At 42.1% G+C, this 102,546-nt stretch carries 96 protein-coding genes and 1 other RNA gene; 26 read left to right on the forward strand and 71 right to left on the reverse strand.

Annotated features, from left to right (window positions below):
- Window positions 1-916 precede the first annotated feature (916 nt).
- From lpdA to ampD, 6 genes are all read right to left on the reverse strand, one after another.
- Entirely contained in the window at window positions 917-2,350 is a 1,434-nt protein-coding gene (gene lpdA / locus GFB48_RS11240; RefSeq protein ID WP_163935485.1) for a dihydrolipoyl dehydrogenase, read from the reverse strand.
- A 157-nt stretch (window positions 2,351-2,507) separates the two neighbouring features.
- Entirely contained in the window at window positions 2,508-4,388 is a 1,881-nt protein-coding gene (aceF, locus tag GFB48_RS11245; RefSeq protein ID WP_163935488.1) for a pyruvate dehydrogenase complex dihydrolipoyllysine-residue acetyltransferase, read from the reverse strand.
- A 20-nt stretch (window positions 4,389-4,408) separates the two neighbouring features.
- A complete protein-coding gene (aceE, locus tag GFB48_RS11250; RefSeq protein ID WP_163935491.1) occupies window positions 4,409-7,072 on the reverse strand; it encodes a pyruvate dehydrogenase (acetyl-transferring), homodimeric type in 2,664 nt (887 codons plus the stop codon).
- 45 nt (window positions 7,073-7,117) lie between these two features.
- The gene (pdhR, locus tag GFB48_RS11255) at window positions 7,118-7,873 is read right to left on the reverse strand and encodes a pyruvate dehydrogenase complex transcriptional repressor PdhR (RefSeq protein WP_163935493.1); all 756 of its coding nucleotides are present in this window, start codon (window positions 7,871-7,873) and stop codon (window positions 7,118-7,120) included.
- 172 nt (window positions 7,874-8,045) lie between these two features.
- A complete protein-coding gene (gene ampE / locus GFB48_RS11260; RefSeq protein ID WP_163935496.1) occupies window positions 8,046-8,873 on the reverse strand; it encodes a regulatory signaling modulator protein AmpE in 828 nt (275 codons plus the stop codon).
- Complete coding sequence (ampD, locus tag GFB48_RS11265) at window positions 8,870-9,418, reverse strand: 1,6-anhydro-N-acetylmuramyl-L-alanine amidase AmpD (protein WP_205597723.1); 549 nt, start codon at window positions 9,416-9,418, stop codon at window positions 8,870-8,872. The genes ampE and ampD overlap by 4 nt, the downstream gene beginning before the upstream one ends.
- Window positions 9,419-9,614: 196 nt before the next feature.
- On the opposite strand from ampD, the gene nadC reads away from it, so the two are divergent.
- The 7 genes from nadC to yacG all read left to right on the forward strand — a co-directional run bounded on the left by nadC (window position 9,615) and on the right by yacG (window position 15,656).
- Window positions 9,615-10,469: a carboxylating nicotinate-nucleotide diphosphorylase gene (gene nadC, locus GFB48_RS11270; RefSeq protein ID WP_163935500.1), complete on the forward strand. Its 855-nt coding sequence runs from the start codon at window positions 9,615-9,617 to the stop codon at window positions 10,467-10,469.
- Between the two features lie 140 nt (window positions 10,470-10,609).
- On the forward strand, window positions 10,610-11,026 hold the full coding sequence (locus tag GFB48_RS11275; RefSeq protein ID WP_163935502.1) for a pilin: 417 nt from the start codon (window positions 10,610-10,612) through the stop codon (window positions 11,024-11,026).
- A 35-nt stretch (window positions 11,027-11,061) separates the two neighbouring features.
- Window positions 11,062-12,750 carry a type IV-A pilus assembly ATPase PilB gene (gene pilB, locus GFB48_RS11280; protein WP_163935505.1) on the forward strand — a complete coding sequence of 563 codons (1,689 nt, stop codon included), beginning with the start codon at window positions 11,062-11,064 and terminating at the stop codon, window positions 12,748-12,750.
- A gap of 4 nt (window positions 12,751-12,754) precedes the next feature.
- Window positions 12,755-13,978, forward strand: coding sequence for a type II secretion system F family protein (locus GFB48_RS11285; protein ID WP_163935508.1), 1,224 nt, complete (start codon window positions 12,755-12,757; stop codon window positions 13,976-13,978).
- A 23-nt stretch (window positions 13,979-14,001) separates the two neighbouring features.
- A complete protein-coding gene (locus GFB48_RS11290) occupies window positions 14,002-14,832 on the forward strand; it encodes an A24 family peptidase (protein ID WP_163935511.1) in 831 nt (276 codons plus the stop codon).
- Between the two features lie 2 nt (window positions 14,833-14,834).
- The gene (gene coaE / locus GFB48_RS11295; RefSeq protein ID WP_163935514.1) at window positions 14,835-15,434 is read left to right on the forward strand and encodes a dephospho-CoA kinase; all 600 of its coding nucleotides are present in this window, start codon (window positions 14,835-14,837) and stop codon (window positions 15,432-15,434) included.
- Window positions 15,435-15,443: 9 nt separating this feature from the next.
- Window positions 15,444-15,656 carry a DNA gyrase inhibitor YacG gene (gene yacG / locus GFB48_RS11300; protein WP_163935517.1) on the forward strand — a complete coding sequence of 71 codons (213 nt, stop codon included), beginning with the start codon at window positions 15,444-15,446 and terminating at the stop codon, window positions 15,654-15,656.
- Here the strand turns inward: yacG and mutT are convergent.
- From mutT to GFB48_RS11315, 3 genes are read right to left on the reverse strand one after another with little or no spacing between them, the layout of a single operon-like run.
- Window positions 15,626-16,030 carry an 8-oxo-dGTP diphosphatase MutT gene (gene mutT / locus GFB48_RS11305; RefSeq protein WP_163935520.1) on the reverse strand — a complete coding sequence of 135 codons (405 nt, stop codon included), beginning with the start codon at window positions 16,028-16,030 and terminating at the stop codon, window positions 15,626-15,628. The two genes, yacG and mutT, sit on opposite strands and share 31 nt — an antisense overlap.
- A gap of 55 nt (window positions 16,031-16,085) precedes the next feature.
- A complete protein-coding gene (gene secA, locus GFB48_RS11310; RefSeq protein WP_163935523.1) occupies window positions 16,086-18,791 on the reverse strand; it encodes a preprotein translocase subunit SecA in 2,706 nt (901 codons plus the stop codon).
- A 43-nt stretch (window positions 18,792-18,834) separates the two neighbouring features.
- A complete protein-coding gene (locus GFB48_RS11315; RefSeq protein WP_163935527.1) occupies window positions 18,835-19,719 on the reverse strand; it encodes a M23 family metallopeptidase in 885 nt (294 codons plus the stop codon).
- Window positions 19,720-19,745: 26 nt separating this feature from the next.
- Here GFB48_RS11315 and GFB48_RS11320 point away from each other — a divergent pair, with 26 nt between their 5' ends.
- Window positions 19,746-20,186, forward strand: a complete 441-nt coding sequence (locus GFB48_RS11320; protein ID WP_163935530.1) for a DUF721 domain-containing protein — start codon at window positions 19,746-19,748, stop codon at window positions 20,184-20,186.
- Between the two features lie 15 nt (window positions 20,187-20,201).
- Here GFB48_RS11320 and lpxC read toward each other — a convergent pair whose 3' ends face one another.
- From lpxC to rsmI, 19 genes are all read right to left on the reverse strand, one after another.
- Complete coding sequence (gene lpxC / locus GFB48_RS11325) at window positions 20,202-21,119, reverse strand: UDP-3-O-acyl-N-acetylglucosamine deacetylase (protein ID WP_163935533.1); 918 nt, start codon at window positions 21,117-21,119, stop codon at window positions 20,202-20,204.
- A 105-nt stretch (window positions 21,120-21,224) separates the two neighbouring features.
- Window positions 21,225-22,409, reverse strand: a complete 1,185-nt coding sequence (gene ftsZ, locus GFB48_RS11330) for a cell division protein FtsZ (protein WP_163935536.1) — start codon at window positions 22,407-22,409, stop codon at window positions 21,225-21,227.
- 21 nt (window positions 22,410-22,430) lie between these two features.
- Window positions 22,431-23,675 (reverse strand): cell division protein FtsA, encoded by a 1,245-nt coding sequence (gene ftsA, locus GFB48_RS11335; protein ID WP_163935539.1) that lies wholly within the window; start codon window positions 23,673-23,675, stop codon window positions 22,431-22,433.
- A gap of 13 nt (window positions 23,676-23,688) precedes the next feature.
- Complete coding sequence (locus tag GFB48_RS11340) at window positions 23,689-24,411, reverse strand: cell division protein FtsQ/DivIB (protein ID WP_163935542.1); 723 nt, start codon at window positions 24,409-24,411, stop codon at window positions 23,689-23,691.
- Window positions 24,411-25,331, reverse strand: coding sequence for a D-alanine--D-alanine ligase (locus tag GFB48_RS11345; protein WP_163935544.1), 921 nt, complete (start codon window positions 25,329-25,331; stop codon window positions 24,411-24,413). Before GFB48_RS11345 ends, GFB48_RS11340 begins: the two co-directional genes overlap by 1 nt.
- Window positions 25,321-26,778, reverse strand: a complete 1,458-nt coding sequence (gene murC / locus GFB48_RS11350; RefSeq protein ID WP_163935546.1) for a UDP-N-acetylmuramate--L-alanine ligase — start codon at window positions 26,776-26,778, stop codon at window positions 25,321-25,323. Before murC ends, GFB48_RS11345 begins: the two co-directional genes overlap by 11 nt.
- Complete coding sequence (gene murG / locus GFB48_RS11355) at window positions 26,771-27,847, reverse strand: undecaprenyldiphospho-muramoylpentapeptide beta-N-acetylglucosaminyltransferase (protein WP_163935549.1); 1,077 nt, start codon at window positions 27,845-27,847, stop codon at window positions 26,771-26,773. Before murG ends, murC begins: the two co-directional genes overlap by 8 nt.
- Window positions 27,840-29,045: a putative lipid II flippase FtsW gene (gene ftsW, locus GFB48_RS11360; protein ID WP_163935551.1), complete on the reverse strand. Its 1,206-nt coding sequence runs from the start codon at window positions 29,043-29,045 to the stop codon at window positions 27,840-27,842. The genes murG and ftsW overlap by 8 nt, the downstream gene beginning before the upstream one ends.
- A 3-nt stretch (window positions 29,046-29,048) precedes the next feature.
- The gene (gene murD / locus GFB48_RS11365; protein WP_163935715.1) at window positions 29,049-30,353 is read right to left on the reverse strand and encodes a UDP-N-acetylmuramoyl-L-alanine--D-glutamate ligase; all 1,305 of its coding nucleotides are present in this window, start codon (window positions 30,351-30,353) and stop codon (window positions 29,049-29,051) included.
- Window positions 30,353-31,435, reverse strand: a complete 1,083-nt coding sequence (gene mraY, locus GFB48_RS11370; RefSeq protein WP_163935553.1) for a phospho-N-acetylmuramoyl-pentapeptide-transferase — start codon at window positions 31,433-31,435, stop codon at window positions 30,353-30,355. Before mraY ends, murD begins: the two co-directional genes overlap by 1 nt.
- Entirely contained in the window at window positions 31,436-32,794 is a 1,359-nt protein-coding gene (gene murF / locus GFB48_RS11375) for a UDP-N-acetylmuramoyl-tripeptide--D-alanyl-D-alanine ligase (protein ID WP_163935556.1), read from the reverse strand. It abuts the gene before it with no gap.
- The gene (gene murE / locus GFB48_RS11380; protein ID WP_163935559.1) at window positions 32,791-34,257 is read right to left on the reverse strand and encodes a UDP-N-acetylmuramoyl-L-alanyl-D-glutamate--2,6-diaminopimelate ligase; all 1,467 of its coding nucleotides are present in this window, start codon (window positions 34,255-34,257) and stop codon (window positions 32,791-32,793) included. The genes murF and murE overlap by 4 nt, the downstream gene beginning before the upstream one ends.
- The gene (locus tag GFB48_RS11385; RefSeq protein WP_163935562.1) at window positions 34,254-36,005 is read right to left on the reverse strand and encodes a penicillin-binding protein 2; all 1,752 of its coding nucleotides are present in this window, start codon (window positions 36,003-36,005) and stop codon (window positions 34,254-34,256) included. Before GFB48_RS11385 ends, murE begins: the two co-directional genes overlap by 4 nt.
- A complete protein-coding gene (gene ftsL, locus GFB48_RS11390; RefSeq protein ID WP_163935565.1) occupies window positions 36,002-36,316 on the reverse strand; it encodes a cell division protein FtsL in 315 nt (104 codons plus the stop codon). The genes GFB48_RS11385 and ftsL overlap by 4 nt, the downstream gene beginning before the upstream one ends.
- Window positions 36,317-36,318: 2 nt before the next feature.
- Window positions 36,319-37,263 carry a 16S rRNA (cytosine(1402)-N(4))-methyltransferase RsmH gene (rsmH, locus tag GFB48_RS11395; protein WP_163935567.1) on the reverse strand — a complete coding sequence of 315 codons (945 nt, stop codon included), beginning with the start codon at window positions 37,261-37,263 and terminating at the stop codon, window positions 36,319-36,321.
- A gap of 9 nt (window positions 37,264-37,272) precedes the next feature.
- Window positions 37,273-37,731, reverse strand: coding sequence for a division/cell wall cluster transcriptional repressor MraZ (mraZ, locus tag GFB48_RS11400; RefSeq protein WP_163935569.1), 459 nt, complete (start codon window positions 37,729-37,731; stop codon window positions 37,273-37,275).
- A 195-nt stretch (window positions 37,732-37,926) separates the two neighbouring features.
- Window positions 37,927-38,661, reverse strand: coding sequence for an HDOD domain-containing protein (locus tag GFB48_RS11405; RefSeq protein WP_163935571.1), 735 nt, complete (start codon window positions 38,659-38,661; stop codon window positions 37,927-37,929).
- A gap of 136 nt (window positions 38,662-38,797) precedes the next feature.
- Window positions 38,798-39,174: RNase P RNA component class A (gene rnpB, locus GFB48_RS11410), an RNA gene on the reverse strand.
- A 48-nt stretch (window positions 39,175-39,222) separates the two neighbouring features.
- The gene (gene rsmI, locus GFB48_RS11415) at window positions 39,223-40,056 is read right to left on the reverse strand and encodes a 16S rRNA (cytidine(1402)-2'-O)-methyltransferase (RefSeq protein WP_163935572.1); all 834 of its coding nucleotides are present in this window, start codon (window positions 40,054-40,056) and stop codon (window positions 39,223-39,225) included.
- 154 nt (window positions 40,057-40,210) lie between these two features.
- On the opposite strand from rsmI, the gene GFB48_RS11420 reads away from it, so the two are divergent.
- The 5 genes from GFB48_RS11420 (at window position 40,211) to GFB48_RS11440 (ending at window position 44,519) form a co-directional block, all read left to right on the forward strand.
- Window positions 40,211-42,007, forward strand: a complete 1,797-nt coding sequence (locus GFB48_RS11420) for a penicillin-binding protein activator (protein ID WP_163935574.1) — start codon at window positions 40,211-40,213, stop codon at window positions 42,005-42,007.
- 2 nt (window positions 42,008-42,009) lie between these two features.
- The gene (locus GFB48_RS11425) at window positions 42,010-42,342 is read left to right on the forward strand and encodes a YraN family protein (protein WP_205597731.1); all 333 of its coding nucleotides are present in this window, start codon (window positions 42,010-42,012) and stop codon (window positions 42,340-42,342) included.
- Between the two features lie 31 nt (window positions 42,343-42,373).
- Window positions 42,374-42,961: a phosphoheptose isomerase gene (locus GFB48_RS11430; protein ID WP_163935578.1), complete on the forward strand. Its 588-nt coding sequence runs from the start codon at window positions 42,374-42,376 to the stop codon at window positions 42,959-42,961.
- Complete coding sequence (locus GFB48_RS11435) at window positions 42,961-43,527, forward strand: BON domain-containing protein (protein ID WP_163935579.1); 567 nt, start codon at window positions 42,961-42,963, stop codon at window positions 43,525-43,527. Before GFB48_RS11430 ends, GFB48_RS11435 begins: the two co-directional genes overlap by 1 nt.
- Before the next feature lie 107 nt (window positions 43,528-43,634).
- Window positions 43,635-44,519 (forward strand): hypothetical protein, encoded by an 885-nt coding sequence (locus tag GFB48_RS11440; RefSeq protein WP_163935581.1) that lies wholly within the window; start codon window positions 43,635-43,637, stop codon window positions 44,517-44,519.
- A 64-nt stretch (window positions 44,520-44,583) separates the two neighbouring features.
- On the opposite strand, the gene trpS is transcribed toward GFB48_RS11440, so the two are convergent.
- Genes trpS through rpe form a run of 3 tightly spaced genes read right to left on the reverse strand, consistent with a single transcriptional unit; the run spans window position 44,584 to window position 46,960 of the window.
- A complete protein-coding gene (gene trpS, locus GFB48_RS11445; RefSeq protein ID WP_163935584.1) occupies window positions 44,584-45,582 on the reverse strand; it encodes a tryptophan--tRNA ligase in 999 nt (332 codons plus the stop codon).
- Between the two features lie 4 nt (window positions 45,583-45,586).
- Window positions 45,587-46,276, reverse strand: coding sequence for a phosphoglycolate phosphatase (locus GFB48_RS11450; RefSeq protein ID WP_163935587.1), 690 nt, complete (start codon window positions 46,274-46,276; stop codon window positions 45,587-45,589).
- A gap of 12 nt (window positions 46,277-46,288) precedes the next feature.
- Window positions 46,289-46,960 carry a ribulose-phosphate 3-epimerase gene (gene rpe, locus GFB48_RS11455; RefSeq protein ID WP_163935589.1) on the reverse strand — a complete coding sequence of 224 codons (672 nt, stop codon included), beginning with the start codon at window positions 46,958-46,960 and terminating at the stop codon, window positions 46,289-46,291.
- A gap of 131 nt (window positions 46,961-47,091) precedes the next feature.
- On the opposite strand from rpe, the gene GFB48_RS11460 reads away from it, so the two are divergent.
- The 3 genes from GFB48_RS11460 to GFB48_RS11470 all read left to right on the forward strand — a co-directional run bounded on the left by GFB48_RS11460 (window position 47,092) and on the right by GFB48_RS11470 (window position 48,207).
- Window positions 47,092-47,721, forward strand: a complete 630-nt coding sequence (locus GFB48_RS11460; RefSeq protein ID WP_163935592.1) for a TorF family putative porin — start codon at window positions 47,092-47,094, stop codon at window positions 47,719-47,721.
- Window positions 47,722-47,814: 93 nt separating this feature from the next.
- A complete protein-coding gene (locus GFB48_RS11465) occupies window positions 47,815-48,027 on the forward strand; it encodes a hypothetical protein (protein ID WP_163935595.1) in 213 nt (70 codons plus the stop codon).
- A gap of 3 nt (window positions 48,028-48,030) precedes the next feature.
- Complete coding sequence (locus GFB48_RS11470; RefSeq protein WP_163935598.1) at window positions 48,031-48,207, forward strand: DUF2970 domain-containing protein; 177 nt, start codon at window positions 48,031-48,033, stop codon at window positions 48,205-48,207.
- Here GFB48_RS11470 and GFB48_RS11475 read toward each other — a convergent pair.
- The 9 genes from GFB48_RS11475 to pilM form a co-directional block, all read right to left on the reverse strand.
- On the reverse strand, window positions 48,197-49,018 hold the full coding sequence (locus GFB48_RS11475; protein ID WP_163935601.1) for a Dam family site-specific DNA-(adenine-N6)-methyltransferase: 822 nt from the start codon (window positions 49,016-49,018) through the stop codon (window positions 48,197-48,199). The two genes, GFB48_RS11470 and GFB48_RS11475, sit on opposite strands and share 11 nt — an antisense overlap.
- Window positions 49,019-50,317, reverse strand: coding sequence for an AAA family ATPase (locus GFB48_RS11480; protein ID WP_163935604.1), 1,299 nt, complete (start codon window positions 50,315-50,317; stop codon window positions 49,019-49,021).
- Window positions 50,318-50,331: 14 nt separating this feature from the next.
- The gene (gene aroB / locus GFB48_RS11485) at window positions 50,332-51,411 is read right to left on the reverse strand and encodes a 3-dehydroquinate synthase (RefSeq protein WP_205597724.1); all 1,080 of its coding nucleotides are present in this window, start codon (window positions 51,409-51,411) and stop codon (window positions 50,332-50,334) included.
- Between the two features lie 9 nt (window positions 51,412-51,420).
- Window positions 51,421-51,936, reverse strand: coding sequence for a shikimate kinase AroK (gene aroK / locus GFB48_RS11490; RefSeq protein ID WP_163935607.1), 516 nt, complete (start codon window positions 51,934-51,936; stop codon window positions 51,421-51,423).
- A 246-nt stretch (window positions 51,937-52,182) separates the two neighbouring features.
- Complete coding sequence (locus GFB48_RS11495; protein ID WP_163935610.1) at window positions 52,183-54,180, reverse strand: type IV pilus secretin PilQ; 1,998 nt, start codon at window positions 54,178-54,180, stop codon at window positions 52,183-52,185.
- 1 nt (window position 54,181) lies between these two features.
- On the reverse strand, window positions 54,182-54,691 hold the full coding sequence (locus GFB48_RS11500; RefSeq protein WP_163935613.1) for a pilus assembly protein PilP: 510 nt from the start codon (window positions 54,689-54,691) through the stop codon (window positions 54,182-54,184).
- A gap of 2 nt (window positions 54,692-54,693) precedes the next feature.
- Window positions 54,694-55,308, reverse strand: coding sequence for a type 4a pilus biogenesis protein PilO (locus GFB48_RS11505; protein WP_240464863.1), 615 nt, complete (start codon window positions 55,306-55,308; stop codon window positions 54,694-54,696).
- Complete coding sequence (locus GFB48_RS11510; RefSeq protein WP_163935616.1) at window positions 55,298-55,876, reverse strand: PilN domain-containing protein; 579 nt, start codon at window positions 55,874-55,876, stop codon at window positions 55,298-55,300. Before GFB48_RS11510 ends, GFB48_RS11505 begins: the two co-directional genes overlap by 11 nt.
- Window positions 55,863-56,921 (reverse strand): type IV pilus biogenesis protein PilM, encoded by a 1,059-nt coding sequence (gene pilM, locus GFB48_RS11515; RefSeq protein WP_163935620.1) that lies wholly within the window; start codon window positions 56,919-56,921, stop codon window positions 55,863-55,865. The genes GFB48_RS11510 and pilM overlap by 14 nt, the downstream gene beginning before the upstream one ends.
- Window positions 56,922-57,088: 167 nt before the next feature.
- On the opposite strand from pilM, the gene GFB48_RS11520 reads away from it, so the two are divergent.
- Both GFB48_RS11520 and GFB48_RS11525 read left to right on the forward strand, forming a co-directional pair.
- Window positions 57,089-59,770, forward strand: a complete 2,682-nt coding sequence (locus GFB48_RS11520) for a penicillin-binding protein 1A (RefSeq protein ID WP_163935623.1) — start codon at window positions 57,089-57,091, stop codon at window positions 59,768-59,770.
- Window positions 59,748-60,212 (forward strand): CreA family protein, encoded by a 465-nt coding sequence (locus GFB48_RS11525; protein WP_240464864.1) that lies wholly within the window; start codon window positions 59,748-59,750, stop codon window positions 60,210-60,212. Before GFB48_RS11520 ends, GFB48_RS11525 begins: the two co-directional genes overlap by 23 nt.
- Window positions 60,213-60,338: 126 nt before the next feature.
- Here GFB48_RS11525 and argH read toward each other — a convergent pair whose 3' ends face one another.
- From argH to argC, 5 genes are read right to left on the reverse strand one after another with little or no spacing between them, the layout of a single operon-like run.
- Window positions 60,339-62,219 (reverse strand): argininosuccinate lyase, encoded by a 1,881-nt coding sequence (gene argH, locus GFB48_RS11530; protein ID WP_163935626.1) that lies wholly within the window; start codon window positions 62,217-62,219, stop codon window positions 60,339-60,341.
- A 3-nt stretch (window positions 62,220-62,222) separates the two neighbouring features.
- On the reverse strand, window positions 62,223-63,431 hold the full coding sequence (locus GFB48_RS11535; RefSeq protein ID WP_163935630.1) for an argininosuccinate synthase: 1,209 nt from the start codon (window positions 63,429-63,431) through the stop codon (window positions 62,223-62,225).
- 2 nt (window positions 63,432-63,433) lie between these two features.
- The gene (locus GFB48_RS11540) at window positions 63,434-64,345 is read right to left on the reverse strand and encodes an ornithine carbamoyltransferase (protein WP_163935634.1); all 912 of its coding nucleotides are present in this window, start codon (window positions 64,343-64,345) and stop codon (window positions 63,434-63,436) included.
- A 1-nt stretch (window position 64,346) separates the two neighbouring features.
- Complete coding sequence (argB, locus tag GFB48_RS11545; RefSeq protein WP_163935636.1) at window positions 64,347-65,126, reverse strand: acetylglutamate kinase; 780 nt, start codon at window positions 65,124-65,126, stop codon at window positions 64,347-64,349.
- Entirely contained in the window at window positions 65,123-66,127 is a 1,005-nt protein-coding gene (gene argC, locus GFB48_RS11550; protein WP_163935639.1) for an N-acetyl-gamma-glutamyl-phosphate reductase, read from the reverse strand. The genes argB and argC overlap by 4 nt, the downstream gene beginning before the upstream one ends.
- Window positions 66,128-66,321: 194 nt before the next feature.
- Between argC and argE the strand changes: the two genes are divergently transcribed.
- From argE to nagB, 3 genes are all read left to right on the forward strand, one after another.
- Entirely contained in the window at window positions 66,322-67,473 is a 1,152-nt protein-coding gene (gene argE / locus GFB48_RS11555) for an acetylornithine deacetylase (RefSeq protein ID WP_163935641.1), read from the forward strand.
- Between the two features lie 85 nt (window positions 67,474-67,558).
- Entirely contained in the window at window positions 67,559-68,413 is an 855-nt protein-coding gene (gene purU / locus GFB48_RS11560; protein WP_163935644.1) for a formyltetrahydrofolate deformylase, read from the forward strand.
- A gap of 124 nt (window positions 68,414-68,537) precedes the next feature.
- Window positions 68,538-69,338: a glucosamine-6-phosphate deaminase gene (nagB, locus tag GFB48_RS11565; RefSeq protein ID WP_163935647.1), complete on the forward strand. Its 801-nt coding sequence runs from the start codon at window positions 68,538-68,540 to the stop codon at window positions 69,336-69,338.
- A 162-nt stretch (window positions 69,339-69,500) separates the two neighbouring features.
- On the opposite strand, the gene GFB48_RS11570 is transcribed toward nagB, so the two are convergent.
- Window positions 69,501-69,791, reverse strand: coding sequence for a hypothetical protein (locus GFB48_RS11570; protein ID WP_163935650.1), 291 nt, complete (start codon window positions 69,789-69,791; stop codon window positions 69,501-69,503).
- Between the two features lie 109 nt (window positions 69,792-69,900).
- Window positions 69,901-71,196 carry a CinA family nicotinamide mononucleotide deamidase-related protein gene (locus tag GFB48_RS11575; RefSeq protein WP_163935653.1) on the reverse strand — a complete coding sequence of 432 codons (1,296 nt, stop codon included), beginning with the start codon at window positions 71,194-71,196 and terminating at the stop codon, window positions 69,901-69,903.
- A gap of 92 nt (window positions 71,197-71,288) precedes the next feature.
- Between GFB48_RS11575 and GFB48_RS11580 the strand changes: the two genes are divergently transcribed.
- Complete coding sequence (locus tag GFB48_RS11580; protein ID WP_205597725.1) at window positions 71,289-71,744, forward strand: GNAT family N-acetyltransferase; 456 nt, start codon at window positions 71,289-71,291, stop codon at window positions 71,742-71,744.
- Here the strand turns inward: GFB48_RS11580 and GFB48_RS11585 are convergent.
- From GFB48_RS11585 to GFB48_RS11630, 10 genes are all read right to left on the reverse strand, one after another.
- The gene (locus GFB48_RS11585) at window positions 71,695-72,165 is read right to left on the reverse strand and encodes an NlpC/P60 family protein (protein ID WP_205597726.1); all 471 of its coding nucleotides are present in this window, start codon (window positions 72,163-72,165) and stop codon (window positions 71,695-71,697) included. The genes GFB48_RS11580 and GFB48_RS11585 overlap by 50 nt on opposite strands.
- Entirely contained in the window at window positions 72,162-72,551 is a 390-nt protein-coding gene (gene arnF / locus GFB48_RS11590; protein ID WP_163935656.1) for a 4-amino-4-deoxy-L-arabinose-phosphoundecaprenol flippase subunit ArnF, read from the reverse strand. The genes GFB48_RS11585 and arnF overlap by 4 nt, the downstream gene beginning before the upstream one ends.
- Complete coding sequence (locus GFB48_RS11595) at window positions 72,548-72,895, reverse strand: EamA family transporter (protein ID WP_163935659.1); 348 nt, start codon at window positions 72,893-72,895, stop codon at window positions 72,548-72,550. The genes arnF and GFB48_RS11595 overlap by 4 nt, the downstream gene beginning before the upstream one ends.
- Window positions 72,895-74,547 (reverse strand): lipid IV(A) 4-amino-4-deoxy-L-arabinosyltransferase, encoded by a 1,653-nt coding sequence (arnT, locus tag GFB48_RS11600; protein ID WP_163935662.1) that lies wholly within the window; start codon window positions 74,545-74,547, stop codon window positions 72,895-72,897. Before arnT ends, GFB48_RS11595 begins: the two co-directional genes overlap by 1 nt.
- A gap of 11 nt (window positions 74,548-74,558) precedes the next feature.
- Window positions 74,559-75,464: a 4-deoxy-4-formamido-L-arabinose-phosphoundecaprenol deformylase gene (arnD, locus tag GFB48_RS11605; protein WP_205597727.1), complete on the reverse strand. Its 906-nt coding sequence runs from the start codon at window positions 75,462-75,464 to the stop codon at window positions 74,559-74,561.
- Window positions 75,465-75,475: 11 nt separating this feature from the next.
- Complete coding sequence (arnA, locus tag GFB48_RS11610) at window positions 75,476-77,452, reverse strand: bifunctional UDP-4-amino-4-deoxy-L-arabinose formyltransferase/UDP-glucuronic acid oxidase ArnA (protein ID WP_163935665.1); 1,977 nt, start codon at window positions 77,450-77,452, stop codon at window positions 75,476-75,478.
- A gap of 88 nt (window positions 77,453-77,540) precedes the next feature.
- Window positions 77,541-78,521 carry an undecaprenyl-phosphate 4-deoxy-4-formamido-L-arabinose transferase gene (gene arnC, locus GFB48_RS11615; protein WP_163935668.1) on the reverse strand — a complete coding sequence of 327 codons (981 nt, stop codon included), beginning with the start codon at window positions 78,519-78,521 and terminating at the stop codon, window positions 77,541-77,543.
- Window positions 78,522-78,533: 12 nt separating this feature from the next.
- Window positions 78,534-79,679, reverse strand: a complete 1,146-nt coding sequence (gene arnB / locus GFB48_RS11620) for a UDP-4-amino-4-deoxy-L-arabinose aminotransferase (protein ID WP_163935671.1) — start codon at window positions 79,677-79,679, stop codon at window positions 78,534-78,536.
- 301 nt (window positions 79,680-79,980) lie between these two features.
- Window positions 79,981-81,219, reverse strand: coding sequence for a malic enzyme-like NAD(P)-binding protein (locus GFB48_RS11625; protein ID WP_163935675.1), 1,239 nt, complete (start codon window positions 81,217-81,219; stop codon window positions 79,981-79,983).
- A 321-nt stretch (window positions 81,220-81,540) separates the two neighbouring features.
- Window positions 81,541-82,821, reverse strand: coding sequence for a glycoside hydrolase family 105 protein (locus tag GFB48_RS11630; protein WP_163935678.1), 1,281 nt, complete (start codon window positions 82,819-82,821; stop codon window positions 81,541-81,543).
- Between the two features lie 281 nt (window positions 82,822-83,102).
- Between GFB48_RS11630 and GFB48_RS11635 the strand changes: the two genes are divergently transcribed.
- Genes GFB48_RS11635 through GFB48_RS11650 form a run of 4 tightly spaced genes read left to right on the forward strand, consistent with a single transcriptional unit; the run spans window position 83,103 to window position 87,238 of the window.
- Window positions 83,103-83,861, forward strand: coding sequence for an IclR family transcriptional regulator (locus GFB48_RS11635; RefSeq protein WP_163935681.1), 759 nt, complete (start codon window positions 83,103-83,105; stop codon window positions 83,859-83,861).
- 1 nt (window position 83,862) lies between these two features.
- The gene (locus tag GFB48_RS11640) at window positions 83,863-85,026 is read left to right on the forward strand and encodes a DUF4861 family protein (RefSeq protein WP_163935684.1); all 1,164 of its coding nucleotides are present in this window, start codon (window positions 83,863-83,865) and stop codon (window positions 85,024-85,026) included.
- Complete coding sequence (locus tag GFB48_RS11645) at window positions 85,026-85,952, forward strand: ROK family protein (protein ID WP_163935687.1); 927 nt, start codon at window positions 85,026-85,028, stop codon at window positions 85,950-85,952. Before GFB48_RS11640 ends, GFB48_RS11645 begins: the two co-directional genes overlap by 1 nt.
- Window positions 85,953-85,975: 23 nt before the next feature.
- Window positions 85,976-87,238, forward strand: coding sequence for an MFS transporter (locus GFB48_RS11650; RefSeq protein WP_163935690.1), 1,263 nt, complete (start codon window positions 85,976-85,978; stop codon window positions 87,236-87,238).
- Window positions 87,239-87,331: 93 nt separating this feature from the next.
- On the opposite strand, the gene GFB48_RS11655 is transcribed toward GFB48_RS11650, so the two are convergent.
- The 14 genes from GFB48_RS11655 to GFB48_RS11715 form a co-directional block, all read right to left on the reverse strand.
- Entirely contained in the window at window positions 87,332-88,090 is a 759-nt protein-coding gene (locus tag GFB48_RS11655; RefSeq protein WP_163935692.1) for an IclR family transcriptional regulator, read from the reverse strand.
- Window positions 88,091-88,272: 182 nt separating this feature from the next.
- Window positions 88,273-89,007 (reverse strand): 23S rRNA (guanosine(2251)-2'-O)-methyltransferase RlmB, encoded by a 735-nt coding sequence (gene rlmB / locus GFB48_RS17585; protein ID WP_205597728.1) that lies wholly within the window; start codon window positions 89,005-89,007, stop codon window positions 88,273-88,275.
- The gene (gene rnr, locus GFB48_RS11660) at window positions 89,008-91,356 is read right to left on the reverse strand and encodes a ribonuclease R (RefSeq protein WP_205597729.1); all 2,349 of its coding nucleotides are present in this window, start codon (window positions 91,354-91,356) and stop codon (window positions 89,008-89,010) included.
- Window positions 91,357-91,469: 113 nt separating this feature from the next.
- Window positions 91,470-92,066 (reverse strand): tetratricopeptide repeat protein, encoded by a 597-nt coding sequence (locus GFB48_RS11665; protein WP_163935696.1) that lies wholly within the window; start codon window positions 92,064-92,066, stop codon window positions 91,470-91,472.
- A 122-nt stretch (window positions 92,067-92,188) separates the two neighbouring features.
- A complete protein-coding gene (locus GFB48_RS11670) occupies window positions 92,189-93,484 on the reverse strand; it encodes an adenylosuccinate synthase (protein ID WP_163935699.1) in 1,296 nt (431 codons plus the stop codon).
- A gap of 226 nt (window positions 93,485-93,710) precedes the next feature.
- A complete protein-coding gene (hflC, locus tag GFB48_RS11675; protein ID WP_163935701.1) occupies window positions 93,711-94,589 on the reverse strand; it encodes a protease modulator HflC in 879 nt (292 codons plus the stop codon).
- Between the two features lie 2 nt (window positions 94,590-94,591).
- The gene (gene hflK / locus GFB48_RS11680) at window positions 94,592-95,710 is read right to left on the reverse strand and encodes an FtsH protease activity modulator HflK (RefSeq protein ID WP_163935703.1); all 1,119 of its coding nucleotides are present in this window, start codon (window positions 95,708-95,710) and stop codon (window positions 94,592-94,594) included.
- A gap of 49 nt (window positions 95,711-95,759) precedes the next feature.
- Entirely contained in the window at window positions 95,760-97,046 is a 1,287-nt protein-coding gene (hflX, locus tag GFB48_RS11685; protein ID WP_163935705.1) for a ribosome rescue GTPase HflX, read from the reverse strand.
- Window positions 97,047-97,081: 35 nt separating this feature from the next.
- Complete coding sequence (gene hfq, locus GFB48_RS11690; protein WP_205597730.1) at window positions 97,082-97,381, reverse strand: RNA chaperone Hfq; 300 nt, start codon at window positions 97,379-97,381, stop codon at window positions 97,082-97,084.
- An 83-nt stretch (window positions 97,382-97,464) separates the two neighbouring features.
- Window positions 97,465-98,385: a tRNA (adenosine(37)-N6)-dimethylallyltransferase MiaA gene (gene miaA / locus GFB48_RS11695; protein ID WP_163935707.1), complete on the reverse strand. Its 921-nt coding sequence runs from the start codon at window positions 98,383-98,385 to the stop codon at window positions 97,465-97,467.
- Window positions 98,382-100,151: a DNA mismatch repair endonuclease MutL gene (gene mutL, locus GFB48_RS11700; protein WP_163935709.1), complete on the reverse strand. Its 1,770-nt coding sequence runs from the start codon at window positions 100,149-100,151 to the stop codon at window positions 98,382-98,384. The genes miaA and mutL overlap by 4 nt, the downstream gene beginning before the upstream one ends.
- Window positions 100,151-101,473, reverse strand: a complete 1,323-nt coding sequence (locus tag GFB48_RS11705; RefSeq protein ID WP_163935711.1) for an N-acetylmuramoyl-L-alanine amidase — start codon at window positions 101,471-101,473, stop codon at window positions 100,151-100,153. The genes mutL and GFB48_RS11705 overlap by 1 nt, the downstream gene beginning before the upstream one ends.
- A complete protein-coding gene (gene tsaE, locus GFB48_RS11710) occupies window positions 101,460-101,927 on the reverse strand; it encodes a tRNA (adenosine(37)-N6)-threonylcarbamoyltransferase complex ATPase subunit type 1 TsaE (protein ID WP_163935738.1) in 468 nt (155 codons plus the stop codon). The genes GFB48_RS11705 and tsaE overlap by 14 nt, the downstream gene beginning before the upstream one ends.
- An 11-nt stretch (window positions 101,928-101,938) precedes the next feature.
- Window positions 101,939-102,415 carry a GNAT family N-acetyltransferase gene (locus tag GFB48_RS11715; RefSeq protein ID WP_240464865.1) on the reverse strand — a complete coding sequence of 159 codons (477 nt, stop codon included), beginning with the start codon at window positions 102,413-102,415 and terminating at the stop codon, window positions 101,939-101,941.
- Window positions 102,416-102,546 lie beyond the last annotated feature (131 nt).

Here is a 102,546-nt window from a genome sequence, read left to right on the forward strand (position 1 = left end):
GAACACTAAAGTACATTGAGAAAATCGTTTTGTTGATTTTCAAATGCCTGTGAGTGCCCACACAGATTACTTGATTATATTGTTAAAGAACGTTTGACCGTGTCGGTCAGGGCTGTGCATTTTACAGTATCAAAACCCTTCGTCAAGTGCTTTTTAAAATGTTTTTTCAAACGCTTTAAACAAGCTTTTATTTGACTCTGAGATAAACCTAAGTTTGTATCAGTTAGTCAGCGTTGCCGCCGTTCCCCGTCTCAGTGGTTGCGCATTATAGGGAGCTTTTACAAACGCGCAAGCCCTTTTTAATAAACAAACGTTTAAGCGTTCAATTTATGCACTTTAATGGCGTGAGATCACAATTTTATCACCGTTTGGTCTTATATATAGGCAGGCATAAAGCTAAAAGAGTTATTTGAGTGGGGATCAAATGAGAAAATAAATATTAGTTGAAAGTTTCAGGCTAGGTTTTTTGGCAACCACTTAAGATCGCGACTCATCGCTCGCTGTTAACAATGGCTAAGCTACTTTTCAAAAAAAATATAAAAAAAAGCCGCTCCATATTAAGGTGCGGCTAAGAGACCTGAAAGTTCAGTACTGGCAAATCGCCAAAATGCATTAATTAATGCTAATAAAAGGGTTAACGAGGTTGTAAACATGTACAAAGTGATGCGCGATGTCTTCCAACGATTTAACTATAACGAGTAACACATAAAAAAACAACACTTTTGTTGTTTAATTACTTAAATAAATTAAATAAAGGTCAAAATAGTTAACAAATCGGTATTTTTTGTAGTATTAATACACTTTTTAGAGTAGGGACTCTATTTTTAAGATATTTATGTTTCATTGTAAGTAACAGCACAGAGGTAAAAAAAAGCCCTGCTTCAAGAAGCAGGGCTTTAAGACTTATAAGATTAAATTATTTTTTCTTTTTAACCGCTTTAGCATTTGGAAGATCTGTAATAGAACCTTCATATACCTCAGAGGCCAAACCAACTGATTCATGCAGAGTTGGATGAGCATGAATGGTCAATGCAATATCTTCTGCATCACAACCCATTTCAATGGCTAGACCAATCTCGCCTAACAGCTCGCCACCGTTAGAACCAACAATGGCACCACCGATTACACGGTTAGAGTCTTTGTCGAAGATCATCTTAGTCATACCATCAGAAGCATCTGACGCAATTGCACGACCAGAAGCAGCCCAAGGGAAGTTTGCTACTTCATAGTTTAAACCTTGCTCTTTTGCTTCTTTCTCAGTTAGACCAACCCAAGCAACTTCTGGATCGGTATACGCAATTGAAGGAATCACTTTAGGATCGAAGAAGTGTTTCTTACCAGCAATGTTTTCTGCAGCAACGTGACCTTCATGCACACCCTTATGAGCAAGCATTGGTTGACCTACAATGTCACCAATAGCATAAATGTGCGGAACGTTAGTACGCATTTGCTTATCAACATTAATAAATCCACGCTCATCAACGTTTACACCAGCTTGCTCAGCGGCAATTAGCTTACCGTTTGGCGTACGGCCAATGGCTACCAGTACTGCATCATAACGTTGTGGCTCAGAAGGTGCTTTTTTACCTTCCATAGAAACGTAGATACCATCTTCTTTTGCTTCAACCGCTGTGACTTTGGTTTCAAGCATTAGGTTCATCTTCTTGCTAATACGCTTAGTGAAGATCTTGATAATGTCTTTGTCTGCCGCAGGGATAACCTGGTCGAACATTTCAACGACATCAATTTCAGAACCTAGTGCTTTGTATACGGTACCCATTTCAAGACCGATAATACCACCACCCATAACTAGTAGGCGCTCTGGCACTTCTTTAAGCTCTAGGGCATCTGTAGAATCCCAAACACGTGGGTCTTCATGTGGAATAAATGGCAGTTCGATTGGGCGAGAACCCGCAGCAATAATTGCGTTATCAAAGTTAACTGTGGTAACAGTGCCATCGTCAGCAGTAACAGCAATAGAATTGCTGCCGGTAAACTGTGCGTGACCTTGTACGTGTTGAACTTTACGCATTTTAGCCATGCCAGCAAGACCACCGGTTAATTGACCGATTACCTTTTCTTTATGGCTACGAATTTTGTCTAGATCGATCTCTGGTTTACCAAAAGTCACACCGTGAGAAGCCATTACTTCTGCTTCATCAATGACTTTAGCGATGTGAAGTAGTGCTTTTGATGGAATACAACCAACGTTTAGACAAACACCACCTAAAGTGCTGAAACGCTCGATCACTACAGTATCAAGACCTAAATCCGCGGCACGGAATGCTGCAGAGTAACCCGCTGGGCCAGAACCTAATACTACAACTTGAGTTTTAATTTCCTTGCTCATTTTTTCCTCTGTTCTTTTATTCTTGTTGAGAGTTAATCAAACAACCCTTAACAGAGTGCTTTTCATTAACTGTTACCACACAAGGTGACAACATCTTACTCAATTAACTCTCAATAGCAATGAACAAAGGCTGTTTTTCTCAAACAGCCTTATTAAATTATAAAATTAGAGTTCTAATATCTGACAAGCAGGCATTTAGATAGCTAATGAAGCGTGCACCATCAGCACCATCAATCACACGGTGATCGTATGATAGTGATAGCGGCAGTTGTAAACGAGGAGTGAACTCTTTACCATTCCACACTGGCTTCATTTCAGACTTAGATACACCTAAGATAGCAACTTCTGGTGCATTCACGATTGGAGTAAATGCTGTACCACCGATGCCACCTAGGCTAGAGATAGTGAAACAACCGCCTTGCATGTCTGCTGCAGTTAGTTTGCCATCACGTGCTTTCTTAGAAACTGCGCGCAGTTCGCTTGATAGCTCATGAATGCCTTTCTTGTTCACATCTTTAAATACTGGAACCACTAGACCATTTGGCGTATCAACGGCCACACCTACGTTCACATACTTCTTAAGAATTAGGCTTTCACCGTCTTCTGAAAGCGAAGAGTTAAACGTTGGGTAAGCTTCTAGTGCTTTCGCTACGGCTTTCATGATGAACACAAGTGGCGTGATCTTCATGCCAGAATCTTTCTTCGCTTCCAGAGCGTTTTGCTCTTTACGGAAAGCTTCTAGTTCTGTGATATCAGCGTTATCCCACTGAGTAACGTGCGGGATTTGTACCCAGTTACGGTGTAGGTTAGCACCAGAGATCTTCTTAATGCGTGATAGCGGCTTGGTCTCTGTTTCACCGAACTTGTTGAAATCAACTTTCGGCCAAGGAATAAGACCTAACTCGCTGCCACCTTTGCCTGATGCAACTGCGCCAGATTCAACTTGCTTCACTGCCGCTTTCACGTAGTTTTGCACGTCTTCTTTTAGGATACGGTTCTTACGACCTGTCGCTTTAACCTTGGCTAGGTTTACACCGAATTCGCGTGCTAGACGACGAATAACCGGCGATGCATGGGCGTAGGCGCTGTTTTCTACAAAACCATCTGCTTTAGCTGGTGCCGCTACTGGCGCTGGAGCCGCTTTTGCAGGTGCCGCCGCAGGAGCTGGCGCTGCTGCCGGAGCAGGTGCTGTTGGGGCACTGCCTGCAACTTCAAAGGCCATGATTAAAGAACCAGTAGACACTTTGTCACCAACATTAACTTTAATGTCGACAACTTTACCTGCCATAGGAGCTGGTACTTCCATAGACGCTTTGTCGCCTTCTACAGAAATCAGTGACTGTTCTTCTGCTACGGTATCGCCAACGCTTACCATGATTTCGGTCACTTCAACTTCGTCGCCACCGATATCTGGTACATTCACATCTTGAACACTTGGCGCCGCTGCAGGAGCCGGAGCTGCTGCTTGCGCTGGAGCAGCAGCTGGGGCCGCTGCGCCAGAACCGGCTACTTCAAATATCATAATGAAGCTGCCAGTGGTAACTTGGTCGCCGGCAGCAACTTTAATTTCTTTAACCACACCAGCAAATGGTGCAGGTACTTCCATAGAAGCCTTGTCACCTTCAACGTTGATAAGTGACTGCTCTTCTTCAACGCTGTCGCCAACGTTTACTAGAACTTCAGTCACTTCAACTTCATCGCCGCCGATATCTGGTACGTGAACTTCTTTAAGTTCTGCTGCCGCTGACGCACTTGCAGCTGGTGCAGGTGCCGCTTCAGCTGCAGCTGCAGGCGCAGCCACTGCGCCCTCAGCTTCAAATACCATGATTAAAGAACCAGTAGAAACGTTATCGCCTACTGCTACTTTGATTTCTTTAACCGTACCCGCCTGTGATGCCGGTACTTCCATAGAAGCCTTGTCGCCTTCAACGTTAATGAGTGACTGATCTTCTTCAACCTTGTCACCAACGTTAACAAGGATCTCTGTCACTTCAACTTCATCGCCGCCGATATCCGGCACAAAAATTTCGATGCTCATTGTTTCTTCCTACTTACTAATTACGCGTACAGAGGGTTAGTCTTGTCAACGTCGATGCCAAACTTAGCAATCGCTTCAACAATTACTGACTTCTCAACTTCACCGCGCTTGGCTAGTTCAGTTAGTGCCGCCACTACTACGTAACCGGCGTTCACTTCGAAGTGACGACGTAGGTTTTCACGGCTGTCTGAACGACCATAACCATCAGTACCTAGTACTTTGAATGAGGCTGCTGGGATAAAAGCACGTACTTGCTCGGCGTAGTTCTTCATGTAGTCAGTAGCTGCAATTGCAGGTGCATCATTCATTACCTGTGCAATGTATGGCACTTTTTGCTCTGCTTCTGGGTGTAGCATATTGTAACGCTCAACATCTTGACCATCACGGGTCACTTCGTTGAATGAAGTCACTGAGTAAACGTCAGAACCAATACCGTAATCGTCGCTTAGAATTTGCGCCGCTTTACGAACTTCAGTCATGATCGTACCCGAGCTCATCAGCTGTACTTTAGACTTCTTGCCTGCGTAGCTTTCTAGCTTGTAGATACCCTTACGAATGCCTTCTTCCGCACCTGCTGGCATTGCTGGCATGGCATAGTTTTCGTTCATAAGCGTTAGGTAGTAGAACACGTTCTCTTGGTCGCCGTACATACGCTTAATACCGTCTTGCATGATTACTGCAACTTCGTATGCGAATGTTGGGTCGTAAGAAATACAGTTAGGAACTGTACCCGCCATAATGTGCGAGTGACCATCTTCATGCTGTAGACCTTCACCGTTTAGGGTAGTACGGCCCGCCGTCGCACCAAGGAGGAAACCACGTGCTTGCTGGTCACCTGCCATCCACGCCATGTCACCAACGCGTTGGAAACCAAACATCGAGTAGTAGATGTAGAATGGGATCATCGGCAGATCGTTAGTCGAGTATGAAGTTGCAGCAGCAACCCATGAACTCATCGCACCTAGCTCATTAATACCTTCTTGCAGAACCTGACCTGAAGTGGCTTCTTTGTAGTAAGAAACGATGTCGCGATCCTGTGGGGTGTAGTTCTGACCGTGTGGGTTGTAAATACCAATTTGACGGAATAAACCTTCCATACCGAAAGTACGGGCTTCGTCAGCAATAATTGGTACTACGTTTTTACCAATGCCTTTGTTCTTAAGCAGCACGTTTAGTGCACGAACAAATGCCATGGTAGTAGAGATGTCACGCTTTTGCTCTTGTAGCAGGGCGTCAAACTCTTCAACTTCTGGCAACTCTAATGCTTGCGAGAAGTTAGGCAGACGCGTTGGTGTGTAACCATGCAGTTGTTGACGACGAGCGTGTAGGTACTTGTACTCTTGCGAACCAGCATCTAATTCTAGGTAAGGCAGATCTTGCACTTTTTCGTCTGATAATAGGTCATTTAGCCCTAGACGATCACGTAGGTGAAGCACAGACGTCATGTCCATTTTCTTAACCTGGTGAGCAATGTTCTTACCTTCTGCTGCTGCGCCCATGCCATAACCTTTAACGGTTTTAGCAAGAATTACTGTAGGACGGCCTTCTGTTTCTTGAGCATTCTTGAATGCAGCGTATAGTTTAGAGCTGTCGTGACCACCACGTTGTAGAGCAAAGATTTGCTCGTCAGTCATGTCTGATACTAGTGCCGCTGTTTCAGGATACTTACCGAAGAAGTGCTCACGTACATAAGCGCCATCTTTAGACTTAAAGGTCTGGTAGTCACCATCTACAGTTTCGTTCATTAGCTGCAGTAGCTTGCCCGTGGTGTCTTTAGCAATTAGCGCGTCCCAATTGTGACCCCAGACGACTTTCACTACGTTCCAGCCAGCACCTTTAAATAGACCCTCAAGTTCTTGAATGATCTTACCGTTACCCATTACTGGGCCATCTAGACGCTGTAGGTTACAGTTAATAACAAAACATAGGTTATCGAGTTTTTCACGGGCCGCAAACGAGATTGCACCACGTGATTCTGGCTCGTCCATTTCACCATCACCTAGGAACGCGTATACACGCTGTTCTTTTGTGTCTTTCAGGCCACGGCCATCTAGGTACTTAAGGAAACGAGCTTGGTAAATGGCTGAAATTGGACCAAGACCCATAGATACTGTCGGGAATTGCCAGAATTCAGGCATCAGTTTCGGGTGTGGGTATGAAGGTAGACCTTTACCATCAACCTCTTGTCGGAAGTTATCTAACTGCTCAGCGGTTAAACGGCCTTCAAGAAAAGCTCGTGCATAAATCCCAGGAGAAATATGACCTTGATAATAAACGAGATCGCCACCATCTTTCTCGTTAGGCGCACGGAAAAAGTGGTTAAAGCAGGTTTCATAAAACGCGGCAGCAGATTGGAAGGAAGCCATATGGCCGCCAAGCTCAAGATCCTTCTTCGATGCACGAAGTACGATCATAGCAGCATTCCAACGAATAATCGCTCGAATACGACGCTCCAGTGTTACGTCACCAGGGTAGGCTGGCTCTTGAGAAGCTGGAATAGTATTAACATAGTTAGTCGTAATTCCAGTTGGCATGTCAACGCCATCTAAGCGGGCTTTATCTAATACTTGCTCAAGAATAAATTGAGCGCGTTCAACGCCTTCTTCACGAACAACAGACTCTAATGCCTGCATCCATTCTTGAGTTTCTTGTGGATCTATATCTTGGGGCAACACATCGCTCATGTTACTTTCCCTTCTTCACTTCTTTACGAGTTAAAATTTATACCGTTAGCTATCTTTACGCATTCTACGTAGACTTCTTTGCAAACGGCTATCTTCTTGACGCACAGCTAATAACACTTCTTCAATATAAGCCAAGTGATCATTAGATGCTTGTCTGGCAGCTTCTGGATCTCGTCCAATTATAGCTTGTAATAATTCACGACGAAGACGATTTACAACTTCTGCAGCATCTTCCCGCCTAGACATTAAGTTTAAGTTTTGCTTTACATTTGCAGCAAGCACAGTGCTTAAGCTTAGTACTAAATGTAACATTGTCACATTATGAGAAGCTTCAGCAATGGTTCGGTAAAAATCAACGATTGCTCTGGATTCTCTATCCACATCAGAATGCGCTGCTTCAACTTCATTCAAAGCATTAGCGATTTGCTGCATATCCGTATCGGTTCCACGCAGAGCAGCAAAATAAGCCATCATTCCTTCAGTAGCATGACGAAACTCAAGAAGGTCATATTGACTTTCTGAGTCATTAGTCATCAATTCAATAATCGGATCAGCTAAACTCTGCCATAACTGGGCTTGGACATAAGTTCCTCCACCTTGCTTACGAGAAAGTAATCCTTTAGCTTCTAGTTTCTGAATAGCTTCACGAAGCGAAGGCCTTGAAACTTGAAATTGGTTGGCTAACTCTCTTTCAGGGGGTAACTTTTCTCCTGGTTGTAAACTACCCTCTAAAATCATTTGCTCGAGTTGCTTCATGATTACATCAGATATTTTAGGCTGGGCAATTTTCTTATAAGCCATTATTTACTCATCACCTTGCTATTATTGTCAATTGGTCTTACCAATTATATACAGGTGACTTTAGCAGATCACATTTTCTCTGTCTAGTGAGCTAACACTCTGTTAAACTGAAAAAATGTGAGCAAATACTAAAATTTAAAAGTATTAAGAGATTTATTTATAGCGTTATCTTTCAACCAAGAACGGCTGAAATGGTAAGTAAAGCTAGAATAATTACCACTGCTAGCAAGGTACGTTTAAGTAAAATCAATGCGGTATAGCTTTCAGAAATAGCGCTATGGGTAGAAGATGAAAATGAATCATCTTGGCTACTCTTAAGTACTGATCGGAGCAGTTGCTGTGGTGATAATTCTGGATTAAACAAATTTTCTCCCCATACCTTCGCACCTTCGCTAAAGTTTCCTGATAACAAATACAAAATTGAAACCAGCCGCACCATTACTCCATCAAAATATGTAAACACTTGTTCAAGCCAAGCAATGGATTGGTTCTCCCTTAAGACCACTAAAGCCGAAAAATACAGTAATAAAATAGCTGGGTTAAAGAGTATCAGAATAAATATTGGGGCGAGAAAATGACGATAATTAATCCAAGCTAACTGCCCAGCTACCTCTTGGTCTAAGTCTGAAAAAGAGAGAATTTGTTTATCCTTGCAACCAAGTTCAATAGAATATAGCTTCATCGCCACTTGGTCATCTCGACAAGCGGCCATGCAATAACTTTTATATGACCGCCGCAGCTCAGTATGTTCAAACACGGTAACTAAAAGCGCAATCCAGATAATTAATTCCATCAGGCCCAATAACCAACCTTCACTGACAGCCAAAAACGTTGCCAATAGCAATGGTAGATGCACAATAACAATGACTTCTGAGATTTGCTTAGATAACCTTTTCTGAAGCTGCAATTGTAAGGAATTAAAATAACTTTCAAATCTTACCAAAGGTTTTTTGATCATTCGCTCAAGAAATAACGCAAACAAAGTAGTAAACAGGATCACGAATTCAACTCCATCATTCTTTCAAATTTGTTCCAATCAAATGCTTTACCTGGATCTGTTTTTCGATTAGGTGCGATATGGCTATGACCTGTAAAATCAGTAATGGTTGGGAATGTTTTACGCAGCCAGTCACAGATTTTTATTAATACTTCATATTGTACTTCTTCATAGGGAATCTCATCAGTCCCTTCAAGTTCAATACCAATAGAAAAGTCATTACAGTTATCTCTTCCTTGCCACCGTGAGACTCCAGCATGCCATGCTCTTTTGCTAAAAGGCACATATTGAATGACACTACCATCTCTTCTAATAAATATATGAGCAGATACCTCAACGCCTTGCAGCTCCTGTAGCTGTTGAGGTAGATGTTCATCCCAGCAGCCTAAAAAAAGCTGGTCAACATAGTCGCCACTGAAACAACCCGCAGGTAACGAAATATTATGGATCACTACCAGTTCAATTGGACAAGCTTGAGGGCGATCATTGAAAAAAGGAGAAACTCTATATTGGCACCAAGACTGGGGTAAAAAATCAGTCATATTCATTCAATACCTTAAAAATAGATCTTACTGTAACTTTAACAAGCAAACGTTACAGGCGACACTAATATTTGATTCAATGGATAATTATTTAAATATTTACAAACTAATTATGTGATAGCTCGACTCTTTAAAAGCTGCACATACTCCATAAAAAAGCTAGAATATAGTCCATAAACACTTCGGTTAACTAGGAAAAGAAATGTTAGAAAATGATATCCGTATTGCTGTTAAACAAGCCCTTGAAGAAGATCTTGGTTCCAACGATTATCGGCATTCGGACATTACGGCTATGTTAATTCCTGCCAGCAAAATCGCTAATGCCAAACTCATCACCCGTGAAGATGGTGTTTTTTGCGGTAAAGCTTGGGCAGAGCAAGTATTTGCTCAACTAGGAGGGGAAGTAACACTGCACTGGCATGTTGATGATGGTGATCTGGTAGTCGCGAACCAAACCTTATGTGAGTTTTCCGGGCCTGCTAGAGCCATTTTAACCGGTGAGCGTGCAGCAATGAACTTTATTCAAACGCTCTCGGGTGTCGCGACGTTAACTAAACTTTACGCTGATAAGATAGCAGACCTACCAACCAAGCTTTTAGATACCAGAAAAACAATACCTGGATTAAGAACAGCACAAAAATATGCGGTAACCTGTGGCGGTGGTAGCAACCATAGAATTGGGTTATTTGATGCTTACCTTATTAAAGAGAACCATATTATGGCTTGTGGTGGCATTGCTCAAGCAATCAACAAAGCCAGAGAATTAGATGCTGAAAAACCCGTTGAAGTTGAAGTCGAATCTTTAGCAGAACTCGAACTTGCCTTAGAAGCAAAGGCAGATATCGTGATGTTAGATAACTTTGATACCACTGAAATGCTAGAGGCGGTTGCTCTCAACAATAAGATTTCCCAAGGTTTTACTAAGCTTGAGGTATCTGGCAATGTCACTTTAGATACACTCAGAACTTTTGCCCAGACTGGGGTAGATTTTATTTCTGTCGGTGCATTAACAAAACATATTAAAGCAATGGATTTATCACTGAGAATTTTGGACTAAACAAAGCGGCCTCATTGCAGTAATAAAAAAGCACCATTTAGGTGCTTTTTTATTACACAATTTTATCGTTTCTGAACTACTGTTAGAGGTGGCATGAGGTAAAGGTATAATCGCTTTTAATTTAAACTTGGAGGTATGCCATGAAATCTAATCAAAAAGGGTTCACACTGATTGAACTACTCATCGTGGTGGCGATTGTCGGTATTCTAGCTGCAGTCGCAGTTCCACAATATCAAAGTTACATTGCAAAATCCGAAGTAGCTGGGGCATTGCAATCTATTAACCCTATCAAAGGTGCGGTAGATAACTATATGTATACCAATCCTTCTTTTCCAACGGTTTTGACCACTGTTGGTGTTGAAACTCAACCAACAAATGGTGTTATTACTCTAGGTACTAATACCATTGTATTCACATTTAACGCTACTGGCACGAGTGCCGACGTGAATAGTAAAACCATCACCTTGACACGCGCCAGCGCCCAAAACTGGACCTGTACCTCGAGTATTGGGGGGGACTTTCTCCCGAATAGCTGCTCTTCCACTGCAACACCATAACAGCACGAGCGGGCTGATGCCCGCTCAACTCTCCTATGGACTTACTTGGTGCAGCAAAGTTATTAGCAAAGAGTGGCAAATCTGAAGATGCCATAGGCAAAGTGCAACGACAAGCCAACCTTAATCAAGCGAGTTTCTTTCATCAGGCCATCGAAGATTCATTAGTCAGCGCTGAAGAACTTTGCGATATTTGTGCCACAGAATTTGGCTTACCTATTGTCGATATTAGTCAATTTAACTTAAACAGTATTGATGATGAACTGCTTAATTACTTCTTGATAGAAAAACACCACTGCCTTCCACTGCTCAAAAAAAGAGATCGTGTTTATATCGCAACTTTTGACCCTACCAATAGTTCCGCAGCAGAAGATTTTAGATTTACCTTTGGACTCCATATACAGTTTATTCTTGCCAATAAAAACAAACTCGATGCGGTCATTGAAAAGGTGTTACACAATGATCAGTTGCAATTCGACCTCAGCTCTTTCGACGCTGAAGAGTTTGCTAACATCGAGGTTGCCGATACTCAAGCAACAGATGATGAAGAGCCTGAACAAGATGATGCTCCTATCGTCATTTATATTAATAAAATTTTAATTGATGCGATCAACAAAGGTGCCTCTGATTTACATTTTGAACCCTATGAACATAATTATAGAATCCGCTTTCGGATTGATGGGGTCCTAAAAACCATTGCTGAACCGCCGATAAGTCTGGCCAATAGAATCTCTGCTCGGTTAAAAGTAATGTCTAAACTTGATATCGCCGAAAGAAGGCTCCCTCAGGACGGCAGAATAAAGCTCAAGATATCTAAAAATAGGGCAATTGATTTTAGGGTCAGCACTCTCCCAACCCTTTGGGGGGAGAAAATTGTCATGCGTATTCTTGATTCAAGTACTGCAATGTTGGGCATTGATAAATTAGGATATGAGAAAGAGCAGCAAATACTTTATGAGCAGGCTTTAAGCCAACCTCAAGGCATGATACTAGTCACTGGGCCAACAGGGTCCGGCAAGACAGTGTCGTTATACACTGGGCTTAATATTTTAAACACTGAAAGCAGAAATATTTCTACTGCAGAGGATCCGGTAGAAATCAATTTGGCTGGAATTAATCAAGTCCATATCAATACCAAAACAGGATTAACTTTTGCCAATGTTTTACGCTCTTTCTTAAGGCAAGATCCCGATGTGGTAATGGTAGGGGAAATACGTGATCTTGAAACCGCCGAAATTGCAATAAAGGCATCTCAAACAGGTCATTTGGTATTGTCAACGCTACATACAAATTCTGCGGCAGAGACATTGACTCGATTATTAAATATGGGTGTTCCAAGCTATAACATCTCTAGTTCTATCAGCCTGATCATCGCCCAAAGGCTGTTAAGAAAACTCTGTCCTGATTGTAAGATACCCGAGATATTGCCGACCCAACAGTTGAAAGCCCAAGGTTTTACTGATGAAGACCTGCAATCAGGTTTGCAGATTTATCAAGCTAATGGGTGTGATAAATGTAGTGAAGGCTATAAGGGACGTATAGGTATTTATGAGGTTTTGCCGATGACTAATGATATTGCCAAAATTATCATGGCAGGAGGAGGCGCGCTTGAGATCTCGGCACAAATGAAAAAGGACAACATTCCTAGTTTACGCCGTAGCGCTTTACTCAAGGTTAGCTCAGGAGTGTCATCATTGAGCGAAGCAAACCGCATCACCAGCCAGTAACGCTATGCTAAAGACTCCTAACAAACTCCGGGTATTCAAATACAAAGCCATTAACAAAGGGGGCGATAAAGTTTCAGGTAAAATCCGTGCGACAAATCTAAAAGAAGCGAAAAATAAATTAAAAGCAAAATTTTACCGAGTGCAATCTATAAAAGTCCAAAGCACACTAATCAGTGCTTTTAATGAAAGTAAAATTACCGCCTTAGAAATGGCCATGTTGACACGTCAGATAGCTACCATGTTAAATGCTGGGGTGCCCTTTATAGATGCTGTCGAATTATTATCTCAAGGCCATGAAAAGAATAGGATGAGGGAGTTATTACAAATCATTTTAACAGAGGTGTCATCAGGCAGCCCAATAGCCCAAGCACTCAAATCCCATCCTAAATATTTTGACAACCTCTATATCGACCTAGTCGATGCCGGGGAAAACTCTGGTGCTTTAGATACGGTTTTTGATCGAGTGGCCACTTACTTAGAAAAAGCAGAAGCGCTGAAATCTAAAATTAAAAAAGCAATGTTTTATCCTGCCGCCGTTACCATTGTTGCTGTGGTTGTCACCGCGACCTTATTAATTAAAGTAGTTCCTCAATTTGAATCTATTTTTAAGGGCTTTGATGCTGAACTTCCAGTATTCACACAATTTTTAATTCACGCCTCAGATTTCATGATTGATTGGTGGTTTAGCGCTTTTATTAGCATTATTCTATTTTGGTTAACATTTAAATTCTGTTACCAAAAATCTGCCCAACTCAGAGACAAACTTGACCATTTTGCATTAAAAACACCACTATTAGGAGAGATACTTCAAAAAGCGGCAATTGCTCGATTTAGCCGCACTCTAGCAACGACTTTTGCAGCTGGCGTATCAATCATTGATGGCTTAGAGTCTGCTGCCAGAGCAAGTGGCAACGCTAAATATAGAGATGCCATTATTCGCGCCAAAAATCAGATAGTTACTGGTATGCAACTTAATATCGCGCTGTCCGAAGAACAGGTGCTACCGCCGATGGTAGTACAAATGATTCAAATTGGAGAAGAGGCTGGTGCACTCGATGAAATGCTCAATAAAGTCGCCAATATTTATGAAATGCAAGTAGATGATGCTGTAGAGGGGCTTTCCAGCCTTATTGAGCCCATCATCATGGTTGTCATTGGTACAATCGTCGGAGGATTAATTATTGGAATGTACTTGCCAATATTCCAATTAGGCAGTGTAATTGGATAATCATTCTTACTAAGAAAATTTCCATGAACGCACTTATAGAGTTATTTCAGCAATCTCTCTTTTTCTGGCTTTTTAGCTGCTTTGTTGTAGGTTTATGCGTCGGCAGTTTCATCAATGTTGTTTGTTGGCGACTTCCTATAATGATTGCGAATGAGACCAATGAAGATAAAGATAATTTTAACCTAAGTTGGCCAAACTCTTATTGTCCAAGCTGTAATACAGCTATTAAAGTCAGTGACAACATCCCTATCCTGTCTTACCTCTTACTGCAGGGAAAATGTCGTAGTTGCAATAGCCCAATCAGTCCACAATACCCCCTTATCGAACTTGTTAGCGGCTGCATCCTAGTTGTAATTGGTTATTATTTTGGGGTCAGTTTGCCATTCCTTTTTTATAGCGCAGCAAGCTTAATTCTATTAGCCTTGGTGATTATCGATGTTAAGCATATGTTACTGCCAGATTTATTGAACTATTGTTTATTGTGGCTGGGGCTGTTGGCATCAGTCTGTGACGTTAGCATTGCTGCTGATGATGCTATAATCGGCGCGATCGCAGGCTATCTTAGCCTCTGGAGCCTATATTGGGCATTCAAATTAATTACCCATAAAGAAGGTCTTGGGTATGGTGATTTTAAGCTTGTGGCAGCGATCGGAAGCTGGATAGGTTGGCAACTATTGCCCTTACTGCTTTTAATTGCTGCAGTATTGGGTCTTATTTATGCAGTTGCAATTGGTCGCCTAAAGCAAAGTCAACAGCCCATTGCATTTGGCCCTTTCATTGCTTTTGCAGGTTTGGCCTGCATATTTGCCGGTGATAAACTGTGGCAAAGCTACACTAATTTTATAATAGGTTAATTATGGATAAGTTATTCATTGGCCTGACTGGGGGAATCGGCAGTGGTAAAAGTACCGTTGCCCAATTATTTAGGTCCCTTGGGGTGACCGTAATTGATGCCGACCAAGTCGCCAGAGAGGTGGTCGCCAAAGGCAGTCCTGGACTAAAAGCTATCGCTTCACATTTTGGGGAAGTCGTAATTAACAATGGGGAATTAGATCGTACTCGCCTCAGAGACATCATTTTCAATGATGCTCAACAAAGGACTTGGCTCAATAACCTATTACATCCAATGATCCGACATAGTATGCTAGTACAAGCACAAGCCAGCAGTTCAAATTATGTTATTTTTGAAGTACCACTATTATTTGAAAATGGATTTAGCCAAATAACCCAAATCAACATAGTGGTCGATTGCGATGAACAAACTCAATTACACAGGGCTACTTTAAGGGATGGCAGCACTGACGAGCAAATTCAAAAAATCATCAATACTCAGATGCCAAGACAACAAAAATTAGAGTTAGCGGACGATGTTATTTACAATAACAAAGATCTACCACACTTAGAGCAACAGGTGTGGCAGCTACATTCCAAATACATGCAATTAAGTCAAGCTTGAGAACGAATTATGTCATTAGAAGTAAAGTGCCCTACCTGCCAAGATCAAGTAAAATGGGGACCAGAAAGTCCATTTCGTCCTTTTTGTAGCGAACGCTGTCGCTTAATTGATCTAGGGGAATGGGCAGATGAAAGTCGAAAAATAAAAGGTAGCCCGTTAAATGAAGCACTACCTTTTGATGAGTTTGATTATCAAGAACCTGATTTTTTCAAACAAGACTGAAGCCAATCTACCATTGCCTGATTGGCCTCAGGCAATGGATAATCCTGCAACTGTGAAATCTTGACCCAGGTCGATTGCTGCCCTTCAGCACCCCTTGGTTCGCCACTAAAATTAGCGACTTCAAACACAAATAAACGCACACACTTATCACCGTAATCATGTTCAATCAGGTCGACCTGTTGCGCGCTATTCACTTTAATATCCACTTCTTCAGCTAACTCTCTAGCTAAGCCTGCAATCGGTAATTCCCCTTTTTCAATCTTGCCTCCAGGAAACTCCCATTTGTTTCCTTGATGCTGGTGCTCTTTTCTTCGAGTTAAAAACACCTGATCATTACGGGTAATTAATCCCACAGCAACGTCAATATAGTTCATCGTTTCTCCCATAAAAAAAGCGGCCATAAGCCGCTTTTTAAACAAAGTAATTAAATTAGTTTAATTTACCATGGCACTGTTTATATTTTTTGCCTGAACCACATGGGCAAGGTTCATTTCTTCCTACTTTAGGCCCTTCGCGTACTGCTGTTCTATTTTCTATCTCATCAGTAAGCGCTTGCGACTGCTCATGTTGATACTGCTTAATGCGTTGTTCTTCAGCAGCTCGGCGTCTTGCTTCCATTTCTTCAACTTCAGATTCAGCTGAAACTTGCACTTTAGATAATATCGCCACCACTTCATTTTTAAGGGCGTCAAGTAAGTTTTCAAACAGCTCAAATGACTCTCGCTTATACTCTTGCTTAGGGTTCTTTTGTGCATAACCACGTAGGTGAATACCCTGACGCAAATGGTCCATTGCAGCCAAATGCTCTTTCCATAGATTATCTAATGTGCGCAGCATTATCGCTTTTTCAAAATGACGCAACCCTTCTGCACCAACCATCTTTTCTTTAGCTTCGTATGCACTGAACCAAGCATCAATGATTCGCTCACGAAGCGTTTCTTCGTGAAGGTCATCTTCTTCATCTAGCCATTTAGCCAATGGTAAAACAAGATTGAAGTCTTGCTTTAGACGACTTTCTAAACCGGCTACATCCCACATTTCTTCTAGAGACTGTGGCGGAATATACTGTGCAAAAACATCTTCTATAACATCAATACTGATGCTCTTGATTGTTTCACTGATGTCAGCTTCTTCCATTAATTGATTACGCTGTTCATAAATGATCGTACGCTGATCATTAGCCACATCATCGTATTCTAACAACTGCTTACGTATATCAAAGTTACGCTGTTCTACTTTACGCTGAGCATTTTCAATCGCCTTGGTTACCCATGGGTGCTCAATCGCTTCGCCCTCTTCCATGCCCAATCGTTTCATCATGTTAGTGACACGGTCAGAGGCGAAAATTCGCATTAGGGCATCTTCCATGGATAGATAAAAGCGTGAAGAACCTGCATCCCCCTGACGTCCAGCACGGCCACGTAATTGATTGTCAATACGGCGTGACTCATGACGCTCAGTGCCAATAATATGTAGGCCGCCAGCATCTAGAACTTGTTGGTGACGTAGCTGCCACTGCTGCTTAATCTTAGCTAAATTAGCCTCTGATTGATCTTTCGCTTGTGCTTGTTCAGCCAGCCAATTGCCCCCTAGGACAATATCGGTTCCACGACCGGCCATGTTAGTTGCAATGGTTACTGCACCAGGTAAGCCCGCATCAGCAATAATCTGTGCCTCTTTTTCATGGAACTTAGCATTGAGCACATTGTGCTTAATTTTGGCTTTACGAAGCAAGCTCGCCAGTAACTCAGACATTTCAATACTGATGGTGCCAACAAGCACTGGCTGGCCACGTTTTTGACAATCTACAATATCTTCGATGATGGCATTAAACTTTTCCATTGCCGTCAAATAAACAAGATCAGAACGGTCATCGCGGATCATTGGCTTGTTGGTAGGAATAACAACCGTATCCAAACCGTAAATATGTCTAAATTCGAATGCTTCAGTATCTGCAGTACCTGTCATACCGGCTAGATGATTATACATTCTGAAGTAATTTTGGAAGGTAATAGAAGCCAAAGTTTGGTTCTCATTTTGGATCTGAACCCCCTCTTTTGCTTCAACAGCTTGATGTAAACCTTCAGACCAACGACGGCCTTCCATCGTACGGCCAGTATGTTCATCAACAATGACGATAGTGCCATCTTGGACAATATAATCGACATCTTTTTCAAATAAACTATGTGCACGTAACGCAGCATTAACGTGATGCAATAGAGAAATATTATTCGCCGAATACAGTGACTCACCTGCTGGTAGTAAACCAATTTCAGCGAGCAGGAGCTCGACCTTCTCTTGACCACGTTCTGTTAGGTTGACCTGCTTACCTTTTTCATCAACATGATAATCGCCTTCACCGATTTCTTCTTCGGTATCTTCTTTTTCTTGACGAATTAGCTTAGGGATGATGGCATTAATTCTAGTGTAGTTATCTGAAGAGTCTTCAGCGGCACCAGAGATAATTAGCGGTGTACGCGCTTCATCAATCAAGATAGAGTCTACTTCATCAATCAATGCGTAATTTAGAGGACGTTGAACACGCTCCTCAGCAGTAAAGGCCATGTTATCGCGTAGGTAGTCAAAACCAAACTCGTTATTGGTACCATAGGTAATATCGGCAGCGTAGGCTTGTTTTTTCTGCTGTTGCGTTAAACCATGAATATTGACTGCTACAGTAAGCCCAAGAAACTCAAACAAAGGACGGTTATTATCCGCATCACGCTGTGCAAGATAATCGTTGACCGTGATGACGTGAACACCTTTACCAGTCAGGCCATGTAAATAGGCAGGAAGGGTAGCGGTTAATGTTTTACCCTCACCTGTACGCATTTCTGCGATTTTATTATCATGTAAAACAATGCCACCAATGAGCTGGACATCGAAATGACGCATTCCGAAAACTCGCACACTAGCTTCACGAACAACCGCAAAGGCATCATCAAGAATATCTTCTAATGTTGCACCATCAGCAAGTTGTTGTTTGAATTCAGCGGTTTTAGCCTTAAGCTCGGCATCACTACATGCCTGGTACTTTTCTTCTAACGCGTTAATTAGATCAATATTTTTTCTTAAACGCTTAATAGTACGATCGTTACTACTGCCAAAAATTTTTGTTAATAAATTACCAAACATCTGAATTCACTTTATTAAATCATTATTTGCACTACAACTAATATCAGTTTAGAGCTCTTCTATATACATACTTTTTAGGGTCAATTTGTGCACCATTTTTTAACACTTCATAGTGTACATGGGGACCAGTAGAACGACCAGTACTTCCCATCAATGCGACCTCTTGCCCTTTGGAAACCACATCACCGACATTCACTAAAATTTCTCGTGAATGCCCATAACGGGTCTTTAAACCGTTACCATGGTCAATTTCTACTAATTTTCCATAGCCAAACATAGTGTTTGCCCAAGTTACTACACCCGCACCAGTTGCAACTACAGGTGAACCGTCTTTACCTGCAAAGTCTACTCCTTTATGCATAGTGCGTCGACCATTAAAAGGGTCGTTACGCATTCCGTAAGGTGAAGACATCCAACCTTTAACAATTGGTCTGCCAGATAAATATTGCTGAGAATAGATATGGTGATTACGGTCGACCGTTTCAAGTAACCCGAAATAATGTTCGGTTTGATTTATTTTGTTCTCAAGATCATTAATTTGCTGTAGAAGAGTACTAATTTCAACTTCAGCACCTGAAGTCGAACGGCCACCCAAGCCAATTTCCTCATCAAAGTTGAATTGTTCACTAATATTCGCCTGCTCTGCTAAAGCTTTACCAACCGCCTCAGCACGTGCTAATTTGGCTTGCAAAACCCCCACTTTAGCGGCAAGCATAGATAACTGCTGCTGGGTTTGCTGCTTTAATTGAGCAATTTGCTCAAGTTGAGCAGAATTATTTGATGCCTCAGCAACATGCTGCGCTTGTTTAGGAATAAATAAAGTAGCTACCGCGATAACCGACGCAAAAACGGTTAGGCTCAAGATAGGCCTAACAATTGAGAACTGTTTAATTCCTTTTCTAGTTCTAAATAAAACTGTTACACTCATTTACTTACTTAACCTTATTATTTTGCATGATGAAACAGTTCCCCAAATCCCTACAAAATCTTAGTAATTCAGGTTCATTAACTGAGATACTCCATCATGCAGAAAAGCTAAATCAACTGGACCAATGGCTAAAGCAGAATATCACTAAGGAATTAGCTACTCATATAAAGGTGGTTAATTTTCGTCAAGGCATCCTTTATATTGCCATAGACAGTGCTGTTTGGGCTGCTCGCTTTAACTTCCAAAAATCTCAAATAATTCAGGACTTAAGAACAAAGCATATGCCTATGCTCTCGGCAATTGAATTAAAAGTCAATCCCCAAATGCTTAAAACACAGGTTAACAAACCTACCAACAACAATCAGCTATCACCCAAGGCTGCCGCTCATATTGAAGAACTTGCAAATCAAATAGGCGGCCCCCTAGCTGAAAAACTAAAACGGCTGGCTTCAAAAGCCAGCCGATAGGTTATATTTTATCAATTAGGCTGTAGTCGTCGCACCAGCCCAGAACTTCACTGGTACTTGTTCGGGCTCTTCGAAGCTCACCAGTTCCCAAGCTTCTTGTTGAGATAACAAAGCTCTAACTAACTGATTATTCAATGCATGTCCGGTTTTATAGGCCTTAAATTCACCTAATATTGCGTAACCTGCCAGATATAAATCACCAAAGGCATCTAGAATTTTATGTTTTATAAATTCATTGTCGTCACGAAGGCCATTCGGATTGAGTACTTTAAACTCGTCAAGCACGACTGCATTTTCCATACTTCCACCTAGCGCTAGATTATTTGCTCGTAGGTATTCAATATCTCGCATAAAACCAAACGTACGTGCTTTAGAAATTTCCTTGATAAAAGTATCACTAGAGAAATCCATTTGCATACGCTGTAAAGATTTTGAAATCACTGGGTGCTCAAAATCAATCGCAAAATCTAGTTTAAACCCTTGATAAGGATGAAACTCTGCCCACTTATCACCATCCTCAACACGGATAGGCTTAGTAATTTTTAAGTATTTTTTGGGTGCAGATTGTGATTCAATGCCAACAGATTGAAGTAAATAAACAAAAGGGCTAGCACTGCCGTCCATAATTGGGATTTCTGGAGCATCAACTTCAATAATAGCGTTATCAATACCTAAACCGGCTAAAGCAGAAAAAAGGTGTTCAATAGTTGAAACTTTGACGCCTAGCTCATTAACGAGTGCAGTACATAGAGTTGTTTCTTTTACTAAATCAGCATCGGCAGCAATAGTTACATTAGGGCTTAAATCGGTACGCACAAGAGTAATGCCACTATTAATAGCAGCAGGCTTAATCGTTAAATTAACCTTTTCTCCCGAGTGTAAACCAACTCCGGTAACCGTAACAATTTGCTTTACTGTTCTTTGAAAAATCATTCAGAAACCACTTATGTTAATACTTAATTACGCAAAACGGCGGCAATATTACCATAAAACCGCCAAAACACAAAAAACCGAGCCGGTATCGGTCATTTTATTCCTCTAGTCAGCCTGTTTTCTGAAAAAAGCTGGAATATCTAGGTAATCTGGCTCGCTTGCTGTCACCGGTTGAGCGTTGCTTTTAACCCCTTCTGAGGCTGCCCTTAAATCATCTTGAGATTCGGCTCTTAATTCTGCACTAGACTCAACCATTGGAATGATTGGTTCTGGTTTAAGCACTGCGTCCTTTTTAACCTCAGCTTTAGTCACCAGGGTAATATCAGGTTTCGCTTCCTGGCCAATACCAGTTGCCACGACCGTTACTCTGAGTTCGTCGCTCATTTCCATATCAATTACCGCACCAACCACAAAAGTAGCTTGCTCTGATGCATAAGCTCTGACGGCACTACCTACAGTTTCAAATTCTTCGATACTGATATCCATACCAGCTGTGATGTTAACTAACACACCCTTAGCGCCAGCTAGATCAATGTCCTCAAGTAATGGACTTGCCACCGCCGCTTCTGCTGCTTCTTCCGCGCGATTTTCCCCGCTTGCCACACCTGCCCCCATCATGGCATTGCCCATTTCTGACATGACGGTTTTAACATCTGCAAAATCAACGTTAATTAAACCTGGGCGCGTGATCAGCTCAGCAATGCCCTGAACAGCACCTAAAAGCACATTATTAGCAGCGGCAAAGGCATCTAAAAGGCTAGTACCACGACCCAATACTTTTAGTAATTTTTCATTAGGGATAGTAATTAAAGAATCCACGCTCTTGGCTAATTGCTCGATACCCGCATTAGCATGGTCCATGCGCTTTTTACCTTCAAAGGGAAAAGGCTTGGTCACTACTGCAACGGTTAAAATCCCCTGCTCTTTGGCAATCTCTGCCACAACAGGAGCTGCCCCAGTACCAGTGCCACCGCCCATCCCAGCGGCAATAAATACCATATCAGCACCAGCAAGCGCAGCTCGCAAAGCTTCGCGGTCTTCTTCTGCTGCTTGGCGGCCAATTTCTGGCTTAGCTCCAGCTCCTAAACCTTTAGTAATGTCTTTACCAATCTGAATGGATGACTCCGCATTTGACTTTCTTAAAGCTTGCGCATCCGTATTGGCAACAATAAATTCTACCCCTTCGATCGTTTGAGCAACCATGTGCTCAACAGCATTACCACCGCCGCCACCAACACCAATAACCTTAATTACGGCATCTTCTGTTGCTTGCTCCATTATATCGAACATGGCAATTTCTCCATTTTATATTTAGAGGTTCTTTTTCACCCAGCTTTGAAGCTGGCTGAATATATTCTTAAAGGACTTTGATTTAGTTTTTTCAGAGTTATGATCCAATAATTGCTTTGCGGCCATATGTAACAAGCCTTGAGCCGTTGCGTATTGTGGCCCTTCAATTAAATTATTGTAACCCTTAAGGGTGTTCGGATTAGCCACTCTTACAGGCATACCAAAACACGATTCAGCGACTTCAATGACACCGTCGATTTTAACTGTACCACCAGTTAATACAATGCCGGCAGCAATTTGCTCATCAAAGCCACTCGCTTTTAATTCTTCTAGAACCAATTCAAAAAACTCTGTATATCTTGGCTCAACCACTTCAGCTAACGTTTGCACCGACATACTGCGTGCATCTCGCCCCCCAACTGATGGGACTTCTATCCCCTGAGTTTTATTCGCCAGAGAAGCTTTGGCGCAGGCATATTTAACTTTAATTTCCTCTGCGTTAGCCAAGGGCGTTCGGAATATTTTAGCGATATCTGTAGTCGCCTGATTACCTGCAATCGGTACTACCGCAATATGTCTAATGACCCCATTGGTATAAACCACAATATCAGTCGTACCACCACCAATATCAATAAGGCATACCCCCAAGGCTTTCTCATCCTCGGTTAAGACTGCTTCTGCTGAGGCCAATCCAGAGAATACAATATCGCTGTCATCTACACTTAAACCCGCTCTTTGTGCACATTTAGTAATATTTTTAGCCATATCACTCGCACAAGTGATCATGTGAACTTTTGCCTCTAAACGCATGCCCGACATGCCAATTGGATTGCGAATACCGTCTTGTAGGTTATCTATAATGAATTCTTGAGGCAATACATGTAACACTTTTCGTTCATTAGGCATTTTTACAGAGCGCGCCATATAAATAACGTTATCTACGTTATCCTGAGTGACTTCCTCTTCATCAATGGTGTCCATACCTTGTTCATTCTGACAACTGATATGCTTTCCTGAGATACTGAGCATAACTGAATTAACTTCACATTCAGCCATGGCTTCGGCCTGATGCAGTGCACGGGTAATACTTTGCACCACTGAGTCGAGATCATTGACTCCGCCTTTATCCATACCTCTGGACACTTGTTCACCAACACCAATAACACTGATTTGACCATCTTCAAGCAGCTCGCCAATTAATGCGACTGTTTTTGAAGTACCAATGTCAAGCCCTGCAATAAGTGTTGTTTCTAGGTGTTTAGTCATGTATTCGCCATTATTATAATTTTCCGACAGCAAAGCCTGTGTCATATCTTAAATCAACATAGTCAAATTGCTGCTGTTGCTGCTTTAACTGAGAATAACTAGCAACAAACCTTGCGATCCTACCAATTTTATCTCGTTTTCCCAACTTTAAAATCAAGCCATTAGCTAAATTCACCTGACAAGCATCGCGACTATTCAAATGTAATTGATCTAATATTAATCCCGCTTTATTCAGTTCTACTTCTATTTGTTCTAGTAGCGGCCAAACTTGTTCCAATTGCTGATCTTTAGCAAATATTTTCGGTAAATGCTGCAGTTCAAAACGATAACCTGCTGTAAATATCTGCCCTTGTTTATTTAACCAACCTTCATCATTCCATCTCGCGATGGGTTGCTGCTCTTTAATCTGAATAATAATGGCATCTGGCCATTGCCTTCTAACTGAGGCTTTGTATACCCAAGGTAAACTTTCCACTTTATCCATAATGGCGCGCATATCAGAGATAAACAAACCTGCAGCGGCTATCTCTGATATCGCCAAACGTATCTGCTGGTCTGAAGTTTTACTTCTTTCACCTTGCAAATATATATTATTAATTGGCGATTTATCCGCATCTTGCAGTTGATTATAAAATCGAACAGCCAATAAACTCATGATCAACAAAACCAACAGCAAAAACATCAGGCCTATATAGGTCTGTAACTGTACTACCGGCTTTGCTGACTGCGTTGGCATTAATGAGCTGCCTCAGTTAATCTGAGCACTAATTGTTCAAAACTCATCCCTGCTTGTTTGGCGGCTAAAGGTACTAAGCTTTTTTCGGTCATCCCTGGTGCCGTATTAATTTCCAATAGGTAAAAATTACCTTGTCTATCTTGCATAAAGTCAACTCTGCCCCAACCAGATACGGCGACAGCATCATAAGCTTGTAACGCAATTTGACCCAGTATTTGCTCTTGAGTTTGACTTATCCCACTCGGACAAAAATATTCGGTAGTATTGGTTAGATACTTGGCCTCATAATCATAAAACTCATTCGGTGTTTGCATTCTAATTGAAGGCAGCACTTGACCATCAACAATCGCGACCGTAAATTCTTCGCCATCAATATATTGCTCAACCAGTAATTCCGTATCATATTGACTTGCAAGTGTAACTGCATCCAGCAACTGTTGTGCTGAGGTTGCGATTGACATACCGACACTTGAGCCTTCTTTAGCCGGTTTTACAAATACTTTGCCACCTAGTTCATCGATGATAGCTTGAGCCTGCTGCAGCGTAATCTTGGCATCATTTATCACTTGGTAACTCGCGGTAGGTAATCCTATATTTTGCCAAATTTGTTTACATCGAACTTTATCCATGGCTAAGGCAGAACCTAATACTCTCGAACCAGTGTAGGCTAGGCCAAGTTGCTCTAAGGCACCTTGCATGGTGCCATCCTCACCACCTCGGCCGTGCAAAGCGATAAACACCTGGGTTGGCTTTGCTGCTATTAGGTCTGTTAGCGATCTTTGTGCAGGATCAAAACCAAAAGCGGGTATCGCTAATTTTTCAAAAGCTCTTAATACTGCGGCACCAGATTTTAATGACACCTCCCTTTCTGCTGAGGAGCCTCCCATTAATACTGCAACATTGGTTACTTTATTGCTCATTGATACTGCCTTTCATTACTTCTATTTTCATTGCCATTGATGCTAATTGTTTTGATATTTGGCCAACACTTCCGGCCCCCTGGGTTAACACCAGATCGTTGGCTTTCATCACATCAGCCAATACCCCTGCTAACTGATGCTGTTCCGCTACGAAAATCGGCTCTACTGCACCGCGTTGTCTTATCGCTCGAGCCAATGCACGACCATCGGCACCAATAATAGGGGACTCACCAGCACTGTATACTTCAAGTAATAGCAGCGTATCTACCTGGGAAAGCACTTCAACAAAGTCTTCAAATAGATCGCGCGTGCGGCTGTATCTGTGGGGCTGATAAATCATCACTAAACGCTTATCAGGCCAACCTTCTCTGACCGCTTTAATGGTAGCGGCTACTTCAGTTGGGTGATGGCCATAATCATCCACTAGCATAACTTCACCATTATCGATTGGATAATGACCTAGTTGTTGAAAACGTCGACCAATCCCTTGAAAGCCCATGAACGCAGAAGTAATGGCACTATCATCAATGTCATCCTCACGGGCCACAGCTATCGCCGCTAATGCATTTAAAATATTATGTTCACCAGGTAAATTTAAGACTAATTCCACTTCTTGGTAGCCTTTTGCTTGTACCTTAAAACGTGTTTGACCTTGGCTTTGGGAACAGTCAACCGCCCTAACATCTGCATCCTCACTAAAGCCATAAGTAATAAATTTACGGCCAATTTCAGGTAACAATGAACGGACAACTGGACAGTCGATACATAAAACAGCGACCCCGTAAAAAGGCAGATTATGCAAAAATTCAATGAAGGTTTTCTTCAGTACTTCAAAGTCTCCACCATAAGTATCCATATGGTCAGCTTCAATATTGGTAACGACTGCAACCATCGGCTGCAAATGTAAAAAGCTGGCATCAGATTCATCCGCTTCGGCAATTAAGGTGCGACTCGACCCTAACTGGGCATTAGTACCTGCACTGTTTAACAAACCACCAATCACAAATGTTGGATCCCTCTGTGCTTCACCGTAAACACTCGCAATTAAACTCGTGGTGGTAGTCTTGCCATGGGTACCCGCAACGGCAATGCCATGTCTAAAACGCATTAATTCAGCGAGCATTTCTGCCCTTCTGATCACAGGTATACGCATGTCAGTGGCTGCTTGTATTTCTGGATTGTTAGGATCGATGGCAGTCGATACCACCACTACGTCGACACCTTGAACAGCTTCTTTGCTATGGCCTAAAAAGATATTGGCGCCTAAAGATTTAAGCCTTGCTGTTACGCCATTTTCTGCAACATCGGAACCACTAATTTGGTAACCTTCATTGACCAATACTTCTGCAATCCCCCCCATGCCAGCACCACCAATGCCAACAAAGTGAATTTTCTTAACACGCCCCATTTCGGGGATCATATTACGTAAGTTTGCCTTCTTAGACATGACTTGTTCCTTCATACTGCTGTGCAAGTTCTAGACACTTTTGTGCCACAACTGCCGTTGCATCATATCTAGCACAACTTAATGCTGCTGCAGACATGTGCTGTAATTGTTCATCTATAGCCAGTTCCAATACCATTGCTGCCAACCCCTCAGGGCTCAACTGACTTTGAGGCATCAACTTAGCCCCACCTGCGTCCACTAAATACTGCCCATTTTTAGTCTGATGATCATCAACCGCATGTGGATAAGGAACCAAAATACTCGGTAGCCCCACTGCAGCCAATTCTGATACTGTTAATGCACCACTTCGACAAATGACAATATCTGCCCACTGATAAGCCTCTGCCATATCATCGATAAACTCTACTACCTTGACATTGTCAGGATACTGATAAGCTTGTTCAACCTTATCTTTTTTACCTTTACCTGTCTGATGCCATATGTGCAGCTCTACATCATTGTGGATAAGTGCCACTGCTTGAGGCACCTGCTCATTAAGTACCTGAGCCCCTAAGCTACCACCGACAACTAATAATCTAATTCCTGCATGTGTTTTTTCAGTTGTGACCGGTTGCATCTCTTGACGGACTGGATTCCCAACCACTTGTGCATTGACTAACGCTTGATTAAAAGCACATAAATTTACATTCGCAATCTTAGCCAGTAATTTATTCGTTAAACCTGCTGTCGCATTTTGTTCATGAATAATTAACGGTAACCCCATCATCTTAGCCGCGACGCCGCCAGGACCGCTGGCAAATCCGCCCATCCCAAGAGCAACATCTGGCTGTTGCTGTGCGATCACTTTCTTAGCTTGCCTAATAGCCTGCCAAATTTTAAAAGGCGATTTAAGGAGACGTAGCAGGCCATTACCACGAACTCCCTCTACATCTATAAAGCTAATGTCTATGCCATGCTGAGGTACAAGCTGGGCTTCCATTCTTTTAGGTGTTCCCAGCCAATGGATTTGCCAACCCTGCTGAGCTAATTCTTTTGCAACGGCTAAAGCAGGAAAAACATGCCCCCCTGTGCCGCCGGCCATAACTAATAGTTTTCTTTGTTTACTCATCTTTGATCTTTAACTGCTTTTGTTGAGACAAGCGATATTCAAAATCGATTCTAATTAATAAAGCCCCTGCCATTGTCATCGCCACTAGACTTGAACCGCCATAACTTATAAATGGCAAGGTTAATCCTTTGGTAGGCAATAGACCTATACCCATACCGAGATTAACTGTCGTTTGAAAGCCCACCCAAATCGCAATGCCCCAACTGACGTAACCTGCGAAAGCCTGCTCCACTAAGATACACTTCTTTCCTATAAGGAAGGCTTTTGCCATCAAATAAAAAAGCAAAGCTAGAACGATAACAACGCCAACGAATCCAAGCTCTTCACCAATAATTGAAAAAATAAAATCGGTATGCGCCTCTGGCAAATATTCTAGTTTCTGAATACTGTTACCAAGGCCTTGCCCAAACCAATCTCCCCTGCCATAAGCCATCAACGAATGGGTTAATTGATACCCGTCACCTAGTGGATCTTGCCAAGGGTCTAAAAATGACATTAATCGACGTAAACGATATTCTTCAAATATGGCAGCGTAGCTAAATAGTAACAGTCCAGCACCCGACAAACTCAAAAACACACTCATGCTTGAACCAGCTAGAAAGAGTAATCCGAGTGTGATCATAAAAAGCACTACCACAGAACCTAAATCAGGCTGGTTGAATACGAGTGCAGCAAAGAGCAGCCATGCTGCAATCGGCTTTAAGAAGCCAAATTTAACGATTCTGATCTGCTCTAGGTGTCGAGCGATAAAACTTGATACATAAATAATCAAACAAAGCTTCGCAAATTCAGATACCTGAACTCTAGCCACACCAGCACCTAACCAACGAGTAGAGCCATTAACCTCTATCCCTAAAGGTGTGTATATTAAGATCAGCCCCAACAGGCCTAATCCATAAATTAAGATGGAACCTTTTAACCAAGTTTCAACTTCAACTCTCAGTACAATCCAAGCCGTTAAGGCAGCCACTAATAAATAAAAAGCATGCCGTTCAATAAAATAATATTGTGACTTTCCTAATGAAATGGCTTCTTGCACTGAAGCAGAGCTGACCATCACAAAACCAAAAAGGATCAGCCCAACAATTAACACTAATAAGCTTCTATCATAAAGCTGCTCACCAATATTGGGACCAGAGCTTAAATTAAATGATAAGCGCTTGGTTCCTTTAAAAAGTGATAATTGTTGCTCTGCCATTGCCTAAATCCCTTGAGCCTTCGCGACAAAATCTTTACCCCTAGCCATGTAATTAGGGTACATATCGATACTGGCACAAGCTGGGCTAAGTAAAATAATATCGCCGGGCTCGGCTAACTGTTTAGCACGTTTAACAGCCTCAGCCATGCTATCGACAAATTGACCACCATTTTTAAGTTGTGCAATTTTATCACCATCTTGACCGAGACATATCAGGTTTTTCACTTTAGCCAAAGCTTGACTCAGCTCGCTTACATCTGCACCTTTAGCGTCTCCACCAGCAATTAAAATTAATTTTGCTAAGTTGTCCTTAAATCCATCTAAAGCAGCTAAAGTCGCACCTATATTAGTTGCTTTAGAATCATCAACAAAGCTAACACCATTGAGCTTAAATACAAGCTGGCATCTATGTGGCAGACCTTGGTAACTTTCTGCTGCCGCTAGCGTTTTGCTGATAGGCAAATCGAGCGCGTTGGTGAGCGCCAACGCCGCCAGGATATTTGCCATATTATGTCTGCCCACTAACTGAAACTGCTCACTATTGGCAATGGGCTTGCCTTGGTGAAATAGGCTATCACCTGCTAAATACCAATCAGCTTGGGCTTGCTCAATAGAAAAGCTTTGTAAACTCTGATGATCGCAATGGGTTAATGGATCGTCTAAATTGATTAAAGCATGCTTTGCTTGGTTATAAATCCCTAGCTTAGCTTGACGATATGCATCAAAGCTAGGATAACGGTCAAGATGATCAGCGCTAACATTTAATACCGTAGCAACATCCAGATTGAGACTGCGGGTAGTTTCCAATTGAAAACTTGAAAGTTCAACAGCGATTAAATCTAAATCCTGCTCTAGCAGAGTCAACATTGGCACTCCAATATTTCCGCCAACCGCAGATTTTAATCCCGCTTGCTTCGCCATATGGGCAACTAATTCAGTTACCGTAGACTTTCCATTTGAGCCGGTAATACCCACCAATTTTGGAGGGTTAGCTATTTGATTGATCTCTCTGGCAAACAGTTCCACATCACCAATAACTTCAACCCCATTAGCTGCGGCGGCGGCAATCTCTTTTGTTGCTATCGCGATCCCTGGGCTAACAATTAACTGTTTCGCTTCTAGCATTAACTTCTCTGGCCAAGCGCCTTTACCTAAAGTTAATTGCGGGTAAAGCTCAGTGAATTGGTCTTCCCCAGGAGGTTTCGAACGGCTATCCCAAACAACGGGCGTGATGCCTTTGTTCACTAAAAAGCGAACGACTGACAAACCTGTGGCACCCAAGCCAAGAACAATGTGCGTACTCACCATTACCTCAACTTCAACATGGCTAATCCCATTAGCACCAAACATAAAGAGATGATCCAAAAGCGCACAATGACTCTTGGTTCTGGCCAACCTTTTAACTCGTAATGGTGATGAATTGGCGCCATTCTGAAGATCCTTTGCCCCCGTAACTTATAAGAGCCAACTTGTAAGATCACGGAAAGGGTTTCGATCACGAAAATCCCGCCCATTACAATTAACATCACTTCTTGACGAACGACCACGGCAATCGCACCAAGCAAAGCACCTAATGCAAGTGAACCCACATCGCCCATAAACACTTGTGCTGGATAAGTGTTAAACCATAAAAAGCCCAAGCCAGCCCCCACTACTGCAGTGCAGACAATCGCGACTTCACCCACATCTGGGATGTATGGAATATGCAAATATTTGGCAAACTCGGTATGGCCTGTAAGGTAGGCAACTAATGCAAATGCCGCCGCAACCATTATGGTGGGCATAATGGCTAGTCCATCTAAGCCATCCGTTAAATTAACCGCATTAGAACTACCAACAATGGCAAAGTAACAAATTACAATAAACATTAGCCCCAGTTGTGGCATCACATCCTTAAAGAAGGGCACAACAAATTGCGTATCACCAGGTACTTGGGCACTCCAGTACAAATAACAGGCTATAGCTAATGCAATGACTGACTGCCAGAAATACTTCCACCTTGCAATTAAACCCGCAGGATCTTTACGGATCACCTTACGGTAATCATCGACAAAACCGATCGCACCAAAAGCTCCTAACACCACAAGTAATACCCACACATAGCGATTATCCAGATCACCCCATAATAAAACGGAGATAAAAATGCCCGCTAAAATCATGATTCCGCCCATTGTTGGCGTGCCATGCTTACTTAAGTGAGACTCAGGACCATCATGTCTGACAACTTGGCCAATTTGCATTAATTGCAGACGTCTAATCAGTTTAGGGCCTATCCATAAGCTAAATACCATCGCGGTAAGTAAACCAAGGATGGCTCTGAAAGTAAGATAAGAAAATACATTAAAACCAGTATAAAACTGAGTAAGGTATTCGGATAAGTAGACAAACATCTAGCGCCACTCCCCATTTTGATATTGTTGTTTTAAAGCGCTGATAACACGTTCCATTCTAGCTCCTCGAGAACCTTTGACTAAAATGGTCAGCTGAGGTTGTTTTGACAAGAAATCTGATAAGTAATTCAGTAATGCTGGTAACTGCTCAAAATGAACGCCATCGGCCATGATTGAGGTGTATTTACTGACGCTTCCTAAGGTCAACACAAAATCAATACCTTGCTGTTTTGCATACGCCCCTACTTGGCGGTGACCGGCTTCAGTCGTATCCCCCAATTCCGCAAAGTCGCCAAGGATAAGCATACTAACGGAACTTTGAGCGAGCACATCAATAGCGGCATTTACTGAAGTAGGGTTGGCATTGTAGGTATCATCAATGACCGTTTTACCACCAAAATAGTGCGGTAACAGCCTGCCAGAGACAGCTTGCAACGCCTGTAACCCCTTTGCGATGACCTCTAATGAGACGTCTGCAGCAATTGCCATTGCCGCAGCAGCTAGGGCATTCAGTACCTGATGCTTCCCATTAAGCTGTAGTTTTACAGGTTGACGTTGTTCACCATAACAAAGTTCAAATTGATAGCGAGCTAATTCATCTGCTTGCAAATTTTGGGCACGAACTTGAGCACTGGCTGACAAACCAAAGCTGAGATTCCGACAATGGCTTGCTTGCTGCTTAAGGAAAGGATAAAAAGCATCGTCAGCATTTAATACAGCGACACCTTGTGAACCAAGATGCTTATATATTTCTGATTTTGCTTGGGCAACCCCTTGTAAAGAGCCAAACCCTTCTATGTGAGCTGCACCAATGTTATTGACTAAAGCGACGTCTGGCTCAACCAAGCCACTGGTGTAATCAATTTCATGTTGATGATTGGCGCCTAATTCAAAAATCCCAACTTGCTGCTCTGGACCAAAGCGCAACATGGTCAATGGTGCACCAATATCGTTATTAAAATTACCTGCCGTTGCTAGAGTATTATGCTCATTAGACATAATACTATTAAGCATTTCTTTTACGGTTGTCTTTCCACAACTTCCGGTAATGGCAAACTTAAATAGCGACAGTTGACTAATAACCAACTTTCCTAAAAGCCCGAGTGCTCTTTTGGTGTCATCAACTAAAATATATGACTTGTTAGTTTCAATAGCTTGGCTTACCACCGCTGCGGTTGCGCACTCTAACGCTTGCGCGACGAATTGGTGAGCATCAAAACGCTCACCAATTAGAGCGATAAACAACGTATCCTTAGTCACATTTTTGGAATCTGTACTGACATTTGTAATGGTAGCGTCTTCACCAACCAAGCGACCACCTAAGTAAGCAGCGATTTGCTGCAGTGTCAAAGGGATCATTGGTTCACTTCCATCAGCTTTGCCACATAGGCACGTTCGTTATAAGGGTGCTTAATACCGCGAATTTCTTGATAGGTCTCGTGACCTTTGCCTGCGACCAAAATAACATCTTCAGCTTTTGCGTGCTCTAAAGCATAAGCTATCGCTTGTTGACGATCTTCAATTACCTTGACTGAAGATTTATCAGCCAGCTCTGAAGTCATATCCGAAAGGATTTGTGAGACCAACTCTGATCTTGGATTATCTGCCGTCAACACAACCCTATCGGCGTTCGATATGGCAGCATCGGTCATCAATGGCCGCTTACCTCTATCCCTATCACCGCCACAGCCAAAGACACACCAAAGTTTGCCTTGGCAATGTTTTTGTAATGCTTGTAATGCTACTTTTAGCGCATCAGGCGTATGGGCATAATCGACAACAATGGTCGCTTTATGTTGTTGCGCAAACTTTTCCATTCGACCATCAATAGGGGTCAATTTAGTGACCATCTGAGCAGTTTTGTCGATGCCGAGACCAGCTAGATCGAGCATCGCTAAGGCGGCCAACAAATTCGATAAATTAAATTCACCTAATAGTGGTGAGTTAATTGTAAAGCGGCCTTTAGGGGTCACAATTTCAGCTTCTACACCTGACTCATGAAAACGAGCATGGCCAATATGATAATGGGCATTGGCATTAGATACTGAATAACCATAACTATCACCTTGGTACTGTGACTGCCACAGCGCACCGTAACTGTCATCAATATTAAATAACTTATAACGTAAATTGGGATAATCAAATAAACGCCTTTTAGCCAACGCGTAATTATCCATATCACCATGATAATCAAGGTGATCCCTACTAAGGTTGGTAAATACAGCGCCTTTAAATGGCAGTGCTGAAGTTCGTCCTTGCACGAGGCCATGGGAGGAAACTTCCAACATTTGCCAGTGGGCACCTTGCTCAGCAAAATGGTGTACATTACGACAAATGGTCAGTGGGTCTGAAGTGGTATTCAGAGATTGCTCTAGGCTCCCCCAAAGACCGTTACCATTGGTACCAAATACCGCAGCAGGCTGACCACATAAGGTAACAAGTTGCGCCATTAGCTGGGTCACAGAAGTTTTGCCATTAGTGCCAGTCACCGCTAACAACGTGTTTAACGCTGACTCAAGTGGATAAGCTTGCATCCCAAGTTGAGACAGTTCCCTGCTTAACCCAAAAAATGAAATTACTGGACATTGCTGCTGGTATTCCACTTGGCCATGGAGGTTGGATTGATTCGTTTCTTGTATCACTGCAACCGCGCCAGCAGAGATAGCACTATTAATAAACTGCCGACCATCAACCTGATGACCCGCCACAGCAACAAACAAGTCGCCAGCTTGTAGCTGGCGACTATCTAAATGAATATTATTAAATTGCTCAGTACCACTATAGGGAAACCAAGGAGCCAATAATTGGCTAATTAAGGTCATCTCACCCTCTCTTGCAAATTTACAAACTGCAATTGCTGTTCAATCACAGGCTCAACGTTCAGCATTTGTAATGCACCTGCCATCACTTTGGCGAACACTGGAGCTGCTGCATCACCACCATGATAATCATCACCTTTAGGTTCATTGATCATCACCGCAATTACTAATTTTGGATCATGTGCTGGTGCAACCCCAACAAACGATGCCACATAATCATTGCCATACCCTCCAGCTACCGCTTTTTCACTAGTACCAGTTTTGCCAGCTACTGGATAACCTTCAATATGAGCTTTTAAAGCGGTACCACCTGGTTTGGTAATACCAACTAACATTTTTAATACTTTATCGGCGACTTCTTTTGAAAGCACTTGGGTCGCCTCGGGCAATTGCACTTCACCATCAACTTTTGCTCTTTTGAGTATCGTGACCGGCATCATTTTACCCTCATTAGCCAGAACACTGTACATGCGCGCCATCTGCAAGGTCGTTACAGTAAAGCCATAACCAAATGATAAAGTGGCCTTTTCAAAGTCTGACCAACGGTACCTTTCATTGATTAAGCCATCCTGCTCACCGTTGAGCTGCAAACCACTAAATGAACCTAACCCCAAAGCATAATAAGTGCCTAAAATTTCTTGAGCCGGCATTCGCTGAGCAATTTTACTGGTTCCGACATTCGAGGACTTTAATAACACTTGCTGAACCGTCAAATCACCTAGATCTCGACCATCTCGAACATAAGAACCACCAAGTCGCATATATCCTGGTGAAGTTGCAATGACTTCTTCAGGTTTTAGCACTCCAGCTTCTAAAGCCGCAGCAATAACGAATGGCTTAACTGTCGAGCCTGGTTCAAAGGTATCACTAATAGCTCTATTTCGAACCCTAAAAGGCTGACGCTGACTCGTTACATTGGGATTAAAACTCGGTGTATTGGCCATCGCCAAGATTTCACCGGTTTTGACATCCAAGACGACTAAAGATGCTGATGTAGCATTTAAGTTAGCCGTTGCATTTTTCAATTCTTGATAAGCTAAAGATTGAATTCTGAGATCAATACTTAGATTAAGATCTTTGGATGGCTTTCCAGATTTTATCTCAGATAATATCTCTACAACTTCACCGGTATTATTACGCCTAATATCAACTTTATCACTGGTACCAGTTAGCCATTGATCATAAGCCCTTTCGATGCCTTCAATACCCTGATCATCAATATTGGTTATACCAATGAGCTGCGCTATCGTTTCTCCCGCTGGGTAATAGCGTCTTGACTCTTCGCTTAATAACAGTCCAGGTAATTTTAACTGCCTAATGTAGTTTGCAACACCAGGGGTAAGCTGCCTTTTTAAATATAACCAGCGAAGCTTTGGATTCGATTCTATTCTATGTTTAATTTTCGCATAAGGCACACCAATTACTTCAGCTAAAGCTTGCCATCGATTAACATCAGCAAAGCCATCATTCTGAGCGATTAATTGCGGATCAGCAACAAGTGCTAGCATAGGCACACTGACAGCAAGCATGTCATTATAACGGTCTGTGATTAACCCTCGCTGAACTTCAAGCTCGTTAGTTCTAACTGAACGAATATCACTCTCATGCCTCAGCTTATCCGGAGATATCACTTGAATTGAAGCTGCCTTAGCCACCAGCACAATAAAGATAAAACTAAGCAACCAGACAAGAAACTTAAACCTGCCCGGACTTAATTCTGGTCTAATATTGGCTTTTACTTTGGCCTTCATTGGATTTTAATTACCTTTTCTTGCGAAGGGGCTAAACGAACCATGTGTAAACTTTTCTTAGCCGAAGTGGTTATCCGACTGTGCTCTGACAAAGTTTGCTCCTCAATAAGCAAGTGACGCCAGTGAATATTTAATTCATCTCGGCGTTCCAATGCATCACTCCAACGTCCAGCAAGGGCTCGATTTTTTTCACTCAATTGCAAGCTATAAAGTGCTGTTATCAGCACAGTTAAAGCTAACAATACAGTGAATTTGTGGGCCATTATGTCTTGCCAGATAATTTTAGGTAGCGATACATATTGATTATTCATGATCACACTTCTCCAGGGAGTCTCTGGGCAACCCTTAATACCGAGCTTCTTGCTCTAGGATTCATCTCTATTTCTTGCTCGGTAGGCTTTTTCGCTTTGCCAATAGGTTTTAGTCTTTTGGTTTTATTAATTTGCTCCTCCGTTAATGGCAAGCCCATTGGGGGCTGCTCACCTTGGGAGTGACGGCGTATAAAGCGTTTTACGATTCGATCTTCAAGTGAATGGAAACTAATCACTGATAATTGACCACCAACACGCAACACTTTAAGGGCACCTAATAGGGCTTGCTCTATCTGCTCTAACTCACTATTAATATAAATTCTAATTGCTTGAAAAGAGCGAGTCGCTGGATGCTTATGCTTTTCCTTTGAACGAAGTAAACGACCAATTAAATCAGCCAACTGCTTAGTTGAAGTAAAAGGCTCTTCTACGCGATCATGAACAATGGCACGGGCAATTTTCTTGGCAAACTTTTCTTCACCATAATTTTTAAGAACCCAGGCAATGTCATCTGCTTCAGCACTGTTTAACCAATCCGCTGCGGTACGACCTTGAGAAAAATCCATGCGCATATCCAATGGCCCATCTCGCATAAAGCTAAAGCCCCGTTGGGGATCGTCTAGTTGTGGACTCGAGACGCCGAGATCGAGAAGAATGCCATCAATTTTGCCAGTTAAACCTAACGCTTCAACGTATTCAGCTAAACCAGCAAAACCACCATGAACGATCTGAAAGCGTTTATCATCAGCAAACATTTTAGCGGCTTGAATTGCACTAGGGTCTCGATCAATGGCAATTAACCTACCATTTTCCCCTAAACGAGAAAGAATTTCCGTTGAATGACCACCTCGGCCAAAGGTACCATCAATGTAAATACCATCAGCTTCGATAGCCAAACCGTCTACCGCTTCGTGCAGCAATACTGTTTTGTGGAGGGCTTGACTCATAATTTATCTCTAAAGTGAGAACTGACTTAAAGATTCAAACTCGGTCAGATCTGTCTGTTCAAGGAGTTGTTTACTTGATTGGATCTGTTCATTCCATAATTGCAGATCCCACAACTCGAATTTATTTAACTGCCCTACCAAAGCCACATTTTTAGTTAACTGACACTGTTCTTTCAGAGCGCCAGGCACCAGAATGCGGCCATTATTATCCATTTGAGTTTCATGGGCATGGCCTAACAATAAACGTTTTACCGCTCTTTCTGTCTTATTAGTATCGGACAATTTCATTAACTTAGCAGCGACACTCTGCCATGCAAATTCTGGGTAGATCAAAATACAAGGGGAGGCAATATCTAAAGTAAGGATAAGCGACTGAGAGTCTTCCTCTGTAAGATGCTCACGTAAACGCTTAGGAACCGCAAAGCGTCCCTTGTTATCAAGCGTTAGTAATGAACTTCCGGAAAACATAAGATTCTTCCTTGATTGATCCACAAATTACCACATTTACCCACAATGACAAGTTTAGAGATCTAAATGCAATAATGTCAAGGGATCTGCGCTAAAACTCCCCTAAAGCGTAAATGATGTTCAGGATCTCTCCCTTTGATCCATTAAAAAAAAAGACCCTGTAGGGTCTTGAAGTTTTTAAAGCGTATTTAGTATTTATAGGTTTATCTTACGCTTTCTTAACACTCGGTTAAGGATCACCCCAGGGCTTAAGTCCTGACTAGGTGGAATTTGTTCATAAGCAACCATTAACTCCATTTGCAATTCAGGATCAAGCCCCATGGCACTGAAAGCCATCAAAGTTAATTTTTTCTGGTGAGTATTCATGATTGAACGAATCAAACTTACGGGTACGGAAACCTCACCTTCACTATCGACGACGGCTGCCGCTGTCAAAGTAACAATTTGGCCAAACATAGAAAATAACCCTAAGGTCTGCACTTCTTCAGGGGAGATTAGGTTATCTGGGATATCAAACAGAGCATCTACTGATTCAGAGGCGATTTGCTCATTTAGATGCCAATAGCCATGGACTAGCTTTTTAAAAGGTTGATGCAAGTGCTCAAATTTTTCTCTTAGATAAAAAGAAAAAGCATAACGATAAAGGTTAATGACACCCAAGCGAATCACTGCATCTTTTAAAGAGCGCACCTTAGTGCGAGAACTCCAATTACGGATAACAGAATTACTGCGCCACATCATTTCTGCGGCTAACCCAGGGTCTTTAGCAATAATATCACAAAGGGAATTAACGGTCGATTCAGCAACAATTGCTGCCTTCAAATCACTAAGAATCTCTCGACGACCGACAACCTGCTCCTCATTTTTAAGGATACTTCTAATTTTATCTAAAACTTGTTGTTCTATATCGAGCTCTGTTAGCAATTCCATTGCTTTTCCCTACTAACTTTATGTAAATCCATACTAAAACTTTTCGCCTTAACATAGCAAGCAATCATAACTGTGATGCTATCAATTTATACAGCGACAAAAAGTAAGTAAATATTTACATAGAAGGATAATTTTGATTTGGAGCAGGCCGATAAGCCGGGTTTTGTCTCCTCTTGCGAGGTGGCAATCATTCCTCTAGGCCATAAATCACTTTATGGCTCAAGCAACCTACCCGCCCCCAACGCGGACCACGCCATACGGGGGCCTATTTGGTCTTGCTTCGGGTGGAGTTTACCGTGCCACGAATTGTTACCAATCGCGCGGTGCGCTCTTACCGCACCCTTTCACCCTTACCTGTGCACCATTACTAGAATGGGCCATCGGCGGTATACTCTCTGCTGCACTGGTCGTCGGCTTGCGCCGCCCAGACGTTATCTGGCACCCTGTCCTATGAAGCCCGGACTTTCCTCCCCGCAATAACAAGTATTACGCAGCGATTGCCTGGCCTGCTCCAAGGCGCGAATTATACGCCTCCATATTAGCTTTACAAGTAAAACATCTCTAAAAGTGCTCTAACCCATATTTATACAAAAGATTTTTCTTGAGATTAAAGATCTGTGCAGTAATCGCTGCAGCTTTCTTCAATGGCATTTCTGCGGCCAACAATTCTAAGGTTGCGATAGCTTTAACAGAAAGATCATCTCCAGATGCACGATAACCTTTAACCATCAACACCATTTCACCTTTTTGCTGTTCGGGAAATTGCTCAAAAAACGAAATGAGTTCTGATGCATTACCACGATGAAAAGTTTCAAATGTCTTCGTGAGTTCGCGGGCGAGAACTAACTCACGTTCAGGTATCACCTGATTAATGGCCGTTAAAGCAAATATAATTCTCCTAGGGGACTCATAGAATATTAATGTTCTGGGATCTTGGCTGAGTTGTGAAATCAGCTCTAGTCTGGCTTTTTCTTTGGCTGGTAGAAAGCCCTCAAAACTAAATCTATCCGACGGTAAGCCTGAACCACTTAGAGCGGTGATCATCGCACTGGCTCCTGGTAACGGGATGACCTTTTGCTGTGCTTCTCTGAGCGTATTGACTAGGTGGTAACCAGGATCAGAAATTAACGGCGTGCCAGCATCGGAAATTAAAGCGACTTTTAAACCTGCTCTAATCTGTTCGACAAACCAACTTGCCCGTTGTTTTTCGTTATGATCATGCAAAGCGGTGGTTTTGGTGGTGATCCCATAATGGCTTAATAGTTTGCCACTATGGCGAGTATCTTCACAGGCAATCAAATCCACATTCTCAAGTACATTTAGCGCTCTTTGAGAAATGTCTTCAAGATTACCGATAGGGGTGGGCACTACATAAAGTGCGGGAATTAAGTCCATAATATGTCTCAGTAAATTACTTTATAAAGCTTGCTTGGCAGAGTAAACTTATATAGGCGAAAATTATCGCTATCTCTGGTTTAGTTCAGCTTTAAGCTACATAAAACCAGTATAATTCCGCTTTATCAAAGTTTTAACCCTAATGGAAATCAACATGAAAAGCTGCGGCAGATTAATTTTACCATTGCTAAGCCTCTTATTTATAGTCGCTGGCTGTAGTCAAAAAATTGAACCAATAAAATCCAAGGATACTCAATCAACACTACAGTACCAACAGCAACCAGCCCAACATCACATTGCTGCATCAAAATCTGCCAACAGTAATTTTAATCAAATTGGTCATTTGCTCCTAGCAGCACAAGCTTATCTTGAAGCGCATCAAATTAACCAAGCAAACTCATTGTTAACCAGCCTCAGTGATAAGGTTAGTTTAGATTCAAGACTCAAATACAAGCATCAGTATCTAACCGCTAAATTTTTGCAGCTTACTGACAACAACGATCAAGCTTTGCTGATTTTAGATGATCTTAAAACAAAACCCTTATCCACTTACCAAAAAGATGAGGTTTTATTCTTGGCCAGCAGCATCTATCAGCTTACAGGGCAACCCTTAGAGCAAGTGGAAAACTTAACTCAACTTTCACCAGCTAGCACTACCCCTCTAGTGAATGAGCAAATCTGGCAAGCAATTTCTAAACTTCCGCTATCAACTTTAGAGCTATTCCAGCAACAAGCTAATTATACCTTCCAAGGCTGGCTTGATTTGGGGCGAGTTACTCAACGCAATATGTCACAGCCAGATGTATTAAAACAGCAATTATTGCTGTGGCAACAACAATACCTAAATCACCCGGCAGCCATACAACTGCCAAGTAATCTGCAAGCTGCCATTGAAGTAGAGGCCTATCAGCCTAATGCTGTCGCGGTGATTCTACCATTACAAGGAAAACTGGTTCAGCAAGCACAAGCGATTCGCAATGGGATACTAACGAAACTCTATCAAATTCCCGTAGAACAGCGCCCTGTGGTTCATTTTATAGATTCAGAGCAAGGGCTAGAGCTGGCCTACCAGCAGGTACAAAACCTAGGCAGTGAGTTTGTAATTGGTCCATTACTTCGCAGTGAAGTGGATGAGTCCCTTACTTTGAACAATCAACCTCAAAATCAGCTATTTTTAAACTATCCGCAGCAACTCAAAGCGGATAGCCATAAATATTATTTCTCTTTGTCGCCTAACACCGAAGCAGAAAATGCAGCCAATTACTTATTTGGCCAAGGCATTAAAAGACCTATCGTAATTCATAAGCAAAATTCAACCAGTCAAAGGATGTTCGATACTTTTTCGCAGCAATGGTATCAGCATACTGGAGTGCAAGTTGAGTCATATAAGTATAAGAACTCTCGCGACTTAAAAGATATCGTAGCAAAGGCTCTCGGCAGTGCGGACTCATTAACCAGAATTAATAAAATTAAAAACCTTTTAAATGTGGCTGTTGAAGCAGACTTTCGGTCAAGAACCGATGTCGACGGTATCTATCTCATTGCATCAGGCCAGGAGGTTAAGCTGATAAAACCTTTTATTGATGTGAACCTATCCCGTGCAGGGACTAAAATCAAAACTTTCACAGCAAGCCGAGCGAATCTTCCAGCCGCACAGCTAGGCCGTGAATTAAATGGAATGATGATTAATGATATGCCCATCATCTTCTCGGATAATGAGCAAGCGAAGTTAATTGCAAAAGTATGGCCTCAGTGGGGACTGTCACAAAAGAGATTATTTGCCTTTGGTTATGACGCCTTAGCTTTAATTCCACAATTAGCGCAAATGAAAGTATTTAATGAATACCAGTTTTCCGGGCTAAGTGGTGCCTTAACCAGTGAAGCTAACGGTCAAATAAAAGCCCAGCAAGCTTGGGGGCAGGTTTACAATAAAAGATTAATTAAACAATGAGCATTACCCTTGGCCAAGAATTCGAAAAGCAGGCTGCACAATATCTGCAAAGCCAAGGGTTAAAATTGGTTGGCCAAAATATAAACTACAAATTTGGCGAAATTGATTTGGTTATGAAAGAAGCCAATCAATGGGTTTTTGTTGAAGTGAAATATCGAAGCACATTACAATTTGGTGGTGCGCTAGCGGCCATAAGCCAAGCCAAAAAAATGAAAATAATTCGTGCTGTTGAAGCTTATGTTCAGCAGCATAACATCAAGCAATCATATAGAATTGACGTTATTGCCTTTGAAGGACAACAACTTCATTGGCTAAAAAACGCTATTACTGCATAATTAATTGCAAATTACTTATAGAAGATATCCCATGTTAGAACGTATCAAAGAAAGCTTTACCGAATCTATTCAAACCAAAATTGATGCCAGCGAAGCACTGCCTGAGGCAATTGAAAAAGCGGCTATGATGATGGTTAATTGCCTTCTAAATGGTAATAAAATCTTATCTTGTGGTAATGGGGGCAGTGCCGGAGACGCCCAGCACTTTTCATCTGAATTACTCAATCGCTTTGAAACTGAACGCCCTAGTCTACCAGCGATTGCATTGACCACTGATTCATCTACGTTAACTTCTATCGCCAATGATTACAGTTATGAAGAAGTGTTCTCAAAACAGATTCGAGCATTAGGTCAACCGGGTGATATCTTGCTGGCTATCTCAACCAGTGGCAATTCAGCCAACGTTATTAAGGCAATGGAAGCGGCACTAAGTCGTGACATGACCATAGTGGCTTTAACTGGTAAGGATGGCGGTCCTATGGCCGGATTGCTCAGTGCCAACGATGTAGAAATTCGAGTGCCAAGCCACCGCACCGCACGAATCCAAGAAGTTCACTTACTGGCAATTCACTGTCTGTGTGACAGCATTGATCGCACCCTGTTTCCTGAGGAAGAATAATGTTGCGGCTGCCTCTAATATTACTAACAATATTTTTGATACAAGGATGTGCTGGTCTAGTGTTAGTTGGGGCAGCAAGTACTGCCGTAGTCGCCAATGATAAGCGTTCCATTGAGACTCAAGTGGATGATAAAACCATAGAAGCGAAATTATCTGACGCCCTTGGTGAGCATCCCGAAATTCAAGAACATACTAACATTAGCCTGCATGCAATTAACAACAAGCTGTTGATGGTTGGCCAAGTGCCGACTCACCCTCTAAAACAAAAGATTCTGAAAATCATTCAGGATTTAGATCTCACTGAATCTATCTACGATAGAATTCGAATTGGTAATCCAACCTCCTTGGCTACACGCACAAATGACACTTGGATTACCACCAAGATTAAGACTCAATTAATCGCCAAAACCGGAATAGACAGTTCCAGGGTCAAGGTCGTTACGGAGAACGGCGAAGTCTTTTTAATAGGCTTGGTTACCAGCAGTAACGCTAGCAAAGCTGTTGATATTGCTCGTAATACCACTGGGGTCAGAAAAGTGGTACGCTTTTTTGAGTTCACACTGTAAGCAATCACGAGCTTGATAACTGATAAACTGCCATCGTTAATTTGGCAGTTTTGTTATTTTTAGTCTTAAATTATTGTTAATATTTAACTTTACACTTAAGGCTAATAATGACCCTTACCCGACTTTTGTTGCTGGCGTTTCTTTGCCCTTTAACAGCCCTTTCCCAAGGTACCTCAAGTATCAGCACAGCTGGGCAAACGGTCATCAAAGACAAAGATTATCTTGGCAACCCACAGCATGTAGAAAACATTTATCAACCAGTGACCACCGCACTGCCCTTTTGGCGTGATGAAGCAATAAAAAGGGGCTATGACTTGCCCCTGCCTTTTGGTGGAGTTATCAGTTGGATGCATATGGATCAAGGTCTCATCGTAGATAACCTCAAAGTCGATGGAGCCCAATTAGAATCTGTTGGTTTAGCCAATGCAAGTTCCGTCGATAACGTGATTAGCGGTCGCCTAGATGCTTGGATTTTTCCTTTTTTAAATGTCTATGGCGTGCTTGGTTACACTTCCGGCACCATGAAGGCCCAAGTAACAATCAAGGATACCATGCTAGATATTGATGAAACCATCGCCTTTGAAACCGATTATGATGGCATTACTTACGGGGGTGGATTAACTATTGCTGGAGGCTATAAAAGCTTCTTTGCCATGATCGATAGCAATGCCACCCGCTCTGAGTTAAACACCGGCACCAATGCCATTCAAACGCTAACGGTCACCCCTCGAGTGGGTTTACTTTTTGATTCCACTGGCTATGGTACAGGGACGCTTTGGATAGGCGCTATGTACATTAATGTTGACCAAACTTTAACGGCTGCACTGCCAGCAAACCTTGGCACTTTAAATGCGGATCTTTCTGGTAAACAAGCATGGAATGGTCTACTCGGCGGATCTTGGGAACTTAATAAGCGCTACTCATTTCAAGCTGAGGTTGGCGGCTTGGGTGATCGTAAGCAGTTTATGCTGAGCTCGATGATCCGCTTTTAATTACATTTACTGACTACAAAAATGCCGAGCTTAAACTCGGCATTTTTCATTGAGTAACTCACCTTTATACAATCAGACCAATCTTCTGGTAAACATCCTTAATGGTCTTTTGTGCTCGAGCACGGGCTTTTTCCGCCCCCTCTTTCATCACTTGCTCAAGGTAAGCTTCATCAGCACGAATTTCTTTATAGCGAGCTTGAATTGGCTCTAACATCGCCACAACAGCCTCTGCTGTAGCCACCTTTAAGTGACCGTACATTTGACCTTCAAACTCTGCTTCTAGCGCTTTGATCGATTTACCTGTACAACCAGATAGCAAACTCAGTAGGTTTGAAACCCCTGGTTTCTGTTCAACATCAAAACGAACCACTGGTGGCTCCTCAGAATCTGTCACTGCTTTTTTTACTTTCTTGATGATCTTTTTAGGATCTTCTAAAAGGCCAATAATATTATTTGGGTTGTCATCTGACTTAGACATCTTCTTAGTCGGATCTTGCAGTGACATCACCTTAGCCCCCGTTGGCGGAATAAAAGGTTCAGGAACAACAAAGGTTTCGCCATAAATATTATTAAAGCGAGTCGCAATATCACGGGTAAGCTCAAGGTGTTGCTTTTGATCTTGGCCGACAGGGATCTCATTGGCCTGATAAAGCAAGATATCTGCAGCCATTAAGACAGGGTAGCCAAACAAGCCAACATTAATGTTATTAGCATGTTTTTGCGACTTATCCTTAAATTGGGTCATGCGATTTAGCTCACCCATTTGGGTGTAACAGTTTAACGCCCAGCCAAGCTGAGTATGCTCAGGCACATGTGATTGAATAAATACGGTACTTTTTTTAGGGTCTACGCCACAAGCAATATACAAAGCTAACGTATCTAGACACGCTTCACGAAGAGCTTGGGGATCTTGGCGCACTGTAATCGCATGCAAATCAACAACACAGTATAAACAATCGTGACTATCTTGCATTTGCACCCATTGACGCAATGCACCCATATAGTTTCCTATGGTTAAAGCACCTGAAGGCTGCGCACCACTCAATACAATTGGCTTAGTCATTGGTTTAACACTCCGTTATATAATTCAGTTTAAGGACTTCTAATATTTGATTAAAATGCTGGCAAATATGGTTAGGATTACTGTCAGTAATGCATTCACCATAGTTATAACCGTACGTCACAGCTATTGTGTCTACAGCTGCAGCCTGGCCGCATAGGATATCATTTTTTGAGTCGCCAACCATTAGCAATTGTGTATTATTAATCCCAATTTCAGCTAATAGATGCTGCAATGGTAAAGGATCTGGCTTCATGCGCTCTAGTGAGTCCGCTCCCAATACATAGCTAAAATGATGCGCAATGCCTAAAGCCTCCAGCAACTTTGGGGTAAAACGATAGGGTTTATTGGTTACCACAGCTAAAGTAAGCCCCATTTTCTGTAAACTATCGAGAGTTTCAGCTACGCCATCAAACAATGCTGTGGCCTGCTCTAAATGATGGTCGTAATAATCTAAAAACTTTGGTAATAATTCTGCCAATAATTGCTCTGTTGGTGGCTTGGCTAATGCAAAAGTCAGCGCACGAGTTAACAATACCCTTGCACCATTACCTATCCAACTGTGTACCTGCTCAAGCTCACACGGAGTAAGATTATGCTCTTTAAGAGTGTCATTCAACGCTGCGGTTAAATCAGGGACACTATCGACTAAGGTGCCATCTAAATCGAAGGCGATGGCTTTAATATTTATATTCATTACTGTTTTGGCTTATTTAAGAGCGGCTAACTGCTTGCGCATTTGTGCAATCGCAACAGCATAATCGGGTTCATTAAAAATTGCTGAACCGGCAACAAACATGTCTGCGCCTGCGGCGGCAATTTCAGCGATATTATCTACTTTTACACCGCCATCAATTTCTAGACGTATATCAAAACCACTAGCATCGATCTTAGCACGTACTTGCTTTAACTTAGCTAAAGTCGCTGGTATAAAGGATTGGCCACCAAAACCGGGGTTGACTGACATCAATAAAATCACATCAAGTTTATCCATAACATGATCTAAATAGTGTAATGATGTTGCGGGATTAAATACTAAACCAGCTTTTAAGCCATGGGATTTAATCAATTGTAAAGATCGGTCAATGTGTTTAGAAGCTTCAGCATGAAAAGTAATGATTGAAGCACCCGCTTTGGCGAACTGCTCAATCATGTCATCTACGGGTTCAACCATCAAATGAACATCAATATCAGCCTCAATACCATAATTCCTTAATGCCTTACATACCATAGGGCCAAAAGTTAAATTAGGTACATAATGATTATCCATTACATCAAAATGAATGACATCTGCTCCTGCTGATAATACGTTTTCAACTTCTTCACCAAGACGGGCGAAATCAGCAGACAAAATGGATGGGGCGATAATGAAATCTTTCATATTAATTACCTAATATTTGGAATAACCCTATTGTCTATAAAACCAGACGCGCAATCAATTAAGCTGGTCCAAAAAAAATTTTTATTTTCTGACTATACTTATCGAGCATCATTCATATAGGAATATTTAAAATGCAAAACAAACATATTTACCTTTTAGGTACATTCTTATGCGGTGTTACATTTTCACAAAACGCGCAAGCGGAGTTTTCTGGTTACATAACAGGTGCCAGTAACTATCTGTTTCGTGGGGAAAGTCAAACAAACAACAATCCGGCATTCCAAGCTGGTTTAGACTATGAACATGATTCTGGTCTTTATGTTGGCGCTTGGGGCTCTAACTATAAAACCGATGACAACAAAAATGATGTCGAATTAAATTGGTTTGGTGGTTATGGCTTTGACATCACCGATGATCTCTATGTCGATTTTGGGGTGATTCGTTACCATTATGTGGATGCCGGAGGACACACTACAGAATGGAACGCAAATCTCGAATATCTAGGGCTCGGTTTTAGCTTTCATTATGATGAACATGAAAAGCAATATTATTATGAATTAAACTATGGAGTGGAATTTAGCGATGATTTCACGTTAGATTTACATGCTGGCCAAAAGCAACCTAATTCAGGTAAAAACAATTATGACTTAGGGGCTAATTTTAATTACACCCTATATGATACCTTTGATCTATTTGCCGGTGCTGTTTATCACGAAACTTCGAAAGAAGCCTTTATTGCTGGGGTGAACATAAACTTCTAAGCAATCGCTCAAAAAGTAGCCATAGGTGATTTTGTTTGATAACTTAATAGTAGTTGGTATTACCATTAAGAGAACAACTGAAGAGAGGGAACGATGATTAAAAAGATCACTATTGTGGCTACTATCTGCATATTGCTTTTAGTCTATCAAGATTTGCCCATTGCTAACTGCCATGAAACCGTAAATGCAAATATTAATGACCTATCTTGGAGCAAATGGCTGAAAGCTGACAATCAGTCTTATTTAAGCCACTTCCTAGAATTAATTGAGCTACTCTATGGAAACAACGAACAAAGTTTACTTTAGTCTATGAAAGTTTCCCCACTGAAAAGCGCCCTCGCTGCAATGTTTGGCGTTCAATCTGAATCAAATAGGCAGCTGGACTTTAATCAACCCTCTGTTATGCCTTTTATTATCTCTGGTATTTTAGTGACTGCCATTTTTATCATCTTGCTGCTGGCAGTCGTTACAATTATTACTGCTTAATATATTGGGCAATTAACTCTGGCACTTTAATCCGAGTTGTCGCTTTTTGACTGATATTACGTTGCACTTCAATAGAGCTCAACTTTGCTCCGTGGTATAACTCTCTAGTAAGTACTGTATCGTGATTTGAGATCACCACTGGCACACCATTTTCATAGGCACTCTGTCTTGCCTCAACCGCTAACTGAGCTTGATCATCCAGACTAAAGCCGCTACTGGCATAAGTAGTGAAATTACTTGTGGTCGATAGCGGAGCATAAGGTGGATCGCAATAAATAACATCCCCCGGCTGCGCCAATTTAAAAGCTTGTTGATAGCCGATACAATGAAACTCAGCAGTTTGTGCTTTTTCTGCAAAAGCGACTAATTCGGCCTCTGGAAAATATGGCCGTTTGTATGAGCCAAAAGGAACATTAAAACCACCACTTTTATTGTAACGACACAAACCATTAAAACCAAAACGATTGAAATATAAAAACAAAACAGCTCTTTCTAGTTTGTCATTGCTTTGATTAAACTTATCTCTAAACTGGTAATATCTTTGCTTATCATTATTTTCGTCATTAAAAAGCTGCTTAGAATGATAAATGTATTCATCTACATCTTTTTTTACTAACTCATACAACCCAATAAGGTCCTTGTTGATATCACAAAGAATATGATGTTTATAATTACTGTTTAAGAAGATCGATCCTGCCCCAACAAATGGTTCAACTAGACGCTCGCCTTGTGGACATAAATCTAAAATTTTGTCGGCTAACTTATACTTGCCACCTGCCCACTTTAAAAAGGCTCTTTGTTTTTTAATCATTTAAAGCTTAGCTCTAGGGGCAGTTTCGGAGATAATTTCAGGCTGTAATTCGACCACTTTAGACCATGGTCTGATCCAGGCTGATTTCATATTTGGATCGGATTGTTTCAACTTATTCGCTGTTGCCGAATCAGCGACATGGCCCACCAAAAGAATATAAATTTGATTAGTTTTAATTACCCAGTGCTGCTGATACTGCATTGAAGACATAAGCGGTTGTAAAGATTTTAACTCCTTAACCGCTGCTAACTGCAAAGTATAACCATTGCGCGGTAAACTTATTTTTGACTGAGGTTCAACCATCAGCTTTACAGCTCCCTTAGCAGGCTCAGGTATTGGTCGTTCTGCTGCCAACCCCTTATCTGTGACTTGGGCAACTGTTTCAGTCAACATTGGCTCAACGTCCGCTTTTACCGATCCACTTTCGGCAGCGATTGATAACTTGGGTTCTGTGGAATTTATTGCTGTATCTATTGCTTTAGAATTAACACTAGTAGAGATAACTTCAGGTTTAAATTCAGCTGCGACTATTGGCTTTGCAAACTGCTGCTCAGCAATAGGTTGTTGTGACAACCTTGGCAAAATAAGCCAAGCACTGACCATAATCACAATAATCAATGTAACACTGATCAGCATACTCGCAATTAAGCGCCCTTTTCTTTGCTTAAACCCCTCTGGGTTGGCTATTGCTTCTTTAGCAAGAAAAATAATATCAGCAGGAAAACCGGAAGTATTTTTTAACCTGAATTCTAGCAAGTCCTCAGTGTAGTCTATCTCAGCATTGGCATTTTTTAAGGTTTGCTCAAACAGTAGTTTTCTTTGGGCTAGTGCCAAGGGCTCAAGTTTGAAAATTAATTCAGAAGATACATTAAAAAAGCTCGGCCTTTTACTCCACAGCAATACCACCGCAATGGCAATATCTGTTTGTGCTAACCTAAGTAACTCTAGTAATTGAGAGTGAGTCAGGTTGTCTGCATCATCTAGAAAAATAACATGCCTTTGAAGCCTACTTGGTGGATGGGCTAATAGATTTTGCTCTAATGTTAATTGATCGTCGTATAGCGCATTAGAGTACCACTGAAACAAAACCTTTTGTCTCAGCTCTTTGTCTGTCATATGCTTAGGACACTGCAACCAGGCTTGGTTATATTCATCTAAAGATTCTAGAGCCTGTTTGGCCAAAGAGGTTTTACCTGAACCTTGGGCGCCTTCAATCACTACAGTTTGCAGACTGTAACGAATGGCATGTAACAGCCTTTCCTTTAGTTGTAACTGCTCTGGTAGCAACAGATCCTGCATTGCTAATTTCCTAATTATGATTGTGCAATAGCATAAGCTATCAAAGCATCATCATAATTGTCTATTACTTCTGCATGGCCGATCTTGGTTGGAATAACCAAACGTATAACACCATTCAATACTTTTTTATCTCGGCGCATATGCTGTAGATATTGCTCTACTTGCATAACCTTTGGGCCCACAACGGGTAAATTAAATGCTTCAAGCAAAGCAATAACACGTTGCAATTGAATAGCATCCATTTTCCCTTGTTTCACCGAAAAGCGACACGCTTGCACCATTCCTGCGGCAACGGCTTCACCATGTAACCAGTTACCATAGCCCATCTGCGCTTCTATAGCATGTCCAAAAGTATGACCAAGATTAAGTAAAGCACGAACGCCATGCTCTTTTTCATCTTGATTTACCACAGCGGCTTTAATTTCACAGCAACGTTTAATTGCATGTGTTAATGCTTCTGGTTGCAATTTCTTTAATGGCGCGACATTGTCTTCGAGCCAGCAAAATAATTGATAATCCCAAATAATGCCATACTTAATAACCTCGGCCATACCCGCTGCAAATTCTCGTTCGGGTAAGGTGCTAAGGCTGGATGTTGAAATAAGCACGCTTTGAGGTTGATAAAAAGCACCTATCATATTCTTGCCAAGAGGATGATTAACTGCCGTTTTGCCGCCTACCGATGAGTCGACTTGCGCTAAAAGAGTCGTTGGAATTTGAACAAAGTCAACTCCCCTTTGATAACATGCGGCTGCAAAACCTGTCATGTCACCAATAACCCCTCCTCCCAAAGCGATCAATGTGGTATCTCTACTATGAAACTTTTCTAGCAGTGCAGAAAAGATATGGTCAAGATGCTCAAGGTTTTTGTACTGCTCACCATCAGGTAACACTACCGTATCAACCTGATAGTCAGCAGACAACACTTTAAATAATGGTTCCAAGTAGATAGCGGCAACAGTTTGGTTGCTAACAACCATTACCTTATTGGTGCGTATACATTGCGCTAACAATTGCTTATCAAGATGCACTTGTTCAGCAATAAATATAGGGTAGCTTCTTGCCCCCAAATCAACTTGGATCTGTTCCATCATTTACAAGTCTTAAAAGCCTAATTTATCAATAATCTGATTCGCCACCACTTTAGCACTTTGTTCATCGGTACGAACAACGACATCAGCAACTTCTTCATAAAGTGGATTACGGATTTCAGCAAGGTCCTCTAATACTTTACGAGGTTCATCAACCTGCAGTAGAGGACGTCGCTTATCTCTTTGAGTACGAGCAACTTGCTTATCAATTGTTGTTTCTAAATACACAACAATGCCGCGAGCAGATAAAAAATTACGCACTTCTTTAGTGCCAACTGAACCACCACCAGTTGCAAGTACAATGCCTTGCTTGGCAGTTAAGTCTTCGATGACATTAGCTTCACGCTTGCGGAACCCGTCTTCACCTTCAACGTCAAAGACCCATGCGATATCCGCACCAGTACGTTGCTCAATTTCAGTATCTGAGTCAAAAAATTCTAAATGAAGCATTTGAGCTAGGTGGCGACCAATTGTGCTTTTACCAGCACCCATTGGGCCTACAAGGAAAATATTACGTTTTTCGGCCATTTTATTATTACGTCTAATTCTATATGTTTCATTAAAGGTTCGGCTAAATTGCCGACTTTCACACTCACTCTCGTAAAATTGTGACGGGGAATTATCTCAGCATCATTGATGTTTTGGCAATAGCAATCTTGCAGATATCCAGAATAAATACCGTAACGCATCTAAAAGTTAAAAAGTTTAATGCTTTAGTTTAAAAATTTTATAAATAGTCGCTTTAATGATGGCGAGTTGCTACCTCTGCTTAAACTAGAACTCTTCGGTCACAATTCGAGGGGTGACAAACACCAATACCTCCCTTCTTTCATTTAAGTTACTGTTATTACGAAATAAGGCCCCTAAATATGGAATATCTCCTAATACTGGGACTTTAGAGACCCTTTGAATGATTTGTTGCTGATAGATACCGCCTAAAACCAATGTTTCGCCATTATCTACCAGCACTTGGGTGCCGATTCTTTGGGTATCGATTGATGTTGCCGGGCCAAGTGGTGTATCCACGGTTTTACCTTGACTGTCTTGAGATATTTGTAAGTCTAAGATAATCCGATTATCTGGGGTGATATGCGGAGTCACAGTAAGGCCTAACACGGCTTTTTTAAACTCGACCGAGGTAGCGCCACTCGAGGTCGCTTTGACAAAAGGTATTTCAACCCCCTGCTCGATGTAAGCAGATTTTTGATTGGCGGTAGTGATCCTCGGACTGGCAATGACCTCTCCTTTGCTTTCTTGTTCTAAGGCACTGAGTTCAAGGTCTAATAAAGTACCATCAGCGAGTTTCGCTACTTGAAATGCTATCGATGTCGTAGGTGACCCACTCACAGGAGCGGCGGGTAAGTTAACATTCAGCCTGTCCGTGAGGGCCGGCACCAATCCTGCAGAAATATCGTCTGCAGCAAATCGATTTCCAGAAGTGGCAAAATCCCCTGATTTAGCACTGTAACCCCACCTAATGCCTAAATCTTCAGAAATATCATCCTTCACTGTAACCATTCTTGACTCAATAACCACTTGTCTGACGGCAACATCAAGCACTTTAATCAATCGTGCAATTTCATTAATTTTGCTACGAGTATCTTGTATCAGTAAGGTGTTGGTCCTACTGTCAACAGCCACAGAACCTCGTGCAGAAAGCATATTGGATTGTCCCCCTTTCAATAAACTCGCTATCTCCTGAGCTTTAGCATAATTAATCTGCATATGCTCGCTGACCAAAGGGGACATTTCCTGAGCTTGCTGTTGAGCTTGCAGATCAAATGCTTCTTGAGCGTTAAACTCATCCTTAGGCGCTATCATCAACACATTGCCTTCTTGCCTTTGGGCTAGGCCTTTAATTCTCATAATTAAATTTAATGCTTGTTGCCAAGGCACCCCCTCTAAATTGAGGGTAATATTACCCTCAATTGAATCACTGGCGACTAAATTAACTTGATTATAGTTAGCCAAGATCTGCAGCACATTTCGGACCGGGATATCCTGAAAATTAAGGGATACCAGTTCTCCTGAAAAAGTATTTTGAGTTGCGACTTTGTGTTTCTTAGAAAAGGTCAACAATAGCTCATTGCCCTGTTGCTGCTGGGTATATCCGAACTCTTGATTAAAATTGAATTCGATTCGACTATGATTTCCCTGAGTGAAAGTTTCAAACTGATCTAATACCGTTGCGAATTCCTTTACATCAGTAATGTATAAAAGCTCTTTGGTTAAATTAGTGTCATAGAAATCAAGCGCCAAAAATTGCGGCTTAAGGGTTGGATTTGTATAAATCTGACTATTTTCGAAACGAAGTTTAAGTTGAGGTTGTTGTTCAACACTTTGAAAATCTATGGCAACAATTTTATTATGGGCACTAGCTTCGCCAAACCGATCATTAATCATTAAAGTAAAAGTTTTACCATTGGTTTTGGTATACATCGATTGTAGTGATTGCAACTCAATCGCTGCGACTAGATCTAACCCCTGCTGCGAATAAATGATCTGTTTAAGGAGTTTTCCACCTCCACTAAAGTTTTCTATTTGCTTATCACGCTCTGTGTTTAAAAATTTTAGCGTGATCTGGGGACCGCTCGTATCCAGTTTAATATCTGAATCTTGGATTGCTTGATTAAACTGAAAAGACAACTGCAATTGCCCTTCTATCAAGCCTTGGACTGTCACCGCTGTTAGCGCTTGTTTAGCCGAGCTTGTTGGGCTATAAGTTATCATCAATGTGATAAACAGCCAGGTAAAACACTTTAAAACAGCCATGTTATTCCTCAATATTTACTGCAATATTGGTTGTTCTGGATTGCAAACAACCTGCTGAGTCAGTTACCCATTCTTGCAAGGTAGCGAGCGAAGTATCTAGATAGATAAGCTGCCCCTGATTAAGTCCCATGTATTGCCCCTTTGTCACTCTATAAACTTTAGCATCTGGAGCATAAACAAGTAGATTTAGTTGCTCTGCGGCTTTTAAAACACCAACGATTTTCAAACTTGATAGGGCAAATTTTTCTAAAGGCTGCCTAATCCGTTGCACAGCACTTACTTGACAATTATTAGCCATTTGCAATTGTTGAGGGGATTGAAATTCGACACCAAAAGGACTGCGCAGATGAGTCACATTAAAACTCACATGAATGAATGTTTTAGGAGCCGCTAGTGGCTCGAGTGGATTCACTGGGCTTTGCTTAATTTGATTAACATACTGACTTAAATCAGTTTGATTTTGGCCACATCCAGCGAGCACCAACATCCACACAAAAATGATTAACTTCATCACTAGCCTGCTGCCTTAGTTAACGGTTGACCTTCTATAAATCGATATGTTTTTGCCTCAATCCTTATCTCAATAAATTGCCCTTTTTGTTCTAAAGTCAGGTCGTGCAGCGACACAACTCTTGAAAGCTTTGCAACGCCGGCAACAAACAGACCTAATTGATGATAATCTCCTCTCAATACCATTTTAATTGGAAACTCTCGATAAAAGCCCTGATCGATTGAGTTGAGCCAATCCATCGAAACGATGTTTAAACCACTTTCTGTAGCCACATAAGTCAAGTCGTCGATCAACTCTGGCATCTCATTTTGTGAAGGTAGCATTTTTAGCAACCCTTCTAACCTCAATTCGAGTTCATCAAGTTGAAATTGATATTGAGGTAAATAAATCGATAGCAGATACTTTTGTTTAAATTCGTTTTTGAGCTCTGTTTCTTTTTGCTGTAATCGCTCAAGCTGTTGTTGCTGCTGATTTAAAACCAACCAATAACCGATGAACACGACTACGATTAAAGCTGCCGTAGCGGCAACATGCTTTAACCAAGTAGGCCAACTGCTAATATCCTCCCATACCCAACCAGCAGTCATATACTTGGACTTCAAACGTTCAAGAAGCATCGGCTACTCCCTGTTGATCATCTGTGTTCACATTAACAATGGTCACATTCAGCAAAAAACGCTTACCACTAGTGGGCATTTTTTCTTTATTGGATATAGAATTAATTTGAGGATCATTAAGCCATTTAGACGCTTTAATGGCGCGCATCATATTGGACAATTGATTGTTGGATGTGCTCCAGCCTTCAATAATCAATTCTGTGCCTAGTTTATTTACTTTGGTCAGTGTCACTCCTGTAGGAACCACTTTAACTAATTCAATAAATACCTGAGTCGGTAAGTTTCGTTCTCGCTGTAACTGCAAAATAATATCGGCTCGCTGCGCTATATCTAACTTACGATTTTGAATCTTTTGTATTTGAGTAATTTTAATGTTAACTAACGCAATTTCATCCTCTAGATATTGATTGCGTAAAAGCTGATCAGCAGTAAAGGAATTAATGGCCAGCCACCAAAACCCTAAGAGCATTATTGCAAAACAACAATAGACGAATATTAACGTATAAAAATGCCTCATCTGTTGCTCTTTAAGTTTTTCTCGCCAAGGCAGTAAATTAATTCTTGCCATGATTGAGCCCCCTTAACGCCAAACCCAACGCTATCGCATATTGACTGAGATCACTTTCTGTCATTTCCTCCATTTTACTTGTAATAATGTGCTCACTATTAAGGGGGTTTAAGCGCTCCACAGGTACCGCAAAACTTTCCGATAAACTCTCAACAATGCCATTCAATTTGGCACCGCCACCACAGATAAAAATCTTATCAAGTGTATGATTTACGGCACTGGAAAAGTACATTTGCAATTCTCTGTGTACTTGCATTATCAGTTCATTTATAAAACTCTGAATTATTGGCTGATTGTGTTCATCTACTGCCACATCAGCCAATGAAGTGAGGCTGTGTTCAGGATCCGGGAGAAAGGCATTCAATTGCTCAAGACATTGCTTACAACCAATGGCATCATAGGCGGTAAAAACAGTGGCCCCATTATTAACCATGGCTAACTGTAATGACTGATGCCCAAGGCAGAGAATCATTGTCACCTTAGCTTGCCAATGTTTAGGGTCTAACAATAATAACGCCTGCACCATAGAATGTGATTCGATATCAACAATTTCGACATCGACAGCAAATTCTTTGAGGACCTCAATTCTCGTATCAATTAACTCGACTCGACTCACACTGAGCAGAACCCGATCTGATTTACCTTGAGCTTCAGCGGGATTAAGTCGTTCGTAATCAAAATAAACGTCTGACAACGGAAAAGGAATTAGCGTGTCCGCTTGTGCTTGGATTTGCCACTGTATGTCTTGATCTGATAAGGATGGGTCCATGGTGATGACTTTACTCATCACCCCTGAACCAGAGACCGCGATAGCTGTAATAGGAAGCCTCTGAGGCAAACGCCTCCTCAACACCAGCAAACCGCTTCTAAATAATTCTATATCCCGAATTTCATTATTAATAATCGTGTTTTCGGGTAACGGAACCATAAAACAATGCAGCAGCGAATGCCCTTTAGCAGTCTTCTCAAGCAACACTACTTTGATTTGGTGTGAGCCAATATCAAGACCTAAACCTAACTTAGCCGGTGCTTTTAACCATTTCATTGAAACTGTACCTATCCTGCATTAAGCCGAGTTAGCACTTAATAGATGATGTAAAAATGAGTAAACTATCGCTTTTATGGTCGCTATAGATAATAATAGCGGTAAAATGTCCCTGCTTCAGGGGATTATTTATATACTTTACTTATCAATATATTAGGGCAGCTATCTTGAAGTGGATTAAGCGTTTAGGTCTCCTTATTTTAATTTCGGTCGGGCTCGGCATTGGTGCTATTGTCGGTGCTTATTTATACGTCAAACCCGATCTACCAGATGTAACAGTTCTTAAAAATAAACAACTGCAAACCCCACTTAGAATCTATTCTAAGGATGGTTTATTAATCTCCCAATTTGGAGAAAAGCGCCGTATACCGCTTAATTACGAAGAAATACCTCAACCTTTGATTGATGCAGTATTAGCTACCGAAGATGCTCGTTTTTTTGAGCACCAAGGTGTTGATCCAATTGGCGTGATCAGGGCAGCTATTGTGGTGGCAACGACGGGACGTAAGAGCCAAGGAGCATCAACAATCACCATGCAGGTTGCGAGGGGCTTTTTCTTAACTCGCCAAAAAGCTTACATACGCAAAGTTAAAGAAATTTTTATTGCTCTTCATATAGAACAACTTTTATCTAAACAAGAAATTTTAGAACTGTATCTAAACCGCAGCTTTTTAGGTAATCGCGCATATGGTGTCGGTGCCGCAGCCCAAGTCTATTATGGCAAAGACGTTTCTGAATTAACGCTAGCGCAAATGGCCATGATCGCTGGTTTACCCCAATCACCTTCGGCAGCCAACCCCATCCGCAACCCAGCCAGAGCCCTGACTAGAAGAAATGTGGTTCTTGGGAGGATGTTAACCACTGGCGCCATTACTCAAGAACAATACCTGCAGGCAAAATCTGAACCCGTTACTGCTAAATATCATGGTGCTGAGATTGATCTTTATGCCCCTTATATTTCAGAAATGGCACGAGATTATATGGTTGCCAAGCATGGTGAAGAAGAAGCTTATACTAAAGGCTTTGCGGTCTACACCAGCATAGATTCAAAAACTCAGCTCGCTACCCAGCAAGCATTGAGGGAAAATCTTTATGACTATGATATGCGTCATGGCTATCGTGGCCCGCTTGGCAGAGCATGGCCAACAGATCAGCCACCAGCGATTGTAAATCTATTGCTTGAACAAACGGACGCCAATAGCCAATTGGAAAATGAACAGCAATCGCCTTTAAATCAGCAAGCCAGAACCGAGGGGGAGGAGCTCAATAACGACAGAGCAACCAATCAGGTGGATTTACTGCAGCAGCTAAGCGCGGTGACTAAGCAGCTTGAAAATTACCGTGATATTAATGATCAGCAAGCGGCTATCGTCATTGCAGTTGCAGAACAATCGGCACGAGTTGTAACCCGAAACAATGACCTAATCACTTTGGATTGGGATGGGATTAAATGGGCTAGAGCTTACGTCTCAGATACCAAACAAGGTAATGCACCAAGCCAAGCTAAAGAAGTGTTAAGCCCTGGTGATATTGTTTATGTCAGAAACCATCAACAACAATGGCAGCTAAGCCAAACTCCTATCGTAACGAGTGCAATGGTGAGTATCGATCCATTCGATGGTGCAATTAAATCCCTAGTTGGTGGCTTTGACTTTAAACAAAGTCAATACAATCGAGCAATTCAAGCTGAGCGTCAAATTGGTTCCAATATAAAACCATTTATTTATGCGGCTGCCTTAGAAAAGGGACAAACCCTAGCCACCATCATTAATGATGCACCAATCACCCAGTGGAACCGGTCACAAGGAGTCGCTTGGCGACCAACTAATTCCCCTGATGTTTATGGTGGTCCAACACGGTTAAGAGTCGGTCTAGCGCGATCTGTTAATGTGATGGCAATTCGTTTATTAAGAAGTGTTGGATTGAACAACGCCATCAATAAACTTAGCGCTTTTGGTTTTGATCCGGCTAAAATGCCCAAAGATGAGACTTTAGCTTTAGGTTCCAGTTCTGCCACACCTCTTGAGGTAGTCACCGCCTTCGCAAGCTTTGCTAACTCTGGTTTCTTAGTTCAACCCTATTTTATCGACCACGTTGTGGATGCTGATAATAATATTTTAGAACTGAGCAATCCCGTCGTCGCATGTCATCAATGCATTGTTGATGAATCCATTATTGAAATGGATTTTGATCAAACCGATGAACCACTGTCACCGCAATTAGCGAACAATTTACCCTTTGGTCAATGCTATAGGCACCCACAGACAATTGCCCCAAGAGTCATGGATGAAAGCACCGCATTTTTGCTGCATGAAACTATGAAGTCAGTAATTTGGGGAGGGGGTGACTGGTCAATGGGCACAGGTTGGAATGGTACAGCATGGCGAGCAAAAGATACTGTTAATCGACATGATATTGCGGGTAAAACAGGTACCACCAATGACGCAAGAGATACTTGGTTCACTGGCTTCAATCCTAAATTAGCCGCCACAGTATGGGTAGGTTTCGATGATCACAATCGAAAATTAGGAAGAACCAGCTGGAATGCTAATGCTCATCGTGGCCAAATTGTGGGTGGCGAATCAGGAGCCAAAACCGCCGGTCCCGCATGGAACAACTTTATGGCAGACGTATTAGCTGGAACCCCTGAGTTACCGATGCATGTACCAGCAAACATTATTTCTGTCAGAATTGATAATGCAACAGGTCTATTATCCAATAAAACGGATCATACCAGCCAGTTTGAATATTTTGTAAGTGGTACTGAGCCAACCGAGTATGCTCAGCCACAACTGGTCAATCCAATAAATGACCAAGAAGGTAATTATGAAGATGAACTCTTTAGGTAAGTTGCTTGTGGCCACAAGCCTTTTCACCACAGGCTTAACTGCCTGTGGTGATAGCTCCGTCGGGCAAGTTTCTTTAGGTTTATTTACTACCAAAGATATCAAAATTGAAGCATTTCAAGATCCTGTGGTTACTGGAGTAACCTGCCACATCAGCCATATAGATGCCGATTTAGATTTTGCTGACCCATCTGATATGTCAATTGCTTGCCGCCAAACGGGCCCCATTACTAAGCAAATGATTGCCAACATCGAGCAATCCAGTGCTGGTGAAGTTATAGCTAAAAAATCTAAGAGTATTTTGTTTAAGTCACTAAAAATAAGACGTATCTACGACAAACAACAACAGACTTTATTGTATGTATCTTATTCGACTAAAGAATCCCAAGGCAGTCATAAGCACAGTTTAAGCACTGTGCCATTATATGGTACTCAAGCTTGGTAATGAAAAAAGAGGCAATTAAGCCTCTTTTATTTTTATGGCGCACAACTCTAGACCGCAATGATTATAGCCAAAGGCGTTAGCTTTTGAGCATATTGCCTCTGCCAAGGGCACTGCTGTCCAGATGTGCTAACTAAGAACATACTCCATGGCGACCTCGTCACAAGCATGTTGACGCGGGCAAAGGTCACAATCTTTCATTACCTTCTCTGGCAACGTTTCTTTGTCAGTTTCAGTAAAACCAACTTTAGCGAAAAATTCAGGTGCCCGAGTGAGAACAATCAATCGCTGCAGCTCAAGTTCCGTTGCTTTATTAAGCATGTAATCAACCAGAGCTTTACCTTGGCCATGGCCATGATGATTTTCATCAATAGCGACCGAACGCAGCTCTGCCAAACCGGTGCCATAGATATATAAAGAGGCACAGCCCACGACTTCACCATCTTTTTCGGCAACGGCGAAATCAAGAATATCTCTCAGTACAGTATCCCTTGGTCGCGGTAAGGTTTCTCCCTTATTTGTCCAATGGGCAACAATTTGGGTAATCGAATCAACATCTGATAAGCGCGCCGCACGTACCTGTAACATTTCTGCTTTATGGGCATTTAATCGCAGCTGAGTAGAACTTAAGTTTGGTTGTTCTACTGGCACTATCTTGTCATTTAAGGCGTTTTGGATTTGCTTTAATGAAGTGCCGCCTTGAACATTACGTTTATCTAAGCAGGCATCAATAGTCAGATGCTGATACACATCCGATTGGATGATATCTGAAAACTTCTGTAACTCTTGTAGGGTAAAGTCCTCCAGCGCTTTTTGCTGCTCAATGGCAAACACCACCACTTCACCTACAACATGGTGAGCTTCCCTAAATGGCATCCCCTTAGAAACAAGGTAATCAGCAAGCTCGGTAGCATTAGCATAGCCTTGTTGGGCAGCAGCTAAGGCCGCCGCTTTGTTAACCTTCATGCCCTCAACCACTTTAGAAGCCATTTTCAAACATATAGCCCAAGTGTCCATCACATCGAACAGGCCTTCTTTGTCCTCTTGCATGTCCTTGTTATAGGCCATTGGCAAGGCTTTCATTGTGGTTAGAATGCCCATTAGCGCACCGTAAACACGTCCCGCTTTACCACGGATAAGTTCTAGGGCATCTGGGTTCTTCTTCTGTGGCATCAAGCTAGAGCCAGAGGTGACCGAATCGGATAGCTCAATAAAGTTAGCTTCACCAGAGTTGTAGAAAATCAAATCTTCTGCCATTCGTGATAAATGCATCATCGAAGTTGCTGCAGCACTGCATAATTCCACCACATGATCTCTATCAGAAACGGCGTCCAAAGAATTATTGGTAGCCTGCCTGAACCCTAAGGAATGGGCTAATGCCTGACGATCAATAGGATACGCCGTACCAGCAAGGGCACCGGAGCCTAATGGGCATACATCTAATCGTTCGTAAGCATCTTTTAAGCGAGTAATATCCCGCTCGATCATTTCCACATAAGCGAGTGACCAATGACCAAAAGTAATCGGCTGTGCACGCTGTAGATGGGTATAGCCAGGAAGTACAGAATCACTCTCACGCTGAGCCAGATTAATCATGTCTTGCTGCAATTTAATGAGCAGCTTTAGAGTTTCTTCCGCTTGGGCTTTACACCAAAGTTTTAGATCGGTTGCCACCTGATCGTTACGGGAACGGCCTGTATGCAATTTCTTACCAAGATCGCCCACTTTTAAAATCAATTGAGACTCAACAAAGCTGTGAATATCTTCGGCGCCACTGGCCAGCATTACCGCCGTATTATTCTCAAATTCTTTTAATATCTGTGTCAAAGCTTCAGTTAAACGAGCACACTCTTGCTCGCTTAAAACATCCACTTGAGTTAAAGCTCGAGCCCAAGCCATAGAGCCTGTGATATCTTGCTCTAACAGGCGGAAATCCACTGGTAATGAGTCATTAAACTGCTTAAATAAATCACTCGCTGCACCGCTAAAACGGCCTCCCCATAACGCCATGAGTTATTTCTCCTGCTGCTTTAGTGCGCCAATTCTTGACGATAATGAGAACAGACGAATAAAGCCTTCTGCATGCTTCTGGTTGTACACTTCATCTTCGTCAAAGGTAGCAAAAGCCTCTGAATATAGGCTGTTATCCGACTGACGCTGAGCCACGACCGCATGACCTTTGTACAGCTTAATCACTACTTCACCGTTCACAAGCTCAGCCAGAGAGGCTGCCGCAGCAAGTTGTGCTTTTGCCAGTGGTGTAAACCAACGACCATCGTATAACACATGGCTGAAATCCAGGCCGATAGATTCACGGAAATGCAGTGCAGACTTATCCAGCACTAAGGTTTCCACGCCACGAAGGGCTTCATTCATAATGGTACCGCCGGGAGTTTCATAACAACCACGAGACTTCATACCGACTAGACGGTTTTCCACAATATCAATACGACCAATACCATGCTTGGCACCTAGATCATTTAAGGCACACAGTGCTTGATATGGGGTTAATGCTTGATCGTTAACCGCGACAACTTGGCCATTTTCAACTTTTACCTTCACATATTCAGCTTGGTCAGGAGCCTGCTCTGGAGAGCAAGTCCAAGTCCATACTTTTTCCGTTGGCTCGCACCAAGGATCCTCTAGCTCACCACCTTCATGGGAAATGTGCCAAGCGTTGGCATCACGGCTGTAAATTTTGGTCGCAGAAGCGGTAGTTGGAATGTTTTTCTCGGCTAGGTAGTTGAGTAAGTCAGGACGAGAACGCATCTCCCACTCACGCCAAGGAGCAATCACACTTAATTGCGGCGCAAGCGCGGCATAGGTGCTCTCAAAACGCACCTGATCGTTACCTTTACCGGTACAGCCGTGACATAGGGCATCAGCTCCTAGTTCTAGTGCCAGCTCAACCTGTGCTTTGGCAATAATAGGGCGAGCCATAGAAGTACCTAACAGATATTTACCTTCATAGACTGCACCGGTTTTTAAAATTGGGTAAACGTAGTCTTTAACGAACTCTTCTTTTAAGTCCACTACGTAACAGGCTGACGCGCCCGACTGTTTAGCTTTCTCTTCGATGCCTGCTAGCTCTTCTGCCCCCTGACCGACATCAGCAGCAAAAGCAATCACTTCACAATCATACTTTTCTTTTAACCATGGAATAATGGCCGAAGTATCAAGACCACCAGAATACGCTAATACGACTTTCTTAATTGCAGACATCTTTATTTGTTCCCTAATAATTTAACTAAAATGGCATTTTGAGCATGCATGCGGTTTTCCGCTTGGTTCAGTACTAATGACTGCTCACCATTAAACACTTGTGCTGTAACTTCTTCTTCTAAATGGGCTGGCGCACAGTGCATAAAGTATTTTGCACCTGTGGTGTCCATCAACTGTTGATTCACTTGGTACGGCATAAACTTAGCGGCGATATCCTCAAGTTTGGTGCTGTCGCCCATTGAAATCCAAGTATCGGTATAGATAGCATCAACACCATTCAATACCGCCAAGTCTGTACTTAACTCGATCGAACCGCCATTTTTAGTGGCGATGGCTTGGGCTTCATTGGTAATTTCAGCATCCGGAAAGTGGCCCTTAGGACATACTACCTTCATAGTGCAGCCTGCTTGAGCTGCGGCATACATCAGTGAATGGGTAACATTATTACCATCACCGACATAAGCTAAAGAAACTTTGCTTAAATCATCAAATTTTTCACTTAAGGTTAGAAAATCCGCCATGCCCTGACACGGGTGATAAAGATCTGACAATGAGTTAACCACAGGAACCTTGGCATTTGCTGCCAACTCTTCAATGGTGGAGTGGGCAAAGGTTCTGGCCACAATACAGTCGGCCCACACAGAAATATTTTTGGCAAAATCCGCCACTGACTCACGCTTACCCATGGCACCGTTTTGCTGGTCAATATAAACCGCATGACCACCCAATTTATTAATGCCAATATCAAAACTTAAGCGAGTACGCAAAGAAGGCTTTTCATAGATGGTAACAATCGATTGGCCTGCTAATACTTGATTGTAATCCTTAGGATTATTCTTAATGGTTTGGGCAAGTTCAATCAGCTCAAAAAACTGCGCTTGGGTTAAATCTTTAATGCTTAATAAGTTTTCCATGTTAAGCCTCCGGTAAAATGGCGGTACCAACACTGTCGCCACTTAAAATTGATAATAATTGTTGTGGTTGCTGCCAAGAACTAATAATCACTTCTTGCCCTAATTGGTTTGCCACCGCTAACGCCGCTTGAACTTTTACCTGCATGCCACCTTGAATCACTTGCGCATCAATAAGCTCATTAATTGCAGTAGCGCTAAGATTAGGGATTAATTGCTTATCGGCGTTTAATACCCCTGGCACATCTGACAGCAATACTAATTTTGCGCCAACCAGCTGGGCAACCACCATTGCCGCATCATCGGCATTAATATTCAGTTGCTGACCTTGGTTATCCACGGCAATAGAAGAGATCACTGGCATAATCTGATTCGCTAACAGGTAATTCAATAGACCCGCTTCATTAGCCATCACTTCGCCGACATGACCCAGTTGACCATTTTTAATTTTGGCCGAAGTCATGCCTGCTGCCGCTAGGGTTAAGCCTGCCGCTTTCATTCCAGCCTTAATCGCTGCGGCTTCTAACAGCGAATTCGCAGTGCCCGCAAGCACACCGGCAATAATCGGCATTTGCTCAGCAGGGCTAACACGTAAACCATCAAGCTTTTGGGTTTGCATGCCATTGGCCGCGAGTTGTTTATCTACCTGAGCACCGCCACCATGAACCAAAATCACCGCTTGGCTACGCTGTAGCTGGGCAAGGACCTGCATAAACTGCTCAGTAACCGCTGGGCTTTCAAGCATGGCACCGCCAACTTTAATCACTAATGCTGAATCACTCATGCGGCACTACCCTTCTCAAGGCCATAATGAATTGTTATGCAGTTAAAGGCTTGGCTTGCTGCCCCCTTCATTAAATTGTCGATAGCGCTGCCAATAACTAGGTGCCCAGAAGCTTCATCGAGCTGCCAACCAATGTGGCATCGGCTTGAATGGACAACATCATCAACCTTAGGAAACACCCCTTGCTTAACGATGACATTTGCCTCACCGTCGTAGCAGTTAAACGCCTGGGCAACATCCGCCGCACTCGTTCCCGCTTTAAGCTTGACCGTAATGGTGGCCAAGATGCCCCTTTTAAAGTTGCCAAGATGGGGAGTGAAAATCACATCAGCGCCTAAATGCTCCTTAATTTCAGGTTGATGCCTATGGGATAGTACACCATAAGGGGTTAGTGATACTTCACAAAAACTGCTATTTAACGACGCTTTACGCCCCGCACCACTAACGCCGCTAACCGCATTAATGACTGGCCACTGGTTTTCATCGAGTAGCGATTTAATTGGTTTTAATGCCAATAATGAGGCGGTTGGGTAACAGCCAGGGACGGCTATCATTTTCGCCTTAGTGATATCTTGTTTGGCCCACTCTACTAGGCCATAAACTGACTCTTTAAGCAGTTGTGGGTGTTGATGTTCAAAACCATACCATTTTGGATAAACATCCAAGTCTTGCATGCGGTAAGCCGCGCTTAAATCAAACACACTTAAGCCCGCTTCAATAAACTCATGCACTAATGTCAAACTCACCTCATGGGCGGTAGCCAGAGCGACCGCATCGGCTTGTTGACAGATTTGCGCCTTGGCATCTTGAGTGAGCGGCTGCACTTGATAGTCAAGCTCGGCAAAGCTTGGGTAAAGACTATTTAAGCTCTTACCTTTATCTGCACTGTTTTCAGAGACATATAACCCAGCAAGGGTGATTTCTAATGGTGAATTTTGTATTAATTGAGCAAGTTGTGCGCCGGCATATCCGGTCGCGCCCACAATGGCAATTTTTTTCATTTTATCCGTAACCTAAATTTACTTAATCTAACCTTATTAACTATTCTTTTTTGGCTGATTATCGTCGTCGTTTTACGGATAAATTAAACGCTGATTGATGAGTTAAAAACATTTGTGTGCTGGTCAAGTTGCTGTTGATGCTGTTAGACTAACACTATTAAAATATTATGCAACAATAATGAATAATTATTTATATGAAAAAACTACCAAGTCTGCAGACTAAGTTTCAGCAATTAATTGCTACTCCTTCTATTAGTGCCTTAGAAGCCGCGTTAGATACCGATAATGGTCCAGTACTCGACCTATTAGAAAGTTGGCTCACTGACTTAGGCTTTGATTGCCAACGCCAAAGCGTTGCTAATAGCCGTAATAAGCAAAACCTTATTGCTAAGCTGGGTACAGGTGCTGGCGGCCTAATGCTAGCGGGACATACTGACACCGTGCCCTATGACCAACAGGGTTGGGATAGTGACCCCTTCACCCTGACCGATAAAGACAATCGTTGGTATGGTTTGGGAACCTGCGATATGAAAGGCTTTTTCGCATTAGTCATAGAAGCCCTTTCTGAACTTAATTTGGCTCAGCTGCAAAAACCTATCTATATCTTTGCCAGTGCCGATGAAGAAACCACCATGGCTGGGGCAAAAGCGCTAACCACCTTAAAGGATGTAACCCCAGAGCTAGCTATTATTGGTGAGCCGACGGGACTTGCCCCTGTCTATATGCATAAAGGTCATATGGCTACTGGCATAAGAATACATGGTCGTAGTGGTCATTCTTCCGATCCTGAGGCAGGGCTTAACGCTATCGAGGTGATGCATCTAGTCACTAGTGAGCTCATCAAGCTCAAAGACAAATTAAAACAACAATACCAACAAGATGATTTTAGCGTGCCCTACCCAACCTTGAACTTTGGTGCGATTAAAGGCGGAGATGCCGCTAACCGCATTTGCGGCTGCTGTGAATTGCAAATTGACCTAAGACCCCTGCCAGGGATGAAGCTACAGGACTTAGAAGAACTGGTGAGACAAGCACTGGCGCCAATTTCATTACAGTACCCGAATGCTGTCGATGTTTTTGCCCTTTATCCCGGTAGTGAGTCTTTCAAAGGGGACGTCAACGACGCCATCGTTGAGCAGTTATCGCAATTAGCGCAACAACATCCACAAGTGGTTAATTATGCAACCGAAGCCCCCTACATCCAGAGCCTTGGCTGTCAGACTGTGGTCTTTGGTCCAGGCAGTATCGAGCAGGCCCATCAGCCTAACGAATACATTGACACTGGCTACCTAGCCAAAACCACCGCCATCTTAAAAGAAGTGATTTATCAAAATTGCATCAAATAAGACAAGATAGTGATGCGCAATTATCACTAGCTAAAGCTTAATCACTAGGGATAAGCTTTAGCAAAAAGATTGAAAAGGAAACCCCATGGCCGACACTGCTGTATTACTGATAAGTTGTCCCGACCAACATGGCTTGGTGGCACGCTTAGCCAACTTCGTCTTCGAACGAGGGGGCAATATCACCGATTTAGATGAGCATGTTGATCCAGATGAGCAAAAGTTTGCACTGCGTATTGCCTTTGATTTAGCAGGATTTAGCCTGAGCAAAGCCCAGCTTGAAGCGGCCATTAGCGCCCTAGCCGCAGAGATCAATGCCGACTGGTCACTGAACTATTTACAGAATAAACAAAGAGTGGCTATTTTCGTCTCTAAGTATGACCATTGTTTATTAGAGTTATTATGGCGTTATCAGCAGCAAGAGTTCCCCATTGAAATCCCGCTTATCGTCTCTAACCATGATGACTTACGCCCGATTGCCGAGCAGTACGGCATTGATTTTCATGTATTTAATATCAATAAAGATAATAAGGCGGAGCAAGAGCAAGCAGAAATAGAACTATTAGAGCAATATCAAATTGATACTGTTATTTTGGCGCGCTATATGCAAATTTTATCGCCGCAGTTTATTAGTGCCTTTGAACATCGCATCATCAATATTCACCACTCTTTCTTACCTGCTTTTATTGGCGGTAACCCCTACCAGCAGGCGTTCGATCGAGGTGTAAAAATTATTGGCGCCACCAGTCACTTCGTCACCAATGAACTCGATGAAGGGCCGATTATCGAACAGGATATTGTACGCATCAGTCATAAAGATACGGTCGAAGACCTAAAGCGCAAAGGCAGAGATCTAGAAAGATTGGTACTTGCCCGGGCCCTTAGGGCATACTCGCAGCATAGAGTGTTGATCCAAGGCAAGCGCACCTTAGTATTCGAATAGATTTACAATTTGGAACGATTGAACCTTAGCGTTTCATAATAGAAACAACACATTACTCTTGTATTGCAGTCTTAAAGCTGGTTGTTAACATCAAGGCAATGTCATTGCCTTGATGGAACTCACTATGCAAGTAGTAATTTTAAAAGATGCCTTAGAAGTGGCAAATTATGGGGCTAAGCTTTTTTGCCAACAGCTACAAATAAAACCCAATAGCGTCCTTGGTTTAGCAACTGGCTCAACTCCAGTCGCGTTATATAAGGAAATCACCTCCCTCTATAAGCAACAAAAAATAAGCTTTGCACAAGCTAGCAGCTTTAATTTAGATGAATACTTAGGCTTGAGTGGCGACCACCCGCAAAGCTACCGATACTTTATGAATGAACAGTTATTTGATCATATCGATATCAATAAAAGTCACACCCATGTACCCAATGGCAATGCCATCAATCCTATAGCAGCCTGCCAAGACTACGAACTGGCTATCCGCCAAGCGGGTGGTATCGATTTACAACTTTTAGGAATTGGTCGTAATGGCCACATTGGATTTAACGAACCTTCATCAAGTCTGAGCTCTCGAACTCGTATTAAAACTTTAACGCAAGCAACCATTGACGATAACGCTCGCTTTTTTGCAGATGATGAATACCAGCCAGAGTTGTCCATCACCATGGGGATCGGCACAATTTTAGAGTCTAGAAAGGTGATGTTACTCGCTACCGGTGCCGCTAAAGCTGAAGCGATTAAAAATATGATTGAAGGCCCTTTATCCGCTTCCTGTCCAGCTTCTGCACTGCAATTACATAATGATGCGGTGATAGTTATCGATGAACAAGCTGCGACCCTGCTTGAACACCAACAGTTCTACAAACAGATTGAAGCGCAAAATCAAAAACTTCAACAAAAACTGGCTGACCTCCCGAGGTAGCACTGTTACTGATGATTCTGCTGCTATATATAGAAAAAAACCACATTCATCATCTTAGTCTGTGACTAAAGGTTAGAGTATGTTGATATGGCTATTTATTGCTCTTTATGACGGCATAGCATTAGTTAGCGGCAGTTGCTCAGGAAAATTCAGCCGAAAGCATTAATTAACACCACAGCTGTTAGAATCATTTGCGCCCAAAATAAGTCGTTTGCCGGTACCAATAATCATACTAATGAAACCTGCCCCTATAATGGTGGATTCATCCTCTTGGGGCATTCGATTTGGATCAAAATTTCTATAAAGCTGTTGCTGATTCTGGTAAGCCGCGGTTGCGTTATATGAGCCCTGGGCAAAATCACAACCTGCGCTTTTCCAAGAAAGGCTTGCGCAACCCGAACATAAGGTTAAAGCGACAAGGGCAATTATCAGAATAACTTTTACTGCTGACATCTCTATTACTCGATATTTTTATTGGTTATAAGTTAACCTTTATGGCCACGCTTTAGCCATACCCACTTAAGGGGTATGCCCCCTTAGATTAAGAAAAATAAATACTGAATTATTTATAGCGGCAGGATTGATCCACGACTGAACTCGACAAACTAGGATAATTAGAAAATACCCCTATGCCCTCTAATTCTCTTCTTAACATATCGAACGCCATCGCGACCGCAGCTTGCCTGATCCTTGTTCTTCCCCCTCTATTAAAATGCATATGGCGACAATAAACCTTACTCGGGGTACTAAGTGCGATAAATACCGTACCCACAGGCTTGTCATCACTTCCCCCTTGTGGGCCAGCGATACCAGTAATGGATAAACCATAATCACTGCTCGCTAAAGATTGAGTAGCTGTCGCCATGGCAATTGCTGTTGCTTCTGATACCGCGCCAAACTCCTGCAGGAGTTTACCATCCACTCCTAATATCTTTTGTTTAGCTTGATTGGAATAGCTAACAACACTATGTAAGAGATATTTTGAACTACCAGCAAATTCGACCAATTGGCTTGCCATCATGCCACCACTGCAGCTCTCTGCGAGCGCCAGAGTAACTTGTTTTTGGAGTAATAAATGATGGATAGCTTGTGCTTGAGTATGACCTTCAGTCGTTAATAATGCGTCACCAAGCTTATCACTTACTTGCTGCCTCAAGTCATCTAACGCTGCAACAGCCTCTGTGCCCCTTGCAAACAATTTTACTTCTACAATTGGCATTGAAGCTCGGTAGCCAATTTGTTGCCCATCGTGCAAGACTACATCACTTAATAATTGGGCTAAATGGGACTCTCCATAACCATAGGTTAATAACTTTATTAAGCGAGTGGCAGGCTTATGGCTATCAAATCTCTCGAGCCATGGAAGCAATTGTTCGGTCACCATTGGTTTAAATTCATGGGGCACACCCGGTGTAAAAAACAACCAAGCATTATTCAGTTTGACTTTAAAACCACAAGCCGTGCCATAGGGGTTATCAACTAACTGAGCACCAGCAGGAAGTAAGCACTGTTTCAAATTATTTTTAGGTAGAGGGCGATTAAATTGCTGAGCCATTTGTTCCAGCCTTAATTGCCAGCTATCGCTATGCACTAACTCGACCCCAAGCGCTTGGGCACAGGCTTCGCTACTTAAATCATCCACCGTTGGCCCAAGCCCACCATTAACCAAGATAATATCCGCGTGCAGGCTGCGTTCGCTGAAAATTTCGACAAGCTCATTCAATCTATCGCCCACTGTGGTTTTGCGAGTCAGCTCCCAACCTCGCTCCATCATTTCATTGGCAAACCATGCGGCATTAGTATCAACTATTTGCCCTGATAGCACCTCTTCTCCGGTACAAATCATTTCTATTTTCATGTTATTAACTGCTTAATGGTATGAGTTTTTATGATTCTATTTAAGCCCATTGATATAATCAGAACAAGTCATCTCATGAGTAATTCACTATTTTGCATATAAAACAACTTGATTGTATTAGGTTGCCGGTCATCAATCGGCTTTACAAGCAATTTTATGCCGCCGGCAAAGCCAAAGCGGATGAAACCATTTGGGTAATGGAGCAGCATCAGCAGATCGTTGCGGTAGTAAGATTTAAAGCTCTGGGTCAAGTCCAGTTACTTACCGGTATGCTAGTGATCCCCGCAATGCGAGGCCAGGGAATTGCTACAATGATGCTGCAAAAGCTACAGCAGCAATATCAACAGATGCCTTGCTACTGTTTTGCTTTCAAGCATTTACAATCCCTATATCAAACCAATGGCTTTGCAATTGTGGAGCTTGAACAGTTGCCTCCAGAGTTAAAAAGTCGCTTTCTACGCTACAACAGCCCCAAAAAAGCGCTGATCCCAATGATTTTCAGAGGACTCTGCGAGACTGCCAGTAGTGAGCTTGCCAGTAGGGATTAAGCATTGAAGAGGTGATCACCCCTTTGCTAGTCGAGGCATGTACAAAGCTGGTATCGCTAATATATAAGCCGACATGCCTAGTCGTTGGGCCGGTCTTAAAAAAAATGAGATCTCCCATTTGTAACTGCTGTTGTGAAATGGCTCGTCCCAACTCTACTTGCTCTTTAGTTGTACGCGGCAACTTGTGGTTAAATACTGCCATCATTAACCTTTGAATAAATGCTGAACAATCAATCCCATACTTAGAATTACCACCCAAACGATAAGGGGTTTTATACCACTGTTCATAAAAGCTCATGATCTTGCTGTGAGCCATATTTTGACTTTGCTTAGTGATAGAGTTCGATTCTATGTGGTTGCTTGAACATCCAACGAGCAGTGACGTGATCATCCACACCACAAATAAGATTAACGGTTTCAATGGGTTTTACCTGAGTTTACCACCGACACCCCTAACACTATCATGACGATACCAAGCAATGAGCTAAGTTCTATCGTTTCAGTGATAGGGTCAAGCAAGTTAGCGGCGAAATAAACCACAACATAACTTAAGGCTAAAATTGGATAGGCCCTTGATAATGGCAGATAACTCAACGCTCCGAGCCAACAAGCCATGGAAGCGACATAGGCGATCAATCCTGAAATAACCCAGATTATAGATGGCCACTGCTGGATCCATTGCTGCATTTCAAAGAGCCAAGCATAATCTGAATTAATATTACTCATGCCATACTTCATGGCTAATTGAGCAAAACTCACTAAAGCTACTGATGCCAAAGCATAGAGCAAACCGCTATTTAACTTCATAGGCCGACTCCTAATAACACCACCCCAATAATGATTAATCCATTACCGAGCCAAACCGTTAATGTCAGCTTTTCTTTAAAAGCAAATTTGGCCACTAGCGCCATGACAGCAAAATTAATCGCTAATAATGGATAAGCTTTGCCGACAGGTAATTGCTGTAGTACCAACAACCAGGCTAACGCGCCTAAACCTAAAAAGCCAATCGCTGCGAGCAACCAAGGTTGTAATAATTTTTGCCACATCTGCCAACTAGGATTTTGTTGAATGTTCTGAACGGCAAATTTTTGGGCTACCTGTCCCATGCAAGTACAACTGATAGAGATGACAATCCACAACCAAGACATCAATTGGCTCTCTTATAAAAATATAAAATAAAACGCCCTTGCCTAACGATCTTATCAGCCTCAGGTAACTCCCCTTGCGCAGGAACACTTTGACGACGCATCATTACCGCCACTGATTGCTGTTGCTGTAATTGTAAAATCCGCTCACTCGCTTGGGCCCAAGGAATGTACCTTTGCTTATCTGGATTCATCTCTAAACCATAAGCCACTTCACCCTTACTGCCCCATAAAGTGATATCAGAACGTTGGTACTCAAAAGCAATAGATCCCGCTAACCCCACATCATCCGCAATAAAGTGAGTATTCTGTTCAAAGATCGGTGCGACTCTTTGCAAAAAGCCTTCAGGTGCTTTGGAATCCAATATCAAGTTCGGCCCAGAAAAAGGCAATAGCAGCATTAAGGCCACAGGCATTAGCGTAATTTTTGCAAAAGCCCCATGTTCAGGCTGCAGTAGCAGCGAAACCCCTAAAGCTAACCAACTCATAAAAATAATCAACGCACAAATAATTTTTGGCATTTCGGCCAATTGATACAGTGGGCCATCGCCAATGACTCCTAACATGGCTAAGATTAAAGCCACCAATAAGCTGCCGGCAAAAACGATATTACTCCATGCGATTAACTTAAATTTATGCCATTGCTTATCTGCTATCAGCTTAACTATGCCATTACCCAGATAGATTGCTAAAGGTGCAAAACAAGGAAGGATATAAGTAGGTAATTTACCCTTGGCATAGGATAACAATAAAATTGGCATCAAAAACCATAAGAACAAATACCAATAAAAGTCCTTATTTTGGCTCCAGATTTTTGTTTTTAATACACTAAAGAACGCTAATCCCCATGGCATTGCACCGACCAACAGCCATGGAATGTAAAACCAAAAAGGTTCTTTATGTTGGGCATTATCACTACTAAAACGACGAATATGTTCCTCCCAGAAGAAGTAGTTCCAGTAATCGTCGGCTTGAAAATGCACACTAATGGACCAGGGCAGTGCCACTATGGTCGCAACCACAACAATATATAAACCGTAACCAATTAACTCTTGAAAACGGCGGGTAAGCACCATAAAAGGTACTATCGCAACCACTGGCAGCGCCAGTGCCACAAAGCCCTTAGTCATAAATGCGGCGCCACAGAGAGCGCCAAAGAGGCCATACCTAATGAATTTATCTTTGCTCGCTTGGGCCTGAACTGCCCAATAAAAACAAGCAAAGGCAGCACTAAGCCAAAAACTTAGCATAGAATCAAGGGTACTATACGTCCCTATCATAAAGACTATAAAAAAGCTTAAATATACTGCAGCAGACGCTAAAGCCGCAGCACGATTTTGTAAGATATGTAGGCTGAGTAAATAAATAATAAAGGCGCTCGCAGCGGCTGCGATGGCAGACATAAATCGGACAGCAAATGCATTTTCACCAAATACAGCCATTGACATACTATTGAGCCAATAACCTAACACCGGCTTTTCGAAATAATCTAAAGCTAAAAACTTAGGAACCGCCCAACTATCAGCTTGTAACATTTCACGACTAATCTCAGCATAGCGAGATTCATCAGGCTCCCAAAGTGGTCTCTGTCCAAGTGGAATGAGGTACAGCAATACAAATGCAAGTGGTAATAACCATGCTAAACGCCTTATCACATTAACTCCTTTTATTTATCTAAAGAAGTTTGTTGCCAGCCTAACCAACCTTCCCTGCCAGCTAAGGGGCCAGTAACAATTCTATCTTGTTTTAGTTCTGTCTGTGCTGCAACTAACTGCCCCAGTGGTACAAATTTAATATTGCGCTCTTTTGCCATCTGAAGCAACTGCTCAAACTGCTGCGCCATTACCCCACCTTCAACTTCGGCATGGATGGTGTAACAGTGGAACCTTCCTGGTACCATCTTATCAAGTATGTACTCATTAAAATCTTCAGCTGTGGTTTCAGTGCCAACCACTTCATCAAAAGTCGGTAGGTTAACCGGCACTTGCACAGTACCTAAACTGCCATCTTCTAAAATAGGCTGAAACAATTCATCACCACGACAATCTGAATTATAGTTAAAACCAAATTCTTGTTTTATATCGACTGTGCGAGGATCACAGCGCCAACCAGCAACTGCCGAGCAATCGGGTTTACGACCAATTATTTCAGTTAAACGGTCATTACCTAATTTAATATGCTGACGTAACTGTTGATCTGACCACTTTTCAATTTTAGCTTGCCATGCATGATGATCCCAAGCATGTAACCCTATTTCATGTTTACCATTGTCAGCATTTCTTATGGTATCAGCTAAGCGCTTGCCGATATCTGGTCCTGGCCAAAATGTACCACACAGCAAAATATCCAAACCATAAAGGCTCGCGGCATTGGAGCGTAGCATCTTAATTAAAAACTTGGGTTTCAATAGACGCCAGACATGGCGCCCCATATTATCTGGCCCCACACTGAAGAAAAAACTTGCCTGAATATCGAACTTTTCTAACGTAGATAACAAACGAGGAACCCCATCCCGGGTTCCTCGAAAGGTGTCTACATCGATACGCAGGCCAACTATTGTTGGCTGCTTCAAGTTAACACTCCCTAACCATTAATTTCGGTTTTTAAGAAATAATCTAGGGTTTTCTCTACCTGCACATCAGTCGCATGGGTAGGCTCCCAATCAAGCAGGCGTTTAGCGTTCTTCACGCTTGGCTTACGGTGTGACACATCTTGGTAACCATCACCATAGAAAGTCTTAGACTCGATCACCTTAAAGCCTGCAAAAGGAGGGAAGTGATGACGCAGTGGATGGGCTTCGAACTTCTCAAGCAGCATTTCGCCTAACTCTTTAATTGACGCTTCATTCTCTGGCGCACCAATGTTAATGATCTGGCCATTACACAGACCGTCTTTGTTTTCAACAATACGGAAAAGTGCTTCAATGGCATCATCAATATCAGTGAAACAACGCTTCTGAGCTCCACCATCAAACAGTTTGATTGGTGTCCCTTCAACGAGGTTTAAGATCATTTGCGTGATCGCGCGCGAGCTCCCCACACGGGCAGAGTTCAAGCTATCTAAACGAGGGCCCATCCAGTTAAATGGACGGAAAAGAGTAAAGTCCAGACCTTCTTTCTTACCGTAAGCCCAAATCACACGATCCATTAGCTGCTTAGATACAGAGTAAATCCAACGCTGTTTCTCGATAGGGCCAACGATTAACTTAGAAGTATCTTCGTTAAACTCAGGCTCATCACACATACCGTAAACTTCTGAGGTTGACGGGAAGATAATGCGCTTGTTGTACTTAACACAGTAACGAACAATTCGTAGGTTCTCTTCGAAGTCTAATTCAAATACACGCAGTGGATTACGGGTGTATTCAATTGGGGTGGCAATCGCGACTAACGGCAGGATCACATCACACTTCTTAATGTGGTACTCGATCCACTCGGTGTGAATGGAGATATCACCTTCAACAAAATGGAACCGTTCATGGCCGATGAAACGCTCAATGGCGCTTGAACCGATATCTAAACCATAAATTTCATAGTTTTCATCTTTAAGTAGACGCTCGGTTAAATGGTTACCAATAAAGCCGTTAACGCCAAGAATAAGAACACGAGTTTTCTTACCTTTTTGAGTCACAGTAGAAGCTTTAGGACCTAACTTCATGCCTTCAACTAGGTTCATTTCACGGGCAAGCTGTTCACCAGATACATACAAACCTGTTTCTGTCTGACCAGCATCAATTTGCAATGCGCCTTCTTTACAAGCAACCACTAATGGCTTGGTCGAAAGAATCGTACCCGGAGCCTTATCAGACTGAGTCGTTAGGGCTGTAGACTTCCAAATGGTCACTTTACGGTTACCAGTAAAAGTGAACGCGCCTGGGTATGGCTGGGTAACCGCACGAACTAGGTTAAAGTTTTCACGGGCGCTTTTCACCCAAGAAATCTCACCGTCTTCAGCACAACGACCACCAAACTTAGTTGCTAGGTTCTCATCCTGTGGAGTAAGAACAACAGACCCAGACATTAACTTAGGTAGTGTTTCTGCCAGTAGTTCACCCGCTGCTACTTTTAATTTAGCGTGCAGAGTTTGCGCGGTATCGGCGTCTAAAATATCGACCTTTTTAGCCGCTGCAATATCACCAGCATCGGCTTTTACTGTCATCGCATGTAGGGTCACACCCGTTTCGCTTTCACCATTGATGATTGCCCAGTTAGCAGGAACACGACCACGGTACTTAGGCAGTAAAGAGCCATGTAGGTTAAAAGCACCTTTCGCTGGAATGTCTAAAATTTCTTGCTTAAGCAGGTTGCGGTAGTAGAAAGAGAACACGAAATCAGGGTTCATTTCTTTAATACGCTCAACCCAAATTGGGTGATTCGCATCTTCTGGCGCGTAAACTGGTAAGCCTCTCTCAGCGGCAAGCTGAGCTACTGATTCGAAGAACTGGTTTTCATTTGGATTGTCTACATGGGTAAACACCGCTTCAATTTCAATACCTGCGTCAAGCACACGACGGATGCCTTCACAACCAATGTCATGATATGCAAAAACGATGGCTTTCATATTCTTTCCTATTAATTAATAAATTGTATCTAAATAAGTGATCAGGCAGACCTATAAACGTTCATAAGTATAGTCTGCTTTAACATTTTTAATCTTCTGAAGTTGATTGCTGAGTGTTAGGCGCTCTTACAACTTGCTGCACAAAATATCTAGGCCTCGCCCTGACATCGTTATAAATACGACCAATATATTCTCCCAGCATACCCATTCCCACAAATTGAGCACCGATGAACATAAACAGGAAGGCAAATAAGGTAAAGAGTCCATCACCGCCCCACTCCGCACCAAAGAGCAATCTGAATAACAGTAATAACACCCCAAAAAACAAACCTGTACCAGCAATCACACCGCCTACTAAAGACAGCAGCCTTAATGGTGCGGTAGTCATAGAAGTGACTAAATCAAACATCAAATTGATTAAGCCTAAAAAAGAGTATTGTGACTCACCATGGGCACGCTCAGAATGGGTAACTTCGATTTCTTTGGTTTGCCTTGCAAAGCTATTACCCAATACCGGAATAAATGTGGAGCGTTCATGACATTGCAGCATCGCTTCAATAATATGACGGCGATAAGCACGCAACATGCAACCATAATCAGTCATCATCACACCAGTCGCTTTTTGAACACCACGGTTGATAAGGCCTGAAGAAAAACGACGGAAAAAGGTGTCTTGACGATTCATACGCTTAGTACCTACAACGTCATTACCTTCCTCTGCAGCAGCCACTAAGCGCGGTATTTCTTCTGGTGGGTTTTGTAGATCCGCATCTAGGGTAACGATTAAATCCCCTTGTGCCTCTTCAAAACCGGCCATCAAAGCTGAGTGCTGGCCATAATTTCTGTTTAGCAATAGTGCAACGACCTTTGAGCCCTCTGCATTGGCTGCATCCACCAACATTTGTGCACTATTATCGCGGCTACCATCATCAACTAGAATAATCTCGTAATCACATTCTAGCTTTTCACAAGCACTAATTGTTCGTTGTAACAATTCATCAATGGATTCTTGTTCATTGAAAACAGGTATCACCACTGAAGTAAATTTAATTTTTTTATCTAGGTACACTGAGTTAAACCCCTATTTGATAATAGCGTTTATCGCATTAATTACCCTATCTACATCACTTAATTGCATATCAGGGAAAAGTGGTAATGAACAAATTCTCTCTGAATTCCATGTGCTGTTAGGTAATTGCGACGACAAATCGCCATAGGTTTCACGGTAATATTTTTGAGTATGAACAGCTCTAAAGTGTAACCCCGTGCCAATATCATGCTCCTTTAATTGAGCCATAAATTGATCACGGTTTAAGCCACATTTATCCGCTTCGACACGAACAATAAATAAATGCCATGCGTGCTGATAATCATAGCCTGAAGGTAATCCTAACGGCGTAACGCCATCAATATTGGCGAGCTGCTCGAGATAATAATTGGCTAATTCAGTGCGTTTGGCATTGATCTGATCTAATCGTTTTAATTGCGTCAGCGCTATTGCCGCATTAATATCAGCTAAATTATATTTAAATCCTGGAGCTAACACCTCTGCTTGAGGTGCTCGTCCTTGGGTTTGCCTGTCGAAGGCATCGACCCCCAAACCATGGAACTTCAATTGGCGAACCGCTTGTGCAAGCTCTGCATCATCGGTCACCAACATCCCCCCCTCTGCACAGGTCAAATTTTTAATCGCATGGAATGAAAAAATGGCAGTACCACGACTCCCGACATGCTCACCTTTATAATAGGTTCCTGCAGCATGGGCGGCATCTTCAATTAAATGCAGTTGATGCTTTTGGGCAATGTCTCTGATTGGATCTAGATCAATCGCCGCACCCGCATAATGAACAGGAATAATTGCTTTAGTTTTACTGGTAATTTTCGATTCTAGCTGCGCAATATCTAGCATCAATGTATCTTTATCAACATCGATAAAGACTGGCGTCGCCCCAATCAAAGTAATGAGATTAACCGTAGAGACCCAAGTCATAGATGGAGTAATGACTTCATCCCCAGGACCGATCCCTAATGAAAGTAAGCAGACATGCATTCCTGCAGTAGCACTGCTTAATGCAACCGCATGTTGTGCATTGATTGCTTCTGCAAAATCCTGCTCTAGTTGAGCACTTTTGGGTCCCGTAGTAATCCAACCAGATTTTAATACATCTGTTACAGCATTAATTTCTTCTGCTGTCATATTGGGTCGAGAAAAAGGCAAGAAACTCATAAAACAAATAATCCTTAATGCTGATGAGCCATTCCAGTATGAATACTCAATAGCAACACATGGAAATAAAAATCCGAAGTATTCTACAGGGTTATATCTAAAAAAACAGTCATAGACATGAGGTTGATGCTGCAGAAACCGAACTCAGTTCACACTTTAGTAACTTATTGCACTCAAAACACTTGTTAATCATTCATTAAGAATAGGTTAGATTATTGAAATTGAGAGTAAAATTATTAATTTTTGGATAGATGGATTGCTCTAATTAACAAGAAATCCATCTAAACAAAAAATCTTCAAGTTAGTACTCTGGTGTAGTGGTTAGCATTGCCACACCTGAATCAATTGCCGCCTGAGCAACTGCCTTGCCCACTTTAGGCAGTAAGCGCGGATCCATTGGTTTGGGAAGGACATATTCAGGACCAAAAGACAGTTGCTGGACATCTGGATAAGCTTTTAATACTTCGTCTAATACTGGTTCTTTAGCAAGGTCGGCAATTGCTTTAACGGCCGCAACTTTCATTTCAGTATTAATTTCAGTGGCTCTAACATCTAATGCTCCCCGAAAAATAAATGGGAAACACAATACATTATTCACTTGGTTAGGATAATCGCTTCTACCTGTACCAATAATGACATCATCTCGAGTGGCCTTTGCAAGTTCAGGTTTAATTTCTGGATCCGGGTTAGAGCAAGCAAAAATTACTGGCTTATCTGCCATCAATTTAACTGCTTCAACAGGTAATAAATTGGCCCCCGAAACACCTAAGAAAATATCTGCATCAATAATCACATCCTCTAATGTGCGTGCATCAGTATTATTGGCAAATAGTTTTTTATATTCATTTAGGTCTTCTCGACGGGTATGAATCACCCCCTTTCTATCCAACATATAGATGCGTTCCCTAACCGCACCACATTGAATGAGTAGCTCCATACAGGCTGTTGCTGCAGCCCCCGCTCCTAAGCAAACAATTTTAGCTTTGCTTATTTGCTTACCTTGAATTTCGAGAGCGTTCAGCAACCCAGCAGCTGTAACAATAGCGGTACCGTGCTGATCATCATGAAATACAGGGATGTTGCAGCGTTCAATTAACGCTTTTTCGATCTCAAAACACTCAGGTGCTTTGATATCTTCAAGATTAATACCGCCAAAAGTGTCACTAATATTAGCGACAGTATTAACGAAATCTTCCACCCCCTTGTGCTTCACTTGAAGATCTATCGAATCGATGTTCGCAAAACGTTTAAATAATAATGATTTGCCTTCCATAACTGGTTTTGAAGCAAGAGGGCCGAGGTTACCTAACCCTAAAATCGCGCTGCCATCTGAAATAACCGCAACCACATTACCTTTATTAGTATACTTGTAGGCATCATTAGCATCTTTAGCGATTTCCCTGACTGGCTCAGCCACTCCAGGGCTATAAGCCAACGATAAATCATAGGCACTTTCGGCAGCCGTAGTAATTTGAACAGATGTCTTGCCTGGTTGTGGGAATTGATGATAATCAAGCGCCTGCTGACGAAACTCGGTCATTCTTTCTAGCCTTTATAGGTTGCTTTATAAATAATATTATAGCTTACAATAACCTGTTAATCAGAGGTTGCAAGTCTTGGGCAAAACTTTTAACAAACTGAAAAACAAAAAATTATTTAATCCTAGTTTTAAAAAGAAAACAGAATAAAATTTTTGAAAAAATAACAAATTAATTTATTAGCCTGTTATATCAAGCCATTGTTTAAATGCATAAAAAAATAATATTTAACTCAAAAATGTAATTATCTTACGACCTTAATAAATTTATACTATTTTAAACAAAAAAAGCCAGCTAAGCTGGCTTATCTAGCGCTTTGTAAATTAGCGAGCGAGTTTAATCACTTCAGAAGAGGCAAGTAAAAAAGCGCCAACGCCATAAACATCAGTATCTTCTTGACGAACATGTCTAGGGTTATAGCCTGAAGGCTGTACAAAGCCTAGGCGGCCATCTGCATAAATATAACGAACAATAGACTGCCAACCTTGCTTAACCACAGGAAAATAGGTTTCTTTATCTAAGACACCATTATTAATTCCCCATGCTAATGCATACACAAAAAATGCAGAACCCGAGTTCTCTGGCATATCGTAGCGCTCAGGGTTTAGTAGCGATGAATGCCAACTACCATCTGCCTGCTGAGCTTTAGCTAGTGCCTTCGCCATCGTTCTAAGTAACTGCTGGTAATCTTGTTTTTTGTTACTCTTATCTGATAGCACCTCTAGCATTCTAGCCGCTGAAGCTGCCACCCAACCATTGCCCCGGCTCCAAAACACTTTCTTACCATAAGGATCTGGCTGACCAACAAAGCGGGAGTCACGGTACAACAGCCCCTCTTCCTTATCTAAAAAGGCATTGATGGTTGCCCAATATTCAGCTTCTGCAAATTGTAAATATTTTTCCTCACCTGTGGTCTTAGCCATGTGCATCCATACTGGCCCACCCATAAATAAGGCATCGATCCAAGTCCAACGTTCACGGCATATATTATCCAAAGTTAAACAACTCGGGTGAGACTCTTTATTGACAGTGGGCCAATTTTCATAAATATAATCTAAGCGCTGTTTTAAAGGTTTAAGGTCAATCTGGCCAGGATGATCATCATTCAAAGTCAAATAAGCTTGACCGGTCGTATAGTCATCGGCATCAAATACTCGCACTTCTACCTTGTAATTGGCTTTTTTAGCTTCATCTAAAATAAATTGTGTATATTTATCTGTATTCGCTTGTTTGCCCCACTGAGTCATCCCAATAGCCATGGTGCCCATTAACCAGCCACCAAAACTATAGCGAGAGGTGCCTTGAAAAGTCACTAATGGGCTTTGTAAAAATTCATCTTGGTGACGAATTTGCCAATCCGCGACTAAATTGGCGGCTTGAGTGACATTATCTTTTGAAAAATCTTGGCCAATTTCTGCCATAGGTGCAGCAACGGAAACCACATATGGAAGTGAATTCGGTGGTGGGAACATCGATTTTTCTTTTTTGAACTCTTGTGCTAAATCGATATCTCCCCCAGGATTGTGAGAAGCACCATCTGAACCACATCCCATCAATATACTAGAGCCGATCATCAAGCCCGCAAATAGCCTAATCTTAGACATACCGCTTTCCTTTTCAAACAATTTAAAGTTTATTGTGCAAATACCAATCGTGTCTTTAAAGTGAATTTACAAAACCTTACTTTTCTTATCTAAATATCAACACTTTGCAGCTATGAATACCACTACAATCTGATTTACAGATTAAATAGTTTCATATTTGGCACAGGACTCTTTATCAATCAATAGCGTTTCATATTTGAACAAAATAAATACAACAGTCAGACAGTCAGCTTCACTTTTGTATATAAAAGTGACATCTACTTTGATTTTAAGGACATCTTGTGAATAACTATATCATTCCTAACCTAGCCAATGCTTGTGATGTACTTATTGCATTAACTCATACCCATGAGGGAATGAGTGCAGTGGAAATGAGTAATAAGTTCAGCCTGCCTAGAACCACCGTTTTTAGAATCCTTAAAACTCTAGAGAAACACCACTTAATTGAAAAGCAGGGTAAAATTTTTGTTTGTGGTCCAAATTTAATTCGGATGGGAATAAATCTAGTTAACTCCAATAAATTAAAAGAAAAATCATTACCCGTGTTACAGCATATTGCGCAACATACAGGCTTTACCGCTCATGTAGTGGTGCCAAATGGAAATAAATCCCTGATCTTAGAGGTTGTCGATAGTTCAAGTGCTTTGAGAGTAGCCTCTAGACCTGGTTCATTAGCAGATCTCCATTGTTCAGCAAGCGGTAAACTATTTCTTTCTCATCTTTTTTATAACCAATTAGAACAAGTGCTGGAGCTGCCATTGATGCAACGCACCACCGCCACCATCACAGATTTAGAGCTGTTAAAAAAAGAATTGGCTCGAGTCGAAGAACTTGGCTATGCCATTGATAACCTTGAGTACAATGACAATGTGAGGTGTTTAGCGGTTCCTGTTCGCGATAACAATGGTCAAGTCGTAGCGGCGATTGGTATTACCGCACCGGCAATGACCTTCAAGCTGGCTGATATCGCTAGCATTGCAAGTTTTTTAAAAGAAATGGCAATTAAATTATCCTTTTCTACCTTCTATAAAGGCCAGTAATATGAAACATCAAAAACTAAAACTATTATCTGCAACACTTGCTGCAACTTTGCTAAGCGCTTGTGGCAATTCAAATCCACAAATAACTTTGATTAACTCCGCTAATTTTGACCGTAATCAAGAAATCGTTGAAGTTTCTTATAAGCAATTAAATATCAATGCAAAATTTGCAGGCTCTGTTGTTGATAGCAATAACAACGCCATTGCTTATCAACATGTAGATACAGACTTTGATGGCCAAACAGATGCCATCCTATTCCAAGCTGATATCGCAGCCAATGCCAGCTCTAATTATGCGCTATCAAACCAAACGAGCAATGTCGAAGTAGCCAATAAAGCTCAGGGCATGTATGTAAAAGAACGTGCCGATGATTTTGCTTGGGAAAATGATCGCATTGCCTATCGTATGTATGGCCCAGCCATGACAGGTATGGTTCATGGTGGAATTGATGTATGGACCAAAAGTGTTGATGAAAATATTCTTGAGCACTGGTACACCCTTAATAGCCAGGGCCAAGACTACCATGTTGACCGCGGCCAAGGATTGGATTTCTACCATGTAGGTAAAGCTTTAGGCCCAGGTGGCACGGCAATTATGCATGATGGCAAATTGGTTCACTCCGATGTTTACGCCGACTGGAAAATCATTAACCCAGGCCCTTTACGGGTGACTTTCGAGTTAAGCTACAAACCGTTTGATGTTGCTGGCACCGCTGTCAGCCAACGTAAAATCATCAGCCTTGATAAAGGCACATTCCTAAGTCACTTTACCAACATAGTGGAGTTTAATGGCGAGTCACTTGACCTTGCCTATGGTATTTATACCCATAACGATGTCGCCCAAGAACACAAACTACAGGGCTTGATGACCATGCAATGGCAGGGCCCATATGGTGACAACGGCAGTAATGGTGAGCTTGGTACGGCTGTGATTGCTCTCTCCGATACTGATGCTAAGGCCATCACCTATGGCCAAGACGGTGAAAAATATGACCCACATCATTTATACGTTTCAACAGTCAAGAGCGGTGAAGCCGTTAGTTACCTTGCCGGTGCCGGTTGGAGTAAAAGCAAATACTTCAGCGATGCCGCTAGTTGGTATAACTATGTTGAATCAGCAAATAACAAGCTAGCCCAACCAATTGAAGTATCAGTAAAACTATAATGACTAATAGTCCTGACAATCGAGTTGCCATCGGTATTGATATCGGTGGCACTTATATCAAATACGCGCTAATCAGTGCTAACGGTGAAATTATCTTTAATGATGAAGTACCTACTGAAGCCACTAATAAGCAGCAGGTACTTGATAACATTTATTTGTGCATAGACACGGCGACCACTGAAGCTCACAAACAACACTTTCAAGTTGCCTGTATTGGGATTGGTTCTCCAGGTGTGGTCGATCAAAGCGCCGGTGTGCTAGTGGGCTGTTCCAATAATATTGATGGCTGGTCAAACGTACCCTTAAAGGCCTTGGTCGAAGATTATGCCGGCGTTGCGGTATACCTTGATAATGACGCTAATTTAATTGGTGTTGGTGAAGCCATATATGGTGCCGCTAAAGATGCTGAGTACACCATTTTTGTCACCTTAGGCACTGGGATTGGTGGCGCTATTTTACAAAATGGCCAACTGTATCGTGGCCGCGCTAATGCTGGTTCTGAATTTGGTTGCATGATGATGCCCCAAGCCAATGGCGAAGTGGTGATGTGGGAAGCATTAGCCTCTGCTAAGGCGATGGTGGCTCGCTATCAGCAGCTTGATGGCAATACTAAGCCGATATACAACGGTAAGGTCATGTTTGAGCAGTACCACCAAGGCTGCGCTATTGCTAAGCAAGCAATTGATGAGAACTGCTTTCTAGTCGGACTCGGCATTGCCAATCTGATTAATATTTTTAATCCCGATAAACTCGTCATTGGCGGTGGGGTATCGGAAGCGGGACAGTTTTATATAGATAACATTGCCACCCAAGCAAAAATTTACGCCCAACCTGAATGCATTGAAGGCGTTACCATTTGTGCAGCTGAACTTGGTAATAAAGCGGGCTTTTTAGGCGCGGCCTTTCAAGCCTTCCAACAGATTTAATAACAACAATAGGGAGCGAGATCATGTCTCGAAGTTATGCAACGGTAGTCTTAGTAATGTTAACGTTTTTCGTTATCTCATTTATTACCAATATTTTAGGAACACTTAATCCACTGGTCGCCGAAAGCTTTAATTTGGGCCCAGCCACCACCGGCTTACTAGCACTATTTTTCTTCTTTGCTTACGGTGTTTTTTCCATGCCAGGCGGTATGCTTTACGAAAAGTTCGGCTCAAAAACCATGATGGCAGCGGCATTTGTTGTCTCTGGTCTAGGTGGTTTGCTGGTCGCCATCGCGCCATCATTTGTGACCTTTGCCATTTCACTGTTCTTAATTGGCTCAGGCATGGCGCTGCTGCAGGTGGTGATCAACCCTATGTTGCGCACAGCAGGTGGTGAAGAAAACTTTGCCTTTTTCTCTGTTGCTGCTCAACTTGCATTCGGCGCCGCTTCATTTGTGGCACCACTAGTATTCCAAAACCTAGTAATCAATATTCAACAAGGTACTGCTGAAGGTGCTTTCCTATCGAGTGTTACCGCTATGATCCCTCGCGTCGATCTAGCTTGGTTATCCATGTACTGGCTATTTGCAGTGGTTGCCATTGCCATGCTAGTGATCGTCATGCTGTTTAAATTCCAAAAGGTGACTTTAGCCGAAGACGAAAAGTCAGGCACTGTTAAACAATACATAGCGATGTTTAAAGACAAAACCATCTTGGCCTTTTTCTTTGGTATTTTCTGTTATGTGGGCACCGAGCAAGGGGTTTCATTCTGGATTTCACAATTCCTTGTGGATTACCATGGTTTAGATGCGGTTAATGATACTCCTGCGGTACTGTCAAATTTCTGGCTATACATGACCATTGGTTGTTTCTTTGGTTTAGTGCTATTAAAAGTTCTAGATTCAAAAATCGTTCTACGCGTATTTACCATTGCGACCATGGTTGCACTGGTTGCAGCGTTAACAGGTGATGCAGAAATTGCGGTTATGGCCTTCCCATTTGTGGGCTTCTTTATCTCTGTTATGTGGTCAATTATTTTCTCACTCGCACTCAACTCTGTTAATGCCCACCATGGTGCTTTTGCCGGGGTGTTATGTACCGGCATTATCGGCGGCGCACTCTTCCCACCTGTGGTTGGCTTTATCGCTGAGTTATCTAACTTGAAAGTTGGCCTATTCTTTATGCTGGTACCTATGGCTTACATCCTATCTATTAGCTTCTGGGCTAAGCCATTAATCAGCAACAAAACCATTTTCGATAAAGAGCCGGCTACCGAGCAAGCTTAATATTGATACATTAGGAGCAAATAATTGCTCCTAATAAAAAGCCCCAGCAACTGTTAACCGAGTTGCTGGGGCTTTTTATATAAATTTAATTGATTAGTTACTTAGGTAAGTCGCTTTAGATAGGGCAATAGCAGACTCTTTAACAATGGCCGCGACCATCTCTATTTGTGACTTCTGGAAAGATACAGCCGGGGCAGTAATACCAATCGCCGCTACCACTACCCCTCTGGCATCACGAACTGGCGCTGCTAAACAGCGGATATCTTCATGATACTCTAGTTCGTCTACGGCATAGCCTTTTTCTTCGATACTGGCTAATTCTTTATCTAAAACATCCATTTTAGTAATGGTATTAGCCGTTAACGCTTTCATACCAGCCCGGCCTAAAATTTCATGTCGCTCATTGTAATAAATATGCGCTAAGAAAATTTTTCCTGTACCCGAGCTATGCAAGTAAGCCAAAGTGCCTGGTCGTGAAGAAGCTCTTAATGCTCTTGGACTATCAACCACCTCGACGATTAATGCCGAGTCACCATTAGGAACTGCGACATGGGCTGTATGGCCTGTGGTTTTAGCTAGATGTTGCAAGATTGGTAATGATTTTTCACGCAAACGATTAGAATTAACTAAATGTATCCCCATGCGAATCATCGTTGATCCACAATTATAATACTTGCCTTTTTTCTCAATCATTTGCTGATGCTCTAGGGTTTTTAAAATCCTAAAGACAGTGGTTCTTGGTAGATTGAATTGGTGTGCTATTTCGATTGCACTCATCCCTTCTTCTTGCTCAGATAAAGCAATCAGAATAGAGCATGCATTCGATAGATTCGGAATGATGTAATCGCTCATAAGTTCCCTTTTAATTCGCTTTTAATTTTTATAGTTAGCGAGTAAACCCAACATCAAAAGAAACATTACGTTAACATTTGAACACATTGTTTTACATTTAGAACTGTACTCCGAATACTTGAAAAAAAAAAGGGCTTTAAAGCCCTTTTGTGTAAAATATCTTCAGCATGATTTCGCTGCAATTATGACCTTTGTCTTACCGCTTCGAATAAGCAAATTCCTGTTGCCACTGATACGTTTAAGCTAGAGACTAAACCCGCCATTGGGATTGAGATTAAGGTATCGCAATGCTCTTTAGTCAACCGCCTTAAACCTTTTCCTTCAGCACCCATTGCAATGGCAATGCCACCCCTTAGGTTAGCTTGATATAAAGTCGAGTTTGCTTCACCTGCCGCCCCTAAAATCCAAATGTTTTGCTCTTGCAGTTGACGCATTGTACGGGCTAAGTTGGTAACACTATATAGGGGGACGACTTCAGCCGCACCGCAGGCCACTTTGCGCACAGTTCCTGTTAGCCCAACAGATTTATCTTTAGGTACAATGACACCATCGACTCCCGCCGCGTCAGCACTTCTTAAACAAGCACCTAAATTATGCGGATCTGTGATCCCATCTAAGATCAATAATAGTGGCTGGGGTTTTTGCTTCAGAAGTAAATCAAGGTCATGCTCATTTAACAATGCTTGCTCGGTAATGCATGCAACCACGCCTTGATGTTGAGTACTATTCGCCTTTTCATCTAAGAACTTACGATTACAAACTTGTGGCTTAATGCCAAATTGCTGTGCTTTGTTGATCACAGATTCTAAGCGCTCATCTGCTCGACCTTTTAGTGTCCAAAGTTCTAATACTATCTCTGGTTGACGAGTCAATATTGCTTCAATGGCATGCAAGCCAAAAACAATTTGCTTTTTCATTTATTTCTTTCTCTTTAACTTTTTACGCATCGAACCACTCGAGTCTTTACGCTTATGTCTTCTACTGCCTCGTCCTTGATCCGTTGTTAACTTTTTATCATTACTCGATTGAGCTTTTCTTGGTACGGATTTAGAAGCCAACTCTCCTGTAGCCTCATTGACTAACCCCAAATCGATTTGCCTATCATCCAAGTTAACCGCTAACACTCTTACCATAATTTTATCACCAATTCGGAAAACACGATTAGAGTTTTCACCACGCAAGGTTTGTTTAGCACCATCAAAGTGATAATAATCACCCGCTAGCGAAGAAACATGAATCAAACCATCAATGAATAATTCTTTTAATCTCGCAAAAAAACCAAAACTGGTAATAGAAGCAATATTGGCTTCAAAATCTTGGCCTACGTGATCCTGCATGTATTCACACTTTAGCCAATCGCTGACATCACGTGTGGCCTCATCAGCGCGACGCTCTGTCATCGAACATTGAATGCCTAATTCATCGAGCTCATCTGCGTCATATAAATAACCTCCGCTGCTGGTCCAATTGGCACTAAGTTCAGCCCCATTTTGCTGTGCTAACTGCTTTTCATACAAATACCGAATGGTACGATGAAGCTGCAAATCCGGATAGCGTCTAATTGGTGATGTAAAGTGTGCGTATCTGTCTAAAGCTAATCCAAAATGACCATCATTATCTGGACTGTAGACCGCCTGACGCATTGAACGGAGTAACATCACTTGTATAAGTTCAGCATCATCTCGCTCTTTTACTTTTTCCAGTAGCTCGGCATAGTCCTTAGGTGCGGGGTCAAGACCGCCATTTAGCACTAACCCTCGCTCTGCCAAAAACGATTTATAGCTAGTTAGTTTCTCTTCGGATGGGCTGTCATGAACTCGATATAACGTTTCCGCTTTATGATTTTCGACAAATTGGGCCGCCGCCACGTTAGCCATGATCATGCACTCTTCAATAATCTTATGGGCCTGATTGCGTGTCCTAGGCACGATTGATTCAATGCGTTTTTGCTCATTAAACAAAAACATCGTTTCCTCAGTTTCAAAACCAATAGCACCACGCTGAGTTCGAGCCTGATCTAGGGTTAAATATAAAGATTGCAATGCCTGTAAGTGGGGCATTAAAGCATTATCAAAATCTATAGATTGACCCACTTCTAATGCTTGATGAACTTGAGTATAAGTGAGGCGAGCATGGGAGTGCATCAGAGCTGGATAAAACCTATAATCAGTAAGTTTTCCAGAGCCAGAAACGGTCATTTCTGCCACCATGCATAAGCGATCAACCAAAGGGTTTAATGAGCATAAACCATTAGACAATTGTTCCGGCAGCATCGGGATCACCTGAGAGGGAAAATAAACAGAATTTCCACGCGCTAGGGCTTCCTCGTCAAGTGCTGATCCTTTTTTGACATAATGACTGACATCAGCAATTGCTACCCAAAGTTGCCAACCACCACTTTTATTAGGTTCACAGTAAACAGCATCATCAAAATCTCTGGCATCCTCACCATCAATCGTCACTAATGGTAAATGTCGAAGATCTATTCTGCCGACTTTATCTTGTTCACTGACCTCAGAACCAATACGACGCAATAACTTGGCAATTCTGGCATTCCAGTTATGGGGTAAATCGTGATTTCTAAGGGCGATTTCAATTTCCATACCTGGAGCATGTTGCTCACCCAAGATCTCCACAACCTTAGCTTTAGCGCTCATAAATTGGGTTGGTCTTTGGAGCAGCTCAATGACCACAATATCATTATGGCGGGCACCATTACGCTGATCAGACTCAATTAAGATATCTTGTGTAATACGCTTATCATCAGCCTTAACAAAGCCTATTTTCCCATCAAGCATGAAGCGTCCGACAATTGCGGCTTTACGCTCATCAATAAGTCTGATGATACGGCATTCTTGTCGTCCTTTATTCGCAAAGCCAACCGCTTGAGCCAAAACTCTGTCACCATGGAAATACTTTTGCATATGGCGCTGGTTAATAAAAAGATCTTTTTCACCACTGTCTTGCTTTAAAAACCCGAAGCCATCCCGATGACCAATAATGGTACCCTTAATTAAATCCATGCGCTCCGGCAGGCCATAGCTATGATTGCGGGTATAAACAAGCTGCCCGTCTCGCTCCATCGCCCTTAGACGGCGGCGCAGGCCCTCCCACTGTTCTTCATCTGCTATTTTGAAGAACTCACCAATTTGTTCTCGGGATAAAGGCGCTGGTTGGGATTGTAAATATTCGAGAATGTACTCTCGAGAAGCGATAGGGTTGTCGTATTTTTGTTGTTCACGTTCTAAGTGGGGATCTTTGCTCATTCAAGTGGCCGAAGTTAATTTTTAAAAGGCAATAGCCTCACAAGTTATCTGTAAAGCCAATTAAACCTTAGTATAACTGTTTTAATTAATTTATGTTTTTCTATCTCAGCTTACTAGCCGCCGCTAACTAAAGCTGTAGGGATATTTTGGCGTAATTGCTTTAACACTGCGTCAACTTGCTGCTTTTCTGATTGCGAATTAAATACGCGTTGGTTCAATAGTTTATAAATATTGAGGTAATCTTGCTGCCAGCCTTTGCCTTGGTCTTGTAAACTCCATTTTGCCCACAACAATTGCGCCTCAAGCGACCCTGAAGAAGAAGCCAAGCGTATGTAAATACGACTCTTAGAAGGATCTTTACTGACAAAATCACTATCTCGATAATAGTGGGCGAGTTTGATCATTGCCTCTGGCAAACCCTGCTCAGCTGCTGAACTCATCAATTTTATACCCATTAAAACATTTTTATTGGTGCAGGTGCCTGTTAACAGCATTCTTGAGTATAAATATTGAAATGGCGGACGTTGCATCACCTTTGCCCTAGCCTCAATATCACGAGTTAGCTGACAATCATCTAAGCGTACCTGCTGCAACTCCTTACCGGATCTTATTAATTGCAGCAGTTGAGAATGACTATAAATCTCAATTGGACGCATTTCTGCAAAAGAGTAACAACTAAAAATAGCCAGAAATACAAATATGATGCGCATGTTCGCAGGGTCCTTTGCGGGTATTACTATTTATTATCGGCAAGGGTAAGAATAATCTTTAGGAAAAATCAAGGTAAAAAAAAGGCTGCTATAGCCAGCAGCCTTTTTATTAACTGAAATGATTACGCAAAAGGATGACGTAAAATCATTGTTTCGTTACGGTCTGGGCCAGTCGACACAATATCAATTGGAGTGCCTAATAATTCTTCTACTCGTTTGATGTAGTCTAATGCCGCTTGTGGAAGCGCATCCATTGATTTGGCACCAAAGGTTTCTTCTTGCCAACCAGGCATATACTCAAATACCGGTTCAACTTGTTCGTAACCTTCTGCTGCCATTGGTGGCACTTCTTCAATACGACCATCTGGGTATTTGTAACCCACGCAGATACCCACTTTCTCAAGGCCATCAAGTACGTCAAGCTTAGTCAAACATAGGCCCGTAATAGAGTTGATTTGTACCGCTCTACGCATTGCTACCGCATCTAACCAACCAGGACGACGCTTACGGCCTGTAGTCGCACCAAATTCATGGCCTTTAACACCAAGATGCTCACCAATTTCATCATCTAATTCAGTTGGGAATGGACCCGCCCCAACACGAGTCGTATATGCTTTGGTAATACCCAATACATAATCTAGGTGGCATGGGCCAAAACCAGAACCTGTTGCAACGCCACCAGCAGTGGTGTTTGAAGAGGTCACATATGGGTAGGTTCCGTGGTCAATATCTAAAAGAGTACCTTGAGCGCCTTCAAACAGAATTGAATCACCATTTTTACGAGCTTGATCCAGCGTCTCAGTCACATCAATGACCATGGCTTTTAAAGTGTCTGCTAAGGCTAGCGCATCATCAAGGGTTTGCTGATAATCAACCGCTTCAGCACCAAAATACTCTGTCAGCATAAAGTTATGATATTTCATAACTTCTTTTAATTTCTCTGCGAACAGTTCAGGGTTAAATAAATCACCAACACGCAAACCGCGTCGAGCAACTTTATCTTCATAAGCTGGGCCGATACCACGACCAGTTGTGCCAATCGCTTTCTTACCTCGAGCCGCCTCACGAGCCATATCAACAGCCACATGGAATGGTAAAATTAGCGGACAAGCTTCAGAAATAAATAGACGCTCTTCCACTGGGATGCCACGCTCTTTAAGCATGTTCATCTCTTTCATCAGTGCATCTGGTGCTAGCACAACACCATTTCCGATAACGCATTTTACGTTATCACGAAGGATACCTGATGGGATCAGGTGAAGAACAGTTTTCTCGCCATCAATAACCAGTGTGTGTCCAGCATTGTGGCCACCTTGATAGCGAACAACGTATTGTGCGTTTTCAGTTAGAAGGTCAACAACCTTACCTTTACCTTCGTCACCCCACTGGGTGCCGAGAACAACTACATTTTTACCCATGATCAGCTTTCTGTTGCGATATTAAAGCGCGAGTTTAGCAGATCTCTGCAAGATCTTCATAATCTTTATGAAAAAATGTGCATTAAATTCACTTTTAAAGCTTGCAGCTGATAGCCAAATCAACACGCTATGAACGTTTATCATGCCCTTAAAGTTATACAGAAAAAGCCAATAACAACCTATAAAAAAGCCCACCAATGGTGGGCTTTGTTAAAACATTTTAGATTTATTTACCTTGCTTATCCTTCATGAAACGGAAGAATTCACTGTCAGGACCTAAAATAAGTACATCATCTTTGGATGCAAATGAGCTTTGATAAGCATCCAGTGAACGCAAGAAGGCAAAGAACTCTGCATCTTTAGTATAACTTTCTGCATAGATTTTGGCAGCTTGGGCATCGCCATCACCTCGAGTCGTTAAGGCTTTTCGCTGTGCATCTGCAATCATTACCGTGATGGTTGCATCAATATTGGCCTTAATGACCTCAGCTTTTTCCTTACCTTCTGAGCGGTGCTCTTTGGCAACGGCTTGACGTTCAGCTCGCATACGCTGGAAAATTGAATCAGATACTTCACGAGGTAAGTTGATTTGCTTAACTCGAACATCAATAATTTCAATACCCAAACTAGAAGCACTGTCAGAAACACTTGTCAGTGCTTCTTGTTGCAACTCATCACGACTGCCCGATACAATTTCTTTAATCGTACGGGTACCAAACTCACTGCGAAGGCCGTTGTTGATTTTTGACTCAAGTAGTGAAGCAGCCATCAGACGGTTGCCACCGTTGGTAGTTAAATAAAACTTTTCAAAGTCTAAAATGCGCCATTTAACATATGAATCAACAATCAAATCTTTCTTCTCAGATGTCACAAAGCGATCAGGATTGCCATCCAAAGATTGAATTCGAGCATCCATAAAACGCACTTTATCTACCAAAGGCGCTTTAAGCTGCAAACCCGGCTCATAAACCTTTACTTGGTCGCCTTCTTTCACTAATTGACTGAAGCGAGATACAACCGCACGCTCACCTTCATTAACCACAAAGACACTATTCATGGCGAGCAAAAGCACCGCACCAAGGATAACTAATCTAAATACATTCATTATTAATCTCTCCCTTGACGAGCTGTACGAGACTCACGCGATTGTGAATAAGGGTTGACCGGATCAGCTACTGAATTTTGTACAGGGTAGTTGACTCTAGGCGACGCCACAGACTGACTAGGGTTAGCTTTATTGATTAATTTATCCAGAGGAAGGTACATCATGTTGTTACTATTGTTGTTATCAATAAGTACCTTTGAAGTATTACCAAAAACTTCAGCCATGGCTTCAATGTATAGGCGTTCACGAGTAACCTCAGGGGCAGCTCTATACTGAGGCAATAATTGCTCAAACTTAGCAACTTTACCCATAGCTTCTAAGATAATACGCTCTTTATAAGCATTCGCCTCTTGCTCCATACGCTTTACTTGGCCACGAGCAATAGGCTCACGTTCACGGGCGTAGGCTTGTGCCTCTTGAACATAACGCTCTTCATCTTCTTGAGCGGCAATCGCATCATCGAAAGCTTGTTTAACTTGCTCAGGTGGTCGTGCTGGTAAGAAGTTGATATCAGAAATCATCAGGCCGAGGTTATAAGGTTCGATGATACGCTCTAATTCCACGCGCGTATCTTGGCGTACTTTTTCACGCCCCGTAGTCAAAATATCATCCATTTTGGTATGACCGATGACATAACGGAGTGCACTGTCCATGGCTTCGCTAAGGCTTTCATTAGCATCGGTTGCACTGAACAAGTACTGGCGTGGGTCAGTGATCTTGTATTGAACTTCCATTTCAACATCAACTACGTTTTCATCTTCAGTCAACATCTGCCCTTGGGCGCGCTTTGAATAAACGTTGTTAATGTTTACTGGAATAATTTCTTCTACAAAAGTCATTTTCCAGCTTAAACCGGGCTCAACTAGACCACTATATTGGCCGAAGGTTAATCTGACCCCTCTTTCGGCTTCATTGATAGTATAAAAACCAGAAATCACCCAAATAAGCAGAGCAACTACCAGCCCTACGATTAAGCCAAAGCCGCTGACGTTGTTGCCACCGCCAAATTTTTGACCGACATTCTTTAGAATTTCATCAATATCTGGTGGTCCTTGGTTTTTACCATTACCACCGTTTCCCCAAGGGTCATTGCCCTTATTACCGGGCTCATTCCAAGCCATTTAACACTCCATCGAGTTAATTAAGAATTATGTTCACTACTTTACCAGTCTACATTGCCTGGATAAAGTGTTCTAGTTCGCCATCAGACTGCTTTAGCAGTCTCTGCCAATCAATATCGTTTATACGTATTGCGACGACGCATTGGCCCAATTCATCGTAGCTATGGTGTTCAACCACTTCTAATTCAAATAACCAAGACAGATAGTTGCCTTTTTCAGGAGGCAGCACCAGGGTTAATTCTGAAACTAATTTTCCAAGTAACTTGCTCAGTGCTAGCTCTATCAGCTCTAAACCTTGATTTTTCTGAGCCGATATCCACACCCTGATTGGTTGACCTTTATCATCATAGTCAATTCTAGGCTGAGTATCAGGATGTAAGTCAATCTTATTGCATATTAGCAATTGTTGTTGGTCAGCACCAAGTTCATCAAGAACGATATTTACCGCAGCGATATTGTCACCCATATTGTCGTCAGCACAATCGACTACATGCAACAAAATATCTGCTTCTTGAGTTTCTTGAAGAGTGGACTTAAAAGCAGCCACAAGGTCATGAGGTAAATGTCTAATAAACCCTACTGTATCGGCTAAAACACAAGGACCAACATCTTTAATTTTGACTCTTCTTAAGGTCGGATCAAGCGTGGCAAATAACTGGTCGGCAGCATAAACTTCTGAATTTGTAATTTGATTAAATAATGTCGATTTACCGGCATTGGTATAACCAACTAAAGACAAAGTGGGCACTTCTTTACGCATTCTTGCGCGTCGACTTTGTTGTCGCTGTTTCGACACTTTCGTTAATCGACCCTGAATACTTTTTATTCTTTCTCTTAAAAGCCTTCTATCCGTTTCAAGCTGAGTTTCACCAGGTCCCCTTAGGCCAATACCGCCTTTCTGACGCTCAAGGTGAGTCCAACCTCTAATTAAGCGCGTTGACAGGTGCTTTAACTGAGCAAGCTCAACTTGCAATTTACCTTCATGGGTACGGGCTCTTTGCGCAAAAATATCCAAAATCAAAGTTGTCCTGTCTAACACTCGACAATGGAATAACGCTTCAAGATTACGCTCTTGTCCAGGGGATAAGGCATGATTAAAAATCACTACATCAGCTTCAACAGCACTAACAACTGCTGCAATCTCTGCTGCCTTGCCGGAACCAACAAAATATTTGGGATGCGGAGCTTTTCTGCTAGCAGTAATCACTTCTAATGCATTTGCACCAGCAGAGCTCACAAGTAACTCTAGTTCAAGTAGATCTTCACGATTGGTTTCATCGGGAAAATCGATATGGACAAGTACAGCTCTTTCGCCTGCCTCATAACGATCAAACAATTAATTTTCTCCTAGAAAGGGAAATCTTACAAAGATTATTGATTTCCTGATTCCGGATCCATCATTGGTGAACCATAACCCACCGGTTGTGATGAAGCCTGTCCAGAACTTGGCTGAGCAGTACCCACTTGCAATGGACGTGATGGAACAACGGTTGAGATAGCATGTTTATACACCATCTGGGATACGGTATTTTTTAATAAGATCACGAACTGATCAAAAGACTCAATCTGGCCCTGTAGCTTAATACCATTAACGAGGTAAATAGACACAGGTACACGTTCCCTGCGTAATGCATTTAAAAATGGGTCTTGTAAAGATTGCCCCTTAGCCATAACTTGTATTCCTTATTTTTAGTATTAATAACAAAGACTTTTAATGCTGCAATTACAAGTATTATACAGCAGTCAATATTTTGCTAGTTAATTGATTTAACTATTTGATATAAGTTTTTCTTATCACCAGTATTTAACCAAGTTAAATCAGGCCAACTACGCAACCAAGTGATTTGTCTTTTTGCTAATTGACGAGTAGCAGCGACGCCCTTGTCAAACATCTGCTGCTCATCAAATTCACCCTCTAAGTACTGCCAACACTGCCTATAACCCACACAGCGCATAGATGGCATATCTAAATTAAGATCTCCTCTGGCCATTAGCGCTCTGACCTCATCAACAAAGCCCTGATCCAGCATTAACTGAAACCGTTCAGCGATTCGCTGGTGCAGAATTTTTCTGTCTTCTGGCACAATCGCAAATTGCAAGAACTCATAGGGTAAAGGCTCGGACTTGGTTGCTGTCAACTCTGTCAGGCTTTTACCCGATATTCGATAAACTTCCAATGCTCGAGAAAGTCTTTGTGGGTCATTAGGATGTATTCTGGCAGCACTTGTTGGATCGATCTCGGACAAATGTCCATGTAATACTTCCCAACCTAACTTTTCTGCTTCTTTCGCTATTTGTAGACGTATCTCCTCATCGGCTGCGGGCAAAGGTGATAATCCTTCAATTAATGCCTTAAAATACATCATTGTGCCGCCGACCAGTACAGGGATCCTGCCTTTTGCGTGACTTTTTTCAATCAACTCAATAGCATCTTTGCGAAAATCTGCCGCTGAATAACTTTCCTTTGGATCCAAAATATCAATCAATGCATGGGGCGCCAATTGCAACTCCTGGGCATCAGGTTTTGCTGTGCCAATATCCATCTCTTTGTATATCAATGCCGAATCGACTGAAATAATATCGCACGGAAACTGCTGCGCTAACTCAATGGCTAGTGCTGTTTTTCCTGAGGCTGTTGGCCCCATTAAGCAAATAACTTGTGGCTTGGAATTCAATGCTCTGCCTCAAAAATTAATTGTTGCCAAGGTAATGGTTTGGCCTTAGCCACACACTCATGTTGAATCGATTCTGGCAGATTTTTATATTGTTGCCAAAGTTGTCCTGGGTCTGCGATAGTAACGCTAAGCTTCGCTAACCACAGACAGAAATCAAATTTAGGTTGCTCAACTAACTGTTCAAACAACTCAGTTATAGCGTGGACTATATCGGTTGATTTCATTAGCTTTGGCACTTTCTTGACGATGATATGGTTATTATGGAGACTCATTTCAAGTCCTGCTTGAGTTAACAGGCTTGAATGTTGCTCGAGTAACTCAAGCCAAGCTTGCTCTGCCACCATTCTTACAGGCAGCAATAATGGTTGCCCAATAATTCCTTGTGGCCATTGTTGTTGTAACTGATAATAATGAACACAAGTTGCAACATCAGCAATGGCTAATAAATTTAATTTTGCCTCATCCACCAATACAAAAAAACGATTAGCTAACACCGGCACACTTGGTTGGGGGATCTCAGCCTGATAGCTTGCCTGCATCAATTGCTGGTATCCCTCAGCTTTAGCAACATCTAATTGCTCTACTTTGGCCCTTGGGGAAACAGCATATGGATTTCGCTCTCTATGGCCCCCCGAATAAGCCGTTGTCAAATCTTCAGAGACAGATGGCGAATTTGTTTGTAAAGGGGTGATATAGCTCGGTGTCAATATCTCAGCTTCAGGAGCTTGCCAGACCTCACCTGTTTCGGGATCAAATTGCTCTGCAGGTGATGGTAATTGTGACTGTTGCTCTAACACTGAGACGAGTGCTTGAACAATAAAATCATGCACAATGCGAGCTTGATGAAAACGCACTTCATGTTTAGCAGGATGAACATTTACGTCAACTTCAGCTGCCGGCAAACGCAAAGCTAAAACATAACCACAGGCGGCCTCAATGCCCCGTTGACTGAATGCTTGTTTAATTCCATGATTGAGCAATTTATCACGCACAACTCGGCCATTAACATAAAAAAACTGATTAACGCTTGTGCTTGAAGGTGTTGCTTCCACAAAGCCACTCAGATGTAAATCATGGTGATCGCAATCAATCGCTAAAGCATTATCTGCAAAAGCTTTACCGCATACTTGGGTCAATCTTTGTAGTTGCTGTTTGGGGTCCAAAGCCGGCCGATATTGACGAATAATTTTATCATTATGGCGCAGGGTGAAATGAACATCTTGCTTAGCAAATGCTGCCCGCTTTAACCAATCATCAATATGGGTAAATTCTGTTTTTTCACTTTTTAAAAAGCGTCTTCTCGCTGGCGTATTAAAAAACAAGTCAACAACGTCAATAGTGGTTCCGACTGGATGGGCACAAGGCTGAATTTTAACCTGCATATCTCGGCCTTCGGCTATCGCCTGCCATGCTTGAGTCTGTTCAGCAGTCCTAGAACTTAATGTTAATCGAGATACTGAGCTAATACTGGCTAAAGCCTCACCTCGAAACCCAAAGCTGGCAATTTTGTCTAAGTCATCAAGTGCATTAATCTTACTCGTTGCATGCCGAGCTAAAGCAAGCTGCAACTGATCTTCAGGGATCCCTTTGCCATTATCCTTGACTCTTATTCTTTTCGAGCCTCCCCGGGCAATATCAATATCGATCCGTGTTGCGCCTGCATCAATACTATTTTCAACTAACTCTTTAACAATTGATGCCGGCCGCTCTACTACCTCACCAGCAGCAATTTGATTGGCTAATTGTTGTGACAAAATACGGATCATTAAGAAGCTTTCCTTGGGATTTGCAAACTCTGGTTTATTTTAACCAGGTTAGATTTAAGGTTATTGGCCTTCTTGATTTGCGCCACACTAACACCATAACGACTGGCGATCACACTCAATGATTCTCCTCGAGCCACCTTATGGATAAGACTAGTGTTATTCGCCAAATAAGTGCCCGCTGGAGGAAACTCCCTGTAATAGCCCACCACCGCACCATGCAGTGCTTTGGCTAACTTTTTCTGATACCAACCAGATTTCAAAAGCTTTTCTTCATTAGGGTTAGAAATGAACCCAGTTTCCACTAAAATACTCGGTATATCTGATGACTTTAAAACCCCAAAAGAAGCGTATTGAGGCTTTTTCTTATGCATTTTAGCGACTTTCGCCATAGCATTATGCAGTCTTTGGCCAACCTCGGCACTTACCGCCCTAGAATTGTTCATATTCATATCTAAAATGGTTTGCAATAAATAGCCTTCTGAATCTGAACTTTCTATGACTTCTGCAGCTCCCCCTAGCAACTCTGAGTGCTTTTCTTTGTCTTCAAATAAACGTCCCAATTCGGTATTAGCTCTGCGACTGGACAAAAGCCAAACTGATGCTCCCCTAGGTTTCGGGGAGGTAAACGCATCCGCATGAATCGACAGCAATAAATCTGCTTTCTGTTTTCTAGCCCTAACACTTCGACCATTTAGGTCAATATAGTAATCTCCACTGCGAATCAGTACACCTTTTAACCCTTTGGTTTGGTTAAACAAACTCACTAAGTTTTTGGCAATCCCGAGCGTGACTCGCTTTTCATAAAGCCCGCTAGGACCAATGGAGCCAGGGTCTTCTCCGCCATGACCCGCATCAACCGCAATGACAATATCGCGGTTTTCATCAGGTGCCGACGCCGCCACCACTTTATTGCTGCTTGTTACGCTGCCAATATCAATGACGAGTCTGTGCCCATATGGCGCTGTAGGTGGTAGGGTAAATATCTTGGTATTAGCAGTTAATGCCAATTCAAATACCAAGCGAAAATCTTCACTAACTTTCGGCTTACTGGTTCTAATTTTAGAAATATGCTTACTTTCATGTTCAATTTTGTCTAGGGCAACTAAATTTTTAGTGGCAATCAAGTCAACCACAAGACGTTCTGGCTTGTGCAATTGAAAATAATTAAAAGAAGGCTTTTCTTTTAGATCGATCACCACTCGGGTAGAATCTGGACCACCCCACACCCTAATGCCATCAACTTGATTGGCTGCTAATTCACTATGGAATAACAAAGCAGCACCAACAACCATCAATAAAAATAATCTATTAAGCATCATCATTTAATTGCTGTAAAAACTTTTGTCCACGCTCAGTTAGCCCATTAATAACTGCAACTCTCTGTTTATCATGATAATTGAGCTGTATTTTTAAGTCGGCATCATTAATGAAACCCTCACCTTGGCTCGGCCATTCAATCAAACAAATACTTTGTTCATTGAAGTAGTCACGGATCCCCATATACTCAAGTTCTTCAGGGTCAGCTAAGCGATATAAATCGAAATGAAAAATTTGCTTATCCGCTAGCTCATAAGGCTCAACTAAAGTATAGGTTGGACTTTTCACATTACCTTGATGACCAAAGCCACGAATAATGCCACGACTTAGAGTCGTTTTACCTGCACCAAGTTCCCCTTGTAAATAAATAACTGCGGGTGCGGCAACCACCTTAGCTAATTTATGACCTAACTCTACAGTCGCTTGCTCATCGATAAGTTGAATCTGTAATTGCTGCATAATTATTTCTTTCATAATGACTTTTTCATAAATGTATCACAGCCATTGTGGCCAGTATCTAATAAAGGTTGAGGTAATTCTTGAAAGCCTACTTTTCGATATAACTTACCTGCAGCCTGCATAGATGCGAGGGTTTCTAGATAACAAAAACGATAACCTTGAGCTTTTGCAAAACTCAGCAATTTATCCAGTAACGCTGAAGCTATTCCACGGCCCCGGTAGTGCTCTAAAAAATACATTTTTTGCAATTCACAATAACCATCTAAAGGCAAAAAGCCAATACCAGCACCACCGATTAGCTTATCACCGTCATGGACCACTAAATACATCATTTTAGGATGTTGATAAGCCTCAGTTAAATTATCCAATTCAGGATCTTGCCAAGCAAATCCGGGTTTATTCGCGCCAAATTCGGTTAGCACCTGACGAATGATCATCGCCATAGACTGATTATCTTTATTTTGAATAGGTGTAATAGAAATAGACAAAAGATCACCCACGAAAACATTAAGGAACAAAAGGACCCTGTAATGTTAAAGGCTATTTATCTTGACGCAATAAAAATTTGATTTTTAAGATAAGAATTGGAGCGAGTAACGAGGTTCGAACTCGTGACCTC

Source organism: Paraferrimonas sp. SM1919, from assembly GCF_010993985.1.
GTDB lineage: Bacteria > Pseudomonadota > Gammaproteobacteria > Enterobacterales > Shewanellaceae > SM1919.

Coding starts and splice junctions, on each gene's coding strand:
- pilB (WP_163935505.1), top strand. CDS start 11,062: ATGGACTTACTTGGTGCAGCAAAGTTATTAGCAAAGAGTGGCAAATCT.
- murD (WP_163935715.1), bottom strand. CDS start 30,353: ATGGTGAGTACGCACATTGTTCTTGGCTTGGGTGCCACAGGTTTGTCA.
- aceF (WP_163935488.1), bottom strand. CDS start 4,388: ATGAGCATCGAAATTTTTGTGCCGGATATCGGCGGCGATGAAGTTGAA.
- GFB48_RS11655 (WP_163935692.1), bottom strand. CDS start 88,090: ATGAGCGATTACATCATTCCGAATCTATCGAATGCATGCTCTATTCTG.
- GFB48_RS11450 (WP_163935587.1), bottom strand. CDS start 46,276: ATGAATATAAATATTAAAGCCATCGCCTTCGATTTAGATGGCACCTTA.
- rsmI (WP_163935572.1), bottom strand. CDS start 40,056: ATGGACTTAATTCCCGCACTTTATGTAGTGCCCACCCCTATCGGTAAT.
- pilM (WP_163935620.1), bottom strand. CDS start 56,921: ATGAAATGGTTAAAAGCACCGGCTAAGTTAGGTTTAGGTCTTGATATT.
- GFB48_RS11345 (WP_163935544.1), bottom strand. CDS start 25,331: ATGAGCAATAAAGTAACCAATGTTGCAGTATTAATGGGAGGCTCCTCA.
- GFB48_RS11505 (WP_240464863.1), bottom strand. CDS start 55,308: ATGCTTCTTGAACGTTTGAAGTCCAAGTATATGACTGCTGGTTGGGTA.
- GFB48_RS11460 (WP_163935592.1), top strand. CDS start 47,092: ATGCAAAACAAACATATTTACCTTTTAGGTACATTCTTATGCGGTGTT.
- murF (WP_163935556.1), bottom strand. CDS start 32,794: ATGATCCCTTTGACACTGCAGCAAATCGCTGCTTACTTAGGTGGTCGC.
- arnB (WP_163935671.1), bottom strand. CDS start 79,679: ATGAGTTTCTTGCCTTTTTCTCGACCCAATATGACAGCAGAAGAAATT.
- arnA (WP_163935665.1), bottom strand. CDS start 77,452: ATGAAAGCCATCGTTTTTGCATATCATGACATTGGTTGTGAAGGCATC.
- ftsL (WP_163935565.1), bottom strand. CDS start 36,316: ATGAATAATCAATATGTATCGCTACCTAAAATTATCTGGCAAGACATA.
- GFB48_RS11385 (WP_163935562.1), bottom strand. CDS start 36,005: ATGAAGGCCAAAGTAAAAGCCAATATTAGACCAGAATTAAGTCCGGGC.
- argC (WP_163935639.1), bottom strand. CDS start 66,127: ATGAAAAAAATTGCCATTGTGGGCGCGACCGGATATGCCGGCGCACAA.
- rpe (WP_163935589.1), bottom strand. CDS start 46,960: ATGAAAGATTTCATTATCGCCCCATCCATTTTGTCTGCTGATTTCGCC.
- ampD (WP_205597723.1), bottom strand. CDS start 9,418: ATGAATATGACTGATTTTTTACCCCAGTCTTGGTGCCAATATAGAGTT.
- GFB48_RS11595 (WP_163935659.1), bottom strand. CDS start 72,895: ATGTCTTGGTTGTGGATTGTCATCTCTATCAGTTGTACTTGCATGGGA.
- murG (WP_163935549.1), bottom strand. CDS start 27,847: ATGAGTAAACAAAGAAAACTATTAGTTATGGCCGGCGGCACAGGGGGG.
- GFB48_RS11525 (WP_240464864.1), top strand. CDS start 59,748: ATGAAGATGAACTCTTTAGGTAAGTTGCTTGTGGCCACAAGCCTTTTC.
- GFB48_RS11495 (WP_163935610.1), bottom strand. CDS start 54,180: ATGGCTGTTTTAAAGTGTTTTACCTGGCTGTTTATCACATTGATGATA.
- GFB48_RS11290 (WP_163935511.1), top strand. CDS start 14,002: ATGAACGCACTTATAGAGTTATTTCAGCAATCTCTCTTTTTCTGGCTT.
- hfq (WP_205597730.1), bottom strand. CDS start 97,381: ATGGCTAAGGGGCAATCTTTACAAGACCCATTTTTAAATGCATTACGC.
- GFB48_RS11480 (WP_163935604.1), bottom strand. CDS start 50,317: ATGCAGGATCTGTTGCTACCAGAGCAGTTACAACTAAAGGAAAGGCTG.
- coaE (WP_163935514.1), top strand. CDS start 14,835: ATGGATAAGTTATTCATTGGCCTGACTGGGGGAATCGGCAGTGGTAAA.
- mutL (WP_163935709.1), bottom strand. CDS start 100,151: ATGATCCGTATTTTGTCACAACAATTAGCCAATCAAATTGCTGCTGGT.
- aroK (WP_163935607.1), bottom strand. CDS start 51,936: ATGGCCGAAAAACGTAATATTTTCCTTGTAGGCCCAATGGGTGCTGGT.
- nagB (WP_163935647.1), top strand. CDS start 68,538: ATGCAAGTAGTAATTTTAAAAGATGCCTTAGAAGTGGCAAATTATGGG.
- GFB48_RS11510 (WP_163935616.1), bottom strand. CDS start 55,876: ATGGCAAGAATTAATTTACTGCCTTGGCGAGAAAAACTTAAAGAGCAA.
- murC (WP_163935546.1), bottom strand. CDS start 26,778: ATGTCTAAGAAGGCAAACTTACGTAATATGATCCCCGAAATGGGGCGT.
- GFB48_RS11650 (WP_163935690.1), top strand. CDS start 85,976: ATGTCTCGAAGTTATGCAACGGTAGTCTTAGTAATGTTAACGTTTTTC.
- purU (WP_163935644.1), top strand. CDS start 67,559: ATGGCCGACACTGCTGTATTACTGATAAGTTGTCCCGACCAACATGGC.
- rlmB (WP_205597728.1), bottom strand. CDS start 89,007: ATGAAAAAGCAAATTGTTTTTGGCTTGCATGCCATTGAAGCAATATTG.
- trpS (WP_163935584.1), bottom strand. CDS start 45,582: ATGACTAAGCCAATTGTATTGAGTGGTGCGCAGCCTTCAGGTGCTTTA.
- GFB48_RS11420 (WP_163935574.1), top strand. CDS start 40,211: ATGAAAAGCTGCGGCAGATTAATTTTACCATTGCTAAGCCTCTTATTT.
- GFB48_RS11430 (WP_163935578.1), top strand. CDS start 42,374: ATGTTAGAACGTATCAAAGAAAGCTTTACCGAATCTATTCAAACCAAA.
- GFB48_RS11500 (WP_163935613.1), bottom strand. CDS start 54,691: ATGAAGTTAATCATTTTTGTGTGGATGTTGGTGCTCGCTGGATGTGGC.
- argB (WP_163935636.1), bottom strand. CDS start 65,126: ATGAGTGATTCAGCATTAGTGATTAAAGTTGGCGGTGCCATGCTTGAA.
- hflC (WP_163935701.1), bottom strand. CDS start 94,589: ATGAATGTATTTAGATTAGTTATCCTTGGTGCGGTGCTTTTGCTCGCC.
- rnr (WP_205597729.1), bottom strand. CDS start 91,356: ATGAGCAAAGATCCCCACTTAGAACGTGAACAACAAAAATACGACAAC.
- GFB48_RS11465 (WP_163935595.1), top strand. CDS start 47,815: ATGATTAAAAAGATCACTATTGTGGCTACTATCTGCATATTGCTTTTA.
- GFB48_RS11340 (WP_163935542.1), bottom strand. CDS start 24,411: ATGCCAACGCAGTCAGCAAAGCCGGTAGTACAGTTACAGACCTATATA.
- ftsW (WP_163935551.1), bottom strand. CDS start 29,045: ATGGCAGAGCAACAATTATCACTTTTTAAAGGAACCAAGCGCTTATCA.
- GFB48_RS11315 (WP_163935527.1), bottom strand. CDS start 19,719: ATGAGTGTAACAGTTTTATTTAGAACTAGAAAAGGAATTAAACAGTTC.
- GFB48_RS11435 (WP_163935579.1), top strand. CDS start 42,961: ATGTTGCGGCTGCCTCTAATATTACTAACAATATTTTTGATACAAGGA.
- argH (WP_163935626.1), bottom strand. CDS start 62,219: ATGGCGTTATGGGGAGGCCGTTTTAGCGGTGCAGCGAGTGATTTATTT.
- murE (WP_163935559.1), bottom strand. CDS start 34,257: ATGACCTTAATTAGCCAATTATTGGCTCCTTGGTTTCCCTATAGTGGT.
- rsmH (WP_163935567.1), bottom strand. CDS start 37,263: ATGAGTCAAGCCCTCCACAAAACAGTATTGCTGCACGAAGCGGTAGAC.
- arnF (WP_163935656.1), bottom strand. CDS start 72,551: ATGAAGTTAAATAGCGGTTTGCTCTATGCTTTGGCATCAGTAGCTTTA.
- yacG (WP_163935517.1), top strand. CDS start 15,444: ATGTCATTAGAAGTAAAGTGCCCTACCTGCCAAGATCAAGTAAAATGG.
- GFB48_RS11630 (WP_163935678.1), bottom strand. CDS start 82,821: ATGTCTAAGATTAGGCTATTTGCGGGCTTGATGATCGGCTCTAGTATA.
- hflK (WP_163935703.1), bottom strand. CDS start 95,710: ATGGCTTGGAATGAGCCCGGTAATAAGGGCAATGACCCTTGGGGAAAC.
- GFB48_RS11475 (WP_163935601.1), bottom strand. CDS start 49,018: ATGATTAAAAAACAAAGAGCCTTTTTAAAGTGGGCAGGTGGCAAGTAT.
- GFB48_RS11535 (WP_163935630.1), bottom strand. CDS start 63,431: ATGTCTGCAATTAAGAAAGTCGTATTAGCGTATTCTGGTGGTCTTGAT.
- lpdA (WP_163935485.1), bottom strand. CDS start 2,350: ATGAGCAAGGAAATTAAAACTCAAGTTGTAGTATTAGGTTCTGGCCCA.
- nadC (WP_163935500.1), top strand. CDS start 9,615: ATGTTAGAAAATGATATCCGTATTGCTGTTAAACAAGCCCTTGAAGAA.
- aroB (WP_205597724.1), bottom strand. CDS start 51,411: ATGATGGAACAGATCCAAGTTGATTTGGGGGCAAGAAGCTACCCTATA.
- mutT (WP_163935520.1), bottom strand. CDS start 16,030: ATGAACTATATTGACGTTGCTGTGGGATTAATTACCCGTAATGATCAG.
- GFB48_RS11570 (WP_163935650.1), bottom strand. CDS start 69,791: ATGTCAGCAGTAAAAGTTATTCTGATAATTGCCCTTGTCGCTTTAACC.
- aceE (WP_163935491.1), bottom strand. CDS start 7,072: ATGAGCGATGTGTTGCCCCAAGATATAGATCCACAAGAAACTCAAGAA.
- GFB48_RS11645 (WP_163935687.1), top strand. CDS start 85,026: ATGACTAATAGTCCTGACAATCGAGTTGCCATCGGTATTGATATCGGT.
- mraZ (WP_163935569.1), bottom strand. CDS start 37,731: ATGTTTTCCGGAAGTTCATTACTAACGCTTGATAACAAGGGACGCTTT.
- tsaE (WP_163935738.1), bottom strand. CDS start 101,927: ATGCAGCAATTACAGATTCAACTTATCGATGAGCAAGCGACTGTAGAG.
- GFB48_RS11275 (WP_163935502.1), top strand. CDS start 10,610: ATGAAATCTAATCAAAAAGGGTTCACACTGATTGAACTACTCATCGTG.
- mraY (WP_163935553.1), bottom strand. CDS start 31,435: ATGTTTGTCTACTTATCCGAATACCTTACTCAGTTTTATACTGGTTTT.
- GFB48_RS11640 (WP_163935684.1), top strand. CDS start 83,863: ATGAAACATCAAAAACTAAAACTATTATCTGCAACACTTGCTGCAACT.
- GFB48_RS11705 (WP_163935711.1), bottom strand. CDS start 101,473: ATGATGATGCTTAATAGATTATTTTTATTGATGGTTGTTGGTGCTGCT.
- GFB48_RS11285 (WP_163935508.1), top strand. CDS start 12,755: ATGCTAAAGACTCCTAACAAACTCCGGGTATTCAAATACAAAGCCATT.
- argE (WP_163935641.1), top strand. CDS start 66,322: ATGAAAAAACTACCAAGTCTGCAGACTAAGTTTCAGCAATTAATTGCT.
- lpxC (WP_163935533.1), bottom strand. CDS start 21,119: ATGATTTTTCAAAGAACAGTAAAGCAAATTGTTACGGTTACCGGAGTT.
- GFB48_RS11575 (WP_163935653.1), bottom strand. CDS start 71,196: ATGAAAATAGAAATGATTTGTACCGGAGAAGAGGTGCTATCAGGGCAA.
- secA (WP_163935523.1), bottom strand. CDS start 18,791: ATGTTTGGTAATTTATTAACAAAAATTTTTGGCAGTAGTAACGATCGT.
- pdhR (WP_163935493.1), bottom strand. CDS start 7,873: ATGGCTTATAAGAAAATTGCCCAGCCTAAAATATCTGATGTAATCATG.
- GFB48_RS11625 (WP_163935675.1), bottom strand. CDS start 81,219: ATGACCGAGTTTCGTCAGCAGGCGCTTGATTATCATCAATTCCCACAA.
- GFB48_RS11405 (WP_163935571.1), bottom strand. CDS start 38,661: ATGGAATTGCTAACAGAGCTCGATATAGAACAACAAGTTTTAGATAAA.
- GFB48_RS11670 (WP_163935699.1), bottom strand. CDS start 93,484: ATGGGTAAAAATGTAGTTGTTCTCGGCACCCAGTGGGGTGACGAAGGT.
- GFB48_RS11440 (WP_163935581.1), top strand. CDS start 43,635: ATGACCCTTACCCGACTTTTGTTGCTGGCGTTTCTTTGCCCTTTAACA.
- GFB48_RS11320 (WP_163935530.1), top strand. CDS start 19,746: ATGATGAAACAGTTCCCCAAATCCCTACAAAATCTTAGTAATTCAGGT.
- ftsA (WP_163935539.1), bottom strand. CDS start 23,675: ATGACTAAACACCTAGAAACAACACTTATTGCAGGGCTTGACATTGGT.
- GFB48_RS11540 (WP_163935634.1), bottom strand. CDS start 64,345: ATGGAAAACTTATTAAGCATTAAAGATTTAACCCAAGCGCAGTTTTTT.
- GFB48_RS11470 (WP_163935598.1), top strand. CDS start 48,031: ATGAAAGTTTCCCCACTGAAAAGCGCCCTCGCTGCAATGTTTGGCGTT.
- ftsZ (WP_163935536.1), bottom strand. CDS start 22,409: ATGTTCGATATAATGGAGCAAGCAACAGAAGATGCCGTAATTAAGGTT.
- GFB48_RS11665 (WP_163935696.1), bottom strand. CDS start 92,066: ATGCGCATCATATTTGTATTTCTGGCTATTTTTAGTTGTTACTCTTTT.